Source organism: Cyanobacterium sp. Dongsha4 (assembly GCF_036345015.1).
Taxonomy (GTDB): Bacteria; Cyanobacteriota; Cyanobacteriia; order Cyanobacteriales; family Cyanobacteriaceae; genus PCC-10605.
Genome location: NZ_CP084098.1, coordinates 1 through 115,343 on the forward strand (window position 1 = coordinate 1; position 115,343 = coordinate 115,343).

Sequence of the window (115,343 nt, forward strand, 5' to 3'; positions counted from 1 at the left end):
ATGACTCAAACTTTAACAGCAGAACAACTTTTCCGCAATGCCTACGAAAATCGCTATACATGGGATGAGAATTTTCCGGGTTATACCTGTGACATTACTTATAAAACCCCTACAGCTACCTATACAGCTAAGGGTAAAATAGAATCTAATCTACAGTTTAGCGTTTCTGACATTGAAGATAGTTCTGCCCAAAAAGCAATTCAACAACAGTTATGGGAAATTACCATTCACCGAGTTAATCATAGTTTTGAAAAATCCCACGGAGAAAATACTTTCAGTTTTGGAGAAACTGATGCAGATGGTGCGGTAGAAATTCTAGTGGGTGGAGCTTCTGAAGGTAATAAATATAAAGTAAAAGATAATGTTGTCACCCTTGTTTATCGCAAAATTCGTGATATTTTCGTTACCATCAACACTTTTGAGGTTTTACACACTGACAAAGGCTATTTATCTTTAGGTTATGACTCCATTTACGCTGATGCTCAAACTGGTGAACAAAAAGGGGCTAAATCTATTTTTCATGACAAATTTGAGAAAGTTGGTGATTACTATGTTTTAACTAATCGTCAGATTATTACTGAAGAAAATGAGCAACCAACAATTACCGAATTTAGTTTTTCTAATGTTGTTTTTAATAACTGATGTTACGCAAAAATATAATTAATTAACGTCAATTAATGTCAATTAATAATTAGTTTCTTTCTAATACCCTAAGCCCCTCTCTCCCTTTCTCCCTCCTATTATATTTTTTTCTATCCCCTAATTTTTTAAGCCCCAAATACTGAACTCATATGATAATTATGTTGTAAAATTATTTTTAATAAAATCAATAGCAGTTTCTTTATTATTTATTTTCCCTTCGATATAAGCAATTTGTACTTCTGTCAATATTTTCCCAATTAAAGGGCTAGGGGCAATATTCAAGCGTTTCATAATATCATTACCTGATAATAATGGTTGAGGATGTGCGATCGCATTTTCAGGATTTAAGTATAATTCCATAAGCTGAAGAATTAAATCTTTGGATACATTATGAGCAAGGGCAAAAACAGCTAAATTTGGGAAATAATCCCCTACTGACTGGAAGAAAAAATATTGTTTTCTTTTATTGTTTCGGAAATCTATTTCTGTTAATTTATTAGTGAATTGTAAGATAGTCAAAACTGATTTTATTTCTTGACGGGAGTATTTTAAATTAATTAATTCTGTTTCAGCAATCGAAGAATTTTGGTTAGTTAAACAAGCTAACTTTGCTTCTTTATACCATGAGTAATTGTCAGGAAAATTTGAGCTATATTTACTGCTTAAAAACTGAGCAGATTCATCAATATTTACTAAGAGATTGACCATTTTTTCATCAGCAGAAGGAAAACAAATGGAAAGTAAACCATCTTTAAAGGCTTCTTTTAACCAATAACTACCTTTTTTTGTCTCAAATAAATAAGCTAATTCCTGATTAACCCTCTCCATTGCTATATTTTTTAACAATTCTTTTAAATCTTTAATAGTGGCACGGGTAAAAGATTCAATGGTAAAATCAAGTTGGGAAGCCTGTCGATAACCTCGCATTAATCTTAAAGGATCATCCGCTAAATTATCACGACTAATCATCTTTAATATTCCTTTTTTTATATCTATTTCTCCCTGAAAAGGGTCAACAATTATACCCTCTTGACAATGAAATGCGATCGCATTTATGGTATAATCTCGCCTAGCCAAATCCTGATAAATTGAATCTCCTTCTTGCCGTGCAAAATCAATAGTTGCATGGGGAAACACTACCCTCGCAATATACCTTACTGGGTCTAAAACAACAAATCCTGCTTGATATTCACGAGCGATGATTTTTGCTGTTTCTATGGGCTGATGGGGCAAAACAAAATCTAAGTCTAAATAACTCCTTGAGCGTTGTAATAATATATCCCTAACTGCACCACCAACTAAATAACAATTATCGGGTAATAAACTAACATCAAAAGGTAAATTTTGCTTTAAAAAATTATGTAATATCATTAAAAATATTTTTACGTAATTATTATATTGTAATTGAATAATTAAACTGGTTATTTTATAGTTATGTATAATCTCAATTCAAAATAAAACTTATGTTATGAGTTATAAAAAATATATCAAAGTTTAGAAGATAGTAGATAAAAAATAAAGGGAAGTTTATCTAATTTCATACTTAACTATTTAAACCCAAATTGTACCTTTAAATTAGGATCTATTTTGGCATAATTACTTAAATCTTCTCCTCTTTCAATAGCTTCTTTTAACGCTCTTTTATCAGCGCTGTAGCTTATTTTTTCAAGACGATATTCTTCTGGTAATTCTTCTGTTTTTACTGTTATATCTATTTTAGGATATTCTCTAAATAATAATCTTCTTTCTTCCCCTTCTTCTTTTTTATTTAATGAACCTTCTTGATATAAATTAACTAATGTTTTTTGTAGTAATTCTTGTCCTTTTTCTAATTGTTGAACCTGATTTTTGAGCATTTCATTAACTTTTTTTTGTCTAGCTTTAACAGATGCGATCGCAATTTCATATTGATCATTAATCCACGCAAAACCATCTATATCTAAACCTAATTTTCTTAGTAAACTAATAATTTCATCTTCATCTTCAAGGTTAACTAAATCTTGCCAAATAGTCGCTGCTTTTTCATGATAATTTTGATGTAGAGAAGTAACAATTTCTTCATTAATAACGACAGACTTTTGAGAATTAATTTGTTGAGTAATATTTTCCAATGGTAATTGATAATCATAACTATTATCTTCTTGTTTCTCTTTCCATCGATTATTAATCCATTCAGTTTCAAAACGATTCAAAGAATCTTGATAAAGATGCAAAATTTCTACCGCCGAAGACATACTTCTTTTTTGATAAATTTTGACTAAATCTGATAATAAACTCTGACGGTGATTAATTTCTTTTTTTAGCTCAATATATTGTTTAAAACTTAGGTAAAATCGATATAGTTTTTCATCAGTAATATTTTTATTTTGATTATAATTTTGTAAAATAATTTTAACAGAATTTAATTTAGTATTTCCTTCTAAATATTTAACTATTTCTTGGGCAAATATCAAACCAATTTCATCGACTTCAACAGCAGAATTAACAGGAGAAAGAAAAGGAAAAGCAATAGAATTTCTACCGCTACTATCAGATAAAGTTAAACAGCGACTAATAACTGTGCTAATTAGATTTTTATCCGTTAAACTATGATTATGATAATCATAAATAACTGCATGAAAAATTTTATCCGCTCTTAATTGACCTCCATTAGTGATCAAAATTTGCCCTAAGTTTTTGACTTGTTCCTGTTTTAATTCCCGATCAATATTTTTTCCCCCTACCTCTGAAATAATCCTATTAATATCCTCCGCAAAAGATAAATCTTTATCGATATAATTAACTATTACTTCTGTATTTGTTTCCGTCAAAGATTCATATTCAATTATCAATTGAGTTTTATTAATCAGAGTTTCTAAAACTAAATGTTGGAAATTTTCAGGAGGTTTAATTGTTTTAATACTGATTGGAGCAAAATCAAGGCCTTGCAAATTCTGCCAAGTCAAGGGTAAACTAGCGGGATTTTGACAAATAATCGGCAACCAAGTAGCACAGGGATATTCTTTTTCAAGTTCTTGGAGTCTTTCCCTAGCTTGTCTCACTGCCAGATAAAGAGTTTGATTTTGAGCAAAATTAGCCAGAAATTCTTTGATGAAAACATGGGCAACTTTATCAGGTATCATTTCTCCCATAACAATGGTTTGAGGAAGATGTAAAGCGGCTAAATCTTTGGCTAACCCTAACCCATCACAAGAGTTAAAAATTGCCAGTCTTAATCCTTTTTGAATAGACTTCATTATCGCTTTATTAAATTCTTCAATAGTAATAATATCTTCTTGATTTAGATATAATTGCCCTTGTTGAGTTAGTGGATTTTTTCCACTATGTCCTGCAAAAAAAAATAAGTCCCATTCTTCTTCATAAAGATGAGCAAATAATTCTTTTCTACAAGTATTAATTAAAGTTTTAATTTCTGCTTTTTCTAAGTTATTTAATGTCTCTAAATCTGGCTTTAAATTAATTCCTTCATCATTACCTAACACCGCTAATATTCTTATATTTTGTCTCTGTTTTTGAGGAGTATTTAAACTTTTATATTCAATAGGAGCGATCGCAATTTCAGCTTGAGGATATTTAGATAAAAAAGGTTCAAAAAATAAATGCCAAGGAAGAAAAATCAACTCAGAAATTTCTGTTTGAATTAAAAGACGCACAGATTCATCTCTATTTAATTCTGACAATAAATTTTCTCGAACACGAGCAAAATCAGGAAAAGACGAATTATACCAATTACTTAAAGTTTCTTTTAACTGGGAAGCTGACTGACGGCAACTATTACTAATATGAGTTATTTGTTGAGGAGAAGACCCTAATCTCACTTTTTGATTTAAACTGCGATAACTTTCTTGCCATTGTTGATAATGTTGACGAATCGGTTGACAAGGGGGAAGTTTCCCTGTAAAAGTAGCAAAAGGATGAGCGATGCGATCGCAACTATCTTCACAAATTTGCAAAGTTAAATAAAAACCTGTCTGAAAACTACCTGCTTGAATAGTAAAGAGAATGAGCTTACCCATAATTTAATTAAGACTTAGTAATTAGTAATCAGCAATTAAAACAAGGCAAAGTTAAAGGGGCAAGGGGCAAAGGTGAAGAATTAAGAATAAAAAACTCCTAATCGTGAACTGGTTTCTCCCTAATACCCCAATACCCCAATACCCCAATCCTCCAAACCTAGATTAATTGACTTTGCTTTCCGTTTCCGTTGTCGGTACTGGCTCTTTAAATACTAACTTAAGTAAAGGGGGTGCAACAAAAGTTGTAACAATAACCATCACGATGATTGCCGCATCTGTTGCAGGAGAAAGTGCCCCACTAGCCGCCCCCACACCGGCAAATACCAAACCAACCTCACCTCTAGGAATCATACCCACACCTACTGCTAACTTATTAACTTCAGGTTGTCCCCAAATAGTGAAACCTGCCACAACTTTACCGATAATTGCCACCACTATTAAGAAAGATGCAATTATTAATCCTTCTCTATTACTAGGCACAGCAGGATTTAAGACACTTAAATCAGTTTTTGCCCCGACACACACAAAGAAAATAGGGACAAACATATCAGCCACAGGAATAATTTGTTCTTCCAATTCTTTTCTTTTCTCCGTCTCTGCCAAAATTAGACCCGCCGCAAATGCTCCTAAAATCGCCTCTAATTGAATGACATTAGCAATATATGCCAGAGTAAAAGCAAAAATCAAACCTGTAATCAGAATATCTCCTCTCGTCTTCATCTGGTTCACCAAACCCACTAACCAAGGACTGATTAAACGTCCAATGAGGATTGCACCGATTAAAAATGCACCAGCACTAATAATGAGATAAACAATTTGACTAATTTGGATTTCTCCCGTTTTAGCTAAACTTGCAACCACTGCCAAAACAATAATACCTAAAATATCATCTAAAACCGCCGCCCCGATGATAATTTGACCTTCTTTTGAGCTTAACTGCCCTAACTCAGCTAATACCTTCGCCGTAATACCGATACTGGTAGCAGTCAATGCCGCCCCTGCAAAAATAGAAGGGATTAAGGGTAAGTAGAAAAAATAGTCTAAACCAAAAGTACCCAAGGCAAAAGGAACAACAACCCCAGCCACAGCCACAACAGACGCAGAAGGACCTACTCTAATTAATTCTTTTAGGTCAGATTCTAAACCAATTTCAAATAAGAGAATAATCACCCCTAACTCAGAAAAAACAGAAATAACCTCACTTACGCTGTCAAAAACTTTTTCTGCTGATGAGGGTTCTAAATTAGCTGTAGTTTCCAAAAATTGAATAATTAAAGACTCATCTCCTGACAATCCACCTTCAGGAAAAATAACTAACTTAAGGGCAGATACCCCGATCACAACCCCACCAACTAACTCCCCTAAAACCGCAGGAAGACCAATTCTTGAACATAACTCTCCCCCGACTTTACTTGCAAAGTAAATTACGATTAATGTTAATAATACCCCAGCCAGAATAAGGGCAGGACTGGCTGTTTCTGTTGATGTTGCTGTTGCGAAAACAGGATAAAACCAAGCCATATATTTTTTGATTCTATTGTTAAAGTTTACTTTCTTTTTTTGATTGTTTACACTTTAACCTATCATGACCTCTGTTCGAGCTAAAATTATGGGTCAAAAAAGGGGATGGTGTATAGTGAGGAATTAAATTAAATACTTTATAGGAGCTATTATTTATGAAAATCGCAATTACAGGAGCTACGGGTTTTATTGGTGAACAATTAGTCAATAAATTAGCCATTAAACATCAAATTGTCATCTTCACCCGTAATATTGAAAAAGCAAAATCAGCTTTTAAAGCTAGTCTTTTGTCTAACCTAGAGTTTGTATCCTACACTCCCAAACAAGCAGGAGAATGGCAAAAAAAAATAGATGGTTGCGATGCAGTAGTTAATTTAGCAGGAGCTCCCATTGCCGAGAGATGGACTACAGATTATAAGCGAGAGATACTAGAGAGTAGGCAATTAGGTACAAGGATGATTGTAGAGGCAATTTCTCAAGGGGAAAATAAACCAAAAGTTTTAATTAATGCTTCTGCCATTGGTTACTATGGCACCAGTGAAACGGAAACTTATACAGAAATTAGCCCTGCAGGAAATGATTTTTTAGCGGAAGTTTGTCAAAGTTGGGAAAATGAAGCTCAGAAAGTGACATCAGAGGGGGTAAGATTAGCTATTTTTCGTTTAGGCATTGTTTTGGGTAATGGGGGGGCATTAGCAAAGATGATTCCACCTTTTAAAATTTTTGCTGGAGGTCCTATTGGTAGCGGTAAGCAATGGTTTTCTTGGGTGCATATCGATGATGTGGTAAATATGATTGAAAATGCTTTAACGTCTGACAACATTGAGGGAATATTTAATGCTACTGCCCCTTATCCTGTAACCATGAATCAATTATGTGAAACCCTAGGAAATGTTTTAAAACGTCCTTCTTGGTTGCCTGTGCCGAGTATTGCCCTAGAGCTATTGTTAGGAGATGGAGCAAAAGTGGTATTGGAAGGACAAAAGGTTTTACCGCAAAAAACCCAAGAAGTTATGAATTATGATTTTCAGTATTCTAATTTAAAATCTGCCCTAGAAGATATTGTCAGATGATGGAGAATAAAAGTTCGGAGTTATGAAAGAGATGTCAGGTATCAGGTGTTAAGGGATTGGGGGATTAGGGAAGACAAGTTAGGAGTTAAGAGTTATTAATTATCAACTATTTACCTTTGCCCTTGCCCCTTGTCTCTTGCCTTTTACCCTTTACTTCTTAATTACTAATAGCTCTAATGGCTTTCGAGATAAATTCTGGCATGGTCAAGTGCGATCGCGATCGAAGGAGAAAACATACTCATAAAATCTTCCATATCTTCGTTGAAATGCCTTGGTTTGGGATGAGTTAACGTTAGAATACCTAAAACGAGACTACCCCTTAAAAAAGGAATGCAAAGGGCAGAACCAACTTCATAGGGTTGATTTTCAAAATTTAACCATCGCTCATCCTGTTGAGTGTCCTTGACTAAAGCCATACGACGATAACGATAAACCCAACCTGCTAAACCTCGATCTAAAATAGTACCAATCAGGTGAGTTTTTTCTTCTTGGATTGTCGGACCTCTGGCTAAAATGCTTTCTGTAATTACCCCTGTCGGATTGAGAATAAATAAACTGGCATCCTGTGCTTTTAATAAATCTCTAGTTACTTCAGATATTTCTAGTAAAATAGAGCGTAGCATCAATTTCCCACTCGCTACATTACTCATCATCAGAATAGAGCGAAATAACTCTTTTTGAGCCTCCATCGCTCTTTTATACTTACTCAAATCAACTACCAATTTTTTCAGAGAGGCAACCTCTAAGGCTAGGGCTTCAGAAGAATGTTGACGGGGGGAATTCATGATTGTTTTTTTTTCAGACGAGATTCTGTCAAGCTAAATTATAGAACAATCTACAATTTGAGGGCAGAGTTATTTTTTTACAATTTATCTCGAATTATCTCAGAAATACATAAACAACAAAGATAATTATTTAATTAGGTCTCCTTTTGATTTTCAGGTACAAATGTAATGAATAAAATCATTCAACAAATTTATAGTCAATGGTTTAACAAAAAGAAGATTAAGGCGATTTTTCGTTGGCTAAGAATGTTTGCTTATCGTTCAATGCCTCCTTCTCATCCTGAAGAAATCAAAACTCTTCATTTACAGTTATCTCAAGATTCTGCTTGGAGCAAAGATTTTATTTTATGTACTATTGCTTCTTGTTTAATCGCTACTTTTGGATTAATTAGTAACAGTAGCGCTGTTATTATTGGAGCAATGATTGTAGCACCATTAATGTTACCTTTAAGAGGACTTGCTTTTTCAGCTTGTGAGGGGGAATTATTATTATTTCGCAGGGCTTTTTTCTCCATTGTGGGAGCTACTTTATTAGCGTTGTTTCTTTCTAGTTTTATTGCTAAATTGGTGGGACTTCCCGATGTAGGCTCAGAAATTGCGGCTAGAACTCAACCGAATTTAATTGATTTGGGTATTGCTATTACCGCAGGGGCTATAAGTGGCTTTGGCAAAGTCAGAAAAGGTATTAGTGATACTTTGGCGGGAACTGCGATCGCAGTTGCTCTGATGCCTCCTTTATGTGTAGTGGGTATTTCCTTAACTATGGATAATTATACTCATGCGATCGGAGCTTTTTTATTATATGCAACTAACCTACTTGGTATCACTCTTGCTTGTATGATCGTGTTTATCATCTCAGGTTATACTAAGCCTAGCCAAGCAGTGGGATGGACTTCTCTGTTAACCTTATTATTAATTATTCCCCTCAGTGCCAGTTTTTATCGCCTAATACAACAACAACGTATTGAAAGAGAAATTAGAACAAAACTTATCAACGAAACTATTACTGTTGGTACAGAAGTAGAAGATACTCAAATTCAGGTTGTGTGGACAACTCAAACACCTACTATTTATGTAACCTTGGAAACTGACAAAGAAGTAACACCTAATCAAGTACGCTTAGTACAAGATTTTCTCAATCAACGTTTGCAAAGAGAATTTGAATTAGTCTTTTATGTAGTTCCTCTCCATCGTGTTACCACAGAAATTCCCACAGATAACTCTCAACAATCAGACACAACAAAACCATCTAAAGATAATATTCGTTGGCAAATAGACAAAAACAACTATCTAAAACCTTACTCCCCATAAAATCTTAATCCAAAGTAAGCAAAATTTAAACTAACTTAACGGTAACTTTGCACCAACTGACCAACTATGCAAGAATAAAAGACTGTATGTCCGTATTTTTAAATTTATTTCACCTAAAAATTAATCTTAACTATGAAAATAGGCGATCGCGTTAAAGTTAAAGAATCTGTGATAGTTTATCATCATCCTGAGCATAAAAAAGAACCTTTTGACATCAAAGGAATGGAAGGAGAATTGATTAGAATTGTAACTGAATGGCAAGGAAGACCTGTTAGCGCTAATTTTCCTTATCTGGTTCAATTTAGCAAAAAATTTAAAGCTCACCTAAAAGAAGAAGAAATTACCATTGTAGAATCATAAACAATAGACCTCTGGCAAAATCAGAATGAAGATAAAATTAGTGCAATTGAAAACTGCATTGGTTATTTGAGCTATGATTTTTTGTTGTAAGTCGAAAGCAAAAGGCAAAAGTAAACCGTATTTAGACTTTAGGTTTATATTTTTACCTAGTTTTGTCTCTGTTTCATATCTCTAGTCAGTAAAGTTTTAAAACCAATTTTATCACTGCTCCCTGTTGATTAAATTATGTAAGAAGTCCAATATATCATCCCTAGTAAAAAAAAATATAACCAAAACTCAATATTTTTGATATATATGTTACTAGGGAACAAAAAATAAAAAAATTTTATGTTGTGTCTGGATTTACCACCAATTGGCGCTAATGAAAAAGTATCAATCAACTATAACATCCTTGTAGTTGAAGATGAGCAGTTGATTCGTAATATGATTGCCTTAAATCTTGCAGATGAGGGTTACAATGTAATTCAAGCAGAAAATGGCAGAGAAGCATTAAATGTTCTTGAGCGTATTGGAGAAGAAAACTCGAAAGAAAAAATAGACCTAATTATTCTCGACTTAATGTTACCAGAAGTAAACGGCTTAGATATTTGTCGTTTACTACGTTATAGAGGAAATAATATTCCTATCCTTATTTTAAGTGCCAAAGCCGCCGAAACAGACAGAGTCTTAGGCTTAGAAATAGGTGCAGACGACTATGTAACTAAACCTTTCAGCATGAAAGAACTTATTGCTCGTTGTCGTGCCTTACTACGAAGAAATAACATCAACAATAATATCTCCAGTGCTATTCGTCAATTTAAAGATATAACCTTATACACCACAGAGTGTAGAGTGACTGTCAGGGGAGAAGAAGTAAGTCTTTCACCCAAAGAATTTCGTCTTTTAGAACTATTTATGACTTATCCTAAAAGAGTCTGGGACAGAGAACAACTCATCGAAAATATCTGGGGTGCTGATTTTCTGGGAGATACAAAAACGGTTGATGTCCATATCCGTTGGCTAAGAGAAAAATTAGAACTTGATCCTAGCAATCCTGAGTACATAGTAACGGTAAGAGGATTTGGCTATCGTTTCGGATAATTGGTTCAGATAAAAATTGAACACTAATAAACAGGGGGATGAGGTAAAACCTTTTTTCCCCAGAGTTTTTTCTTCATAAACATCTTCAAAATCAAACACTTTTATAGTTATTTTTGTTTCAATCAAGTTTGATACAGGTTAAAAAATTTTGTAGGATTGGTATCGCCTACTATTTGTGTTTTTGAGATGAATATTATTATTCTTAAACTGTTTCATTCTTATTTGAAACGACTATCTTTAATCTTTTGACACAGATGGAAGACTACAACAATTCACTTCATCCAAGCAGATTTTTCCCCACTGCAAAGCCCAACGCACTAACTCTACACGATTATCAGTTTTGGTTTTAGAAAGAATATTACTAATATGATTATCAACAGTTCTTTTACTAATCTCTAGTTTATCGGCAATATCATGATTAGTTAGTCCTGTTGCCACTAATTCAAGGATTTCTAATTCCCTTTCTGATAGAATTGGAAATTCTGACGTGTTGCCAGTAGTCATAAGTATTTTTAATCCAGTATTTTTGCTTATTATTTTTATTATTCTATCTCAAATCACGACAAACTCTAAAATTCTCCATGAAAGAGTATCATAAGAAAAGGGCTAAAGCAATAATTTTTTTCTTAGGTAAAAATTCATCAAACAAAGTCTTAATAAGTTAAGAAATTCGGGAATTAAAGAGACTCTTATATATAAGGTTTACACTTAGTTCTTTAGTTTTTGTGTATTATGATGAAATATCAGTATCAGTTATTCAATTTTTAGATAATATCTTTTCGTGCATTTTGATAACCTTTCTCTTGTTCAAATATTAGCTATTTTGTCTGCATCGGCGGCAGGGGGATTAAGAATCGGTTTACCCCTACTAATTATAGGTTTAATTAGAATAGACCAACTTTGGGATAATATACCTTTTCTTTCGTCATTTCCTCCGCAAGTTATCATTGGCGTTTTAAGCAGTTGGTCATTATTTGAACTATTGGGCAGTAAAAAATTAATAGGGTTAAGAATAATACAAATTATTCAGTTGATTTTTAGTCCTTTTGTGGGGGGAATAATGGCGGTAGGGGTTGCCCGTTTATTAGAGGTACAAATAACTCCTTTATGGTTGTTAGGATTGATAGGAGGCTTATTCGCATTAGTCTTAAAATTAGTTCAAGTTGGCTGGTTTTTCCGTTTGGGAAAAATACCAATAATGTTTATTTTTATTGAAGATTTTTTATCTGCTATTTTAGTTGTGTTTGCCTTGGATGCACCTAAAAATGGAGGTTTAATTGCTATGTTATTACTTTGGATTGCAATACGTAGCTCTACAGAATGGAAATATAGAAAGGAAACTATTAGTAAAAAATGAGTTTCTATTAGGCAAATTTAAAAGGGCAATGGGCAAAGGTAAATAGTTGATAATTAAGAATTAAGAATTAAAAACCCCGTTCACGATCAAAGGGAGTGTAAGAGCCGAAGACGAACTCTCCTAACTCGTTTCTCCCTAATCCCCCAACAACAACCTGACACCTACCCTTACCCGATATTCTTAAATCTAACAGAGGTTACTTATTGCTCATTAGTTAATTTTAAATAACCTCTTTCTTGAAGGAATGCTTTTAAAGCGGTGGGGAAATCCGGATGTTGTCCGACTTCTTCAAATTCTGCATTATAAATAGTTAAGCCAGTAGTATCATTGCGATCGAAGTTTTCTAACATAAATTGCCAACCTTCTTCATACTCATCTAGTAAAATTTTTTGAGCCACATATCCAGCTAAAACCCCATTTACTTCATAATCATTTGCTATTCCTTCTTTTAGGGCTGTTAGCATATCATCGGCGGTTTCTTGTAAATAATTGGGATAATTACGGGTGTTTTCGATTAGCTCTCCTTTTTTAACATCATAAATTAAACTAGGAGGATAAGACCCTGCATAAGAACTAAAAGCATAAAGAAAACTATTATCATTAGTCACAAATTGCAAAGAATTATCCTCTTTTAAATCTTTAAAAATTCCTCCACCAGAGTTTAAATTTTCGATACTGGTTTCAACAAATTTCCCATCCAACCATGTATAAATATAAAAACTGGTACAACAATGAGCCCCACCACTGTAGGTTTGAATAACAATGTAAGGGTAGGGATTATCTTTTTCTGAGGGTTGAAAATAAACTTGAGAAAAAAAAGTCTCTTTAGATGCTTTGAATTTTTCTTTTCCCTGATAAAAAAGTCTATATTTTAAATTATCGTCATTATTTTCAAAATTATAGGGCTGGAAATCAATTTCAATGGATAAGTCTCCTTCTGTTAGCCTTTTGCCTTGAAATGCCGGTGTTTCATTGGTTAACTCTAATTGATTCTTAATCTGTGTTTCGGCTAATAGTTTATTTGGTAAAAAAGAGGAAATTAAAGAGAATGAAATAAGAAAATACGCTCCAGTGCTAAAAATAGTGGAATATTTCATAGGTTTTTGATTAAAAATTCAAGGGAAAATTAAATATTTTTTGAGGACTTATGTTGAAACAAAATATGATAAAGAATATCTCCTAAAAACTAGAGATTAGGGTGAATACCTGAATTTATAAGCACTTTTACTGATTCGGTGACTTCTAACTTCATCACTCATACTTTTTCTATAACCCCAAGTAAGTGTTACATATTGCTTGTAATGGCTTGTACAGGGCAAGTGGGAATACATTGTTCACAAACAATACAAGTTTGTTGCCTAAATTGTAATTGATAACTACTAGGATTAATGGTTAAAGATTCTGTGGGACATACTCCTGTACATAAACCGCAGTGAACACAAATTTCCTCATCAATAATAATTTCTCCTGTTGTTAGGGATACCCCTATGTTATTGCTTTTCATCCAATCGATCGCAGCTTCTAATTGATCAATATCTCCCGATAACTCTAAAACTAATTTCCCTACTTGATTAGGGGCAACAGCCGCTCGAATTATATTTGCGGCAATGTTAAATTCTTTTGCTAGTCGATAAGTGACGGGCATTTGCACGACTGTACGGGGAAAACTAAGGGTTACTCTTTTCTTCATTTCTACTTATAAAAATCCATCTATATCAATAATAGACCTCGTGCAAAATAAAAACTAGAATTAAGTTGACCTGAGTTTGAGATAAAATTGTCGATTTTTGTTAAATCATTAATGCTAGAGAAATATGATACCTGAAATTTTGCTAAATCACATATTACTGCTGAATAACTGAGGTTCATGAAGACATAATCATAACTGGGGTTACAATATATTAAAGTTGCGCCTATTGTGGATGAGATTATCAAAGTAATGAAAAAAATTATTATTGTCGGTAGTGGTATTGTAGGAAGTGCGATCGCAAAGCTCCTCAATGTTTCTGCTCAGACTATTCTAAATTGGATTAGAGCTTTGGCACTAGAAAATTATGAAAAGCCTGAACCCTGCGAAGCGGTCGTTGTGGGACTAGATGAACTTTGGCATTTTATAGAGTCAAAAAAAACAAGTTATGGATCTGGAAAGCTTATGACCGCAATACTAACAGACTTATCGACTGGGAATTGGGAAACCGTGATAGTGAAACCCTCAAAAAACTTTTAATTAGATTACTAAAATGGGATGTAACAGTCTACTGTATTGATAATTGGAAACCATACCAAGAGTTATTCCTTTGGTTCTGTCATTGATGCTTTTACTGGTGGCGGTGTATTGCCTCCTAGCTAGATTGTAAGGTATCTATAAGTTTTTATTCTTTAGGTGAAGGTGTTTTTTTATAAGACTTTTGCTTAAACTACCCTAAATTACGGATAAGTTAAATAAAATCATAACAAATAATTAGTTTTATTTATATAAACTATTACCTCTCAAGCAGAACAGTGTAAGATTTCTCCCTGTTTTCCTTGGAGGGCTTTTTTCTGTCAACATGGGAAAAAAACAATTTACAGTGTTTTGGGAAAAAGACTATTACGCAACTTGTAAAGGAATAAAAATGCGTGAAAACATTTAACTACATCGACAAAAACTGTCTTTCCATAACCTCTAGTTATTAATGTTTCTAATTTTCAGGTAATATTTACTAATGATAGTTTTAAATAAGAATAACTATGGATTTTTCCAGTCAAATAGCTAGTCAACTAAATGCGGTCACAATTCTGCCAGAAGGAATTGTTACTGTAACTTTATTATTAGTCTTAATTGGTGATTTAATTTTTGGACGTAAATCAGCTAACACTTTAGCATACTTCTCCGTAATTGGTTTATTTAGTGCTGTTGTTGCCTTATTTTACGGTTGGAATAACACAGAAATAACCTCTTTTTTAGGTGCTTTCACCGCCGACAATTTGAGTATTGTTTTTCGTGCCATTGTAGCCCTTTCAACGGCGATAACTATATTAATGTCTATTGCCTATATTGAAAACACAGGAACATCTCTCGCTGAATTTATCGGTATTATGCTTACTGCTACTTTAGGGGGAATGCTTTTATGTGGGGCATCTGAATTAGTAATGGTGTTTGTATCCTTAGAAATGCTTAGTATTTCTTCTTATTTAATGACAGGATACATGAAACGAGATCCCCGTTCTAATGAAGCCGCTTTGAAATATTTGCTAATTGGTGCGGCAAGTTCTGCTATTTTCCTTTATGGTTCATCCTTGCTCTATGGTTTGTCTGGGGGATTGACCAACATTAACGAAATCGGTGCCGTATTACAAGCAGGAGAAGGTTTAGAATCTCTTGGTTTAGCCATCGCCTTAGTATTTATGATTGCAGGGATTGCGTTTAAAATTTCTGCTGTGCCTTTCCACCAGTGGACTCCCGATGTTTATGAAGGCTCTCCTACTCCAGTAGTTGCATTTTTATCTGTGGGTTCAAAAGCGGCAGGATTTGCGATCGCAATTCGTTTATTAGTCACAGTATTTGAACCAGTAGCTCAACAATGGCATTTCATTTTTACCGCTTTAGCCATTTTAAGTATGGTGTTAGGCAACGTAGTGGCATTAGCTCAAACTAGCATGAAACGTATGTTAGCGTACTCTTCCATCGGACAAGCAGGATTTGTCATGATTGGTTTAGTTGCTAGTACAACAGCAGGTTACTCAAGTATAATCTTTTACTTGTTTATTTATCTATTCATGAACCTCGGTGCTTTTGCCTGTGTGATTTTATTCTCTTTAAGAACGGGAACAGATAAAATTAGTGACTATGCAGGACTATATCAAAAAGACCCCTTACTAACTTTAGGATTAAGTCTTTGTTTACTATCCCTAGGCGGAATACCCCCCTTAGCAGGATTTTTCGGCAAAATCTACATTTTTTGGGCAGGTTGGCAAGCAGGACTTTATAGCCTTGTTTTAGTAGCCCTCGTTACCAGTGTTATCTCCATCTACTACTACATTAGAGTAGTCAAAATGATGGTTGTTAAAGAACCTCATGAAATGTCCGAAGTAGTGAAAAACTATCCTTCCGTGCGTTGGAATATGAGTGGAATGCGTCCTATTCAAATTAGTTTAATCATTTTAACCATTGCCACATCCCTTATCGGAATATTATCTAACCCCGTAGTTAACGTTGCTAATCAATCTGTAACTAGCAGTCGTGTTTTAGAAGCATCTTTAACTCAAGCTAGTGCTAATATTGATAGTACGATGGATGACCAAACAAAAAACATCGCTCTGCGTTAAAAAAATTGAGGGAATAGCCCATAAAATATTAGATTAGGAAATTTATAAATGTTATGCAAAAATTTCCTAACTTAATAATGCTATTCCCTTTAACTATTGCTTTCGGAACATACCTTATTAATTGTCTCACCAATTTTTTTTATATTTGTTGGCATTTTTTTTTATATTCAGTTATAATTATTAAATGTGAAAACAAAAGGGTCGATGCCCGAGTGGTTAATGGGGGCGGACTGTAAATCCGCTGGCTATGCCTACGCTGGTTCAAATCCAGCTCGGCCCAGTTGCCTTTGTAGCTCAGTGGTAGAGCACACCCTTGGTAAGGGTGAGGTCACGAGTTCAATCCTCGTCAAAGGCTCTTTACTAAACGGTTATAATTGCTTGTCGATATATTTGTTTACTATCGAATAACATTTTATCTGTTATCGTTAACAAATTGTTGTCATCTTAACGAATTAACTGTCGTCTTAACAAATTGCTGTCGCTGAATAATCGTTAACAAATTAAATGTCATTTTATGATTGAACTCGTGACCTCTTTCAATCCACATATATATCTATTATAATTATAGCCATTTTTGTATTTTGCTGTTTTATGATGATCCTTTCGATCGCACCGAGAAGTAAACTCATCTGCAACCTGTATCACTTGCGTGGTTTACTTCTAGCCTGATTGTACTTTCGATCGCACTGGGAAGTAAACTCATCTGCAACTGCCATCGAGTTCACTGGTTGCTTTGACTCTATTCAACCCATGATAATATTAGGATTACCCTGATATTTAACTCTACTAGGACGAGGAAAAGACTGATGTAAATTTTTCTGACTGGTCTTTTTCCGTTTAAGGCACTGCTTCTGATTATCATTTAGAGAAGGTTTCTTCTCCATACTTTCGATAATCTTAGATACTTGAGTTAGTTTCTCCTGTCAAACCTCCTGTGTACCCTCATTCATCGGTTAGTAAACGGGTTACTCTCAGTGAGAAGATATTTCTGCAATAACTTGGCTTCATTTTCATCTTTAGGTACATTTTGAGACGCAGTGATAAGAGTATTTAACCATTGTTGATCACTTAAATTTCTACCTTTAGGTAATCTGGCTTCAATCTGCTTTTCCAGTCTCTCTATTTCTATCTCCGTCTTGCGGTAAAGTTTGTCAAATTTATCCCTTTGTTCAGGTTGAGTAGGTATCTTTTGATTATGCTTAATCAAATAAGTGATAGCCGTTTTTTCTAAAATATCACTACTGTCACGATGCCTTTGAAATAAATACTTATGCTTTTCTTCTGTCTTTTTATTAGATATTTGGTTGAGAATTATCTGAGCTTGAGCTTATGTTGTGACGCTAACCAAGAAGCAAAGATATAATTAACTAGGTTAATGGCTGAACCATAAAAATTACTTGGTAAGCCTGTGAAGGGGGGAACTTTTTTCAGAGTAGCACATAAATCTTTAACAATATCCGAAGGCATTTTTCCTTTATCCTGCCATTGAGACAAATCAGGATGCTCCCCCACTTGTCTTATCAATTCCGTCATCAGTGGGGTATATTGTTCCGCCATATATTGCCAGAGCCTTTGGCGGGTTTGTTCCGGGGCGATTAACTGGCAACAGATAGTTTTAATTGTCATAACTTTAAAATAACATATTGTTTTTATAAATAGCAAGATAATGGTAAACTTAATTGATAAATTATTGTTTTCGAGTAGTACAATATAGATTATGGATAAACAGTTTTTTACAAGCAAAGAAGCGGCAACCATTGCAGGATTAACTTATCGTCAGGTGGAATACTGGCGTAAGAAGGAGATTATTGTGCCAACGGTTAATACTGAAGGTAGTGGTCACAATGTCTATTATTCTCTGTCTGAGCTTTGGCAGTTAGCCTTAATGGGCTATCTGTTAGATATGGGCTTGGATTTTAAGGTTTGTTCTCAAATATTGGGTGAATTTAAGGAACGCCATGAAGAACTAATGAAACATCCTCTTGATTTCCCCCACCTTAAGTACACTTTATGTCCCCATCCAGAAAAGGGCTTGACTCTTACCCATCTTTCTGCCATTGAAATAACCAAGGCTTTAATGAGGGGTGAGAGTATTCTGATGTTGTGGACGGAGAATGTTAATCAAAGGCTTATTGAAGGTTTATCCCTCGTTTTAACTCCAAAAAAAAACCTTTGTTGACAAGGAAATGAATGAAGCAGAAACTAGAGCTAAGTTAATTGATCCAACGTTACATCAAAGGGGATGGACAGAAGATCATATTCGTAGGGAAGAAACGGCGGGGAGTATCGTTATTATTGATGATCAGCCCCGTAAATTGGGTAAGGGTAGGGTTGACTATATCTTAAGGTTAAGATTATCAGAAACAACTCAACCCGTCGCAGTGGCAATTATCGAAGCGAAGGCAGAATATGCACCGCCGAATCAAGGTTTAGAACAGGTGAAACGTTATGGCAAGTTGTCGAATGTGCCTTTTGTTTATAGTTCTAATGGTCATTTATTTGTGGAATATGACGCTTTTACGGGAAAAACCAGTAAGCCTAAAACGTTGAGTCAGTTTCCTACTCCTCAAGATTTACAGGCTAGGTATGAACAACATAAGGGTTTTAAGTTAGATGCGGAAATAGCGAAACCTTTATTAACTCCCTATCGTGGTGGGGAAGCGTCAAGGCGATACTATCAGGATGCGGCGATTCGAGCGGTATTTGAGAAGATTGCTTCTTGTTATGAGGGTAATGAGGCTTTAAGGGCTTTATTGAGTTTGGCTACTGGTGCAGGGAAAACCTATATTGCGACTCAAATTCTCTGTCGTATAGCCGATGCAGGACAGTTAAGACGGGCTTTATTTATCTGTGACAGAACCGAATTAAGGGATCAAGCTAGTGCGGCTTTAAAGGGGATTTTTGGGGATGATGTGGCGGTGATTTCGGGTAAGAATCCTCAGAAAAATGCACGGATTTTAGTGGCTACCTATCAAACTTTAGATGTAGATGATTCCCCCCAACCCTTAATTACAGATGATCCCCCCCAACCCCCCTTAATAAGGGGGGAGAAGACAAAACAAGTCCCCCTTAGCAAGGGGGATAAAGGGGGATCAAATTTCTTAGTCAATAATTATCCCGAAAATTACTTCAGTCATATCATTATAGATGAGTGTCATCGATCGGCGTGGGGTAAATGGTCATTAGTTTTAACTCGTAATCCTGAAGCGGTGCAAATTGGTTTAACTGCTACTCCTCGCAAGTTAGACACTACCGAAGACACCCCCGAAGTGAGGGAAGATTTACAGATTACGGCGGATAATGTCCGTTATTTTGGTGAGCCTGTTTATGAGTATGATATTGGACAAGGTATTGAGGATGGTTATTTAGCGGTTTGTTCTATTCATCCTCGTAATATCAATTTAGATCATACGGGTATCACTATTGAGGAGATTTTGGCACGGAATCCAGTGGATAGTATTACAGGGCAACCCGTCACCGAGGAGGAGATTCGAGAGCGTTATGAGTGTACTAGCTATGAGCGTCGTATAGAGCTTCCCGATCGAGTTTTAGTGATGTGCAAAGACTTATTCTCGGCTTTAGTACAAAGGGGCAAACCTGAGCAAAAAACTGTTATCTTCTGTGTCAGTGATAAACACGCTGATGAGGTGGCTATTACCATGAATAATATTTATGTGGATTGGTGTGGTCAAAATAACCGTCAACCGTTGCCTGATTATGCTTTTAAATGTACGGCAAAAAGTTCTGGTAATGATTATTTACCTGATTTAAAGGAGTCTTCGAGAAGTCATTTTATCGCTACTACGGTGGATTTGTTGACTACTGGGGTGGATGTGCCTCCGTTGGAAAACATTGTCTTTTTCCGTTATATGCGATCGCCTCTTACTTTTTATCAGATGATTGGTAGGGGTACAAGGTTACATCCGCCTTCGGGTAAGTTGATGTTTCGGGTTTATGACTATACCAATGCTACTCGTTTATTTGGGGTGGAGTTTTTGACTAAGTTATCACCCCGTAAGGATGATAAGACAGGCAATAAAGTTAAGGAGAAGGGGGGTAGTTATAATGTGGAATCTCAAAAAATTATTACTGTGGAAGGTTTTGATGTACGCATTAGTGCAGGGCAAAAGTCTATTTTAACGATGGTAAATGGTGAGACGATTCCGGTGAGTGTGGAGGAATACCGAGAAAGGTTAGGGAAACGGTTAATTGAGGAGGTGTCGAATATTGCTCTATTTCGAGAGATTTGGATTAAGCCTAATACCCGTAATCAGTTAATGAGTATTTTACCTGATGGGGGGCGATCGCCTTTAGTATTAAGAGCAGTATCGGAGTTGGAAGACTATGATTTGTTTGATATTCTAGGGGAATTGGGTTATGGTATTCAGTTACGCACCCGTAAACAACGGGCAGAAGCCTTTGAGTATAAGCAAGAAAAATGGTTAGAAATGATGCCAGAAGCCACAGGAAAGACTATTAAAGCCATTACAGCTCAATTTGCTCAAAATGGAACGGAGGAGCTAGAAAACCCTAAATTATTTCAGTTACCAATGGTGAAAAAAGCAGGGGGAATCGGTGCTTTAAAAGAGTTTGGCGATCCTAAAGAGATATTATTAGAGACTAAAATGAGGTTATTTGCGGCATAAGGAGTTAAAAACGATGAGTAACATTTCACCTACTTTACTTGATCAAATTCAAGAAATGAATGTTAATGAAAAGCTAGAATTGATGGTTTTTTTAGCTAATTCAATTAAAAATAATCAACAAAAAATGATAAATATTTCTGAAAAAAAAGGTTCTTTAAGTAGATTTATTGGGACTGGTAAAGGTTGTTATCTAACTCCTAAAGATGCTGATAATTTTATTCGTCAGGAGCGTGATAAATGGGATTATTAGAAGTTATTAAAGGTAAAAAAATTTATTTAGATACTAATATTTTTATTTATGCTGTCGAAGGCTATGAAGAATATTTAGAACATTTAGACTTGTTATTTAATTATTTAGAACATGGTCTTTTACAAGCTATTACCAGTGAGTTGAGCCTGTCAGAAGTTTTGGTTAAACCAATGATAGATGAAAATATTCATCTACAAAATATTTATCAAGATATGATTCAAACTTCTTCTAGTTTAGAGGTAATAAACATTGATAGAAAAATCCTAATAGAGTCAGCAAACATAAGAAGCAAAACGAAAATTAAGTTACCTGATTCTATTCATGGGGCTACCGCAATTTTCAATAATTGTTCCGATTTTTTAACTAATGACAAACAGTTAAATTTATTACCTGATATTAACGTTATTATTTTGGAGGATTTACTGAATAAATGACTAAAAATAAGCACAATTTACCTGATGGTTGGCAATGGGTTAAATTAGGTGATGTTTGTGAGATTATTAATGGTTCAACCCCAAAATCGACAATAGATGAATATTGGAATGGTGATATAGTATGGATTACACCTACTGATTTAGGACAATTATCAACGCCAATCATTAAAGATTCTCTAAGAAAAATAACAGAGAAAGGTTATAAAAGCTGTAATACAAATATTGTACCTAAAGGATCAATAATTTTTTCTTGTAGAGCACCAATAGGTCATATTGGAATAGCAGATGTTTCTCTGTGTACGAATCAAGGTTGTAAAAGTTTTGTGTTAAAAGAGAATATAGATCAATGGTTTCTTTATTATTATATTAAAGAATCAGTCCCTGAGTTACAGTCGTTAGGTAGTGGAGCAACTTTTAAAGAAATTTCTAAGTCTAAACTAGCTACTTTTCCGATTCTGTTACCGCCGATAGATGAACAAAAACGCATCGCATCGATACTGAATGAGCAAATGTCAGCAGTGGAAAGGGCAAGGAAAGCCGCAGAAGCTCAACTGGAAGCAATAAATCAACTACCATCCGCCTTATTAAGACGTGCCTTTAATGGAGAATTATAACCATGACTAAAGTAACAGTATCAAAAGCCCGAATCTTTGAAGAAGAATATCCTTATATAAGTCGCTTTGTGCAAGAGCAAGGAAAAATAGAGGTAGGCTATGCTGAAGGGCATCCTCCCTTCTTTGTGGTTGCTTACGATGAAGGCGGTACAATCTTTGAGGGTAAAGAAGAATATAACTCAATGGATAAAGCCTTTGCAGACTTAGAAAATGGTATCAAAGAATTTATGGAGAAAAATGGACTATGAGCAGTAAAAACGGTAAAAACAACATCAAACAATTTAACACCCAACAAAGCCTCAACAGCTATATTAAAGGTATCTGTGACATTATGAGGCGATCGAACTGTACCAGTGCCTTACAATACGTTCCCGAATTAACATGGTTGTTATTTTTGCGTATCCTTGATGACATCGAACAACAAGAAGCTGAAGGTATGGAAGTATTAGGCTTAGACTTTCATTACTCCCTTGAATACCCTTACCGTTGGCAAGATTGGGCATCTCCTAACGGCACAAAACGGCTAGAGTTAACCATGAGTGGCAACTTAGGGGATTTTATGAACTTCGTTAACGGCGGTTACGACAATGACGGTAAACCCTTTGGCTTGTTACCCACCCTCAAAACCTTAAAAGATAAACCGAAAGCCACCCCTAGACAAAAAATTATCAGCGAAGTTCTCTCTGCTACTGATAAAGTAAGAATTGATAGTGAGCGTAACTTACTAGATGTCTTAGATAAAGTCCACGAAATCCGCAACGTTGACGATACCCACATCTTCCCCATATCCCAAGTATATGAAGGGTTACTGTTGAAGATGGGGGAGAAAAATAACGATGGTGGGCAATTCTTTACCCCTAGAGAAGTAATAAGGGCGATTGTTACTGCTATAAATCCCCAAATCGGAGAAACCGTCTATGATCCAGCCAGTGGTACAGGAGGCTTCCTTGCCCAAACCTACGAACATATTAGCAATCAATTAGGGGATGACATCACCGCCGAACAATTAGAGACGCTTAAACATCAAACCTTTTACGGTAGAGAAAAAGAAAACCTGATTTATCCCATCGCCTTAGCGAACCTTATGTTACACGGTATTGATCAACCGAACCTATGGCATGGTAACACCTTAACAGGTAGTGCCGTCTATGGCGACTTATTTAAAAATGCCCCTCAATTATTTGATGTTATCCTCACTAATCCGCCTTTTGGGGGTAAAGAACATAAAGAAGTACAAGCCAAGTTTAGTTATAAAACCAGTGCCACTCAAGTTCTTTTTTTACAACACTTAATTGACAGTCTCAATCATAACGGTAGATGCGGAGTCGTGTTAGATGAAGGGGTATTATTCCGCACCAATGAAACCGCCTTTGTGCAAACCAAGAAGAAACTACTCAATGATTGTGATTTATGGTGTATTGTCAGCCTTCCTGCGGGGACATTTGCGGCGGCTGGAGGGGGAGTTAAAGCCAATATTCTATTTTTCACCAAAGGTAAACCCACTGAGAAAATTTGGTATTATGACTTATCTGAGGTGAAAGTTACTAAACGTCAACCCCTAACCTCTAAACACTTTGAGGAATTTTTAGAGTTACTCCCTGATAGACAAGACAGTGAGAGAAGTTGGACTGTTACCCGTGAGGAAATAGAACAGAAAAACTATGATCTCAAAGCCGTCAATCCAAATATAAAAGTAGAGGAGGACGATCAAACCCCTGAAGAACTGATACAATTCATAGAAACTAAAAGTCAAGAAGTACAACTTGTACTAAATAATCTAAGAAAAGGATAATGTCAGAATCTTTACCTTCAATCCCCTCATATCAGTCTTTGATGTTGCCCATATTAACTATTGTTGCTGACGGAAGTGAATATAAATTATCAGAAGTCAGACAAACATTAGAAAATAAATTAGGGCTTAGTAACGAACAACTAGACTTAAAGGGCTTTAACTTGTGCTTTAACCGCAATCTGAGAACGATTAACTTTACTTCCTCCCCGATTCGCTTCTATATACTGCTTTTTAATGAAATCAACTAAAACTGAATCTATACGATGTTGACCTTTGTCGGCTCTTTGACTTGAAGATAGACCGTTATTTCCTCCTTCTTCCCATTTTTTCACCATACGTTGCACTGTTCGACGGGAGCAATTTAACTTCTCACTCACTTCATCTAACTTTTTCCCATAAGAGATGCGATCGCACGGTTCCATTAAATAATTGATGAGTTCAATCTTCCTCTGGACATCTTAGGGGATGTCAACAGGGATTACATTCTCTTCTTTGCTCATACTTATGTTTTATAGAAACATAATGTTATTTTAACTGCATTATTATAAAGATGGCAACTATTGTGTTATAAATCGTCAAAAGTCAAATCAGAAGAAGTGACAGTTAATTTGTTAATAATCAGAATAATGACAACTAATTTGTTAAACCTATCTTTGATGATGAGGAGGGATCAAAGATGGTTATGATTGTTTAGGGAAGGGGATTTGAGGAGGAATTATCCCCATGACAAATAAAATGTTAAAGCGACAGATAAAATGTTATTCGACAACTATCATATAATCATTATAAGTCAATTCTTAACATCTTTTTGTCTAAGTACCGGTAAGTATTTTAAACTCTTGCCTGTTGCTTATCCTTGGTGACACTTCTTTTTTCTCAACCCCTATTTAGTTTGAGCTATTTTATCAAGTATTAAATTAAATACTAACTGTTAATTTTATTGAAAAAAATAGTATTAATAATGATTACTTTACTGACAGATTTTGGTTTGCAAGATATTTATGTGGGAGTGATGAAAGGAATTATAAAAACAATTAATCCAGATATATATATTATTGATTTAACCCACGATATTCCCCCTCAAAATATCTCCGCCGCTAGTTTTGCTTTAGCAAATTCTGTGGATTTTTTTCCTGATGATACCATTCATTTAGCCATAGTTGATCCTACCGTTGGTAGTGACAGAAAAATAGTTGCGATCGCATTTGAAAAAGGTTATATAATATGTCCTAATAATGGCATAATAACAGGGGTTTTAAATAGGTATAAACCACAACAAATTTATGAGTTAACTAATAGTAATTATTGGCTTAATCAAATTCCTAGCAATACTTTTCATGGTAGAGATATATTTGCACCTATGACGGCTTATTTAAGTAAAGGTATCGGATTAGAAACTTTAGGTCATAATCTTAATAAAGAAGATTTAGTGATTTTAGATGACATTTATCCCATAATTAAAGAAAAAGAAATAATCGGTTCAATACAATATATTGATACTTACGGTAATTTAATTACTAATATCACCGCTAAAATGTTAGAAAATAAATCTTGGTACGTACAAGAAGGAGAAAATAAAATTTTTCCTCAATCCACTTATAGCAACATTAAAAAGAAAGAATTACTTACCCTAATTGGTAGTCATGGATATGTAGAAATAGCCATTAATCAGGGCAATGCTAAAATGATTTTAAATAAAGAATATGGTGATTTTATAACAGTAAAAATACAGTGATGTAACTGACTTGCTTTCTAACTGAAATTTTCCAGATGTTGGTAAGCATTAATCATCCCCTGAGTGCCTTGACTATATCCTTCTCCTTCATTCAAATCAGCACTGACTTGAAATAACTGATTAGCTAATTCTATGCCGGGTAAATGCTCATCCTTGAGGGTTTCTTGCACTAAACGTAAGTCTTTTAATATATGCTTAATCATGAATCCGGGTTCAAAATCTGCCTCAATAACTTTTTTGCCCAAATTAGCTAATGCCCACGAACCTGCCGCACCCGTACTACATACTTTTACAATTAAGTTGGGGTCTATATTTTGAACTTGGGCTAATTTCATCGCTTCACATAAGGCTACCATATGCAAACTAGCTAAAACCTGATTACATAATTTTACCCCTTGTCCACTACCGACTTCTCCACAGTGAGTAATATTTTTGCCCATAATCTCTAAATATGGTAAACATTCTCTAAAGTCTTCTTCTTTGCCTCCTACCATAATCGTTAAAGTGCCTTGTTGAGCTCCAATATCTCCCCCAGAAACAGGGGCATCTAAGAAACGAATTTGCTTTTTCTCTAATTGACTGGCAATGTTTTTCACTGCTGTTGAGCCAATGGTGCTAAAGTCAACTACTAAGCTGTTTGAGGAAGCAAAATTAATTACCCCTGACTCTGACAATAAAACTTCTTCTACATCTGGCACATCTCCTAAACAAGTAAAAATTATTTCGGCAGACTCTACCGCTTCGGCAATGCTATCTACCATTGTTAAAGATGATTCTTGTAATAAAGATTGTATATGAGGGCGATTTTTTGTGCGATTCCAAACTTTAACTTGACATTGGGCATTAGCTAAATTTTTTGCCATTGGTGCCCCCATTACCCCTAATCCTAAAAATGCTATTTGATGATTCATGATTAACAGTTCTAATTAATCTTACTTTTGACAGCGTTGACTACGGTTTCTAATACATGAACCCTAGCATAATATTTATCATTCCCCGGTACAACTGTCCAAGGGGCGAGGGCTGTGCTAGTACGGGCGATCGCTTGATTTACTGCCACATCATACAAATTCCATTTTTCTCGGTTGCGCCAATCTTCTTCGGTTAGTTTATAACGTTTATAAGGGTCTTCTTTTCGATCTTGAAAACGGTTTAATTGTTCTTCTGGACTAATATGTAACCAGAATTTTAAAACAATATAATTATATGTAGCTAATTGAGCTTCAAACTCGTTAATTTCTCTGTAGGCTCTCCGCCATTCAATCTCCGTGGCAAATCCTTCTATTCTTTCTACTAATACTCTACCATACCAACTGCGATCGCATATAGCAATTTTTCCTAAAGCTGGTAAACTACGCCAAAAACGCCAAAGATAATGATATTTTTTTTCTTCATCTGTTGGGGCCGCAAAGGCGTGAACTTCATAACTACGAGGGTCTAAAATATCGGTAACACGCTTAATAGCACCTCCTTTCCCTGCCGCATCCCAACCTTCAAACAATAGTAAAACCCCGATATTATGTTCATAAATATCTTTTTGTAATTGTCTGAGTTGCACTTGGTATTTTTTTAATTTAGTTTTATATTCATCCTTTGGTAAGTGTAAGGTTAAATCTGTTTGAGCTAAATAATCAGGCTCAGTGGGTAATAATTGATTTTGGGGTGCAGAAGATGGAGTTGCTGTGATAATTTCTCTCTTGGCTAAACCTTCTCGAATAGTGGCCACTAGGTGGGTTAAAACCTTCACTTTCGCCCAACGTTGACAATCTGCCTCTACTAAAACCCACGGGGCAAATCCCGTGCTAGTATAAATCAACATTTCTTCTGCTAAATGACTATATTCCTCATAATTTTTTACTTGTTGCCAGTCTTCTTTACGCACTCGCCACGATTCTAGTTCATCTTTTTCATATTTTTTAAGACGATTTTTAAGTTCTTTATTGCTAACATGAAGCCAATATTTAGCAACCACTGCCCCATCTTCTACTAACTGTCTTTCAAAGGCATTAATATCCCTCATTATCAATGGCACTCTTTCATCTTCTAGGCGCTTAAATAATCTATCTTCTAATACATGGGTGTACCAACTATGGTAAAAAATGCCAATACTTCCAACTGGCGGAATTTTCTGCCAGAAACGCCAAAGAAAAGGATATTGTTTTTCTTGGTCTGATGGTGCTAGGATAGGATGAACGGTAAAACCACGAGGATCCATATAGTTTGTCATTTGTTTTACTAATCCCCCTTTTCCTGCGGCCGCCCACCCTTCTAAAACTACGATGATAGGCAATTTTTGTAACCAACAAATATTCTGGAGCGATCGCAACTCTCGCATTAATTCTTCTATTTTGTAGCGGTAAGTATCCTTATCGAGAGAGTTACTTAAATCAAGGGTGTCTAACATTTAAAAACTTTATCCTAACAACTTTATTCTATTTCCAAATATATAGTTTATTTTGTTGATACTAATTCATTCTTAATTAATTCTTAACACAAGTAAATAAAGGTTTCAGGCTTCAGGTGGTAGGGGTTGAATATATTAAATCCTTACGGTATTGGGGAATTAGGGGGAAACGAGTTAGTAGTTAGGAGTTAGGAGTTCGGAGTTAGAAGTCATTAATTATCATCAACTATTTACCTTTGCCCTTTGCCCCTTGCCCTTTGCCCTTTTAACTTTCACCTTTGCCCCTTGCCCTTTTCTCCACCACTCATAGATGAAAATGTATCCCGAACTCAGGTTACTTAAAATTTCTCCCCTATACCAAAATGAATACGGCTATCACCTTCATCATTAATGGCATAATCAATACGAATAGGCCCGACAGGAGATTGAACCCTTACTCCTAAACCATAGCCAAAACCATCACCATTTAAGCCTCTGACTTCAGCAGGTTTACCAATCACTGCACCCCCAGAACCTAAAGTAGTACCATAGTCAAAGAATAATGCACCCCCAACAAAAGAAATAATTGGGAAACGATATTCCGCAGTGGCTTGAAAGTACGATCGCCCATTCCCTAAATCTCCTTCTCCGTAGCCTCTGACAGAATTACTACCGCCGATAACAAAGGCTTCATAGGGGGGTAAGTCACCGAGAACAGTACCTCCTTGGAAGTTAAAAGCAAGGGTTTGAGGACCTTCTGTAAAGTCAAAATTAATTAGTTTCAGGGGAATATAATAACTATAACTAGCACGAACACGGTTAAATAATATACCAGTACCCGGAAGAGTTTGTTCTGTTCCTAACAGTAGTAAACTACCGCTAGTAGGTGTTAAACCATTATTACGAGTATCTTGAGACGCATTAAAACGCCAAGTAATTAAATCATCAACTCCACTGGCATTATACGCTAATTTCTGACTGCCAAAGGCTTCTCCTGAACGGGGCGATAAATCACCGTCTGCGTCTTGAACTTCAATGTGTTGATATTGTAAGCCTGTACTTAATACCCACTCGGCGGGAGAAAAGGGATCTTTAGCAAGGGGTCTGGAGAAAGAAATACCTGCCCCCGTACGAACAACTCTAGGGCTATCATTATTGACCTCTGTACGGATGGTTTCTGTATCTGTACCATCGTACACTAGAGAGATGGAACGACGACGGAAAATATTGCCAGTGTAGGATGTGCGGTAAGGATCTCCTGCAATCCAAGGATCTTGATAGCTCAAGTCGAAAAGAAGTTCTCTTTCCCCTAACTGAAATTCAACCCCAACAGTCTGGTTATTTCCGCCAAGGTTTCTTTCTTGATAACTAACTGTACCAAAAATACCGCTAGTGGAACTAATACCTGCACCTGCCGCAAGAGAGCCAGTATTTGTTTCAACAACCTCTACATTCATGACCACTTCTGAGGGGTCTTCTGCAGGACTAAAGGAGAGTTTTACATCCTCAAAAATGCCTAAACCGAATACTCTTTGTAAGTCTTGTTGAGCAGTTCTCCGATTAAATATATCTCCGGGTTTAAGTTTCATTTCTCTGGTAACAATGAAATCTCTTGTTCTACCATTAGTTTCTTCTTGTTCAGAGTTAAAAAATTTAACTTGAATATCAGCGATTTGTCCTTCTGCGATAATTAGGGTGACGACTCCTTGTTCACTAATTTGGGGTGCCCCAACTACTTGTGCTAGGTCATAGCCGTTATCGGTGTACCATTTATTTAGTTCTGCAATGCCTTCTTGTAAGTCTCGCAGATTAAGAATTTGTCCATACTGTTCTGCAAAGGCTTCGTTAATTACTTCAGGAGGTAATAAACTTTGTTCATCAGTTTTTTCAGGTAGAGTTTGAATTTCTACTTTTTGCAAAACTGGGTTTGCTTCAACTTGGTAGGTAATTCTGACCCCATATTGGGTATCTTCGGGAGTTACTCGAACGTTGCGGAAAAAGCCTGTGGCATAGATGGCGTTAATATCTTCTTGTAAACGAGAGCGAGTCGTGGTGCGTCCGGGAGTAGTACGAATTGTATTGTAAACCAGATCGGTCAGTTCAGGATCAACCCCTGTAACTAAGACTTCAGAAACTAATACTCTGGGTTCTTGGGAGGTTTCATTTTGAGGAGAATTTGGTGTTGAGGGGGGTTGATTTTGCTGAGTTTCTGGAGAGGTGGTTGTGTCTGTTTGAGATAATAAGTTTTGGGCAATATATGAGGGGGAATTTTCGATAATTTTATCTTCACTCAGGGGTTGAGTTGGGTAGGTTACGGGAATAGAAATATGAGGAGTTTCGGAGTTATGGGAAGATAACTGAGGGGTTTTTTCTGCCAGAGCCTTTAAGGGTGTTGTGACACTAATCAGAGATAGCAGTGTAAGAGTAAGGGGTTTTGACCATAGGGATTTAGGCTTTGTATAAGAGATTGTTTGCTGGGGGATTTTTTTTGTAAGCAAAGAGAGATTTTTTGCTATGTTTTTTTCGTTCAAGGTGATACTGACACCCTCTTTTTGTGCCTGTGTCAAACCCAGACTTATTGTCTTTAAATAATTCTTACTGTTTTTGTTCACTGCCACACACCAAATGTTAATTATTTGTTTTTAAATATACTAGCTATTTTTGAGTTTTTCAATTTGTGTTAAAACTCTTTGTTGTACCTCTTGATAGGCGGATTCTATTTTGCCTAAGTCTTGGCGAAAACGATCTTTATCTAGGACTCTTTTTTGTTTATCTTGTTCCAATTCATCCCATAAACGGCAAGTATCGGGACTAATTTCATCGGCTAAAATAATATTGTTTTCTGAATCAAAGCCGAATTCTAGTTTAAAATCGACGAGGGTAATTTGACAACTTTGGAAAAATTCTTGTAGGTGTTGATTAATTTGTAGTGCGTATTGTTTCAGTTGCTCTATTTGTTCTGAAGGTATGATATTGAGAATTGAGAGGCGATCGCGCGTTAGTAGAGGATCTCCTAATTCATCATTTTTAAGGTAAAATTCCACGAGGGGGAAAGGCAATTTTTCACCTTGATTTAATCCCGTTTGTTTACATAAACTTCCTGCGGCGATATTTCTAACTACTACTTCGAGGGGAATAATCTTAACGGCTTTGACCAACATTTCACGAGAGGAGGGCTGATCAATAAAATGCGTGGGAATACCTTTAGATTCTAGCCACTTTAGCAGGGCGGATGAAACTGTACAGTTTATTTCTCCTTTACCTACTATCGTTCCTTTTTTTTGGGCATTGAAAGCGGTGGCATCATCCTTAAAATAAGTTAAGTATTCTTGCTCTTTTTCTGTCCCATAGACAATTTTGGCTTTTCCTTCATATAATTTTTGAGCCGATGTTGACATAGTTAAAAATCATCCTAGACAAATAAATCCAAATATTACCTTATCATAATTAGCGATTTGAGCAATGGAGATTTCACTGTTCAGGAGAGGTTAATTAAACACTCTTGCCTTTTGTCTTATCGAAATTGTTAATTACTAATAAAAATCTACTACGAATGAAACCTTTAGCAAAATTAATTGGACAACCTTTAGCCGTAGAACTTTTAGAAAGTGCGATCGCAATAGATAGAATTGCCCCTGCATATTTGTTTATCGGTGCGGAAGGCATTGGTAAAGCATTAGCGGCGAAGTGTTTTACAGAAATGTTGTTAATTTCCCCCGATGAAGATTATGCTTCTGCTTGTCAAAAGTTATATGCGGGAAATCATCCTGATTTTTTATGGGTTGAACCAACTTACAATGATAAAGGTCAATTGTTAACAGCGAAAGAAGCCGAGGAAAAAGGTTTAAAACGGAAAACTGCTCCACAAATTAGAATTGAGCAAGTGAGAGAAATTAGTCAATTTGTAAGTCGTCCTCCCCTAAAAGGCGATCGCTCTATTGTGGTGATTGAAGGGGCAGAGTTAATGGCAGAATCGGCAGGAAATGCTCTTTTAAAAACCCTTGAAGATCCGGGCAGAGCAACAATTATTTTAATTGCAAAAAGCACAGATTCTATTCTTTCAACCTTAGTTTCTCGCTGTCAAATAATTCCTTTTTTTCGTCTTAGTGAAGAACATTTAAAGTTAGTTTTATATAGAGCTAATAAAGCTGAAGTTTTAGATTATCCTCAGTTAATAAATTTATCTCAAGGTTGTCCGGGCAAAGCGATCGCAGATTGGCAAAAATTGACTGATATTCCTTCTGATTTGATCAATAAATTAACTAAATTTCCTAGGAATATTATAGAAGGCTTATTATTAGCCAAAGAAATTACCAAAAATTTAGAATTAGATACACAACTATGGTTAGCTGATTATTTACAGTATTTTTATTGGGAAAAAGAAAGAAAATCAGAGTTAATTAATAGTTTAGAAAAAGTAAAAAAATTATTATTTAGATATGTACAACCTCGACTTGTTTGGGATTGTTTTTTCTTAGAAAATATTTTAGAAAGCAACTAAGAATCAAAGGGCAAGGGGCAAAGGTAAATAGTTGCTAATTAAGAATTAAGAATTAAAAACTCCGTTCACGACCGAAGGGAGTGTAAGAGCCGGGGGGTGCGAACTCTCCGAACTCTCCAACTCCGATAATTCACTCATTAGTAATGGTTGAAGCTAAAGGAGTGTAAGGATAGTTAGAAGTATGAGGATGATAGTGGGATTCTCCTAAATAAATACCCAAAGATAAAGCTGTTCTGACCATGAAACCTTCTGGATCTACGGGTGAAGGACAAGTTTTTTCCTGATGACACCATTTAATCATAGGCATAATTTGCTCAAGGGATTTGCTTTCCACATTTCCGTTTTGCCAAATAACTAGGCGGTTATAACATTCTTCTCCGATCAAATCTAGGGCTTTGATAGCAAATACTGTCGCTAAAATGCGATCGAATGAGCTAGGGACACCACATCTTTGTAAATGACCTAAAATAGTTGCTCTTGTATCAATTTGGTTTAATCCGCAGTAGCGATCGCCCCCAGTGGAACATAATTGATGACTTCTTTCTTTCAATAAATCTGCCAAGGTTTCCGCAATATAAGGATCTTTTTCCGCATTTAGCCCTTTTACCCCTTCTGCTATGACAATTAAAGCAAATTTACGCCTATCTTTACGCAATTGGGCAATATATTCACACATTCCTACTAAAGTAGCTTCCGTTAGTTGAGGAGTTAACTCTGGAATTAAAATACAGTCTGCTCCCCCTGCTATACCAGCGTGTAAAGATAAATGACCTGCATCTCTTCCCATCACCTGCACCACCATAATTCTTTCGTGACTGGCGGCGGTAAAAGTCAAATCGTATAGGGCTTGTGTGACTGTATTACGAGCAGTATCAAAGCCCACAGACCTCTCGGTAAAAGCAACATCATTATCAATAGTTTTAGGAATTACAACTAAGTTCCAATTACCTTTTTTAGCTAAATCATAAATAATATCTAAGCTACCATCTCCACCAATAGCAATTAAAGCATCTAATTCTAGGGCTTCATAACCTTTGATAATGTCTTTTGTAACTTGTTCTTCTTGAGGATTACCTCTACTTAAAGAACCCAAAACACTACCACTCATAAACTGTAATACATCCAAACCCTGTAAAACACCGGGTAAATCATAACCGTGAGGATGTAACTTAAGTTCCTCAATATTTAGTTTTCCATGAACAAAATCAATAAATCCATCCGTACCCCTAGGAATACCATATACTTCCCATCCCCTTAAAGTCGCATACTTTACCACTGCTCTAATAATCGCATTTAGTCCGGGGCAGTCTCCTCCACTGGTGAGAATACCAATTCTTTTTTTTGTCTTCATCTTGCAATTTTCTTATTATTTAAAACATAAGTTTTATGCTTTAATCTTATGATTAATTTAAAAATTTCTATCAAGAGAAAACATTAAATTAAATTAAAAAAAATAACAGAAAGTTTTTAGTGGAATGAGGAAATGAGGAAGTAGGGGCTTAGGGTTTTGATGTGTTAGGGAAGACAAGTTCGGAAGAGGTTTCAGGTTTGGGGTTTCAGGTCTCAGGTTTGACTGTTTTAATTAATTACTAATTTCTAATTACCACTGCCCTGTACATCGTTGCCCTTTCCTTTCAACTTAAAGACAAATTAGCTTAAAATGAGATCTTAAATTAGTACAACAATAGTAGAAAGCGAATTTAATAAGTTTTTTGTCAATTCTTATTACTGTTGTCCTTCTCCCCTTTTAAGGGGAGATATAGAGGGGTTTCCCTTATTTCTTGGCTTCACCAGTATATTTTTGGCTAGATTCAAGTCTGAGTTAAAGTCCTTCTAAAGGCACAGTTAGAAAACGAGCTAATTCTGCTCCTTGATTTTCTAGTTGAGAAAGAGGCATTGGCTCACCAACCGAGGTTAATGGTATGTCTCTTTTGGGTTTAACTCTCAAATATAAAGCTCTTTTGGGGTTTAATCCTTCTTTGATTTCTGCTCTTATAGCCTGAATATCATCAATATCATAGACTAATTCAATTTTGCGATTTTTCCCTAGAAAACCTTGACGATAGATGGTAACTTTACCCTTTTTTTTATCAAATTCGTTGTAACCGCTACCAACATCAAGAATAATCATTAACCATAGATAACTAGCTAATAATGTTCCTGCTACACCGTAAAAAGTTAGGGCAATACCTTGGGGAATGAATTGTAATTCCGAAGTGTCACTAACAATAAGTAAATTTGTATGTAAATAACTGGATAATCCTGCTAAAAGAAAGCCGATACCGCCAATGGAAACTGCGATCGCCCAAAAATAGTTACTAAATCTTCTTGAACCTATTATCTGTTGTTTGTAAATAAAATTATTTGCTGTCATTGGTAAAAATTAATAAATTTATCTTATTAAGAGGGAATAACCTCATCATTATTGAAACAAGTTTAATTGTACCTGAGTTCGACAAGAGGTGTTAGGTTTCAGGTGTCAGGTGTTACGCTGTTAGGGGGAAATAAGTAATGAGTTCGGGGTATTGTGTTCAGGGTTCAGAGTTAGAAGTTATTAATTATTCACTAATTCATCTTTGCCCATTGCCCTTTGATAAACTATGATTTTCTGTTGCGGGAGGGTATTTTTTCTCCCTGATAAAATCTCTTTTCTAACTTGCCTAAATAGATATATAGACTAAAGTTAATTACACTAATAACAGAAACTAAGGGGAAAATAAAATTAGTTAATTCCTCAATATATAAAAATATTAAAGGTATCAAAGACCACACAATTCCTGTTATTATTAAAGCTGAAAAACGTATTTTTTTTATATTCTTCAAAGCACCGCTACAACTGGAACATTGCTCTGTGTGTGAATAATATCTTTCAATTAACTGATCATGATTAGGTGTTTCTGGAAACTCTTGTTCAGGGAATAAATAGGCATTATAGTTCACAACCCATTTTCTTAATTCACTGACAAATAAATCAGATTTTGTTGGTAAATAAAAGGCTTGATTAAATTTTTTACTTCCTCCTAATTTTTCTAAATATCTTTCTTGGTAATGTAGAAATATTTGATCATCTTCGAGAATAGTATTTTGATTAAGATGAGAGTACCATTGAGGAGTTAATTTAATAAAAAATTGGGGGATTTTAGAAGCAAATTGGAAGGGAAATAAAGCAAAAACTCGACATTTTCCCTTACTGATAGGAGTAACATAAACTACCGTCATGGTGCGTCCTAGTTGTTTTGAGGTTAAATCATGCCACATTAAATTAGGAGCAATAAAGGTTGTGCTTTGACTTCCTAGCTTTCCTTTTCTTGGTCCTTCTGCCCAAAATCCTGTAAATCCTTGTCTATCGGCTGTTTTTACTTCTAATTCTACGGGGGCGGCGTTCGATCTATTTCCGACTGTGCCATGATGGGTATAAGAGACATGACTACTATCTAACACGTTTTCTAATAAAGTGAGGGCATCATAGGGTATATCCCTAAAGGTTTTTAAGATAGTCCATTTTTCTTCATTTTCTGTGAGGGGTTGAGTTATGGGCATGGGAGTGAAAAAGGCATTTTCTTTTTTCCCTGCATACACAAATAACATATCATGCTCGATCGCACTTGGGTAAGATTTGACACAAGCACGGGGAGATTTATGACGATTTTCTCCTTCTGGTTGCTGAGGGATTGACTGACAATCACCTTTCCCTGAAAAAGTCCAACCATGATAAGGACATTCTAATAAGCCATCTTCGTTAATTCTACCGGTACTTAAAGGGGCAAGACGATGAGGACACATATCTTGAAACACCCGCCACTGTTGATCCTTTTTATCCCACCAGACTACTAAATCTTCATCTAATAAGGTAAAACGACTTGGTTTATCTTTATGTAAATCATTAACAAAAAAAACAGGATACCAGACCTCTTTGTAATCGAATTCATTGGGATCTTCTCCACCTACAGGAAGGCTTATCAGAGATTTTTTGATATTTTTGTCTTGATGTTGAGCAATAGTCATAATTACTGGCTGTGATGGCTTAATTTAAGTTTCTTCAATTGTAACAAAACTTAATATTTGACCCTGAGAAATTAGTAATTAGCAATAGTGAAGAATAAAAAAACACCTGCAACCCGAAACCTGAAACCTGACACCTCTTTCTGAACTTAGATATTTAAGGTTTGAATTTATGTCAAGATAGGTTGTAAAAGTTTGTGGAAAAATAAATCAAGGAAAATGACGGAAGTAAACTGTGTGAGTTATGGAAAGTGGCGATCGCCTCTAACCTCAGATTTAATTGTGTCTGCTACCATTGGCTTAAGTAGTCCTCGTTTTGACGGTGAGGATATTTACTGGCTAGAAAGTCGTCCTTTAGAGGGAGGTAGAAGTGTTATTGTTAAGTATAGTCCCAATGGAGAACATCAAGACATAACCCCTGCCTCTTTTAATGTGCGTAGTCGTGTTCATGAATATGGTGGAGGTGCTTTTTTAGTTCAAGATAGCACAGTTTATTTTTGTAATAATGCAGATCAAAGAGTTTATATCCAAAAAGTAGGGGAATCTCCTCAACCTCAACCTTTAACCCCTGAATCGAAGTTACGTTATGCTGATTTTTGTCTTGATAAATCTCATAATCGTCTGATTTGCGTCTGTGAGGATCATTCTGAAGAAAATCACGAACCGCAAAATAAGCTAGTTACCATCAATATAACCACAGGAGAAGTTAAAACCCTGTGTGACGGTGCTGATTTCTATGCTTCTCCTCGTATTTCTCCTAATAACTCTCAATTGGCATGGTTATCATGGAATCATCCGAATATGCCTTGGGATAGTACGGAATTGCATTTAGCAGATATTAACCCTGATGGTAGTTTAACTAATATTACTTTGGTTGCTGGAGGGGAAAACGAATCTATCTGTCAACCTGAGTTTAGTCCTAATGGTATTCTTTATTTTAGCGGCGATCGCAGTCTTTGGTGGAATTTATATTATCGAGATGAAAAAGGTAATATTCACTCTGCCTATCCCTTAGATGCTGAATTTGGTTATCCTCATTGGGTATTTGGGGAATCCGTTTATGGTTTTGAGAAAGAAGATAAGATTATTTGCACCTATACTCAAGATGGTTGTTGGTTTCTTGGCAGTATCGATAAAAAGACAAAATCTCTCACTGATTATGAAATACCCTTTACTAATATTGCTTACTTACAGGTACAAGGAGAAGAAATTTTATTTGCAGGTAGTTCACCATCTCAACCCGGCGCTATTGTAAAGATGAATCTTAATCATGGTCAATACGAAATTTTAAAACAATCTAGTAATACAATTATTGATGAAGGATATATCAGTCAACCCATCCCTCTGGAGTTTCCCACCAGTAACGGCAAAACTGCCTATGCTTGGTATTATCCCCCCCAAAATAAAGATTTTGTCGCCCCCGAAGGAGAATTACCCCCTCTTTTAGTTAAAAGTCACGGAGGCCCCACTGCCATGACATCTGCTAGTTATAATCTCAGAATACAATACTGGACGAGTAGGGGTTTTGCTTTTGTTGATGTTAACTATGGTGGTAGTACGGGCTACGGTAGAGATTATCGTCAGAGGTTGAAAGGTAATTGGGGCATTGTGGATGTGGAAGATTGCGTTAATGTGGCTCAGTATTTAGTTAAAGAGGGTAAAGTTGACGGGGATAAATTAGCTATATCAGGAGGAAGTGCAGGAGGATATACAACCTTAGCCGCCCTAACTTTTTTTGATACTTTTAAAGCTGGTGCAAGTTATTATGGGGTAAGTGATTTAGAAATTCTAGCTACTGATACCCACAAATTTGAGTCTCGTTATTTAGATAGCTTAATTGGAAAATATCCCGAAGAAAAAGAAATTTACAAGATGCGATCGCCTCTTTATCATATAGATAAACTATCATGTCCCGTGATCTTTTTTCAAGGACTAGAAGATAAAGTTGTACCCCCTAACCAAGCGGAAATGATGTATAATGCCCTCAAACAAAAAGGTATCAAAACATCCTATATCACCTTTCCCGACGAACAACACGGCTTCCGTAAAGCAGAAAACATAAAAAAAGCCTTAGACACCGAATATAATTTTTATATAGAAATTTTCTCCAATCATTAAAATTCTAGGGCGGGGTATGCCCCGCCAAACCATCAAAAAGAGAGAAAAATGTTCGCAAAAGATGTTTCCAATGAAATAGTTAAAAATGCTTTAATTAAAGATGGTTGGATGATTTTAGCAGATCTTTACACCATTGAATATGAAGATGATAACCTCTATGCCGATTTACTGGCACAAAAAACATTACTTGCTCAACAACTAAACCGTAAAATAGTAGTAGAAATAAAAAGTTTTTTAAATCCATCACCTATGAATGACTTTCAAAATGCTTTAGGTCAATATCTGCTGTATCGTGATTTTCTCAATTTTTCTCATAAAAATTATGAACTTTATTTAGCTGTAAAAAGCTCAGTATTCAATAGTTTTTTTCAAAGAAAATCCATATAGACAGTCATCAAACATTATGGGGTTGATTTTATCATATTTAATCAGAGTAAAGAGGAAATTATCTCATGGGTAAAATTATCAAATATAGAGAATTAATAAAAAATATACTAACCGAATATGATCAATTAGTTTATAAATCTCCTGATTATCAATCCGAAACTTCTCCAGTATTTGACGAAAATCATGATCATTATCTTTGGTTAACTGTTGATTGGAAAGAAGATAAAAGACCAAAATCAACTCATATTCATATCCGTATAAAAAATGAAAAAATTTATATTGAAGAAGATTGGACAGAGGCAGATATTGCTAATGAATTATTAGAAAAAGGAGTGCCAAAAGAAGATATAGTATTAGCATTTCATGACCCAGAAACACGCAAATTAACAGATTTTGCCGTAGCCTAATTTAACTTTTATAAGATATTTCAACTCCTTTGCTAACTTCTAATTAAATCTAATGTCTAATCAAGAAAAAATCACCATCCTTATCGCAGATGATGAATCCGTAAGTAGAAAATATCTAACGATGATTTTACAAAAAGACGGATATGAAATTATTACTGTAGAAAATGGAGAAAAATGTTTAGAGACATATCAACAAATATTCCCTGATATGGTTTTGTTGGATGGATTAATGCCCGTAATGGATGGCTTTGATTGTTGTCGTCGTTTAAAAGAGTTACCTAGGGGCAATGATACCATTGTGTTGATGATAACAGGTTTAGACGATCGCGATTCCGTTAATCAGGCTTATGAAGTGGGTGCAACTGATTTTTTAACCAAACCCATCAACCCTGCGGTTTTACGTCGTCGTATTAAATATTTGCTTGATGTCAAAAAAGCAGAAAGAGCATTAAAAGAAAGCGAGGAAAAATACAGAACTTTAGTAGAAAATTTAAGAGAAGTTATCTTTTATGCAGATAAAAAAGGTAATTTGACTTTTCTTAACCCTGCATGGCAAGATTTAACTGGTTTACCCCCTGATGCTTGTTTGGGGTATCCTTTATCTATCTATATCTATCCAGAAGACCAACCTATTTATGCACAGTATTGGCATTGTCTTGTTAATTCTCCTGAAGATACTACATCAAAACTGAAATGTCAAGTTAGATATGTTAAGAAAAATGGTAATTTCGGTTGGATGAGAATTTTTGCTTCTCTAATTATTAACGATAAGGGAGAATTAGAAGGGGTAACAGGTACAATCAATGATATTACAGAAAGAAAAAGAATCGAGCAGTATCAAATAATTGAAAGAGATGTAATCAAAATCTTGGCACAATCAGAGCAAAAAACTGAAGCCATCCAAAAAATATTAAAAGTAATTGGTAATAATCTTGGTTTAGAAATTGGGGAATATTGGGAGTTAAAAACAGAGGATAATTTAATTTATCCAGAAATAAAATGGCATATTAATAATCAAGAAATTGAAAAAATACTCTCAATTCGAGAAGAAAATTTGAACTCTATTCTCTGGGAAAAATGGGATTTTTCTTATGATGAATTTTGGCTAAATAATCATAAATTACTTTCATCAAAAAATGAGGTAAATTTAAGACATATATTTGCTTTTCCTATATGTAATGGGGAAGAAAAATTAGGCATCATTACCTTTTTTTCTCGTAAATCTGCTCAATATGACATTAACTTATTAGAAAATATTGTTAATTTAGGTAATCAAATCGGTCAATTTATCAAACGAAAACAAGCAGAAGAAAAACTGAAAGAAACTAATTCTCTTTTACAATCAGAATTAAGCACAGCTTCTGAATATGTGTTTTCTTTATTACCCTCTCCTGAAGAACATAATTTATCTGTGGAACAAAAATTTATTCCATCTTCTAAGTTGGGAGGAGATATTTTTGATTATTATTGGTTGGATGAGGAGAATATAGCTATTTATTTACTAGATGTTGCAGGTCATGGTATTCATTCCGCTTTGTTATCTGTGTCTATCCTTAATTTAGTTCGCAATAATTCACTATATAATACAGATCCTTATCAACCTTGGACAATTATCACTGAATTAAATCGTCTTTTTCAAATGGATAGCGATCGCCTCAATTACTTTACAATATGGTATGGGGTATATAATACCGATACCCATGAGCTAATATATTCTTCGGCGGGGCATCCTCCAGCCATATTAATTTATCAAGAAAATAATCAATGGAAATATGAGAAATTAAAGACTCCTAGCTTACCAGTGGGTATGATTGAAGATGTGGAATTTGACCAGAGTTTATGCGTTGTTAAACCCGATAGTTATTTATATATTTTCAGTGATGGTATTTATGAAATTGAGCAAGAAAACGAAAATATCTGGGGATTAGAAAACTTTATCAGTTTATTAGTGGATACCCAAGCAAAATACAAAGGCGAATTACGACATTTAATTAAGCACATAGAAAAAGTCAACCATTCTCGTAATTTTAATGATGACCTTTCTATTCTTAAAATTCATTTACGATAGAGGTTTATTGTGTCTTTTACTTTCATATTTTCACTGATAGCCATTAAATCAATTTTGGTAACTATGCCAGTATCTAGGGTGACAAGGGAAAATTTATGGATTTTTTCCCCTTCGATTTCTTGAATACGGGGGGTGGAGGCGGCATTCAAATAAATTGTTTTATGTTCATCTTGGTTAATAATGGTTCTTAATCTATCTTTAGTATGCCTTAAGCTATGGTGCATATGACCAAAGGTGACTAATGGTACATTTTTGCCTAATTCTTGAGTGTATTTTATCGCTTCTTGAAAATCAGGATCGCCAAAGTCTCCCCCTAGGGGTTTCCAGTCTCTACCGCAGGTATCTTCTGGATTTGCCCCTAAACCGAAAGGGCCATTATGGCCAATAAAAATTATCTGTTGGGTTTGAGTTTTGTTGACAGAGGCGATGATTCTGTCTGAAGACTGATTGAAATTTTCGATCGCATATTTTTCTCGATAAAATTCTTCACACTTCCATTTTGACCCACCCCAACTAAAAGGGCGACTACCCACCACAGAAATATCTAATTCTGGAAAATCAAGATAGCCATAACCAACATGGAATTTTCCTAATATGTCTAACTGTTGTTGTACTCTATCTTCCAAGATGCGATCGTAAGGACATTTTTTTCTACCCCATTCTGTGGCACTAAACCAAGCATCATGATTACCTAATACTATTGCTTTGGGGATATTTAATTGAGCGATTTGACTGATTAAGGGAATTGATTCATTGCCAAAATCCCCGACAAATAAGACTAAGTCCACTTGTAAAAATTCTAACGCCTCATGGTCAAATTCATTCCAAAGATCGTGAACATCCCCTATTACTGCAATATTGATAATTTTATCGGTCATGGTGAGTAGAATAAGTATGATAAATAATAATTAGGCTATATATAATAATTTAAAGAATTATCTGTCAACTAAAAACCAGAGGATGAAAGCGGAAATAGAAATCAAACCGAGAAAATTTAACTCTAGCCACATTCAACAGGCTTCTGCTGTAAATTTAGCTGACCATTTTCACAATCGTTTATCTGTATTTGGTATAACTATAGATGATTCAAGTACCGTTGATCGAGATGATGGTATCTGGTTGATAGAATTAAGTGACGGTAATTTTGAGCTTCAAGTGAGTATTACTGATGTTTCTAGCGTAATCCCTAAACATTCCCCCATTGATAAAGAAGCAGAGGAAAGAGTAATAACCCTCTATCATACTAACCCTTCAACCCCCATGTTACCTAATCATCTTAGTACTAATTTAGGTTCATTGGAAGAAGAGCAAAGACGGTTAGCTTTAACTATTTTTTTTCAAATTGATAGTAATGGAAACGTTAATAATTTTACCATTAAAGAGACTGTTTTTACTAATAAAAAGGCTTTTAGTTATGAAGAAGTAGAAAAAATTTTAGCAAATCCTCAAGATATTCCCGAACATAAATTATTATTAAAAATGCAACAATTAGCTCATTTATTTGCTCAAAAAAGAGTGGGTAAATCAGGCATATTAACAACAGAAGGTTATGTTGATGAAGACGGCAATTTAATTAAAGAAAATGTTAATACCCATCAATTAATTGCTGAATTTATGATTTTAACTAATGCAACAGTTGCCAATTTTTTAGCAGAGAATAATCTACCTGCAATTTATCGTACTCAGGATGTTGGGACAACGGATTTTGATTTTGTGATTAAAACTATGGGTCATTGTCTAGTCCCTGCTGTTTATGAGTCTTGTGCAAAACCTCATGTTGGTTTAGGTTTGATGGCATATGCTCATTTTACTAGCCCTTTAAGAAGATTTGTTGATTTAGTTAATCATCGTATTATTAAAAATTTTCTTCTGCAAAAATCCCATCCTTATTCTATTCAAGAATTAAATAAAATTTGTGATTATGTTAATGAGTTTACCGAAAAATTTAAGTGCGATCGAGCTAATTATTTAAAGCAAAAAAGAAAAGATGAATTAGAAGAAAAATATAGCAAATTAAACAAAGTTAATATTGGTAAATTATCTACCGATGAATTATCAGAGTTAATCGAATATACAGCAAAAAATAATCGCTTAAAAGAGATAGTTTTATCTTTAGAAAAAAGAAAACAGGATTTACAACCAAAAGATTTTTATAATATCTGGTTTGTCAGTGAAATCCAACATTTTTTAGAAGACGAAGAAATAGATGGTATTTCCGTTTTAAGGATTAAAAGCCAACTAGACAATTCCATTGTTGATTATAAATCTTACTACTGCCATATAAGACAAAAAAACTTTGCTTTCTGTTATCTTGATGGTAAAACAACCCTTAACCCAGAAGAAGATAGTAAAAAAAATAAAGCTCGACAAAAAGCGGCTTTAGCAACAATTAAATCCTATTTACAAGGAGAATTAACGTCACAACCTAATAATTTTCCATCTGCTACTTTTGAGGATTTTATCAAAGAACAATCCTTACAAAAATTAGAAAACGATATTGATTTAATTAACTTAGATGATAAGCTATTTAGCCAACTAATTGACTATTGTCTTGAAAATCAATTTGAAGAAAAAATCATTCAGGAAATAGAAAACAGAATTAATCGTCTGAGTGTTAAGGATTTATATAAAATTTGGTTTGAAGGGAAAATAAATAAATTTTTCAACTTTACCAACCTAGACTCTACCTCCGTAGTTTTAATTTATTGTCAAATCAATAATTACCCCATTAAATATCAAATAGAATATAATTCTTCTGAAGGAGTTTATTCTGCCCTTTGTTGTATCAATAATTTAACCCCCTCAGAAGTTTCGGTGGATGCAAAAAAAAGTAGGGCAAAACAAAAAGCATCTATGGCGTATATTCAGGCTTATGTTAATAATACTTTAATTGCCGCTCCTGATATTTTTGTTGATGAAAATGAAGATAATTATCCTGAGAAAAACGCTAATCAAGATGATGACATTAACCCTAAAAAAGATACTATTAATAACATTGATAATAACGAAGAAAAACCAACAAAATTAAATATTGATTGGGTATCTAAACTTCATTATCTCTGTCAGGCAAATCATTGGAAATCCCCAGAATATATATTTGATAATATCGGCACTTTTTTTTCTTGTATCGTCGTTTTGTCTGTGGAAAATAAAGTCTTAAAATCTAAAGGTTATGGTAAAAGCAAAAAGGATGCTAAACAATCTGCTTCTCAGGTGTTTATGATTCAACATCAATTAGAAACTTAAGCGTTGGTGATTTGAGCTATAATTTTTGTTGTAAGTTGAAGGCAAAAGGCAAAGTTAAAAGGGCAAAGGTAAATAGTTGATAATTAATAACTTCTAACTCTGACACCTAACCTTATCCGATATTCTAAAACCGAACTGAAGTTATTTTTTACCTAGTTTTTTCTGTGTTTCATTTCTTTATTCAGCCATGACAAAATTTAAAATCATCTAAGTTTTTTCGAGAGGTAGCAAAAAATGACTCGTTTCCTGACATGATATTATAATGAGACTGCGTCAAAGGAGAGATGAATAAATGTTAGCAAAAAGAATATTACCCTGTTTAGATGTTAATGCTGGTAGAGTGGTTAAAGGTGTAAATTTTACCAATTTGAAAGATGCAGGTGATCCCGTTGAACTAGCAAAGCTATATAATGATGCAGGGGCAGATGAATTAGTTTTTCTGGATATTACCGCTACCCATGAAGCGAGAGACACAATCATTGATGTGGTATATCGCACTGCAGAACAAGTATTTATTCCTCTTACTGTTGGGGGGGGGATTAAAACCTTAGAAAATGTTAAGGATTTGTTAAGGGCGGGAGCGGATAAAATAAGTGTCAACTCAACGGCAGTAAGGAATCCAGATTTTATTAATAAAGCTAGTGAGCGTTTTGGCAGTCAATGTATTGTTGTTGCTATTGATGCAAGAAGAAGAGAAGATGCAAATAATCCGGGGTGGGATGTATATGTGAGAGGCGGAAGGGAAAACACTGGAATTGATGCGGTGACATGGGCGAAAGAGGTGACGGAGAGAGGTGCCGGGGAATTACTAATTACCAGTATGGATGCGGATGGAACTCAAGCAGGATATGATTTAGAATTAACTAAAACCATTGCGGAAATGGTGGAAATACCTGTTATCGCCTCTGGGGGTGCTGGTAACTGTCATCATATTTATCAAGCCTTAACAGAGGGAAAAGCAGAAGCGGCTTTGTTAGCTTCTTTATTACATTATGGACAATTGACGGTAGAAGAGATTAAAAAATACTTAAGTAGTCATCAAGTGCCAGTAAGAAATTAATTTTTTCCTTAACGAAAGTTAATATTTCTGAGAAAGATGTATTAAAATAGACTAAAACTTACATTCTTAAGAAATGTTAATTCCGATTCTCATTTTAGATATAGCTTTAGTAGCTTGGTCGTTGCATTTGATGCAACAGGCTTTTGATAGCCGAGAATTCTCTTTGATGTTAGCTGGTACATTAGTTGCCCTTGCGGCGGCCGCAATGATGGTAGTTTATTTTTTGGTTCACAATTGTCTAGCATATTTTGCTAACATTCCTAGTTAATTATTGATATTTCTGTCTATTTATTCAGATAATTTGAGGAAAGTTTTTTGATACTAGAATTGTAAATAATTAGATATTGAATATCATCTATACTATTGATTGCTTTTGTGATTTTGTTGATAATCCTCAAGATTCTGAGAGGGATTTTAGGTGAAATAGTATTTTTTCCGCTTCTAAAGAATTAAAATATTTTTTGCTATTTTCGGCAATTTCTTGAATATATTTAAGGGCAGATTTTGCTTTTAGTTGTTTCCATGAGTAACAAAGACTTTGGAGAATTTCTGAGGTGTTTTTACTTGGGGGGATATTTTCATAAAAATTATTTAAAATTGCGATCGCATCTTGTGTTATTTTGGAATCAGTAATTCTACCTAAAACTTTAATTATTTCCAATGTGAGTAAGTTATCAGCTAAGATTATATAGTTTCCTAAAGATTGGATACTTTTTTCTGTTTCTATCCATGCCAGTGACTTAATGATAGTTATTTTTAATGGTATGGGAGTATAAGGAGAGATTAAAGATTTCTCCAGAAAATTAACCGCTAGAGGGTGACTACATTTACTTAATGTAATTGCCGCTTGTTGGGCAACCCCAAGATTGAGATCATCGAGTAAGGGTGCAATAATTGATATAAGGGGAATTTCTTGAGTTTTTTTCAACCTTAAACCAATTCCGATTAAGGCTTCTTTACGAACACTAGAGCTATTATCCTCCAATGCCTCTATCATAACCTTAAGTATGGAAGTGCGATCGAAATTTTTTAAAGCAGTGAGAGAGTAAAGTCTAACTTGACTATTTTCATCCTTAGTAACAGATAGTAATGGTGCAATAATCGAAGTGTGAGGAATTTGTGCTAGGGCTTTAGTGGCAAAAATACGATATTCTTCTTGATTTAGTAGATTAGATAAAAAGCCAACACACTCCTTACCTTGAGAAGCTAGAGTTTCAATGGCGAGAGTAATTAATTCTTCTGACTGAGTGAGAGAAAATAACTCACTAATAATTAATATTACTTGAGGACTTTTAATTTGTTCAACTATTCTCAAGGCACTGCAACGCAAATCCAAATCCACATTTTCATCGAGAATAATCTCTTTCAATAAGGGTATAACCTTTTCTCCATATTTAACCAAAACTTTAGAAACAACCCACTTCGCCTCAAAATTGCCCCTTGCTAACATTTCTATAGCAGTCTCTAAAGGGATTGAATCGTAACTACTTAAAATATGGGTGATGTCATAATGATTAATCTTCCCTGTTTCTGTTTCTAAATTAAGACTTTCTAAAGTTTGAGACATACCAATAAGTTAATAAAAATTCGATGGGAGATAGGTGCAGATTAGCTTTATTTTCCGTAGCTCCAAGAGTTAAGTAATTAACTAAGTTTGAGATGTAATTATTTAACCTTCCTAGATAAGTTAATTTCCTTTGTATCAAAATTTTGTAACGATAATCACATTCTTTTATGGTTGATGCTTTTTAAACATAAATTCGATGCAAAAAATACAAGACAGTTCATATTTTATGCAACTTGTAACATAAAAGCCAAGATAAAATTAAAACGTTTTTAAGATCAACTTTATCCCCTTTTTTCTCTGTCAAAAATTTATACAATTAAATCTAATATTACCATTGGGGATTGCAAATAAATATCCTCTAATCTACTATCAGGATAAAGGAAAGAGTGAAAATGAGAACTACCAATAGCTTCCCCAATTATATAATGGTAGTCCAAATTAACTAAATTACTCACCAACCAATAGCAAGGATAAACATAATTTGGTGCAAATATTTCCACAACTTTAGTATTAGGTTGACAAAAAACAAGGTTACTTAAACCACTACCGTGAGGAGAAATAACTATTTTTGCCTCAGATAATAATTCTGCTTGTTGTTTAACGGAAAATGATTCTAAATCAACTATTTCAAAGTCATTTTTTTTCAATAATTTTACTAATTCTTGCTCATTGATAAAACGACGACTATGGGCATTATTTCGGGTTATATATAATTTTCTATAGGGTTTTTGCTCTTTGTTATATCCCAATAATTTATTTTTCAAATATTGACAACTCCAAGAAGGCATCCAAGCAATACAACCGGGAAATGAAGGAATAATTAATTCTTCAGCTTGAAGATATAAAGGAAATGAAAGGGGTAATATTTTTTCAGGAGAGATGTTCAATATTTGTAAGGTTTCTTTTTGAAAATTTGTCCTATTATCTACTAAAATATAATCAATGTCCTGCCAATTTATACCTAATAGTTCAACTAAATAAAGACGAGGAAAAATGTCAAACAACCAATGAAAATAAACGTTATTTAATAATCCTACTAATACTAAAACTTTACCTTCTATTATTGTTTTAGGCGGCAGAAAAGGGCTTTGTAAAAGAGAATGCTTACTAGGGTGACTATCAGGATGATTTGGACTTAAAGCTGGAGATTCAGGAGACAAATCACCAATTAAATAATTATCTTCCGTAATAATGGCACTACTTCCTTCTGTCTTTTTTAAATACACTTTACCATTAGGAATTTTGACAAGAAAGGGTTTGGGTAGTTCTATTTTTTCAGGAAAGTAAAAACTGGGATGATTTTTTTTATGAATAGTTTTCGGCGGTTTTAAGTATAAATAGTTGTCTAATTCAAAAGAATAATAGTTTGTTTCTAATCGGTTATTTTGTTTTGCCCATTCATAAGCTGTTTCATAATATTGATTAACAGGATTATTAATTTGATATTCATGCTCCTTTCTGTTATCTAATTTGGTATTAATTTGTTGTGCAATTATTTGATATTGATGAGGGTTAATTACTTTCAATTTCTCAAGATAAAGATTAATATTATCGTATTGATTCTGATAGTAAAGGCTAACAATTAAATTAGTATAAATGATGTCGTTTTCTATTTTGTTGTCTAATGAAATTTGATAATAGTGGATTGCTAATTTATATTTTCTTTGGCTAAATAATATGTGAGCAATATTCTGACTAATTTCTCCTAATGATTTATTAGTTTGTAAACTCTCAATTAAGTCAATATTTAGTTTAATTACTTCTTCTTGATTTACTTTAATTGCTATTTCTTGTTGATACCAATTTTGATAGTTATTAATTGTTTTCGGTATCTGATTAATTAATATTTTCCATTTATCGACAACTAGATTTAATTTTTTTTCTATGAGATAGATATAACCTAATTGTCCATAACTTTGAATATGGTGAGGATTTATTTTTATTATTTCTTTTAATATGTTTCTTGCGGAGTTATAATCATCAATTTTGAGGTAACAATCTGCTAAGGAGGAGAGAATTTGTAAATTTTGAGGCTCTATTTTTTTTCCTTGTTCATAGACTGCGATCGCATTTTTCCATTCTTTTATATCTTCCCATAATTGACCTAAATTTTCATAAGCAATAATACAGTTAGGTTGGTTTTCTAATAATTTTTTTAAGACTTCTATTCCTAAATCAACGTTACTTTGTTGAGCAAAAATATGAGCTAAATCAATATAAGCACTGACATGATTAGGATTTAATTCTAATCCTTGATAATATAACTCTATTGCTAAATTAAAATTATATTGACTATATTTAATTGTGGCAATTTTAAAAATAATTTCAGCAATATTATCTATTTCTAATTCATCAATATTTAATAACAATTCTAAGTAAATAGCACCACTTAAATCATTTTCTTCTAAACAAAGATAAGTTATCGCTAAATAATTTTTGAGAAGATTATTTTCTGGATTTGTTTCTAATAAGTTTGTAATATATTCCTTAGCTAAAAAATACTTTCCCTCTGCCAATAAGTTCTCAATTATATAAATATCATTTTCTCTTAACATCAGTAGTTGGGGATTGAAAAAAATTAATTCCTAATTCCTAATTCCTAAATTATCATTTAAAGTCTTGTATAGATTCTTATGTATTAAGACAAAATCAATTTATCTGTTTTTTATTTATCTATACTCATTTAAGTATAACTCCGAACTCCGAACTCCGAACTAAATTTAATTACTACTGGCTTTCTCCTTCAAAATCAAAAAATCCAGTATAAGCCTCCATACCATGTTCACCAATATCTAAACCTAAGTATTCCTCTTCCTGAGAAACTCTTAAACCAAAAATAGATCTTAACACAACCCAAAATACTGTACTAAAAATAATCATGGCAACCCCCACACTAACAACCCCTAAAATCTGTGAGCCAAGTAACTCAAAAGTACCATTACTGAAGAAACCAGCAATATTTTCATCCCCTGTAATGTTCTCGTCAGCGAATAAACCTACGGCAATAGTGCCCCAAATGCCATTAACTAAGTGTACCGATACTGCACCGACAGGATCATCAATTTTTAATTTATCTAACATATATACAGAAAAAACCACCAAAATACCAGCTAATGCCCCAATAGTGACCGCACTAGAGTAAGATACCATTGAACATCCCGCAGTAATTGCTACTAATCCTGACAAAATACCGTTGATACTTAGGGATAAATCGGGTTTTCCTGCTAATACCCAACTACTAATAGTGCCTGTTAATGCCCCAGAGGCGGCCGCTAAATTCGTCACCACCGCAATATAAGCTATATTTTCTCCTACTGCCATGGTTGAGCCGGGGTTAAAGCCAAACCAACCAATCCAAAGAATAAAACACCCTAAAGTTGCCAAACTTAAATTATGACCGGGTAAGGGTACTATACCACCATCAGATAAATATTTTCCTAGTCTTGGTCCTAAAATTATTGCTCCTGTTAAAGCACACCATCCTCCTACAGAATGCACTACCGTTGACCCTGCAAAATCCTGAAATCCAGCTTCTGCTAACCATCCACCTCCCCAAGTCCAATGTCCTATAATAGGATATGCGATCGCAACTAGGAAAAAACTGAAAAATAAAAAATCAATGAATTTAACTCTCTCTGCCACCGCACCAGAGACGATTGTCGCCGCCGTACCAGCAAAAGCCACCTGAAATAAAAATTTTGCCGATAAAGGTACTCCTGCCCAACTCAAGGCGTTGTAAACCCCCTCATAAGCCTCTCCTGTAGCGGGGCTGTTATCTGCTCCTTGTAAAAAAAATCCCTGAGTACCAATAAAGCTATTTCCATCGGCAAACATTAAACCGAATCCAATAGCCCAAAAAGCCAAAGTTGATACGGCAAAAACGATTAAATTTTTGGAGAGTAAATTAACGGCGTTTTTACTACGGCAAAATCCTGTTTCTAACATCGCAAAACCGGCATTCATGGCGATAACTAAAATTGAAGCTATTACCACCCATAGGGTATCCAAGCCTACTTTTAACTCTCCTGTAACGATTTCTAGGGAAGTAGAACTATCTTGAGCATACACCGCATAACTGGAACATAAGAGTAAAATAACACTTAATAAAACACAACCTTGCCAACTAGAAGATTTCTGAATTTTGTTGATAATTAACTGAATTTTCCTTTTTTGAGTTCTTGTAATTAACATTGTTTTAGATTCTGTTTTGACTCGCTTATTATAAGTTAAACGAGTTTTGATTATTAGCATCAAATTTTACAGAATTTTATAAGTTTTTTATTAGTTTTATTTGACCTTTATATTCAAAAATTATAAATAACTATTATAAATCATAATTAACTTTTGTTGAGGGTTATATACTTCTACTGGTATTTTATATTTAGAGCTAATATATTGATAGTTTTTCTCCACCTGATTGATATGATTGATTATCTGTTTTTCTTGCTCATTATTATTGGTTAAATCACTCATTACTGAAAGAGAAGTAATTTTTTGGATGTACTCATCTGTTAAATATATTTTTATATTCCTGTCACTAACACTATAACTACATATTTTCTCTGAACTTTGACAAATTTCTTTTAATTTGGTTTTTATTTCCTCTCTTTTAACTGCTTTTTTTAAAGCACCTTGGGCAATTTCTAATTTTCCTTCGGCTTCATTTTTTTGTTTTTCTATCTCATCTTTTAACCAACTATCTGGAGAAATAGTACCAGTTAAATTAATAACTTCTTGCCACAAATTAACTGCTTTTGTCCATTGATTTTGTCTTTCTTGTTCTTGAGCCGATTTCATTTTTGCTTCTATATTTTTTTTCAGATTTAATGCTTTTTCTTCAACGGTAATTTTCTTTTGAACTTCACTAATCTGCTGAAGATAATCATTAATAATTTTTTCTTTTTGCTGATACACCTCAGTTTGAGGAGGAATTTGTTCTATTTCTTGGATGGCAGATTTCCATTTTGCTTCTCTTTCTCTCAGGGCTTCTAAAGTATCATTAACGTTATTTTCTCCTTTGATTTGTGCTACTATTTTTTTCGCATTTTCTCGTTTCTTAATTGCTAAATTTTCTTTCTCTATTTGTCTATTTACAAAAGATAATTGTTGTTGATAGGTGTTAATTCTTAAGGTTTTAAATTCTTTAAATTCTTCACTTTTTATCTTATTTAAAGGTGCGATCGCATCTTGCCAAAATTGCTTAACTCTTAACCATTCATCTAAAGATAGAGGTAATTTTTCACTCATATTTTGAGCATTACTAGCAACGCTTTTAGCATCTAAGAATAATTGTAAATCATTAATCTTTTCTTTATAACTATTAATAAGTATTTCGGCTTGATCATGTTCCTTAGACCAAGATGGTATAGTTTTTAAAGTATCGATATTTTTAACTAAATCAGCAATCAATTCTTTAATTTCATTATCCGTTAAATCATTGGTTTCTAACTGATTAAACAAATTATTTGTCGCAACTTCTGTATCTGTAATTACAGTACAAGTACCTAAAACACAAGGACGAGTGAAATAATAAGTAATACCAAAAATACTTAAAGAAATAACTCCTAATATAAAAATAATAAAACCAGCCGAAAAATTTGCCGACTTATAAAAAGTGCTTGATGCTTTTTCATCTCCTATAACATTAGATAAATCTTGATTATTTTCAGCTCTATTTATAGAAGAAAAATAAACTATATCTCGATTTTCGATATTAATAATTGAGTAGTAATCAGTAATTTTACAGTCACCAATAATGTCTTTAATTAAATCAACAACTTTTGTTAAAATATTCTCAGAATAACTATTAATCAAAATCAGCAATTGATCATTTTCTGGTAACTCAATTTGACAATCAAACTCAAGCTGAATTTCCTTCGTAACAACCGCTTTAATTTTTTCTTGGAAAGTTTCAGGGTTTATTTTTTGCCCCATTGCTGTTTTAATCATAGATAAAAAACCATTAACTTAACTACCTATAAGGTGGATTATAAAATAATCAATACAGGAGGCTAACCTCGCAAGACAAAAATTAACCCTTATTCATTCAAAAAGTGTATCATTAAATTCAATTTTAATTTATGATCATAGTTAACGATTTATTAAATATCAAAAACTTTACAGACTTTTTGCGTCAACTTCACCAACTTTTTCTCTAATCTCTTCTGGTAAAAAATATGGCAGATAAAATATCTAACAGCAACTTACAACCTTGGTGGAATCGCCCTCTTTGGGGGGATAAAAGTATGCTAGAAAAATTAGAATCTATAGTTCATAAACCTCATGATACTATCCCAGAGGAAGTGATTGAGCATCATCAAAGAGTTTTCGGAGAGTTGAAAATACTGACACCTATAGCGAAAGCCCTAGATAGTAATGAATTTAATAATCCTGAATTTTTGGAATTTGTCCATATTTCTAAATTGTTTGCCTATGAAATTGGGGAATATAAAGGTCTAAAAAATTATATTGCATTATTTAGAGTTGCGGTAGAAGCGAGAAATAGTTTTTTGAAAATTGAACAAATAGAGTTATCCTATCGTAGTAGTAAACAACAAGAAATGTATCGCTTTCTTCTGGGTTTACTCGAACAACAATTAAACTCTGAAGAATTCATCAAGAAACTAGAACAAAAACAGCAAGAAATATTACCAGAAATTCATAGTGAAGAAGGAAAAGATGCCATTAATGTATATACTGAAACTCTCAAAAAATTAGCTCGTCAAGATGAGTTAGGTATTAAATTAATGTACCTTTTTAAAAAATATCAATTAGAAAATTTTTCCTTATTAAGAATAATATCGGAAATCGTCCAATACTTATTAGAAAGGAATTTGCGAGATTTTAATGATATAAAAATTTTGGTAAGGGCAAATCAGAATTTATTTGATCAACTAGGAAAAGTTATCGAATTACCTATTGATAAAACTAGAGAAGAAGATTATGCGAGGATGCTTCAATATATTGCCATGAAACAAAAATACCAAGATATATATATTCAGTTTCTCCGCCTATTAGAAGTAATGACTTCGTGGAGTCATTTTTACCTAATTTTAAAAGAAATTCGTGAACATTATGACCCTGATGAATTTGAAATTCCTGAAGAATTTAACACTCCTATCCCCGGAATAGAAATTTATAATAAGTACCAAGGCGTAATCACGAAGAAATACAAGTCTGACTAGGAATTTTGGCTCTTGTATAATTCTATAAAAGTTCTCTGAATATCAATGTGAATTTGTATTTTTAGTTTTTGTATAGGTATCGAAAGTTATTGAAATATTATTCGTTTAGTTGCTATATTGATTTTTAACACTTTAACTTCATGAATATTTAGCAATGAAACTGAATCAATTTATTAGCTATCTTTCCGATTTAGATATAAAAATTTACTTAAACGGTGAAAAATTGGGGGTAGATGCCCCTAAAGGAGCTTTAAATATTCAGTTACAACAAGAGATTATTTCTCGTAAATCAGAGATTATTACCTACTTACAAAAACAAGCAAATTTAACCTTAAAACCTATTGATAGAAACCAAAAATTACCTCTTTATTTTGCTCAGGTGCGATCGTGGTTTTTTGAACAATTTGTACCTAACACGGGAGTATATAACATCCCTAGGGCAATAAAGATGGAGGGTAATCTTGAGATAAATGTCTTAGAAAAAACGATTAATGAAATTATCAAAAGACATGAGGTATTGCGTTCTAGTTGTGAAAATATCGATGGAAAACCGAAATTAAAGATTGCTTCTCAATTAAACATATCTCTCCCCGTTATCGATTTATCTCATTTATCCCCAGAAAAACAAACAATAAAAGTCGAAGAAATAGCTCAAAAAGAAGCTCATAAATCATTTGATTTATCCATTTTACCTTTATTAAGAGTCAATTTATTACGCTTAAATCCACAAAAGCATATTTTACTATTAACTCTACATCATTTTGTGGCAGATGGTTGGTCAATGCCTCTTTTGTATCAGGAATTATCTCAAATTTATCAAGCATTTTGTCAAGATTTACCATCACCGTTACCAGATTTCGCCATTCAATATACTGACTTCGCTTATTGGCAACACAAACTCTTAGAAACTGGATATTTTGATAAACAACTCACCTATTGGAAACGGCAGTTAAAAGACTCTTCTTTCGTAATAAATTTATCCACAGACAAACCACGACCACCAATTCAAACCTACGATGGAGATTCTTATTCCTTTAACTTTTCTCCTGAATTATCACAGAAAATTAATCAACTTTGTCGTGAGAAACAAGTAACGCCTTTTATGTTACTTTTAGCAGTATTTAATGTTCTTCTTTATCGCTATACCCAACAAGAAGATTTTATCGTGGCTACCACGGTTTCTAATCGTAAAAATCTGGAATTAGAAAAAATAATTGGCGCTTTTGCTAATAATATTTTATTAAGGGCAAAATGTAAGGATAGTTTGAGTTTTAATAATTTTTTAGAACAGGTTAAACAAACAACTATTTCTGCTTATACTCATCAAGATTTTCCCTTTGAAAAATTGGTAGAAGAATTGCAACCGCCAACCGATTTAAGTCGTAATCCTCTTTATCAAGTTTGGTTTATTCTACACCAAAGAAATAATCAAAATAAAAATTTACTTCAGAATGATAATCTAATTTTTCATGAATTTGAATTGTTAAAATTAAGTAATTCTCGTATGGATTTAGGCTTAAGTTTTATCGCTGATAATGATAAATTTGAGGGATGTTTTGAATATAACATTAATTTATTCAGTTGCGATCGCATTCAAAGAATGGCACAGCATTTTCAAGTGTTATTGTCAGAAATAATCGAAAATCCTCAAGAGAAAATATCGAAATTAAATATATTAACAGAAACTGAGAAAAAACAGATATTAATTGATTGGAATAATACCAAAGTCGATTATCCTAAAGATAAGTGTATTCATCAACTATTTGAAGAACAAGTAATCAAAACTCCAGATAATATTGCTGTTATTTTAGAAGAAGAAAAACTCACTTATCAACAATTAAACGAAAAAGCTAATCAGTTAGCTTATTATCTGATTAAACAAGGAGTAAAATTAGAAACAAAAGTAGGGATAAAATGCGATCGCTCTTTTGATATGATTATTGGTATATTAGGTATATTAAAAGCAGGAGGTTGTTATGTCCCCATTGATGATAATTACCCTCAAGAGAGAATAAATTACATTTTAGAAGAAGCAAATATAGATATTTTGTTAACACAAAAAGGGTTAAAAAACAACATAAAAAAACAAATATTTACAGTTTATTTAGATGAAAAAAGCCTATTTGATCAAGAAAGCAAAATTAACCCCATCAATGAAGTAAAAAGTAATAATTTAGCTTATGTAATTTACACTTCAGGAAGTACAGGAAAGCCAAAAGGAGTACTAATAAAACATAAAAGTGTTAATAGATTAGTTATTAATTGTAATTATATTTCCATTAATGCACAGGATAAAATAGCCCAAATTGCCAATACTTCTTTTGATGCCGCAACTTTTGAAATTTGGGGGGCATTATTGACTGGAGCAAATCTGGTAATTTTTTCTCAAGAAACAGTTTTACAATTAGACTTATTTATCAACAAATTGAGACAACAAAAAATTGATACTATATTTATGACAACAGCCTTATTCAATCAAATAGTAAATTTATATCCCGAAGGACTAAAAACTTTAAAAAATGTTTTATTTGGGGGCGAAAAATGTAATAAACAATTAGTCGAGAAAATCTTAAAACAGGAAAAACTAAATCAGTTAATTCACGTTTACGGACCAACTGAAAATACTACATTTTCTAGTTATTATATAGTCAGTAAAGTAAATAATCATCAAAATTTGCCAATTGGTAAACCAATCAACAATACACAACTGTACATTTTAGACAAACAATTACAACCCCTACCTATCGGAGTAACAGGAGAATTACACATAGGAGGGGATGGATTAGCCAGAAGTTATTTGAATCGCCCTGAATTAACTGCAGAAAAATTTATAGATAACCCTTTTGGGAAAGGAAAATTATATAAAACAGGAGATTTATGTCGTTATTTACCTGATGGAAACATTGAATTTATTGGCAGAATTGATAATCAAGTAAAAGTGCGAGGTTTTCGTATTGAATTAGGAGAAATTGAAGCAACACTCAGTCAATATCAAGGGATAAAAGAAACGGTAGTTATAGTTAAAGAAAATAGTTGGGGGGATAAATATTTAGTCGCTTATCTAATCACAAATAGTCACGTTAATCAGAAGGAGTTAAAAACATATTTACAAGAAAAATTACCTCATTATATGATACCTTCAGGGTTTATCTCTTTAGATAAATTTCCTCTAACACCTAACGGAAAAATAGATAAAAAAGCCCTACCTGATATTGACTATCAAGAAAATAGATAAAATGAATATATTGCCCCCACAAATGAAGTAGAAATAGAATTAGTAAATATTTGGCAGGAAGTTTTAAATATAGAAAAAATAGGAATTAACGATAACTTTTTTGATTTAGGTGGCCATTCACTTTTAGCCGCCCAATTAGTCTCTCGTATTTCCAATACTATGGGCAAAGAAATTTCCTTAAAAACTTTATTTTTATGTCCTACAATTGAGCAATTAGCAAAAAAAGTAATAGAAAAATCATATTTAAAATCAACAATTACTGATATAAAAGTTACTCACCTTCACCAAAATATAAAAGAAGCACAAATAAAAATTCCCGATTCTCCTCATTGCCAGATAGAGCGTTATTCTCTATTATCTTTATGGGCAACAAAACAAATAAACGCCGTTGATTCTGTTGCCTTAGCCTATGTTTCTCAGTCTTGGTTAGACAAATATCAGCTAAACAAAAATAATTTTGCTCATACAGGTTTTGAGAATCTTCCTTTTCTCTCTCGAATTATACAAACTCATTGGGGAAGAATTGGTATTGTTATATTACCCCATTTAAGCGAAGAGCTATATAATAATCATGATAGTTTACTAGACTCAGTCATTAAAGCCTTACACTTGAGTAAAATAATTGGTGCTAAAGCCGTTTCCCTTACGGGATTACTTCCATCAGCTACTAATTACGGCTATGATATTTTGCATAGAATTTCCCCTGAAGATAATTTACCCAAAATTACCACAGGACACGATACCACCAGTGCTACAGTGGTATTGTCGATAGCTAATATTCTACAACAAGCAGGACGAAAACTCAATCAAGAAACCGTTGCGTTTATCGGATTAGGTTCGGTTGGTATAAGTACGTTACGTTTAATGTTAAAATGTTTACCGCACCCTCACAAACTTATCCTCTGTGATTTGTACAGTAAAAAAAGTCACATAGAAGCAGTTAGTCAAGAATTAATCTATGAGTTAGATTTTAAAGGAAAAATAAGCATTGCCGTCTCTCAACCAGACATACCTCCTGAAATTTATCAAGCCAGTTTGATTATTGGTGCAACAAATGTACCAGATGTTTTAGACATTAATTTAGTAAAATCAGGTACTTTAATTGTAGATGATTCCGGTCCTCATTGTTTTGATCCTAAAATAGCTATTCAAAGGTTTGAAAAGAAAAATGATATATTATTTACCGAGGGAGGAGTATTACATTTACCTATTCCCCATCACAGACTAATTCACATACCACAACAACTACCGACAGACGTGGCTCAAAATTTAGTCAACTCTTTTTCTCAATTCAATAGTAATCATTTAACAGGTTGTGTATTTTCTAGTCTTCTTTGTTCAAAATTTGACCATTTAAAACCAACTATTGGTAATGTATCATTAACTGAAAGTCAACTCAATTATGAAACTCTGATTAAGTTGAATTGTCGAGGTGCAGATTTACATTGTCAAGAATATTTATTATCTCCTGAAATAATAGCCAAATTTCGTTCTCTATATGGTGAAACTTGATATTTTTACTCTTCAACTATTTCCTCATTAATGCTAATAATAAAGTTTAAAAATAATCATTATAAAAAAATATGAATCAGACTAATTTAATATTCAATAACAATCAAAGTTATAAGATGCTAAAAACACAAAGTGCGATCGCACATGGGGATAAAATTGTTATGCAAAAAAAATCTCCTACCAACGTTATTCAAGCCTTACAAGACTTATTAATAAAATATCCAAAAGGTAAATTCGTTTATATTTCAGACAAAGAAACGCAAGAACAGACTTATAATAAAAGTTGGGATAGAGCAAATCAAATTCTCGCCTATTTACAAAGTAAAGGATTAAATTCTGGCACAAAAGTAATCTTACAATTAGATAACAGTTTAGATTTTATCTGTTGTTTTTGGGGTTGTCTTTTAGGAGGATTAATACCTATTTTAACTCCCATGATATTTAATGGTAATTCAAATAAGCAAAAAAGAAAATTATTAAAACAAATTTTTCAAGATTGTCAATTACCTTTTATCATTACCAAAGAGAAATTTGTAGCAGAAATCAAGGAATTATTAACATTAGAAAATGAAGATAAACTAATTATTATTGATAAATTTGATATTGAAGAAAATACACCTCAACTTTACCCTCGAAAACCTGAAGATTTAGCATATTATCTCCTCACATCAGGCACAACAGGAAAACCTAAACTTATTACTATTAATCACCAAACATTACTTTATCGTCTCTTCCCACCCATAGAAAAATCAACAGATAATACAGATAGTAAAGATAGTAATATCAACACCGTTAACTTATTTCCCATAGAACATATTAGCGGAAACTTATTCACAGTACCCAACACTGAAGTAAAAATTCATTTAGAGATGAATACCTTTATCAAAAACCCCTTAATCTTGCTAGATACTCTGGAAAAATACCAAGCAACTCCAGCCATGATAACCAATTTTATTGCCAGTTTAATTATAGATGCAGTTGAACAATCACCCCATAAAACATGGAATCTTACCTCCGTGAAAGTTATGGGGATGGGGGGGGAAATGATAGACTATAAAATATCTCAACTCTTTCTTAACACATTGGCTAAATATGGAGTCAAACAAAATACCATCAAACCGGGTTATGGAATGTCAGAATGTGGATTAGCTGTGAGGGCAGAAGAATTTATCCTGAAAACATCCCCCAACGGTGACACATTTGTGGAAGCGGGAAAACCTACTGCAGGGCATTCTATTCGTATAGTAGATGAGACAAATCAAATATTATCAGAAAATCAAATTGGCAGAATTCAGTTAACTGGTGTCACCATGACTTCTGGTTACTATAACAATGCTGAAGCAAATCAAGAATTATTCACCCCTGATGGTTGGATTAACACTGGGGATTTAGGATTCATCGATAATGGCGGTTTAACCATTACAGGTAGAGAAAAAGAAACAATTATTATTAACACTTCTAACTATTCTAGTTCTGTAATTGAGATTTTGACTGAGCAAATAGAAGGAGTAACTAAGGGATATACTGTAGCCTGTGGTGTTCGCAGTAAGGGTAGCATGACTGATGAGTTAGCTATCTTTTTCCATTCTTCATTATCCGATAATGAATTAGTAACATTATGCCAAGAAATTAGAATATTAATAGTGAAAGAATTAGGCTTAAATCCTAGTTATTTAATACCTGTAAAAAAAGAGCAAATTCTTCGCACTGGTACGGGTAAAATTCAAAGATTAAAATTAAAAGAAAAATTTGAGCAAGGAGATTTTCAAGATATTATTGAATCAATAAAAAAACAATTACAAGAAAATTTAGCTAATAGTTTTATTTCTCCAAGTAATGATATAGAAAATAAACTTGCTGGTGTTTGGGAGGAAATATTAAAAATAGAAAAAGTAGGCATAAATGATGATTTTTTTAGTTTAGGAGGAAACTCTTTATTAGCTACTCAATTAGTTACAAAAATTAGTGATCAGTTAAATATAGATATTCCTGTAAAAATTATCTTTGAAAAAAATACCATTAGAAAAATAGTCAACTATATCAATCATAACTTAAATAATAATGATAATGATAATGATAATGATTCAAGTTGTATAATTATGATTAATTCTCACGGTAATAAAACACCTATATATTTTATAAACTCAACGGAAATTACTTATAAATTGAATCAATATTTAGATGATGATCAACCTTTGTATAGTTTAAATATATTTGGCTTAATCAGTAAAATAAAAAAACCTTTTGAGAGTTTAACTATCAGTGATTTTGCTGAATATATCATTGATGATTTATTAAAATATCAATCAGAACAATCCTATAATTTAATTGGTTTTTGTAAAGATGGAGCTTTAACTATAGAAATAGCAAAACAATTAAAAGAAAAAGGTAAAAATGTTCATTTGCTAGTTTTAATTGATATTTTTTTAGTAGAACATTACTAGAAAAAATTAAAATGAGAATAAAAAGTTTCAAAGATAAAGAGTTTAAATTTGCTTATTTGAAACAAAAGATTATAGAATATGGTAGTGAATACTTCAGTAAAATCAAAAATAAACTGGGATTATATCGATTATCAGAAAATAAACATCGAAATATTAATATTACAACAACTAATAAAGAGCAACTAAATAAATTTTATTGGAGAGCAACAAATAATTATTGGGAAGCAATAAATTATGAGAATCCACTTATCTATAACGGTAAAATATTGTGTTTTCGTACATCAGAATGGCAGTATGGGAAATATCACAAATTAGAAGGAATAACAAATAATGACTTAAAATTTATTAACGTAGAAGGCTCACATTTTGCCGTGTTTCAAGAGCCTTATATTAGATCATTTGTTCAAGAATTACTCAATAATTAATCGTTTTGATAGATATAGTAAAAATCGTTTAAATTTTTTGTCCTGTAATTGAGAAATAACCATAAAGTTTTCATGAGAAAATTAAAAAATTTTAATCAAATTAAATGTTCATATTTGTTATCTCCCATGCAAGAAGGTATATTATTTGAGTCTTTACTTAAACAAAATTTGGGGACATATATCGAACAAATAGTTATAAATTTGGAAGAAGAAATTAATATTTCTCTACTAGAAAAAAGTTGGCAAAAAATTATTCTTAGACATTCTTTACTCAGAACAAGTTTTTCTTGGCAAGAAACAGAAAAACCAATTCAAATAGTTAATTCTGATGTGAAGTTAAGTTTTCTTTTTTTTGACTATCAAGAGCTATCTGTTGCCGAATATAATGCTAAATTTAAGCAATATTTAACCGAAGATAAAGAAAAAGGATTTGAGTTAAACCAAGCACCATTAGCGAGAATAGCATTATTTAAACAGAAAGAAAATAGCTATACCATGTTGTGGACGTTTCATCATATTTTATTGGATGGTCGTTCTTTTTTTATAATTTTAAAGGAATTATTTACTATTTATGAATCTCTGAGTAAAAGTCAAACATTAGACTTACCTAAAACTGTACCTTATGAAAATTATATTAACTGGTTAAAACGACAGGATTTAGATCAAGCACAAAAATTTTGGCGATCGCATCTTCAAAATTTTACAACACCCACATCTTTACCGATTAATTATAATAACAAAATCAAAAAAGAGCGTTATATTCAAGAATATAAATTATCAGAAAATCTGACTAAAAAATTATATAAATTCGCAGAAAATAATGGAATAACAGTTAATACTATTTGTCAAGGAATATGGGGAATATTACTAAGTCGATATAGTGGAGAAAAAGATATTTTATTTGGAGCGATTAGGGCTTGTCGTCATGGGATAGAAGGTGCAGAGTCAATGGTGGGATTACTTATTAATACTTTGCCTGTAAGAATTAAAGTTAATCCTGATGAATCTATTATTGCATTATTAAAACAAATTAGAAAGCAATGGTTAGACTTGAGAAAATATGAATATACACCCCTATCAAAAATTAAGCAATGGATTGATTTTCCGACAAATATAGATTTATTTAATAGTTTAGTTAATTTTGAAAATTATGATTTTAACGAAGTATTACGCAGTCAAGGAGAAAGTTGGAAAAAGAGAAAATTTCAATTATTACAACAAGCCAATTATCCTTTATCTTTAGGGTTTTGTGGCGGGGAAAAATTACTCATAAAAATAGGATACGATCGCACTTTTTTTGAAGCAGATACTATCAGAAGAATTATTGGTCATATTAAGACTTTATGTCAAGAAATTGTTAATAATCCTCAACAAAAAATATATCAGTTAAACATCTTAACAGAAGCAGAAAAAAATCAGATATTAATTGATTGGAATAATAAAAAAGTTGATTATCCAAAAAATAAATCTATTCATCAACTATTTGAAGCACAAGTACAGCAAACTCCCAATAATATTGCTGTTATTTTTAAAGAAGAAAAACTAACCTATCAACAGTTAAATGAAAAAGCCAATCAGTTAGCTTATTATTTACAAGAAATGGGGGTAAAAAGTCAAGACAAAGTTGCTATTTATTTAGAGCGATCGCACTGGATGATTATAGGGTTATTAGCAATAATAAAATTAGGTGCAATTTATATTCCTTTTGACACTTTATCTCCTCAACAACGTATCAAAAATATACTTAAAAAAAATCAAATTAACTTTATTTTAGGTCAAAAAGATTTATTAGAAAATTTTAGTTTAGAACAAATAAACGCAATTTATATTAATGAAATATCAACAAAAATCAGTCAATATTCTTCATCTAATTTGTCGAATCAGGTTAATTCTGAAAAATTAGCCTATGTAATATTTACATCTGGCTCAACAGGAGAACCAAAGGGAGTTGCGATCGCACATCGTTCAATTATCAATCTTTTAAAAGGTTTAGAGCAATCAGTGTATCAAAATGATAACAGTTATCGAAGGGTGAGTATGAATGGCTCACTGGCTTTTGATACTTCTGTTAAGCAGGTTATTCAACTTTTGCATGGTCACACCTTAGATATTATTCCCGAAGAAATTCGTTTACAACCACGAGAATTTATTTCTTATTTACAACAACATCGAATAGATGTCTTAGACTCGACACCATCTCAATTAAAGTTACTGGTTAATGAGGGATTATTAGACAACATCAACGCACCAAAATATATTCTAGTAGGGGGAGAAGCCATCGACGAATCCTTATGGTTGTCTCTCACCAAAGCGAAATATTCACAGGTGTATAATCTTTATGGGCCTACAGAATGCACGGTTGATACAACAATAGCTAAAGTGAATGCTAGTCATATTAAATCAAATATCGGTAGTGGAATTTCCAATATAAAAACTTATATTTTAGATAGTCATTTACAACTGTTACCTATAGGCATAATAGGAGAATTACATATAGGAGGAGACGGATTAGCCAAAGGTTATTTTAACAATCCCCAATTAACCGCCGAAAAATTTATTAATAATCCCTTTGGGGAAGGAAAATTATACAAAACAGGGGATTTATGTCGTTATTTACCTGATGGAAACATAGAATTAATTGGCAGAATTGACAATCAAGTCAAAATCAGAGGATTTAGGGTTGAATTAGGAGAAATAGAAGGAAATCTTAATCAACATCCTCACATCAAAGATTCTCTTGTTATCGCCTTAGAAAATAGTCAACAAAATAAATATTTAACGGCTTATATTATCCCTGACAACCAAAACAAGATAAAGCAACAGGAATTAACCCAATTCCTTGCAGACAAGCTACCTCAATACATGATTCCCCTTGCCTTTGTGTTTATGAATGCTTTTCCTTTAACTATTAATGGCAAAATTGATGTTAAAGCATTACCATTACCTGACATTGAAGCTAATAGAGAAGATAAATTTATCCCTCCTCGCACTCCCATAGAAGAAACTTTAGTTAAAATTTGGCAAGAATTGTTAGAAATAGAATCTATTTCCATTACAGATAGCTTTTTTGCCCTTGGGGGGCATTCTCTTTTAGCGGTGAAAATGGTTTATGAAATCAAAAAAGAGTTAACTATCGATTTGTCTCTGGCTTATCTATGGGAAAATTCTACCATTGAAAAATTAGCCCTGAAAATTACTCAGCAAAAAATTCTTGCCTTAACTCCCGACACTTTATTTGAGATAATCTCCCATAACAAGTTAGACATTGTTAGTCATTTATCTCTTCACCAAAGGCTTATTTTAGAAAAACAACTCAATAATCTTAACGATGAAACCCTAATTGATGTTAATAAAACAACTCTACCTCAGATTCAACCCCGTTTAGAAGACAAATATCAACCTTTTCCTTTAACTGACATTCAAGAGGCTTATTGGGTTGGGAGAAGCTATAATTTTGAGTTAGGTAATGTCGGGGCGCATGGTTATTATGAAGTAGATACTCTTGACTTTGATTTAGCTAAGTTTGAAACGGCATGGCAAAAATTGTGCGATCGCCATGAGATGCTTCGTGCTAGGATACTAGATAATGGTAGTCAGCAAATCTTAAAAACAATCCCCCCTTACAAAATAGAGATTGTTGACTTAAGTGACAAAGAAGAAACAGAAAGAGAATCAAAATTAATTCAGATTCGCCACCATTTAGAAGCAGAAGTATTAAATTGCACTCAACCACCTTTATTTAAAATTAAAGCAACAAATTTAGGGCAGGGAAAAATCAGACTTCATATTAGTTATGATGTTCTTATTTTAGATGGTTGGAGTATGAGAATTTTATTCCAAGAATTATTCCAACTCTATCATCATCCAGAAACGGAATTATCGTCACTGCAATTATCTTTTAGAGATTATGTCTTAGCCTTGAAACAGATAAAAAATTCCTCTCAATATCAACAGGCAAAAGACTATTGGTTAAAGCGTATCGAAACCCTACCACCACGCCCAGAGTTACCTCTGTGCAAACAAGCTAAAACTATCATTAAACCCAATTTTAAATTAGTAGAGAATAAATTAGATCAACCTAGTTGGTTAAAACTAAAACAAAAAGGTGCAAAAGAAAATATTACCCCATCAATTATTCTCTTAACCGCCTTTGCTGAAGTGTTAAGATTATGGAATAAAAACCCTCAGTTTACTATTAATTTAACCTATTTCGATCGCATCCCCCTTCATTCTCAGATAGATGAAATCGTAGGAGATTTTACCTCCATTGTGTTATTAGCAGTAGAAAACAATTTATCTGATAACTTTTTAAGTAAAGCAAAACAACTTCAGAAACAATTATGGTTAGACTTAGATCATAATCTATTTACAGGGGTAGAAGTATTAAGGGAGTTGGCAAAAAAACAACATAGCAACCCCCAAGCCTTAATGCCTATAGTTTTTACCAGTTTCTTACCCCATGGCCATCAAAAAAATTTAACCACACCTTTAATGTGGATGGGAGATATACAATATCGTAGCTCACAAACACCGCAAGTCTGGTTAGACTATGTAGCAGTGGAAACAGAAGGTGAATTAAATCTCAGTTGGAATTTTGTCGAAGACTTATTCCCAGAGGGAATGTTAGAGGGAATGTTTACTGCTTATTTTAATCTCTTACAAAGATTAATCCATGATGATAATATCTGGCATGAAAATAGCTTAAATCTTAAACTCAAAATATTACCTACAAGTCAGTTAATTGTAGATTTAGCCTCATTAAAAAATCCTCCCGTTGTTACTACCCATGAAACTCTATTGCATCAATTATTTACTAAGCAAGTTGCCTATTGTGGAAAAGAAATTGCCGTCATCGCATCGGATAAAACTCTGACTTATAAACAATTATCTCAATTAGTCAATAAAGTTGCTTATGGTTTAGGGAAATTAAAAGTACAACCAAATCAATTAGTAGCAGTAATTATGGAAAAAGGTTGGGAGCAAATAGTGGCAGTATTAGCTATATTAACAGCAGGAGGTGCTTATGTTCCCATTGACAGCAAACTTCCCCCAGAGAGAATCAGGTATATTTTAGATGAAGCGGAAGTAAAGGTTATTTTGACACAATCTACCGTCAATTCAAGTATTTGTTTAAGCGGTGAAGCCCCTAGAAATATTCTTTGTATCGATGAAGTAAAATCGTGGGATTATCCCGATACTCCATTTACTCCAGAGATAATACCCCAAGTAACAGACTTAGCCTATATTATTTATACTTCTGGTTCAACAGGACAACCGAAAGGAGTCATGATTGATCATCGGGGAGCTGTTAATACTATCCTAGATGTTAATGAAAGATTTAATGTCAAAAAAGGTGACTCTATCCTTGCTTTATCTTCATTGAGTTTTGATTTATCGGTATATGATATTTTTGGTACTTTAGCAGGGGGTGGGATAATTGTCTTGCCAGACTCTACTCAAGCTAAAAATCCTTCTCATTGGGCAAGTTTAATTCAACAACATAGAATAACGATATGGAATTCTGTGCCTACTTTAATGACTTTAATGCAGGAATATTTAGAAGATAGTGCTTTTTCTCCTTCAATATCCTCTTTAAGATTAGTGTTACTCAGTGGTGATTGGATACCTGTTACTCTCCCGCAAAGGATTAAATCTTTAGCACCTAATGCACAAATAATTAGTTTAGGAGGTGCAACAGAGGCTTCTATTTGGTCAATTGTTTATCCTATTGATAATATTAAGCAGTCTTGGGGAAGTATTCCTTATGGTAAGGGGATGCAAAATCAAAATGTATATGTTTTGGATGAAGACTTAATTCCTTGCCCTATATGGGTTGAAGGAGATTTATATATTAGTGGTATGGGATTGAGTTTAGGTTACTGGAAAAATCCGCTCAAAACAGAAAATTCTTTTATTACTCATCCTCAAACTGGAGTAAGATTATATCGCACTGGGGATTTAGGTAGATATTTGCCTGATGGTAACATTGAATTTATCGGCAGAAAAGATTTTCAAGTCAAAATACAAGGTAATCGAGTTGAGTTAGGAGAAATTGAAGCAGTTTTAAGACAGATTGCAGAAGTAAAAGAGGTAGTAATAAATTCCATCGGAGAATCACAGCAAGAAAAACGTCTTATTGCCTATCTAACGACTTCTAAAACCATAAATACCGATGATATACGAAAGTTTTTAGCTCAAAGACTGCCTGATTACATGATACCTGCCCATTTTATTATTTTAGAGCAGTTACCTTTGAATAGTAACGGTAAAATCGATCGCAATTCTCTTCCTATCCCTTCTGTAGAAACAACGGTAACATCTTCACCTCTTTTTGCTTCTGTGTCTCCTCAAGTAGAGAAAATTACTTTAATAGTAGCGGAAATTCTTAATTTAGATACCGTTAAACCTGATGATAATTGGTTGAGTTTAGGTGCAACTTCCATTGATATGATTCGTATTGCTAATCGTTTAGATAATGAGTTTGCTTTTCGCCCAACTATAGATCAATTGTATCAAGAAGGAAATGCGATCGCCATCAGTAAGTTATTACCCATTGAATCCTCTTTAGATGTTAGCTTTAACCCTGCTTTGAAAGGAATAATCCCTCGTAAGAAACCTAAGAAAAAAGATTATGATTTGATTATTGATCCTCAAGAGCGTAAACTATTCACAGAGCGTCAACATGGTTTAAGAAATGATATAAATAAACCTGTTATTTGTCTGTCTAAATCAACTCTTGAGTTAAGGAATTATCAACAAAGGGCAAGTATTCGGGAATTTAGTCAAGAAATTATTTCTCTAACAGAATTGAGTCAGTTTTTAACACACTTATCTCAAATCAAACTCAATAATAATCCTAAATATCTCTATCCTTCGGCTGGTAGTTTATATCCGGTGCAAACTTATTTATTTATTAAACCAGAGAGAGTAGAGGGTATTAATGCAGGTATTTACTACTATCACCCAGTTAATCATAATTTAACCCAATTATCTCCCATTGAATATTTAGATGATACTACTTATGAAAAACTGGTAAATCGCCCTATTTATCAATCTTCTGCCTTTGCCATATTTTTTATTGCTAAAATGGATGCGATCGCACCTCTTTATGGAGAATATGCTCGTGATTTTGCTTTAATAGAAACTGGTGCAATGGTTCAATTGCTTATGAATAAAGCCTTTGAGTGTAATTTAGGAATATGTGCGATCGGTAGTGTGGATTTTGCCAAGATAGAGGAATTTTTTGATCTCAGTGAGGAACATTTATTATTACACTCTTTACTAGGTGGGAAAATATCCCCTACAATTCGAGAGAGTCAGAATAATAATTTATCTGATATTTATTGGTTGAATAATAAGCAACAAGAAGAAGACAAAGAAAGAGAACAATTTGAATTTTAATTTTATAACTTTATAATATGGAAATTGGGGTTCAAGTGTAATTTTCCTTTTTTTATTTTGTTGTTGAGGGTATTGTGAAGCACTTTCTCTAGGCAAATCGATTAGGAGAAGTAGCAGAGTTTATCAAGTTACTCAAAATAGTCTTGGTGCATAGCTAGATAAAAAAGTAAATTGGGGCGATCGCACTCTTGAAATGATTATTGATATATTAAGTGCATTAAAAAGTATATTAGGTACATTAAAAGCAGGAGGCCGGGCTATTTCATTCTAAAAACGTCATTACCGATAAAGGTTATCGAGGGTGGATAAAGGAGAGTTTGCCCTTTGCCTTAGCTTAATTACGAAATAAAATTTATCATCTTGGTTTCATATTTCCCCGTTAAAATCAGATTACGGGTAAAAGTAGGAGCTAAAGAAAATGTTATACCCCCATCGTTTAATTTCTTTTGTTTGTTTAAGTATATTTTCCTCAACGCCTTTAATTTTTAATCCGAAGGTTGAGGCACAAAATGTCCCTGTCTCAGGAGATAATTCCATAATGGAAATTGCCCAAGCAACTCAGGCAGATATGTTGTATAACCAAATGAATCAATATATGGGAGCGGCGTTTCAGGGTATTCCAGTATTTGCTAATGGTTTAGGACAAATGGAGACGATGCAAAATGAACAACAATTATATACTTTATTGCAACAATTAATTCCTATTGCCACTAATGTTGCTGGTAATTTTAACCAAGCCTATCAAATTGGACAACAGTTAACTCCCATGATTCCTGCTAATTCTCCTTATGCAACCATTGTACAACAATGGACTGTGTTAAATGGACAAGGGGCAAATACCTTCGCTAGTTGGATTGATACTTTAATGCCCATGCAACAGGCATTACAAACTCAAAATGTATCTCAAATGGAAAGTGCGATCGCACAAATGCAAAATGCAGTTAATCAAACTATTGCTTTTGGTAATGGATTACAAGCAGTTACTCAACAAACTAATAACATTCTTGCTAGTTATCAAAATGCCCAAACCACAGCAAACTCAGGAAGCTATGGCAATGATATGACAATGGCAGAATATGAAATGATGTCGAGAATGTCGAGTATGATGCACGAAACTAACATGAGCATTCTTGAGGGTATGGGTTCTGATGGAGAATGGCGTTATAATTATGCTACAGGAGAAGATGAATATATTTACTACTAAGTAGGAGTTGACGAAAAAGTATTTATTATTTACCATTGCCCATTGCCTCTCTCCCCTTAAAAGGTTAGAAACAGAGGGGTTTCCCCTTTTGCCTACCTTATATCGAACTCAGGTTATTGATTGATAATCTTGAGCAGTATTACAATTGAATAAAACTTGTTTGTTTTCAACTTGAATAGGTCTAACTTTTTCTTGATTTAACCATCTTTGAAAAGAGCGATTATTTGTTTGTAAATAAATATTCAGTGATGAATAACAGCTACTACGATAAAAGCCACATAGGCAATCCCATCCTTTTTCATTTTGTGGAAGAAAAGCCATAACCTCTGAGGGAATTTTAGATAATTGACTCACCCATAATTCTACTTCTTTTAAAGTCAGGCAGGGTAAATCACAAGCAAGGAGAAAAACCCATTCCGATTTAACATACTTTAGTCCTTGAGCAAATGCCATTAAAGCCCCTTGAAAGGGTTGAGAATCAGAAATAAGAATAACATCAGAAGGTAATATTTCTTTATATTTTTCTATGTTATAGGTAATGATATAAACTCGGTTTGATATTTCTTTTGCTATAGAATAAGTATCCAATAAAAGGGGTTTATTATTAATTTTTAAAAGAGCTTTATCTTGCCCCATTCTGGAGCTTTTACCACCAGCTAATATTAAAGTTTCAATATCCATATATACTTACATTCAGAGTTAGGAGTTAAAGTTAATAAATTTTGATAAAAACAGTTAATCAATTGATTTTTTCGTTTTTAATATGCTATTTTCTCGGTTCTTGAAAATAATTCAGAGGCTTACCTATTATCCATTGCCCTTTGCCCATTCCCTATTCCCTGATACCAATAAATTTCGCACCTCACCATAACGAAAATTGCGATATAAAACTGAGGTTTAATCAAATAAACATTTTTAACAATTTATAAAGGTTAATTATAGAAGTGTAATTTAAAGGTTAAAATTATCTATAGACAGAAAAAGGGAAGGTGAAGATCTATGACTACTTTAACTTTGAAAGAAAAGGATTTTGCTCAGATAACCCCTGAACAAGTTGCCGAAATTGCGGCAAGATTAGAACAAGATGAGTATAATACTCCTTTTGAAGGGTTACAAGATTGGCATTTGTTGAGAGCGATCGCATTTCATCGTCAAGATTTGGTTGAACCCTATCTCTATCTATTGGATATTGAGGCTTATGACGAATCATGATGGTATCAAGTCTAGTTTACATAAAATTCACGTTTTGGTGGCAATTGGGGGGGGAATAGCGGCTTATAAAGTTTGTGAGTTAATCTCCCAGTTGTTTAAGAAGGAAGCCAAAGTTAAAGTAATTTTGACCGAATCTGCCCAAAAATTTATTACTCCCCTTACGGTTTCCGCTTTATCCCGTCATCAAGCCTATACTGATGCAGACTTCTGGCAACCTACCCATTCTCGTCCCCTACACATCGCCTTGGGAGAATGGGCGGATTTGATGATTATTGCCCCTCTGACGGCTAATACTCTAGCTAAATTAGTTTATGGCTTAGGAGATAATCTTCTTACCAATACAGTTCTAGCCTCCACCTGTCCGATTATCGTTGCCCCTGCCATGAATACAGAAATGTGGCTACAAAAATCAGTACAAAACAACTGGCAAAAGTTGGGGGAAGATAAACGTTATTTTTCTTTACATACTAATACTGGTTTACTAGCCTGCGATCGCTATGGTCAAGGTAGAATGGCAGAAGCAACAGAAATATTAACTGCCATTGAATCGGTTATTATTACCAATGGCAAAAGGGATTTAGTGGGAAAAAATGTCTTAATTAGTGCAGGAAGCACTAGAGAATATCTCGATTATGTGCGTTTTATTGGTAATCCTGCCACGGGAAAAATGGGAATTGCCCTAGCCTGTGCCTGTTATTATCGTGGGGCGAATGTAACTTTGGTTGCGGGAAATGTTAGTCATGAGTTATTGCAATATACTCCCCCCATTCAAGTTATTTCCGTGGTTACAGCACAACAAATGGAAAAAGCGATGTTAAGTAATTTTCTTCAAGCTGATATTATTTTGATGGCGGCGGCCGTGGCAGATGTCAAACCAAAACATTATTTTCCTGATAAATTGGGGAAAAAATCGCTACCTCAAAGTATTGAATTAGAATACGTTACTGATATTGTTGCTAAGTTAGGAGAAAGCAAAAAGCCTTCTCAAAAACTGATTGGTTTTGCCGCCCAAACTAAGGATATTGTAACTCCTGCTATGTCCAAATTGATACGCAAAAAGTTAGATGCGATCGTCACTAACCCTATTGATAAGGATAATGCAGGATTTGGAAGTGATACCAATGAAGCAATATTTATCAGCAAAGAAAGAAAACAAACGGTTATACCCTCTACATCTAAACTTCTTTTAGCCCACAGGATACTCGATTTAGTCATTAATCTGAGTTGTGGATAAATTAAATTTCATAGGGAGTGATAAGGAAAAGGGCAAGAGGCAAGAGTGTTTAATTAACTTCTTCCCAATACCCCAATCGCCTAACACCCCAATTTCATTTATTTTGACTTACCATTTTTAATTGATTGATGGTTTCTACGGTTTTCCTTTTTTCCCGTTGTAATGGTTTTTGCACTGCTTCTAAAGGTAATTGGTCAATTTTGGCGATCGCAATATCAAAATTCTTGACCGCTTCTTCTAAAACGAGAATGTTATTGTCTGTTTGTCCTTTTTTCCTCAATATTTGACCTTTTAAGTAATATAATTCTGGATTTAACGGCGTACTTTCTAATGCTTTATTAACAAATGTAAGAGCTAAATCATAATCTCCTAAATCTCTGTAAGCAAGAGCGATACCACGATTAACTAGATACTGGGGAGAAGCATAGGTTTGTAAATTGGCAATAGCCTGTTGAGGACTAGAAAAAGGTAAATTAACCGCTAAAAATAAGTTTAAATAACCTTTAATTAAGTTTAATTCTGGATCGGTAGAATCTATTTTTTCCGCTTGGTCAAAATAGTTAAAAACAGCTTGTAATCTAGTAATAGCTGCGATCGCACCATTACTTTGATATTCACTAGCACCCATTAAAAAATTGCCCACTGCTAAATACAGATTGCTACGCAAAGGATCATCATTACTGATAGCTTTAGCATAATCCAAAGTTTTTTGAGCATAAATATCCAAATTATTCCAATCCTGTTCCGTATAAGCCAAAGAAGCTCGTAAAGCAGAAGCCATAGGATCATTAAAATTGCTCTTTTTCGGTAAAGAAAGATACTCTTTCGCTTCTACATAATTCCCCTCTTCAAATAAAGCCTTAAAAGCTAACTCCGTTTCCTCGCTGATATTACGAGGATTAACCGTGCGAAAAGGATCACCTGCAAAAACTAAGGAAGCACTACTAATCACCGTCAAACTAGATAAAATCCCAGAGGAAATCAAAGACCACAAAAAAGAATGCTTTTTGCCTCTCAAACCATCGAAAAACCTGTAAATAGAACTAAAACGATTCACAAAAACAAAACTCATAACTCATACCATGATAAAGCCTTAAAATAAAGCAATTTGCCTAAAATTTTAACTTAAAGTTTTTCTAGTTTTGACAGTTTAATTTCTGTTGTTCAGTAAGAGTATTGGGTAAAGACAGTTTGAAGATTTGATTTTATAGTTAAATATATTTGAATACATAGACCCAAATTTATATAAAGTTTTCTGAAAAAGAGAACGACTTAAGTTATAATCTTGCTGAGTATAATTATCTAAACAATTATATTAGTTTTCTGCAGGGAAAAATTTTTTCCTGTCACCCTTTGACGCAATATTAAAGGGCTAGATTCTTAAAATTAATGATACTTACTAGATTATCTTCTATTATTTTAATTTTATACTGAAGGGTAATGCCGTCTTTATTTTATTAGCCATGAACGAACCTGATTTCAACCGAGCCAAACAATCTATAGAATCTACTCCGAAAATAAAGTCCCCTAATGGTAGTCACACTCACCCCAATGCAGGGAAAAAAATGCGACCAAAAGATGAGTCTCTTGATTTAAATATGAATTCTAATTCCATTATTCCTAGTAATATCGCAAAAATAAAAGTAATAGGAGTTGGCGGAGGCGGTTGTAATGCCGTCAATAGGATGATCCAAAGTAGTGTGGTGGGGGTTGATTTCTGGCAAATAAATACAGACGCTCAAGCCTTAGCTCAGTCCATGACTACTTATTGTTTACAGATTGGGCAAAAATTAACCAGAGGTTTAGGGGCAGGTGGTAATCCTGCCATTGGTCAAAAGGCGGCAGAAGAATCTCGGGACGAAATAGCAAAAGCCCTTGAAAATACCGATTTAGTGTTTATTACTGCTGGTATGGGGGGCGGTACAGGGACAGGTGCGGCGCCAATTGTGGCAGAAATTGCTAAGGATATGGGCTGTTTGACGGTGGGGGTTGTAACTCGTCCTTTTACGTTTGAGGGTCGTCGTCGAACCAATCAGGCAGAAGAGGGTATTAGAGCTTTAGAAAGTAAAGTTGATACTCTTATTGTCATTCCTAATAATCAGTTATTGGCAGTTATTCCTCCCGAAACTCCCCTGCAAGAATCTTTCCGCATGGCTGATGATACTTTACGTCAAGGAGTACAAGGCATTTCCGATATTATTACCATACCGGGCTTAGTCAACGTCGATTTTGCCGATGTTAGGGCAGTTATGGCAGATGCAGGATCAGCTTTAATGGGTATTGGTATTGGCTCAGGTAAATCAAGGGCAAAAGAAGGCGCGATCGCAGCTATTTCTTCTCCACTAATTGAGTCTTCCATCGAAGGGGCGACAGGGGTGGTTTTAAATATTACTGGGGGAAAAGATTTAACCCTACACGAAGTAAATGCCGCCGCCGAGACTATTTATGAAATTGTCGATCCCAATGCTAATATTATTTTTGGGGCTGTGATTGATGAGAAAATGCAAGGAGAAGTAAGAGTAACAGTGATTGCTACTGGTTTTTCAGGAGAGAAAAAAAATAATCCTGACCGTACTAAAACTATCGCATCACCACCAAACTTAGATTCTCCTACCTCAGAAAACAAGGAAACCGCTAATAACTCCCCTGAAACCGATCCTCAAAGTATATCTTCTGGATTGGACATCCCTGAATTTCTACAACGTCGTCGTTTTCCTCGCAGTTAGGAAAGAGGTTTCAGGTTGCAGGTGTCAGAGTGTTGAGGTATTCGGGTTTTAGGGGGGAACAAGTAATGAGAGTTCTCTATGCTCGTACACTCCTTTCAGTCGTGAACGGAGTTAGTTAGGGGCTAATGGCTATTCGCCCGTACAGGAATTTGGGGGTTTTTAATTTTTAATTATTAATTATTTACCTTTGCCCTTTGCCCTACCTTAACAATAATTAATTCTACGTCAGACGTAAACTCGCTTAATATAAGTTATATAGATGAATTTAAACGAATATACATTAAAAACAAGAGAAACTGCTATATATCCACCAGAAACTTTTTTAGAATATCTGACCCTCGGTTTAGCCAGTGAGGCGGGGGAAGTCAGTGGTGTGGTGAAAAAATATATTAGAAAGGATCAAAATTTGGATACTGCTAAAGAAAAATTAGAAAAAGAATTAGGGGATGTGATGTGGTATTGGGCAAGATTATGCGATGAGTTAGGTTTAGATCCTCAACAAGTAATCGAAAATAACATTAAAAAACTACAAGCCAGAAAAGCAAATCAAACCTTACAAGGAGATGGAGATGATCGATAATTTGGAAATGTTAGATCCTTTATTTGCAGTTGAAGTATTAAGTAAGTGCGATCGCCCCAATTTACTTTGCTATCTAGCTATGCACCAAGACTATAGCGAGGACTTTGTTTATGGTGAGATGTCTAAATTAGCTAGTTATTCAGAAGCAGAATTAGGAGATAGAATCGTCAGAAACTGTGTAAATAAATCCCATTGGGGTATTCTTGAACATCCATCTATCACCTTTAATGTTATCAATTTTCCCCATTCTGTCATGGTTCAAGCCAGAACCCATAGAGTTGGTGTGTCTTTTGACTGTCAGTCTCAAAGATATACTTGTAAGAGAATTTTACGTCTTGCTCAACAAATAGAAGAAACTCCAGAAGATGCTTTAAGTTTAATCGAAAAAGTCTTTTATTTTCGTGGTGTAGCTCATTATTTTGATCGAGAGGGAAATAAATATTTTTACTCCCCAGAAGCCCGTAATCAAGATATTTTATTTACTCAAAAAGCGGTCTTGTATTATGCTGAAAAAGTAAATCAGCAAGGTTACGCTCCCGAACACGCAAGGGATTTATTAACTCAGAATCTCCGACAACATTTTGTCGTTAGTTTTAATGCCCGTAGTTTACTACACTTCTGTGATTTGCGTTTACCAAAAGATGCACAGCCAGAAATTAGAAATTTAGCGGAATTAATTTTTGAACATTTCCAAAATTGGATGCCAGAAGTTGCCAATGTTTATGCGAAGAAAAGAATGGGTAAAAATCTTCTAGCTCCCTAATTTATAACTTAGGTTCACTTAACCAAAAAATCGTTATAGAATGAAATTAAAGAATTAAATTAGATATTATGAACTTAGATCAGCAACTACAAAACTTGATCCAAGAAGCCCCTAATCATGGTGTCCCTGCGGTTATTATGGAAAATGGGGTAATTCCTATTATTAATGCTTTTGCTCAACAATTAGGTCATCGAGAATATTATTTAAGACAGACTTTAGATAATAATTTAGTATTAACAATATTAGGTAGTGATCAACATCCAGAGTTAGAAAAGAAAGTAATTTACGCTTTTCCTAGTGTTCAATCCGCCGCACAATTCCCCGACAGTAAAATTGAAAATCCCGATATTGTCGCTCAACAAGTTCCTGTTAGTCAAATACTTTTTCAAATGTTTACAATGAAAGGGGTTGATAGTGTTATTTTTGTAGATGAACCCGACCAATATCAACAAAGTAAGGAAATTTATTGTGACAAGTTACAGTCGGCAATTAGACAAAATTTGAGTAACTTGATAAACTCTGCTACTTCTCCTAATCGATTTGCCTAGAGAAAGTGCTTTACAATACCCTTAACAACAAAATAAAAAAGGAAAATTAAACTTGAACCCCTATTTCCGTATTAAAAATTAAAATTCAAATTGTTCTCTTTCTTTTTAAGCAAGGTATTTCGGAATGGGTTATAGGAGATAGAAATGGAGAAAGATTCACACCTTTGTGGGAAAAAGTCAAAAAATGGGATTGTTACTTTTATGTAACCGATGGGTGAAAAGTTTATCCTAGTTTTATTGTCGATGAAAATCAAATTATCTGTAAAACTTGTATGACAAGGGTAGAAGGAGAAAATACAAGATTAAGACATTATTTTGCTTGACGACACCGAAAAACTCTTTGCTACTCAAAGTCTATGGAAATGTTAAAATACCCCATTTCGTTATTAATTTACTACCTAAAATTTAAAGATGTTCCCATCCCTTGGCGATCGCCTTATCTGCTAATCATATCTTAATTCAGCAACGCCATAAAACTTTATTCCCTTATTAGAACGGGGTCTGCATGGATGTAATAGACACTATGGTTACGTATCCCTGCTATTGGTGCGATCGCATTATCTTATTAGTAATGTTTATAATTCGTGCTATCTATTGTATCTTTTAAATCCTACAAATGTTTTCATTCGATATAATGTCGCCCAACTGAGGTAAAGGCACTTTCATAGAATGTTGCGGCTAGTTTAAGGACGGGAAAACTTCTGAAAACTACTGTAAAATAACAGAACATTTAGCGATTAAATCAGGCTCAAACAATGACTCAAAATCCTAAAATTACCATTATCGGTTCTGGTGCATGGGGTACTACCCTAGCATATTTATTAGATAGAGCAAATCATAGTTACACTCTCTGGAGTCGTAAATCATCTCAATCATTAGAATCAGTGATTGTGGATACAGATATTATTATTTCAGCAGTCTCCATGAAAGGTGTTAGACCAATAATAGAACAGTTAAAGCAAATCAAGATGAAGGATGATGCTTTGATTGTGACGGCAACAAAAGGGTTAGATTTTGAGACAACTAAAACTCCTTCCCAAATTCTACAAGAGGCTTTTCCTGATCATCCCATAATTGTTTTATGTGGACCTAATTTATCAAAAGAAATAAAAAGAGGCTTACCTGCGGCTACAGTAGTATCTAGTATTCGTACCGAATCTGCTGAGTTAGTTCAAGCTATGTTCGCATCGGATATTTTTCGAGTATATGTCAATAATGACCCCATTGGTACAGAATTAGGAGGAACATTAAAAAATGTGATGGCGATCGCATCTGGGGTATGTGATGGTTTAGAATTAGGTACAAATGCCAAAGCCGCTTTATTAACTAGGGCATTACCAGAAATGATTAGGGTAGGAACTCATTTAGGGGCATCGGTGGAAACCTTTTTTGGTTTATCTGGTTTAGGAGATTTACTCGCCACCTGTGACAGTCCTTTATCCCGAAATTACCAAGTAGGAGCAGGTTTAGCCCAAGGAAAATCCCTTGAGGAAATTATGGAAGATTTAGAGGGTACAGCCGAAGGAGTCAACACCGCTACGGTATTGATTAAATTAGCCCACCAACAAAAAATTCCCGTACCTATTTCCTACCAAGTTTATTTATTGCTGAAAGGAAAAATCACCCCTCAAGAAGCAGTACAGAATCTTATGGCAAGGGAATTAAAAGAAGAGTTTTGGTTTTTAGAGTTCTAGGTATTGTTTAATGTTGATATAAAACATTGTTTAATTGTTCCAAGTATCTAGCAGTCAAAATATTATTAGCATTGATGATTGCAAGAGTCTCCATTCTCCATCTAAACCAAAAACCATAGCTTAGTTCAACAACGCCAAAAATTTATTTAAAATTAATTTGAACTCAGTTTCTATCCATGAAAAGCACTGTGGCCTGTTGCCTGTTGCCCTTTGCCTACCTTAACCGACGATTTCATATTGAACTCAGGTAAAATCGTTTCATTAACCCATGAAGTGATCAAAGAATTAACTTCTTCTGGTACTTCATCATGGGGACAATGACCTGCATTGAGATGAATTTGTGTCAGGTTATCATAATGCTGTACGAACTTTCCGCTTCTTTCGGATACACGCATCCAAGGGTCTTTATCTCCCCAAATGTTGAGTAATGGACACTGCATTTTTTCTAAGAGGCCATCGACTTTTTCCCCTTGAGGACTACGAAAAACCGAAGCAAATACCTGTAATGCCCCCTCATCACAAGAAGGGCGATAAATATCTTCTACCAGTTGATCTGTGATGGCAGTGGTATCAAAATAGACTTTCTCCAAAGTTTTGCGGATATTTTTCTTATTGCGCAGTCTTTGAAACAGAAAATAAGTAATTAAAGGCTGTTTTAGTACCCAACTACTAATTTTTTGTGTTAAATTCGGACTCTTTTTGATGCTGTCAGAAAAAGGACCAGCACTATTTAAAAGTATTACTCCTGCAATATTTTCAGGTGAATTTGCCGCCACACACAAACAGGCATAACCTCCGAGGGAATTTCCTGCTATCACCGTTGGCTTTTTAATAACTTCTGTAACAAAATCGTTTAATTGTTCCTGCCATAGCAAACCACTATATTCCCAAGCAGGTTTACCAGATCTACCAAAACCCAAAAGGTCGATCGCCCATACCTGAAAATCTTTTTTTAACTGATAAATGTTTTTACGCCAATGATCTGTTGATGCACCGAAACCATGTACTAATAATAAAGGGGGTTTTTCGTTACTTTCTCCCCCTTGTACATAATATATATCTTGTCCACGCCACCGCCAATAATTACCTGCGATCGCTTCTACGTTATGAATTGGATTAATGGTGGTCATAATTGCTAGTATCTTAATTTTTTATTAAGTTATGTAAATAATTATAAATCATAGAACTTCTTTTCATGATTAAAACCATAAGTTTATTCTCAATTAGTCGTGAATAGTTGCAAATAAGCCCCAAAGAAAAGTATCATATAACAAAACCATCGTCACGATTCAAGTTAGTTATGTCCCCAGATATTACGGCTTCCATCAAGAAAAAACTTAACTCCAGAGGTTGGCGCATGACACCTCAAAGGGAAAAAATCCTTGAAGTATTTCAAAACTTGCCCCAAGGAAATCATCTCAGTGCCGAAGAATTACATCAAATGCTTACAGAGTCGGGGGAAAACATTAGCTTATCGACTATTTACCGTAGTGTAAAGTTGATGACAAAAATGAGAGTTTTAAGAGAGTTAGAACTAGCCGAGGGTCATAAACACTATGAATTAAATCATCCTTATCCCCACCACCATCATCACATTGTTTGTATTCAGTGTAATAAAACCATCGAATTTCAAGATGACTCCATTTTAAAACATAGTCTTAAACAATGTCAGAAAGAGGATTTCCAGCTAATAGATTGTCAGTTAACGGTTATGACTATTTGTAAAGAAGCCATTGAAATGGGTTGGCCTTCCACTTTACCCACCGATTGGTGTTGCAGTCGTGCGATCGCAGAAGGACATCATAAATAACATGAATCTCAAAAGGTAAAGAGCAAAAGGCAATTAGTGAATAGTGAATAGTTGATAATTAAAAGGTGACAGGTTTCAGGTTTCAGGTTTCAGGTGTTAGATGTTAGAAAATTTCTGAATTTTTAATTCTCCCTACTCCCTACTCCCCACTCCCCTACTTTTATAAAACCCCTAACTCCTAACTCATTACTTGTTTCCCCCTAATCAACCCAATATCCCAATCCCCTATAACCCCGAACCCCGAACCCCGAACTCCGAACCTCCTAATATGCTTTATTTAAAAAATGTTTCCTATCATCCTGCCGCTATCCCTCATCCCATAATTCAAGATATAAATATTACCCTTCCCCCTCAAAAATTGGGGTTAATCATTGGGGTTAGTGGTTCAGGGAAAACAACCTTACTAGAAATTTTAGCTGGATTGGCAGAAAAAACCAGTGGGCAAATTTTATGGCGTACCCAAGAATTAACTTCTGACGATTTACAACAGTTAAGTGGTATTGTTTTTCAGTTTCCCGAAAGACATTTTTGTGGTGCAACGGTGCTTGAGGAGTTAAGATTAGGTCATCCTGAATTGAGTGCCACCCGTATCAAGGAAACTCTTACAGAAGTGGGATTGGAGCAAATTAGTTACGATACTCCCCCCCATGCCTTAAGTGGAGGACAGCAAAGAAGATTATCTTTAGCGGTACAATTAATTAGACAACCAAATATTTTATTGCTGGATGAACCCACTGCGGGGCTAGATTGGTTGATGAAAAGACAATTAGTCAGTTTGTTATCTCGTTTAAAAGAACATTGGACACTTTTGATTGTCACCCATGATGCTAGTGATTTAATTGATATTGCCGATAACTGTTGGCGCTTAGAAGAAGGAAGACTCGAATCTGTTAATCAGGATACTCTTAAGCCTTTAAATAAAACGGAGGTAGATTTTGATCGCATTTTGTGATCATATAGTAATTCTCATTACTCTTAACTCCTAACCTTGAACTCAGGTTATCTTGAATTTTGCCTTGTCAAAACTAGAAGTTTTTTGCTATAATCTGTAAGTGCCGTCTAGGAGAGATGGCTGAGCGGTTGAAAGCGGCTTCCTGCTAAGAAGTTATGGGGTCATAAGCTCCATCGAGGGTTCGAATCCCTCTCTCTCCGTTAACTAAACCAATCTAAGTGAATAAACCCACGTGGTTAATTTTCCATCCTAGTGTAGTGGGGATTGCGAGGATAGTCTTGGCAAAACTACGGTGAACTTGCTACCCTTGTTTTCTTCGCTTTCCACAAAGATAGTTCCTTGACATAACTCAACGGCTTTTTTTACGATGGATAATCCTAAGCCATTACCTTTAATGTTACCAACATTATTGCCTCTCTCAAAAAGGTGAAATAGTTTTTCTTGATAGTCTTCGGGAATGCCAATTCCGTCATCTTCAATTTCTAAAATAATTTCTTCTTCATTTTTATCTAACTTTAAACGGACTTCTCCTCCTTGGGGAGAATATTTGATGGCATTGGATAAAAGATTGTGTAAGATGTGGTTGAGTATTTTTTGGTCTAAACAAACTTCATATTGATTATCATTGGTGCATAGTTTGATTTGGTGTTCATCGGAGAGATTTTTATATTCTTCTACCAATATTTCAAGATATTCCACAAGGTTAAATTTTTGCGGATAAAGGGTTACTTTGCCTTCTTCTGCCCGACTAATTAACAATAAGTCTTCAAGAGAGTCTTTCATTTTACCCACCGCAGACTTAATAAAGTTAAAATATCTTTCTTTTTTATCAGGTGAGATGCGATCGCCATAATCTCGAATTAACTCAGTATAGCCAAGAATGTTAGTCAAAGGTGTACGCAGGTCATGGGAAGCGGTAGCAAGAGCCCGACTTTTTAATTCATTAATTTTTTTTTCGGCACACAATTCTTCTTCTGTATGCTTATCTTCACTATATTTAGCCAACGCCATACTAATAGTAGTGCTAATATCAGCAATTTTGTAAGGCTTTACTAAATAACCATAAACAGGAGTTGCTTTTGCTCTTTGTAAGGTATTGGTATCAGCATAGGCACTCAAATAAATAATCGGTATTTTCCATTGATGATAAATCTGCTGTGCCGCAGTAATACCGTCCATTTCTCCTTTTAACATAATATCCATCAAAATTAAATCAGGAGGAGATTTTTCTACCTGAGAAATTGCTTTTTCACCACTGTTAACTACTGCATTTATGTGATAGCCTAATTTCTTTAAATCTAAGGCTAGGCTTTCGGCGGCAATCAGTTCATCTTCGACAATTAAGATTGTGGTGGTGAGGGTATTATTCATAGGAAGAAATCTACTTGAGAATGTGTTGAATTTCTTGAGTTTATTTTTCAAACACCTTACTTGGAAAATATCAGTTAATGACTATCAATAATATATTAATAATAGTTTCTAGTATTGTGTTTAACTACTAGATTAATTTTACTCTATAAAGAGATTTTAAAATTCTTTTAAGCTAAAACTTATATAAATCATCGGGAAGGTTTAGGATGTTGGGGTGTTAGTGGGAAACCAATTCTTAAAGTGCTGAAGTGACTAATAACTGATTATTAACTGACGTTACGCACTAATTCAAATGTTAAGTTATAAGGAGGTTTCAGGTAGCAGGTAACAGATTTAAGAATCTCAAACATTGATTCCAAATATCAAGATTCTTACATAAACGCTTCAAGTGTCGCTCATTGATGCCCTTGTACGCCCATGCTTCAATAGACTCTTGTACAAGAATAAAGAAGAAAATCAATGAATGAACATCACATCTATTTCTTGTCAACTCTTTAACCTGACACCTAAAACCAATCATGTATTCTATTTTTGCGTAAGATCAGTTATTAATTACCTTTGCCCTGTGCATCGTTGCCCATTGCCTTTTTTTGATTGCTAGATTGCTAATGACTAATTGCTAACGGCTCTTGCTTCAACCTAAATTAAAGTTTATCTGAGAGTATATTTAAAGTTTTGTTCCCCCGTATAACCTGTTAATTCTGCTAATTTTTCTAAGGATTGTACTCCTTCATATACTTGACCTTGAATAATCCATGTGGGAAAGGCTCTAATATTTGCGTCAACGCATTTTTGTGGTTCTCCTTTTAAGCCATCGGGAGCGCATTCTATTTTTTTGAGATGGTTATTAAAGGCTTCTTTGCCAAATAGCTGTTTTTGATCGTAGCAGTGAGGACACCAATAAGCGGAGTACATGACGGCATCAGATTCGGCTAAATGGTCTGCCAAAGCAATTTCTGATTCTCCTGATGTGGTGGTAATTTCCCAACCAATGGGAGGTTTTGGTTCTACTGTGGGCTTAGGAGTGATAATTTTTCCATTTTGAGATATTTCCGTCGCTGGTTCATTGGTGGCAACGTCAACATTCACATTGGCATATACTCCCACTGCACTTACTAGGGTGATAAGTGCGATCGCAACTCCTGTAAAAATAATTTGTCCCATGTCTTCCCAATCGTTTCCAATAATGGTCAAAGTTAATAAACTTAAAGAAAATAGAGCCGAACCGATGCAATAGTAACAAACCATTTGCAGTTCAAAGGCTAATACATACATTAGATAGGCACTAAAAGTCGCCATGGCAAAGCTACCCACTGCCATCCCCCACCATGTCCATTTTTCTAAATTAAGCCTGAGTTGTTTATTTTTCTCTGGATTAACAAATAGAGGAGAAAGAGCTAAAGTTGCCATAACAAGATAAGCAAATGAGCCAAATATGCTTAATGGTGGTCCTGTTTTCCCTTGAGGGTCTAGGGGATAAGCATAGGCACTGTCTAAGACACTACTGCAACCTGCGGCGGCTTCTGTTACTTCTGTTGTACAAGCAACTTCTCCCCCTGTCAATTTGGTGATGGTGAGATAGAGGGTTAAAATTAAGCCCACAATTGCGATCGCACCTATGATAAGACGAGATTTTTTTTGTATCCAAGTTTGATTTCGACGACGAAGCATAATAAGTAATTATATTTTTTAATTTAATATGACTTGAGTAGGGAGTTCGGAGTTCAGAGTTCGGAGTTCAGAATTAGTGTTAATTAAACACTGTTGTCCGTTGCCTGTTACTTTATTCTTAATTACTAATTACTTTATATTCACTTACCGAGTATAACAATTTAGTTTTTGACCTTTTCGGTGGTTTCTTTTTTCTGAGGAATTACTATAGGAGTATTAGCGGCTTCGACAAACTGAGATACTCTACTAGGGTCTATGGTTTCGTGAATATTACCATGACGCTTGAGGGAACTAGCAACGATAACACCATCGGCGAATGTCATTAACTGTCCAATATTCTCCCAATTAGCACCGCTACCGATAAAAACTGGAGTATCTTGAGAAGCGGACTTGGCTAACTCTAAATCTTCTAAACTAGGGGGTAATCCCGTTGACCAACCTGATAAGATAATACCGTCTGCTAATCCTCTATGAATGGTATCAGTGACGGCACTGGTTAAATTCGGTGTACCAAGAGGACGAGCGTGTTTTACTAAGACATCAGCAAAGATGGCTATATCTTGCCCTAATTCTCGGCGATAACGTTGGATTTCGTGGGCTTTTCCTTCAATTACTCCTTGATCTGTTGCCATTACCCCTGTATAGACATTAACTCGTATAAATTGAGCTCCCACGCAAGATGCGATCGCCATTCCGCTATGGGCATCATTTCTGAGAACGTTTAAACCAATGGGTAACATGACTAAATTCATGATGCGATCGACAATCAAGGTCATAGCACTGACTACAGCAGGATCTACTTTATCCTTAGTAAAAGGGGCATCAAAAAAATTTTCAATAATAATACCGTCCACCCCTCCGGCGGCTAAAGCAGTGGCTTCTTGTTCTGCCCTTTCCATTACCGCTTTTAAGTTACCGCCCCAACGGGCAGAAGTGGGCAAGGGTAATAAATGAACAACACCAATAACGGGTTTTTTCGTGCCAAATATTTTTTCTGTTATCATAAAAATTTATTATATAAATATCTTCCTAGAAGGGACAGTTATGCTGTATGCCCTTTTACTAATCAGCAAGATTTTATTTTAATGGTCGTTGGTAAATCTCTCAAATATTGTAAGCTAGTTTGATGAATAAGTTTACTGGTAAAGCTCGGGAAAAGGGAAAAGAAAACTCGTGAAAAGTGAGAATAGCAAAATTAAGAGTCATGACGAACTACGAGTCATTGAAAAAATTAGAAAATTATGAAAACATTAATTAGATTAAAAATAGAGAAGTTTAAAGAAAACAATATGACATATTTCGTTGCTACTAGCGATGATTTAGAAGGCTTAGTGGCAGAGGGAGAAACCATTGAACAAGTGCTAGAAATTGCTCAAGATGTGGCTAAAATTTTATTAGAATTTGAACAAAACAACAATAATAAAAATATTATCAAAGACATTCCTAATGAATTTGAATATCCTCTATTTATGGAGGTTTAATGGGTAGATTATCTGGTTTTTCCTCTCAAAAAGTTACTCAAAAAATAAATAAATTAGGCTTTGAATTTTATCCTATGGCGAAAGGAGATCATGAAATTTGGTTTAATCCCAAAACTAAAGCTAAAACAACTATTCCCCATCATCGAGAAATTAAAGAAGATACATTAAGAAATATTTTAAAACAAGCTAAAATCGACGTAGATACTTTTCTGACAATATAGGCTTTTTCTAAAATAGATTTATTATCCTTTTAACTATAATTTTTCTCTAGGATATACTTGACAAGGTTCTAAATTTGAGTATTTTAAAAATTACTCTTCCCTTTTCCTTACCTTCACTATTATCTTTTATTCCTTGACTGAGTATAAAATCACAATATGAATAATTTTATTAATGCCCGTTTTCTTAAAGCCACTCCTATTCTTATTAAGGGTAGTTTAACTATTTTTATCGCTGTCGGTACTTTTTCTGCGTGGCAAGGTACTCGTAATTTATGGCGCAATCTTACGGGTATGCTTAACTATCAGGTTACATCACCTACTATCAAAGATCCTCATCTACTAATTCAACAAATTCAAGGGGTTAGTGAGTTAACAACTACAGTTTTTGTTATGGATGCGATCGCACCTATTTCTTCTCAACGAAAATTAGGAGAATGGGTAATTGGTGAAACCAGTTTACTTTATATTGCCAGAGGAGAAGTAAAAGCAGGATTAGATTTAAGTAAAATTACTCCAAATGATGTGAAAATCAATCAGGATACAATTACGATTAAATTGCCTTCCCCTGAAATTCTCGACAGTAAAATAGATGTTACTAAATCTCAGGTATATGATTATGATCGGGGTTTCCTCAATTTAGGTCCAGATAACGCTCCTCAGTTACAAAGTGAGGCACAAAAACAAACTCTCAATAAAATTAAACAAACTGCCTGTGATGAGAATATTTTAGAACAAGCTAACGAAAGAGCGATCATGGTTATTAGCCAATTAATGAAAACTTCTGGATATAAGAATGTAGTTGTTGAAACTTCTAATCTTAAAACTTGTCTATAGAAAAATACGAATGACCTTGAAGCTAAATGCTATAATCTGACCTTGAATACATTAGCTAAAACATTGAGTAAAGAGTTTGTCACGGGTTACTATTGAGAATCTATATAAAACTTACAATTCAGCGAAGGAAGTAGATGAGTCGCAAATCATTACTAATGCTGTTTTGAAGGGAATTAATCTCCAAATACAAGAAGGAGAGTTTATGGTTTTGGTTGGTCCTTCAGGATGTGGCAAAAGCACTTTACTCCGTTTGATTGCTGGTTTAGAGGACATTTCTGGAGGAAAAATTTATATTGGCGATCGCATTGTGAATGAATTACCCCCCAAAGCCAGAGATATAGCAATGGTTTTTCAAAATTATGCCTTATATCCTCATCTGAGTGTCTATGACAATATCGCCTTTGGTTTACGGCGTATGAAAAATAAAGACTATCCCTCTAACTCCCCCATAGAAACACTGCTCTCATCTTTAACTGGTTTTTTACCTCCTTCTTTGCGTTATGTCAATAGTACAGAAAAGAAAATTCAAGCACAAGTTAAGACCGTAGCAGAAATGTTACAAATAGACCATCTTTTATCCAGATTACCGAAACAGTTATCAGGAGGGCAAAAGCAACGGGTAGCACTAGGAAGAGCGATCGCACGTAATCCACAAGTATTTTTGATGGATGAACCCTTATCTAATCTTGACGCTAAATTGAGAACAGAAACCCGAATGCAAATTGTTAAGCTACAAAAACAATTACAAGTTACTACCATTTATGTAACTCATGACCAGACAGAAGCAATGACAATGGGCGATCGCATCGCAGTGATGAACCAAGGAGAAATCCAACAAATAGCCACACCTTTAGAAATTTATCAGCATCCAGCCAACACATTTGTCGCTCAATTTATTGGTAGTCCAGCCATGAACTTATTAGAAGTTAACTATCAAAAACCAGACTTCTTGATTTATGGTCAAACAAAAATTCCTTTAACACTCCAATGGCAAGAAAGATTGAAAGATTATAATTATGAAAAAATTTGGTTAGGAATTAGACCAGAATCGTTTTATGTTACGGAAGAATCTTCTGCTAGTATTCCCGTTATTGTTAATTTAGTAGAAGCATTAGGTCATGAAACCATATTAACAGTCAATCTGGAAAATAATCCAGAACAAAACCTACAAATTAAACTATTTAATCATGACTTAATTACTTTTGGAGAAAAAATAAATTTAGGAATTAAACTAGAAAAAGTGAACTTTTTTGACCATTATAGCAGACAAAATATTTTATTAAAAAGTTAGAATAAAACTTCATGATTAGTACCAAAAACTTCCGAGAACCTATTGATAAAATTTGTTTTTTTCTGATAGCAATATTTAGTTTCATCATCGTACTTTTAATTAGCAGTACTAAAATTTGTTATGAGGGAAAATGTTTGTTTAATAATAATCCCGAAGTTAAAGAATTTAGTTGGCAAGACAAAAAAATAGGTTCAATAGATAAAGCATTTTATCTAGTTTTTGATCGTCCTATGTCTCATGAGAGTGTTGAAGCAAATTTAACTATAGAACCACCTTTAGAAGGAAAAATAAGTTGGTCAGGAAAACGTTTAGTTTATACTTTAGATAGAGTCATTCCTTATGGCAGAAATTATCGTTTATCTTTACAAAAAGCTCAAGAAAAATTTAGAGGAAAAGAAGAACTAGGAGCAGAAATAGAGCCTTTTATTGCAGAATTTCAAAGTAGAGATAGAGCTTTTGCTTATATTGGCAGTCAAGGAGAAGAAAGTGGCAGATTAATTTTAAACAATTCTACCAAACAAAATAAAACAATACTAACCTCTGAAAACTTAACAGTGGTTGATTTTAAGTTTACTAAAAATAGCGAAAAAGTAGTTTTTTCTGCGGTGAATGAAGATAACCAAGATTCCAATTTTAAGCAAATAGATATTTATGAGGTAACAACAGGTTTATCTAATGATTTGACTACCAAAATACCGGGAGAATTAAAATTAATATTAGATGGAAAAGAATATCAAAATAATCAATTTGATTTAGCTGGAGAAAATCAAGAAATAGTAATTGTACAACGAATAAAACATAATGATCCTTTAGATTTTGCACTGTGGAAAATTGCACCAAATAAAGTACCAGAAAAACTCGATACAGAAGGAGGAGATTTTACCATTACACCCGATGGAAAAGGAATTGCGATCGCACAAGGAGAAGGTATTGCCATTTTACCCATAGAAAGTGAAAACAGAGAAAAAATAGTTAATTTTCTGCCTAAATATGGGCAGGTTTTAACCTTTAGCAATGATGGTAGTAGTGCGGCAATGATTAACTTCAATAAAGATAACTCAGAGTTACGTTATACCCGCTCTTTGTTTTACGTCAATAATCAAGGAGTAGAGAAAGAGTTAATTAACATCAAAGGCTCAATCATTGATTGTAAATTTAATGGTAATGGGAATCAACTTTTTTGCCTTTTAACCGAATTAATGGAAACCGAAACAGAATTAATTGAAAAGCCTTATTTCGTAGCCATTGATATTCAATCAGGAAAAATAGTCCCCCTAGTGGCTTTACCTAAATATCAAGACATAAAAATTAGTATGGCACCCGATGGATTAGGTATTTTATTTGATCAACTAATCACGGAAAATGATTTGCCGAAAAAAGCCTTAAAAAATTTACCAACCAATGAGGATTTATTAACTAATTCAGCAGAATTAATTGTCGGTAGTCGTCTTTGGCTATTAACTCTACCTACCTCTGAATTTCCCCAAGCAAAATTAGAGGAATTACCCATTTCGGGATTTAAACCCCAATGGAGTCCTTAGTAATAATCTTAGATTAAATACAATTGAAATCATGCTCAGGTTAATAATAGTTTTAACTCCTAATTCCTAACACAATCTGAGTTCGATGAAAAAAGTATTGAAAAATAAGGAGTTGAGACTTAATAATTGGCGAAATTTTCTCTGAAAAAATCAGCTTTCTTGAGAAAAAATGTATTTAAAATCAATGTAACCTAGTTTATGTTAATTATAAATACTATTGCCTTTTGCCTACCTTAACCGACAAATTTATATCGAACTCAGATTAACATAATACCCTTTTAAAACTGATTATTTAAGAAACTAGAAATCAAAGAAAGTACAATTGAACCTAACAAAGCATCAACAAAATTATTAATGGTTAAACCGGGGGTGAAATAAGCCGCTAAGTAAAAACAGATGGCGTTAATCACAAATAGGAATAAACCTAAAGTTAAAATCGTTGCGGGTAGGGTAAACAAAATTAAAATTGGTTTAACAATCGCATTAACTATACCAAAAACCAGAGCCGCTATAAGGGCGGCAGTGATATTACTAATCACAATGCCGGGGATGATATAAGCTGTTATCATCATGGAAATTGCGGTGATGATTAAAGTTATTAGAAACGGTGGCATATCAGTATTTTTTTTTTTACAACTTTACTTCTTAATTATATAACAATGATTTTTGATTGAAAGTGATTATCTCTGGTTTTAAGTGGGTAAGTAACCTCAGTTCAGTTTAAGAGAGTATCAATTAGGTAATGTTATGATATAGACTGATCCTATCATCGTTAATTAACCATGTCTCATCAATGCCCTCGATGTCATAATACTAAAATCATCAAAAACAATTTTGCTCGTGGTCAACAAAGGTTTAAATGTAAGCACTGTAACTATCAGTTCACTACGGATAAGATCGAGCGAGGTAAACCTATGTGGATGAAACTAGAAACAGTAATTCTGTATTGCAGTGGAATGTCTATGAATTCGATGGCAAAGCTCCTCAATGTTTCTGCTCAGACTATTCTAAATTGGATTAGAGCTTTGGCACTAGAAAATTATGAAAAGCCTGAACCCTGCGAAGGGGTAGTCGTGGAACTAGATGAACTTTGGCATTTTATAGAGTCAAAAAAAACAAGTTATGGATCTGGAAAGCTTGTGACCGTGATACTAACAGACTTATCGACTGGGAATTGGGAAACCGTGATAGTGAAACCCTCAAAAAACTTTTAATTAGATTACGAAAATGGGATGTAACAGTCTACTGTACTGATAATTGGAAACCCTACCAATATTTATTTTCCAACATTTTAGCAGTGATATTAGTAATTAAATTACCGTAAGTATCAATATATTGAATTGAACCGATTATTTCTTTTTCTTTAATTATGGGATAAATGTCATCTAAAATCACTAAATCTTCTTTATTAAGATTATGACCTAAAGTTTTTAATCCGATACCTTTACTTAAATAAGCCGTCATAGGTGCAAATATATCTCTACCATGAAAAGTATTGCTAGGACTTTGATTAAGCCAATAATTACTATTAGTTAACTCATAAATTTGTTGTGGTTGATACCTATTTAAAACCCCTGTTATTATGCCATTATTGGGACATATTATATAACCTTTCTCAAATGCGATCGCAACTATTTTTCTGTCACTACCAACGGTAGGATCAACTATGGCTAAATGAATGGTATCATCAGGAAAAAAATCCACAGAATTTGCTAAAGCAAAACTAGCGGCGGAGATATTTTGAGGGGGAATATCGTGGGTTAAATCAATAATATCTATATCTGGATTAATTGTTTTTATAATTCCTTTCATCACTCCCACATAAATATCTTGCAAACCAAAATCTGTCAATAAAGTAATCATTATTAATACTATTTTTTTCAATAAAATTAACAGTTAGTATTTAAGAGGATGTTTGAAAAGTCAAAATGGGGATAATAACCAAGAGAATATGATGACTGCGGCGAAGTCGATTGATTTAGGGATTAAATTGGGTAGTCAATCAATCGTTTTATTAATGGCTTGTGTGCCGACAAGGGATGATAAAATCACGGTCACAGTACAAAATTATCCTCCTCAAGGAGAAAATTATTTACCCCCCAATCTGAAGTTAACGGCTTTGGATGGAGATGATAATTTAATTCAGGATACGGTAATTTCAAGAAATTATGATAATTGTATTCAATTAAAACGTTTTACCGCCCCTCATGGTGTTAAGTTTTCTTTAGAAATTAGTTTGAATTAGGTTAGTTTGCGAGAAAATTTTATTTTATAAGTAGGGGAGGAGTTTTAATTTTGCAAGGAAAAGAGATTAAATTACAACCATCGCTATCAAATCTTGTCAATGAAATTCATGCTGTTAATTATTCATGGAAACTAGCCATTGAAATGTTTGATAATAATTATGGCTTGGCACAATCTTTGAGAGACTTAAAAGTTAGGCTACAAATCAGACTTTTACGCAGTTATGCCCCTGAATTTGTTCATTTACAAATTGATCAAGAAACAGAGTCAGAAGAAGCATTATATAGCCTAAAATTATCTTCACCTCTTAACGGATACAGTGATGCGGCACATTTACCTATTCGCGTTGCTGAAAAGATTTTATGCCCTTCAGAATTAAATCAATTTTTATCATAAATTTTTTGAGGAATTATCATTAATGATTATTAGTAATTTGCTTTTAATTACCGTTGTAATTATTTTTCTCGCACTGTTTATATTAGCTGAGTTCATTGCTGTTAACAACTACAGAGGAAATAAGGAATTTGAGACAATAGAGCAGTTAATCAAAAAACTTAATGAGGATGATGCTCAACAAAAAAATAAATTACAAAATAGTCAATTTAAAGAAGAATGGTCATGGATATTAAGACATTTATCGGGTGAAAATAGGAGAGTAGAATTTATACCAAAAAAAGAAAATAATCAATTTATTTTATCTTCTTATCCTAGTATATTAAATCGATCAATTCCACGTAGTCCAGTTTATTATGCTCCAACTTTTCTCACTGCTTTAGGGATTCTCGGTACTTTTTGGGGAATTTTTTCAGGGCTACAAGATATAGGGATTGATGCCATTAATGACACACAAAATTTATTAGACGCATCTAAAACTTTACTATCAGGAATGAGAACAGCTTTTTCTACTTCTTTAGTTGGTTTAGGAAGTGCTAGTTTGATGATGATTGGGTTATGGTGGGGTGGAAAATTAAGACGAGATAGAAGAAATAATTTAAGAAAAAAATTAAATAATATTGCTTATTTAGAATCCCCTCAACAGCTATTATCTCGTTTAGATACATCTTCCATCACTGACGTTGCTGATAGTTTACAGGAAGCAACCAATAGTCTTTCTAGTTTATCTAACTTAACCCCTGATAATATTGCACTAGCTATTCAAAAAGTTATCAGTCAGGAAAAGGTAGCCATAGTTGAGGAATTAAAGGTACAAAATAATAACTTACAAAATCTTACTCCAGAAGCGATCGCCCAAGCAATGACTCCCTTATTAAATCCAATTAACCAGGAAATTATTAAACTACGGGAGAATCAAGAACAACAACAATCAACGATACAACAGTTAGTTAAACAAATGAAAAATGAATTAATTGAGCCTGTTGTGGAAAGATTAGATCAAAGTGCTAAACTCACAGAAAAAGCATCCAATGCCGTCAGAGAATTAAAAGAAGAATTAGGCGGTATTGCTCAAAGTTTAGCAGGTGCAGTAGAGACAATTCAAGAGTTTCAGAAAGATACACTGATAAAATTACAGGATTTTGCCCAAAATTTACAAAATATTTTAAGTCAATTCCGCAATGATACCGAAGGAGTATTAAATAGGGTTGCCGAAGAAATCAATCAAGCAGTAGCTAAAAGTATCGAAGGGATGGAAGCACAAAGAGAAGCATTCAAAACAAGTGCTAATCAAGCATCTGAAACATTTAGAGGTATTCGAGAAGATTTAACCGAAGCCCTCAACACTCAAGCACAACAACAAAAAGAAATGTTAGAAGGTGTAAAAACTTCCACCGAAAGAATTTTACAGGAGGCAAACGAGGTATTTAAAAATCAAAGTGAAACCCTAACCACAGTAGGGGAAGAAGCATCAGCATTAATGAATCAAGCTAAAGACAATCTGTTAGGAACTTTAAATAATATTGATGAAATGTTGCAAAAAACCCGTGAAACTGTACAAATAGAATTAGAGAGATTTCGCCTAGAATATCAAAACGCATTAACAGAATTTTTTGAGCGACAAAACAACTTATTAAACGAAACTCTAGGCAAACAAAGAGATGGTTTAGCTGAAGTGGTTAATGATTTACAAGCAAGTTTTAAAGAAGAAATAACAGTAAGAAAACAAATAAATGAAGAAGTTAATTCTAGTTTAAATAATATTCAAGAAACTGTAAGAATTGTCAGTAATTTAGTTAACGCAACTGGTATGAATTCCAGTGAAAGATTCGCTCAATTAGAAGAATTAGCCCGTACTATAGGCGATGAAGCTACTAAGGTTGAAAGTGCATATCAAAAAATGGAAAATCAATTCAACCGTAGTTTACAACAAAGTAATCAAAAACTTGAACAAATATTAAATCAAATCATCGCAGAATTTGATCAACTTTCTGCTCAAACTAATAAGCAAATTAATGACTATTTAGCTTTAGCAGGAGATAGTTATGGTAAGAGTTTTCAACAAGCAGATTCCGCTATGGCTAATGTTTGTAGCCAACTAAATGAAACCTCAATTGGCTTAGTTGAAGTTTCTAAATATTTAGTCGCTTCTGCTAATGAATTAAAGGACAAAAATCATAATTAAATAATTAGTTAGTAACTAAATTAAAGGAGATATTTACTGTGTTTAATAATTTATTTGAATCGGAAACTGATGAAGAATTATTAGAAGAACAAGATTCTGGTGTTTGGCTTTCTGTTGGCGATTTAATGTCAGGTTTGCTAATGTTTTTTGCCTTATTATTTATTGCTGTTTCAGCACAATTAGTTGAGTATGATAATGTTATCAAAAAAATTCCGTTAGCTATTATTGAAGCCACTAAAAATATAGAAGGTGTTGGTGATAGTATTAAAGTAGATCCTAATGGTGATTTAAGTTTAGATGATAAAATTTTATTTGACGAAGGAAAAGCCACTTTAAAACCTGAAGGGAAGCAATTTTTAAAACTCTTTATTCCTGTTTATAGTCAAACTATTTTTACTGATGAAATATTTGATGAACAAGTATCAAGAATAATTATTGAAGGACATACAAGTTCAAAAGGAGAAGAAAAAGATAATATGGAGTTAAGTTTTCAAAGAGCTTTAGCCGTAATTGAATATATTAATACAATTGAATTTCCTGAAAAAAATCAATTTAAAAAAAAATTGTTAGCCGCCGGGAGAGGAGAAATAGATGCCGAGAAATCTTTTGATAATCCTCAAGATAGAAAAGTGATGTTTCGCTTTCAATTTAAAAGAGAAGATTTAACCACGATATTTCAAAATAAAATAAAGCAAAATAAAGAACAATAATCAACTGATGAAACTTTTGAAACTTTTTACTTCTCGACTAGATTTACCACCAATAAAAAAAATAAAACCCATTGAATTAATTAAATTAACAACGGGGAATAGTTCTGAAAAATTAGAACCACCTACTTTACCTATTGAGGTTGATTTAAACACTAATAGTTTACCACGTAAAATAGATGAGATTATGAATGATATTTTGCATCATAACTCAGAAAATATTGGTTTATTAGAATGGATTTATTGTTTATTTTCTAAAGCAAATTGGGATTTATCTAATTCATCCCAAAGTAGCATTACTTCTCAATTAATTTGGCACACTGCTCAGAAAAATCCAGAACTTAAAAATCTTTTATTATGGCGATTAGTTGTTTATTATTTTAATAACGATGATAAAATCTTAGCTCCCTCATTAGTCAATACATTTGATGCACATTTTAATCCTCAAAATAAGCAAGATAAGTTAACTGTCAAAATTATTAATTTACTTAAATATCCATCGTCTTATCAAAAAATTGCGGAGCTTTGTTTTTCTCATAATTTATTACCAGAAGATTTATTAAAACAACAATTATTACCTTGGAATCTAAAAATCAATGGTGAAATTAGTTTAGTTGATAAAATTAAAACTTATTTTTCTAAAAGTTTTTCTAATATAAAAAATCCGAATAATCAACAAGCTAATTTACTCTTAAAGTCTTTAGAAACAATCTCAATTAATCATCAATCAAGTTTAGTAGAAAATATTTTAAATCATGTATCTCCTAAAGTTGGCATTCAGTTTGTTGAGTTAGTTAAATGGTTGCGTGATAATTATAGTTTAACCAGTACAAATTCTCGTTGGAATGAGTTATCCCATTCAGGCAAATTAGCTTTAAAAAAGTGGATTGGTGCTGTTAATTATAAAGACTTTGAACAGTTAGTTGAGGTAATAATAAAGCGTATTTATCTTGAATATTGGGAAATAAATCAATTGATAAAAAGAAAAATATTTTGGTCTAATTATACAGATAGATTTGAAAGAATTAGGATCTTATTGCCATCTTCATCTATGCAAATGATTAATAACAATATTGATTTCGAGGAAATATCAGAATTAAAGGCTGATGGAAGTGAAGATACAGAAATTTGTATCTTTGATTTTGAAGAACATATAATTGTAGAATTTTTTAGAGGAAAAGGTAGTGAAACTAGAATATTTACTAAAACCGAAGAATTAGAGAATTTACTATTTTACAGCAATGAGATTTCGATTAAACAATTAAGAAATTTATCTATTGCAAGAAATGATATTCATGATCATCAATATTGTTGGCAAAATGATTGTGAAAGCCTTTTAAGAAGCAAGGACATATTCCCAAATGAGGGAATAAGATATTTTAAAATAGTAGAAGATAAACGTGGATTTCCCTATGATTTTGAAACAGGAATGTCACCTCTTTATTCAGATCAAATTGAGGAAAGAGAGCGAAAACTATATTATTGGAGACGAGATATTAGAGAATTAGAAGCAGAAGCTAAAAAGTATATTGGAACTTCCACAGTAGTTGTGTTGTGAAAAATTAATAGAAAATAACTTTTAAAAAGTTTGCCTGAAAAGGCTTATAGCTAAAAAAATAAAAGTTTATAAAAATTAAATTTAATAATTCCCTTTTGCCTTTTGCCTTTTTTACTAAAAATTTATCATACTCAAAGTCGAAGATCCAAAATTAATTCTTTTTCTGATAAATAAAAAAATTTAGTTTATAAAGAATTGGGATTAATTACTTCAATTTGATTACAATGAATAAAATCATCTATGTTAAAAGTATAAATCTTCCGAATACCATGACTTAACATAATCCCAACATGGATAAGATCAAAAATTTGACCATTGATAACAGGGTTAGCTTCCAATAAATCCATCCAAATATCAAACAAATTAGGAGGAGTTGACAACAGAGAAACGTGAGGCATTTGATAAATTCTTCTCATGCGATATAACGCCTCGTTTGGAGTTAATGGATTCGCCAAAATGTTACGATTTGTTAGGTAGGAATAAAACTCCGCCATTACTGAAGAAGAAATACTCTGTGTTTCTTTACTATTTGGTCTAAATATTTCTAGGGCAAGTTTATGTTGAGGTGCTTTAGTGTTAGCCATATAGGCTAAAATATTGGTATCAACGTAAATTCCGTTAGCTTCTGTTGCCATAAAGAATTCTGCGGTTAAAAGGTTGAAGAATTTCACTTTCAAAAAATATATCATCAAAATTGCTCATTTCTATTGTTTCTGAAATGTTACAATTTGAGGCTTCTTGATGATTTTGCTGTTTAAATTTTTCAATAATATCTTGCAAATATGCTATTTGTTCAGATTTCAAGTCATTGAGGTTAAGGGTTTGATTTTGATAATTCATAGTAGATGAAGATTTACTAATAATAGAATCAAGTATAACTTCTTTTTAAGAGGATGTTTGAAAAGTCAAAAAGGTACTATGGATAGTATAATTATCTTTGAGCAAAATATTTAATTTTATGATAGCACTTTCTACTGATTATCTTTGTGGTATGACAGATGATCAGTTTGACTTAATTTTTCCACTCATTCCTCCCCCAAAAAGTGTTGGAAGACCTCGTGAAGTTGATATTCGGGCTGTAATCAATGCGATTTTTTATGTCTTATGTAACTGATTACACCAGATATAAACTTTTCAAACATCCCCTAATTTAACACTTGATAAAATAGCTCAAACTAAATAGGGGTTGAGAAAAAAGAGGTGTTACCAAGGATAAGCAACAGGCAAGAGTTTAAAATACCTACAAATCAAAGACTTGAGCCGTAATAATGATTTTTTATAAATTGCTATTTGTTTCAATTATTTTTGATTTAGATATAGAAATAGGGCTAAAGCCCTCACTACAAACCCTTTAATATTAGAAAGCTATAGAATAGTGATAATGTTGATTCAGATAAATTAGGTAATGGCTCGAATTTTATACTTTCTTCCTCTATTAATTATTTTGGCAGGATGTAGCGGTAATCAGGCTTTAGAATCTCGTTTTGCCCCTGATTCTCAATTGAGTACAAATAATACCGCTAATACTACTGATGGAGATAATAATCCTAATAAGACCAATAATTCGACATTAGCCGATAATCCAGAAAAAAATCGTGATAAGATTAACCTTCCATCTAACTTTCCCCAAATTATTCCTATTTACGAACCATCCACTCTAATTAATGTTAACCAACAAACCATTAAATGGCGATCGCCTGACCCCTTAAATTTAATAGTAAATTATTACCAACAAGAGTTATCAGCAAATAACTGGCAAATAACCAAATCCCAAGAAAACTCAATTGATGCAACCCATCAAGGGGATAATCTAACCTTAAGTCTTATCCTTACTCCTCAAGGTAGTGACACAGAGTTGTCTTTAACTTATAGTAATTCAGAAAGTAGCAATAATAACTCTTTAAATACTTCTACAGAAAATACTGTTAGTCAGGATTTAACCTCACCCCTACAGGAATTAGTCAGATTAGGTATTATTTCCAACTCAGAAGCGATAAACCCCTATGAGACTATTTCTCGCCGAGAATATGCCCGTTGGTTGGTGCAAACTAATAATCTTCTTTTTCAAGATGTTAACGGTAAACTAATTCGTGAAGCTAATCCCAATAGTAAACCTATTTTTAGTGATGTACCAGTTTCAGATCCAGATTTTGCCATGATACAAGGATTAGCCGAAGCAGGTTTAATACCCTCTCCCCTATTAAAACAAGGAGAATTTACCAGTTTTAATCCAGATAAACCATTAACAAGGGAAAATTTGATTACTTGGAAAGTGCCTTTAGATTTCCGAGAAAAATTGCCTAATGTTACTTTAGATGCTTTAAAGGAAACATGGGGATTTCAAGATTTAAGTAAAATAGATCCTTGGGCTTGGTCTGCATTATACTTAGATTGGCAAAATGGTGAATCCGCCAACACAAGAAAAGCCTTTGGTTATATTATTTTGTTTCAACCTCAAAAAGAGGTTACTTATGACGAAGCCGCAAGAGTTTTAAGTAGTTTTGGCACAAATACGGATATTAGTTATCTGAAAAATGTCAATAAATAGATTGTTTTTCGGCGAAACGGAGATAAGAGGGGGAAATTGGGGCTTGGGGTATTAGGGCATTGGGGAGTAATGAGTAATGAGTTAGGAGTTATTACTCACCTTAATAATATTTACCTTTGCTTCTTGCCTCTTACCCTTTTTTTGATTGCTGATTGAATTATGCAGTTTGTCCGATACGAGGTTCTTTTCCTGATAAGATACGATCGATGTTACTGCGATGTCTAATAATAACGTAACTAGCGGCAATGATAGCGAAAACAATATAAGGGGCAGTAGGTTGTAAAAGCCACATTAATATATTAACTGCGATCGCAGCACTGATAGAACTAAGAGAAACAATTTTTGATATAGACAATACAATTACAAACACTCCTAAAGTACCTAATCCCAAAAAGGGATTCATAGTGAGTAAAATTCCCAAGCTAATGGCGGCGGATTTACCCCCAGAAAATTTTAACCAAATAGATTTACTATGACCTAAAACAGCTAATAAAGATGCGATCGCAATTAACCAATCCTGCCATTGTATCGGTAATATTTCCCCGCCACCATAAATGAAAAATAATTTTACACTGGCGACTGCCAAAACTCCCTTTAACATATCTATTAATAACACCGTCAGTGCCGCCCCTTTTCCTACGGTTCTTAATACATTTGTTGCTCCTGTAGAACCTGAGCCATATTCCCTAATATCAATGCCTTTTAAAACCAAAGCCACTAAATAACCAGTGGGAATAGAACCCAAAAAATAGGCAAAGAGAATCAAGCCAAAACTGATAAGAAGTGAAAAAGTCATGACAAAACCTGTTGAACACTGACATATATTATCAGGGATCATGGATATTTAGACAAATGCCCTCATGGAATTTACATAAACCGTAGCCAATAAAAAATATGATCAAAAATTTATGATGTGCGGTTTATATTTTCTGTATTATTGAGTAAGTTTCACATTTTAATTATTAAGTGAATGAGAATTTTTAGTTATTGCTTTAAAAGATAAAAATATAGATAAGTTCGGGTAAACTGAGCAAAAAAGAAAGAGTTTATTTCAAATATCAGCAGGTTTAAAAACTTTCAGGAAATTTTTTATGACTAATAGAAAAATAGCTTTAATTACTGGTGTTACAGGGCAAGATGGTTCTTATTTAAGTGAACTATTATTAGAAAAGGGTTATGAGGTTCACGGTATTATTAGACGAACTTCCACCTTCAATACTGATAGAATTGATCACATTTATCAAGATCCCCATCAAGAAGATGCTCGTTTTTTTCTACACTATGGAGATTTAACCGATGGTACAACCTTAAGACGCATTCTCGAAGAAGTTAAACCCGTCGAAGTATATAATCTCGGTGCACAATCCCATGTAAGGGTTAGTTTTGACGCTCCTGAATTTACCGTTGATAGTGTAGCAATGGGTACTTTAAGGCTATTAGAGGCAATTAAGGATTATAAACAGCGTACGGGTATTGATGTGCGTTATTATCAGGCTGGTTCATCGGAAATGTTCGGGAAAGTGCAGGAAATTCCCCAAAAAGAAACTACCCCTTTTTATCCTCGTAGTCCTTATGCTTGTGGTAAGGTTTATGCTCATTGGCAAACCATCAATCATCGTGAATCCTATAACATTTTCGCTTGTAATGGAATTTTATTCAACCACGAAAGTCCCCGCCGAGGTGAAACTTTTGTTACCCGCAAAATCACAATGGCGATCGCACGTATTGTGGCAGGGCAACAGAAAAAATTGTATTTAGGTAACTTAGACTCAAAAAGAGACTGGGGTTATGCTAAAGACTACGTTAAGGCTATGTGGTTAATGTTACAACAAGATGAGCCAGATGATTATGTGGTAGCAACGGGGGAAACCCACTCTGTGAAAGAATTTTTAGAATTAGCTTTCTCTCACGTTAACCTCAAGTGGGAAGATTATGTGGAATTTGATGAGCGCTACTTACGCCCGGCGGAGGTAGATTTATTAATAGGTGATCCCACAAAAGCTAAGGAAAAACTAGGTTGGCAACCATCTTTAACCTTCCCTCAGTTAGTTAATTTGATGGTAGATGCAGACTTAGAAGCTTTAGGTATCAGTAACGGTGAAAAAGTGCCAGATCAAGCCTATATTCGTCATAATATGCGACCTAGTGTTAACTAGAAAGATATAAAAAAATAAGAAGATAAGGACATAAAAAATTACTTAATTCCTCGTCTTTTACTAACCATATCCAAAAATAGACAAATCGATTATTCGATGATCGAAATTTATATTTCCTTGACATTATTTGAGCATAATAGCTTATGACCATTGAATATACCCCCCTAGCAGATCAACTTATCGCCTACCTCGCCAACGATAGGTTAAACACATCTGGGAAAAGTTCCTCACTTAATACCAGTATCTTGCTTAATGCGGATCTTTTTGGTACAGAAGGAACAATTATCACTGCCAATTATGGATTTGAGGGCTATATGGGAATACCCGGCATGACGGGAACAGATCAAGCATCTCAAGATATTGCCTTTGCGAATAACGTTTCTTGGCAAGATTTGGGGGGCAATACAACCATGAATCAACGGGCCTATACTTCCGCCATTAGCACTGATACAGTTCAATCAACTTATGACGTTGATATTGAAAAATTAGATAATATTCCCGTTGTTTTTAGTTTTCCTTTATTACCAACAACCGTTAATCCCACAGATTTTCGGGTCACTCGTAACGATGGTGTGGTGGTGACACCGGTTATTGCTTCTTTTTTGCCTAATGCAGAATATAATGAACGGCAAACAGTGGTAATTACGGGAGAATTTGGCAATAGGGGAATTCCCGGTACAGAGGGAGCAATTTATCCTGTATCCGTTTCTACGGTGTTAGACTCAACCCCATTAGAAATGATTGGTGAAGATGGTTTAATGAGTGCAGTAGGTATAACTGTTGATAGCCAAAATCCCTATGTTGTGGGTAATGGGCCTAAAATGGTTACGGCCAAGTTAAATCGTTTTAGTGATTTAGGAGAAGGTGCACCCCTTTGGCTAGTTACTAATCAAAATAATAGCGGTTCTGACTTGTATGGAGATCAAGCCCTTTTCCGTCTTCGTATTTATACCAGTGCTGGATTTTCCCCCGATGGTATTGCTAGTATTTTGCCAACGGATTATCAAAAATTTTTCTTGGTGAAAGCTGAAGATTCTTCAGGTAATATAATTGAGCTTGTAGAAACAGGGATTTATTATGAAATTTCTGGATTTGGTTCAATTCGAGTGGAAGGGTTAGCAGATTTATCTTTAGCACAACCCACTTATGATAATACGTACATTGAAGATCACGACAATTACTACGATATTATTCTTTCTGGGGATGAAGAAGCTATTAATCAAATCAAAACTGTTGAACTTCCTTCCTCTGGAGATTATTCTGTAGTTTACAATCCCGGTGGCCCCGGTAATAATCCAAGCAGTAATCCTGAAGGTCCTTTTACTGTTCCGAGTACACCCCATCAGGTCAATGTTGATAATGATATTAACCGTGTTTCCAATGTTTCTTATGTAGAAGTTGATGGAGCAGTTATGCGTAATCCCTATACAAGTCAACCCATTGGGGAAAACATGGGGGTGGCAGTCAAAGATTTAGCCTCTGGTTATGAAATTTATCAATATTTAGATCCTGATGGTAAAGTTTTTTATGCCTCATTTTCTGCCTCAACGGATTTAGCCACCGATTTGACAGATGAGCTAACATCTCCCACTCCCATTAATTTTATTGACGCTAGGGAGTTAACTCAAGGGGAATCTTTTACTGTTTCTGGTTCTTATAGTCGTGAAGCGGCTTTTAATAGTGAAATGGGGTTTTATCGCATTTTAAATGAATCTGGGGCAGTATTAGATCCTCTCACGGGTACAGAAATTAACCCAACACAAGCAGGTTACGCAGAGGTTGCTTTATCTGAATCAAACCGATTATCAACTTCAGGCTCAACTTTAGCTGCAGAAAATTTCACAACTAAAAGTTTTGCTTTTAGCATCTTTGGTGGTGAATTGTATGCACCATTTCTAAAAGTAGATTTGGGAGATTTTGGCAATGGGAGCGAAGAAATTTATTTTCCCTTTGCCAGTGCAAATTCGGACAAACTTGATCATGTCACCAGTTTCGGTGCTAACGTCATTGGCTTTGAGGATTTAAACGGAGGGGGAGATAGAGACTTTGATGATATTATTCTCCGTTTTAGTATCACTTAGCTTGATTCTCAACACAAATCTCAATTTTATTAACGTATTAACTATTTATTGTTATGTTAGATTTAAGTACAAAAAGAATCCTTGTGACAGGCGGTGCGGGTTTTCTCGGTAAACAAGTGGTTGCCGAATTACTTAATGCAGGGGCAAATCCCGATAATATTACTGTACCTCGATCGCGCGATTGTGATTTAACGGTGTGGGAAAATTGTCAAAAAGCGGTTGCTAATCAAGATATTGTCATCCATTTAGCCGCCCATGTGGGTGGTATTGGTTTAAATCGGGAAAAACCTGCGGAATTGTTTTATGATAACTTGATGATGGGAACACAGTTGATTCATGCGGCCTATCAAGCAGGGGTAGAAAAATTTACTTGTGTCGGTACGATTTGTGCTTATCCTAAGTTTACTCCTGTACCCTTTAAAGAAGAAGACATCTGGAATGGCTACCCAGAGGAAACTAACGCGCCTTATGGTATTGCGAAAAAAGCCCTTTTAGTACAGTTGGAAGCCTACCGCAATCAGTATGGTTTTAATGGTATTTATCTTCTACCTGTTAATTTATATGGTCCTGAAGACAATTTCGATCCCCGTAGCTCTCATGTAATTCCTGCTCTAATTCGTAAAGTTCATGAAGCCCAAAAAAGAGGCGATCGCACCCTTCCTGTGTGGGGGGATGGAAGTCCTACCCGTGAGTTTTTATACTCCAATGATGCAGCAAGGGGGATTGTTATGGGTACACAGATGTACGATAGTAGCGAACCCATTAACCTCGGTACGAATTTTGAGATTTCCATTAAGGATTTAACGGAATTAATCTGTGAATTGATGGAATTTGACGGGGAATTAGTCTGGGAAACCGACAAACCCAATGGGCAACCCCGCCGTTGTTTAGATACCACTAAAGCGAAAGAAACCTTCGGTTTTACTGCTAAAATGAATCTCAGGGAAGGTTTAAAACGCACCATTGAATGGTATAGAGAAAATGAAGAATGATTGGAGTTCGGAGTTCGGAGTTCGGGGTTCGGAGTTATAAATTAATAATGTCAACAATCCCATAATTTAAGTATTTCCAAAAACCCTTTTCCCTTTTCCTTTTTCCCTACCCTCATCGAACAACTTAGAGACAAATCAAGCAATGACATTTAGAATCGGCATCGCAGGACCTGTTGGATCGGGCAAAACGGCTCTTTTAGACGCTTTATGCAAAAATATGCGGGAAAAATACTCCCTCGCCGCCGTCACTAACGATATTTATACCCAAGAAGATGCTCAATTTTTGGTGCGATCGCAGTCCTTAACTCCCGATAGAATTAAAGGAGTAGAAACGGGGGGATGTCCTCATACCGCTATTAGGGAGGATGCTTCCATTAATATAGAGGCGATCGAGGAATTGGAAACAACTTTTAAGGATTTAGATATTGTCTTTGTAGAAAGCGGCGGAGACAACCTAGCGGCGACATTTAGCCCTGAGTTAGTGGACTTGACCATTTATGTCATAGATGTGTCCGCAGGGGATAAAATACCCCGTAAAGGAGGACCCGGTATCACAAAATCTGACCTATTGGTAATCAATAAAATTGACTTAGCTCCCTATGTTGGTGCAAGTTTAGAAGTGATGACGAGGGATTCTAAAAAAATGCGCGGTGATAAACCTTTTATTTTCACTAATTTAAAAACAGGAGAAGGATTAGAAAAAGTGATTGATTTTATTCAATTTCATCTTCATTAAAGATTTACCCTTGCCTCTTGCCCTTTTTTTACAAAGTCGATTGTTGCCAAATTTTAACAGTTCCATCAACTCCCCCAGCGGCCAAGATAGTTCCATCTTTACTTAAGGATAAGGAAAAAATACGATTGTCATCACTTATTTTTAAGTGTCCTAATTCTGATGCGCTACTAGGATGCCAAATTTTTATTAAACCGTCTGTTCCTGCACTGTATAATAATTTATCATCAGGGCTAAAACATAAATCCATCACTTGTCCTTGATGTCCTTTTAACTCTAAAAAAGGTTCTATTTCTAGGTAAAGACTAAATGTTGTTGTAGGTAAACGCCAAATTTTAATTGAACCATCCGCACAACCTCCTGCTATTAATTCTCCTGTACTATCAATTGCGATCGTATCTAAGGAAGACATATTGCCAATTAATGCCCCTAATTTATTTTCCCCTGCCAACTGCCATAGACTAATAACTCCATCGCCTCCCCCCACCGCAACATATTCATGTTTTTCACAAACTGACACTGCACCGATAGCGCCACTCTCGTCAAAACTACTAGATAAAAGTCTTCCTGTCTCTAAATCCCATTGTTTTAAAGTTTGATCTGAACTACCACTTAAAAGGATTTTCTGCTCATTAGCAATGGCTAAACCATTGATTGAACCTTCATGAAGACTCATAGTGTGTTCTAATGATAAACGCCAAGATTTATTTTTATCTCCTTTTAATGACCAAATTTTGACATCTTGATCTAATCCCCCCGTAGCAATACCATAGTTTATATAATCAAGATCATTCACGCAAACAGCAACAACGCCTTGCTCAGAAATTTCGACCCCATCAACTTCAATTCCTGTTTCTAAAGACCATAATCGCAAATATTGATCCCATGAAGTGGTTAACAAATAATTATTATCTTTTGTAATTGTTAAATCTGTAACCGATTGCTGATGGGCATTAATAATATGAATACATTTCCAAGCAATTTTTGGTGGTGGTTCTAAATCATAATTAACTGTTTTAGTTAAAGCATTTTTGTCAGGTAATTTTATGGATGAATTAGGGAAATTTTGACTTTTATTAATGTTTTGATTGGCTTGATATAACTGCTCTAAAGTTTTTAATCTTAATTCTAATTTATGTTCTTTAATATACTCAATTATGCTAGTAACAGATTTATTGATACTATCGAGATCATCTTGTAAAGAGGCTATAATTTGATTATCAGATTTAGGGGTATTACTGGCTAACTTAGGAGGAGTTATAACGGCTTTCTGTTTCTCAATATATTCATCAATCGTTTCTTTAACCTCGGCAACTTCTGCCGAAAAACGTCTCATTTGTAAACCTAAAGCCCCTGCAATTCTTGCCTTTGTTCGATTTTCAGAGCGAAAACGGTTGATTAAACTGAGAATTAGGGTGAAGGTAATGGCAATAATAAATAGAATCTGATTGTCTATGGTGAGGCTAAGACATAAACCTATAATAGTTAATACAATACTTAAATATTCAGCCCATTCAAACCAACCGATCATCAAAATCATTATTCTTCTACCCTGTAATAAAAATCAAGTTTTTTTATGTTGAAAAGTGAATCTCTATAAATATAAACTAATATTAGCCTACATCTATGACAATGCAGAATGAAAAATGAAAAATAAAGAATGGTTGATTTCTCATTCCTATATGGGGTTGGTTAAAAGTATTTTGCTGAAAGTAAGGTAGTTTGAAAAATAAGCAGTGAAACGGTATTTTTGTTTACTATTACCTGTTACCGCTAATTAGAGAATAATTTTGGGCTAAAATGATAAAAAAATAAAAATGCGATACAATAACTACTTTTTCTGAGATACAAAAAGCATAAAATTAAGGCGATTAGGGTGTGATTGTATGTAAGTAAAGCATTACTAAATTTTTAACGGGGTTAATTTATGGATTCTAAAAATAAAGAAAAACAAGAGAAAAACTATCATTCTTTGACTAATCTTTATGAATCTATATATTTGACTGGAAATCTGGATAACATAAATCTTAATGGGGAAACTATCGATAAACCTATTGCTTTATTCCGTAGAGATGATTTTGGGTTAATTTCGGGAAATCATCTTTTTCAGGAGAAGTTTGTCACACCTAAATCAAAGTCCCATTTACAAGACTATATTAAACCTTATACCATTCGAGAAATTTTAGGTTTTTCACAGGGAAATTGTTTTTTAGTAAAACCTTTAACGAATCATAACTATTTTTCGGGAGAGTTAAATTCTTGTTATAGTTACGAGTTTGAGTTATATAACTTATCTATTAGCACGGTTACTTGGAAATCAGAAAAGGTTATTGCTGTTATTTTTCACCCTCTTTCTACCCATTCCATTATTGACTGTGCAACTCGTCTTTCTCAACTATCTTCTTTAATTAGTAACTTACCTGTGGTGGTGTATCAATGTCGTAATGATAAATATTGGACAATGGATTACATCAGCAAAAATTGTTGGGATTTAACAGGTTATGAAGATCAACACTTACTAAATAATAGCTCCAAATCTTATTCTAGTTTAATTCATCCTCTCGATCGCAATTTTGTTCGAGAAGAAACCGAAAGCGCGATCGCATCTCGTACTCATTTTGATTTAGAATATAGAATCGTTAGCGCTAATGGCGATATAAAATGGGTGTGGGAAAAAGGAAAAGGAATCTATGCCCCTACAGGAGAATTATTATATTTAGTCGGGATAATTCAAGAAATTACAGGTAAAAGGAGAAATGAACAAGAAAAATCTTTTCTCTTTGGTTTAACAAAAGTTATAAATACTGCCAATAACCTAGAAACCGCATTATTGCACACGATACAGGAAATATGTCAGATTACCCGATGGGATTTTGCCGAGGTGTGGCTACCCAATTTTGAGGGTAATGTTTATAACTATTCTGTGGCATGGTATCGCAAAGATAATCCTTATTTTGATAATTTCCCTTTAACCTTGGCAGATTTTCAACAACATAGTTATGACTTTTGCTTTCACTTTGAAGAAGGCTTACCGGGGAAAGTTTGGGCAGAAAAAAAGGCAATGTGGTGGCAAAATATACATCGAGATTCTAATTTTTTGAGGAAAAACTATGCCAAACAATCGGGCTTAAAAACCGCTTTAGGTATTCCTGTGATGGTGGGAGATGAAATTATTGCTATTTTCGTCTTTTTTACCCATAAATCCTTATCTATCAACTACGATTTAATTAATTTTCTCGAAACAATTACTTCTCAACTGGGTAGTTTTCTCAAACAAAAGCAAATTGAAACCCAATTACGTCAAAGTCAAAAACAATTAGCCAATATAGTTGATTCTAGTTTAGGAGTCTTTTTTCGTATCAGTTATAATACTCAATGGGGAAAAGACTATATTAGTCAGGGTTGTGTGGCTTTAACTGGTTATACCCCCAATGAGTTGATGGAAAATGACAAAATTAATCTTGTCAAAATTACTCATCCTTTAGACTTACAAGGAGTTTTAGAAACCATCAAAAACAGTTTGAATAAGAAAGTTATTTATAGTATCGAGTATCGTATTTTCACCAAAGATAATCAAGTTAAATGGTTATGGGAAAAAGGAAAAGGTATCTTTGATTCTCAAGGGCAACTATTAGGCATTGAAGGTATTATAACCGATATAGGCGATCGCCCCTGCACAGAAAAATTATTATCTCAAGTAGAAGACAGGTATCGCAACTTTTTTGAGAATGCAGTAGAAGGTATATTTCAAACTACCGTTGATGGTTATTATCTTTCTGCCAATAAAGCCTTAGCTAAAATTTATGGTTATGACACTCCCATTCAACTAATTAAAAACCTCAATGATATAGAAAATCGTCTTTATGTACAACCCCACCGCCGTAAGCAATTTGTTCAACTATTAGAAGAAAATGAGGTTATTAGCAACTTTGAATCAGAAGTTTATCGCAGTGATGGTACAACCATTTGGATTTCAGAAAATGCAAGAGCCGTACGTAATGTTAAAGGAGATTTACTCTACTATGAAGGTACTGTAGAAGATATAACCAAATATAAGTTAGCGCAAGAAAAACTCCATCGTCAAGCATTTTATGATCAACTAACTCAATTACCCAATCGTAGTTTATTTATGCAAAAACTAACTCAATGTTTAGATAAACTCAAACAAGATTCCACCGATGAATATCAGTTTAGCATTTTATTCCTAGATTGCGATCGCTTCAAAGCCGTTAATGATAGTTTAGGCCATGGCGTGGGAGATTTATTATTAGTTGCCATTGGTGAGAGACTGCGTAACTGTTTAGGAGAAAAAGAAATTGTTGCTAGATTGGGAGGAGATGAATTTACTATTCTCTGGGATGGAATTGACAATATCAAAGAAGTAATTAATTTAGCAGAGAAAATCAATAATGCTTTTAAACCACCTTTTGTTATTAATAAACATCAATTATTTTGTGGTATCAGTATTGGTATTTTTTTTAGTAGTAGTTTAGAAAAAGAACAATATAACCGTCTTAGCCCACCTCAAATTTTACAATATGCAGATACAGCTTTATATAAAGCAAAATCCCAAAAAAGATCTTATTATCAAGTTTTTCAAGGAGATATGCACAATGAAGCTCTTGCAGAATTACAATTAGAAAATGAAATTAGACAAGGCTTAGAAGCAGAAGAATTTATCCTTTATTATCAACCTATAATTAATTTAACTAATAATCAATTAAAAGGCTTTGAAAGTCTAATTAGATGGAATCACCCTCAAAAAGGAATAGTCACACCTTTTCATTTTATCAATTTAGCAGAACAAACAGGCTTAATTATTCCTATGGGTTTATGGGTATTAAAAGAAGGATGTAAACAGTTAAATAAATGGCAAAATAACATTTTAAATTCTTCAAATAACTATAAAACAATTCCCATTATTAGTATTAACTTATCCAGTCAGGAATTAAATAGTGAAAAATTTTTACCCACTCTTGATAATATTCTCAAAGAAACCCAAGTTAATCCCGAATATATAAAGTTAGAAATAACAGAAAGTTCCCCTATTTTTCAAGAACAATCAACTCAGTATATACTAGATGCGATCGTCGATCGCAATATACAATTATGGATAGATGATTTTGGCACAGGATACTCCAGTCTTAGCTATTTACATAGATTACCAATCAACGGCTTAAAACTCGATCGCTGTTTTGTTACAAATATAGAAGCAAATCAAAAAAAAGCAAAAATGATTAAAGCAATTTTATCTCTAGCCTTCGATTTAGGAGTAGAAGTAATTATCGAAGGAATAGAAACAGAAAAACAGCTAGAAATCATCCGAGAAATGGGTTGTATGTGGGGACAAGGTTATTTATTTTCCCATCCCCTACCCCCAGAAAAAGCCGATAAATTAATTAGTGAATAGATGTAAAGGGCAAAGGCCAAGAGGCAAAAGGCAAAAGTGTTTAATTAACACGCTTCCCTATCACCTATAACCTGCAACCTGCAACCTGCAACCTGAAACCTAACACCTCTTTCTAAACTCTGAACTAAAACTATTTATAATTAATCTCCATGTCTAATAATATTTTTTGGAAAAGTTTTTTAATCACCATTAGCTTGAATTTAATTGCAGAATCTAGCTTTGCTCAATCTCAATCTTTAAAAATTGTTTATCCCCCTGTTAACCATCAAACAACAGCAGAATCCATTTTTATTATTGGCTCTGCTCCTTCTTCTGGTAACGTCATAATTAATGGTAAATCTATAAATCGCTCCTCTCTCGGTTATTTTGCTCCCAGTATTCCCCTAAAAATGGGCAAAAATCAAATTACAATTCGTTATGGAAATGAAGAATTAAATCGAGTAATTACAAGGATTGATAATCAACCTGACTTAAAAGAAGTTAACAACTTTTCCGCAAATTTATTAAATCCCCAAGTAGATATAAGTAAACTACCCAATGAAGATGTCTGCTTCTCTGCCATTACCCCCCTCGGCTCAAATACCACCGTAAAACTTAATCAGGATACTTTACCCCTAACTCCTGCTTTAAATACTGTTAATCTACCTAGTAACGCCTCAGTTTTGATTGACAACAATAACCCCATCTCCACGGTAGGCAATTCTTGGCAGAAAGTTTCTGGATGCCTTCAATTTAGTAATACTGTTTCCAACTTAAATCCGATTTTTGTTATGGATTATCAAGGTAAAACCTTAGAAAGAAAAGGAGAAGGTAAGATAACTATTCTTAATCCTCAAGAGTTACAAGTAGTGGAAGTGATTGCAGAGCAAGGTATTGCTAGGACTGGTGCTGGTACTAATTATTCAAGGTTAACACCTTTACCCAAAGGAGTCAGAGCGAAAGTAACAGGAAAAGAAGGGGAGTGGTTAAGACTTGATTATGGTGGCTGGATTAAGGCAGAAGAAACCAGAGTTTTGCCGACGAATAGCCTTCCCCTCAGTTATATTCGCAGTGTTACTTCTAAAGTAAAAGAGACTCAAACAGAGATAATTTTTCCCTTAGAAAGTGCAGTGCCTCTCAGCATTAGGCAAGATGATGATTCTTTAACCTTAAGTTTGTATAATATTGTTGCCCAAACTGATACTATTCGTTTTGATGATAACCCTATAATTAAGCGTCTCGACTGGTATCAAGTAACCCCTACTCAAATTGACTATATCTTTTCTTTTAAATCCCCTCAACAGTGGGGTTATGATGTACGCTATGAGGGTAATAACTTAATTTTGACCATCAATCATCGCCCTAACCTAAAAAATGCTCAGAGTTTGAATGGTGCTAGTATTTTACTAGATCCGGGTCATGGTGGAGATGAATCAGGGGCTTTAGGGGCGACAGGGTATCCTGAAAAAGATGTTAATTTAATCGTTTCTAAATTAGTGGCTCAAGAGTTAGAAAAAAGAGGGGCAAGGGTTTACTTAACGAGAAATGATGATAGTTTTGTTTCTCTGGGCGATCGCGCTAAAATGATTAAAAACATAAATCCGACTATCGCTATATCTATCCATTATAACGCCCTACCCGACGGAGGAAACGCTGAAAAAACTAAGGGAATCAGTACATTTTGGTATCATCCCCAAGCACAGGATTTAGCCGTTTACCTGCACAATTATTTAACGAATCAGCTAAATCGAGAATCGGCAGGAATTTTTTGGAATAATTTGGCTTTAACTCGTCCTCACCAATCCCCAACAGTATTATTAGAATTAGGTTTTATGATTAATCCAGAGGAGTTTGAATGGATTACTAACAGTTCTGCACAAAAACAGTTAGCATTTACTTTAGCCGATGGAATTCAAAATTGGATTTTAAGCAAAAATTCTTGGTAAATTATCGTATAGAATAACAAAGTTTATATTATGATACTAGAGTCGTTAAGGAATTAAACCCGTGAGTAATTTTTTAGGCAAATTAAAAGATATTATTGGTGGAGGACAAGGCGATTACCAATACTATGAGGAGGAAATTGAAAGTATGGCTACTCAAGATTTACCCCCTTCTGATATTGAAATGAATGAGGTTGCTATACCTCAAACAGAAGCCCCAGTTACTCCACCTCCTTCTTCTTCTCGTCGTCGCCCTAGAGATAATAGGGAAACTTCTGCTAATAAATCCAGCGATGTTTCTGCTTCCCCTTCTTATCTTGACAGTGGCAGTTTTTCGAGCAGTTTACCCAACAACGTTATTGGAATGCCAGGAGTAAATAATATTGTGAATGAAGTAGTAGTAATTGAGCCTCATTCTTTTGATGAAATTCCCCAAGTAATTCAAACTTTAAAAGAGCAAAGATCTGTTATTCTTAACTTGAATGTAATGGAAGCAGAAGAAGCTCAAAGAGCGGTTGATTTTGTGGCGGGTGGCACTTATGCTATTGATGGTCATCAAGAGAGAATCGGTGAAAGTATTTTCCTTTTCACTCCCAGAAATGTCAAAGTTAGTACAATCTCTGGTAAGTCTTATCAAAATGGTAGTACCAAGATTGCCTCTGAAGGATTAACTAAATCTTTTGATGCTCTCTGGAATGAAACTTCCTCTACCGAGTTACCTGATTCTATGGCTCAATGATTGGAGTTTTAAAGGAAGCTAGGTTTACTCTATTATTATCTATATAAAGTCGTCCTAAATAGCAAAATCTATAGTGTCTTTTAAATTAGGAGTAATTGGCGGTGGAGTAATGGCTGAAGCGATTATTTCCCGCTTACTCGCACAAAATATATATATTGCTTCAGAAATAATTATAAGCGATCCTGCACCCCCTCGTCGTCAATGGTGGCAGGAACAATATCAGGTGGAAACTACTACTGATAATCAAAAGGTTTTAGATGATTCTCAGGTGTTGTTATTAGCGATTAAACCGCAAATTTTTGAAAGGGTAGTCGAAGGCTTAAGCATCAATCCTCATCGCCATATTCCCCTCATCTTATCGATTTTGGCTGGTACTTCTCTTTCTCAGTTAGAAAGGGCTTTTGCTTCCCTTCCTATTATTAGAGTTATGCCCAACACTCCAGTCTTAGTAGGACAAGGAATGAGTGCGATCGCACCTAATGGCAAAGTTTCTGAGTCTCAATTAAGTCTAGCATTATCTTTATTTGAGGCGATCGGTTCTGTGATTCAAGTGCCAGAGTATCAAATGGATGCGGTGACAGGTTTATCTGGTTCTGGCCCCGCTTTTGTTGCCTTAATGATAGAGGCTTTAGCCGATGGTGGCGTGGCTTCTGGATTACCTCGTGCGATCGCCCTTGA

At 34.1% G+C, this 115,343-nt stretch carries 94 protein-coding genes, 3 tRNA genes and 4 pseudogenes (1 of these 101 running past the window's edge); 66 read left to right on the forward strand and 35 right to left on the reverse strand.

The genetic code is table 11. From position 1 onward, the window contains the following. Positions 1-642, forward strand: a complete 642-nt coding sequence (locus tag Dongsha4_RS00005; RefSeq protein WP_330203761.1) for a DUF3386 domain-containing protein — start codon at positions 1-3, stop codon at positions 640-642. 156 nt (positions 643-798) lie between these two features. Here Dongsha4_RS00005 and Dongsha4_RS00010 read toward each other — a convergent pair whose 3' ends face one another. The 3 genes from Dongsha4_RS00010 to Dongsha4_RS00020 all read right to left on the reverse strand — a co-directional run bounded on the left by Dongsha4_RS00010 (position 799) and on the right by Dongsha4_RS00020 (position 6,179). Beyond that, positions 799-2,013: a CCA tRNA nucleotidyltransferase gene (locus tag Dongsha4_RS00010; RefSeq protein ID WP_330203762.1), complete on the reverse strand. Its 1,215-nt coding sequence runs from the start codon at positions 2,011-2,013 to the stop codon at positions 799-801. Between the two features lie 176 nt (positions 2,014-2,189). Beyond that, complete coding sequence (locus tag Dongsha4_RS00015; protein ID WP_330203763.1) at positions 2,190-4,658, reverse strand: macro domain-containing protein; 2,469 nt, start codon at positions 4,656-4,658, stop codon at positions 2,190-2,192. Positions 4,659-4,820: 162 nt separating this feature from the next. Further along, entirely contained in the window at positions 4,821-6,179 is a 1,359-nt protein-coding gene (locus Dongsha4_RS00020; RefSeq protein ID WP_330203764.1) for a cation:proton antiporter, read from the reverse strand. A gap of 155 nt (positions 6,180-6,334) precedes the next feature. Between Dongsha4_RS00020 and thyD the strand changes: the two genes are divergently transcribed. After that, entirely contained in the window at positions 6,335-7,252 is a 918-nt protein-coding gene (gene thyD, locus Dongsha4_RS00025; protein ID WP_330203765.1) for a thylakoid membrane protein ThyD, read from the forward strand. Between the two features lie 173 nt (positions 7,253-7,425). Here the strand turns inward: thyD and Dongsha4_RS00030 are convergent, their stop codons facing one another. Next, positions 7,426-8,037: a GAF domain-containing protein gene (locus Dongsha4_RS00030; RefSeq protein ID WP_330203766.1), complete on the reverse strand. Its 612-nt coding sequence runs from the start codon at positions 8,035-8,037 to the stop codon at positions 7,426-7,428. Between the two features lie 168 nt (positions 8,038-8,205). On the opposite strand from Dongsha4_RS00030, the gene Dongsha4_RS00035 reads away from it, so the two are divergent. From Dongsha4_RS00035 to Dongsha4_RS00045, 3 genes are all read left to right on the forward strand, one after another. Beyond that, positions 8,206-9,348: a DUF389 domain-containing protein gene (locus Dongsha4_RS00035; RefSeq protein ID WP_330203767.1), complete on the forward strand. Its 1,143-nt coding sequence runs from the start codon at positions 8,206-8,208 to the stop codon at positions 9,346-9,348. Between the two features lie 132 nt (positions 9,349-9,480). Continuing rightward, the gene (locus Dongsha4_RS00040) at positions 9,481-9,708 is read left to right on the forward strand and encodes a ferredoxin-thioredoxin reductase variable chain (RefSeq protein WP_330203768.1); all 228 of its coding nucleotides are present in this window, start codon (positions 9,481-9,483) and stop codon (positions 9,706-9,708) included. Positions 9,709-10,035: 327 nt separating this feature from the next. Next, a complete protein-coding gene (locus Dongsha4_RS00045) occupies positions 10,036-10,788 on the forward strand; it encodes a response regulator transcription factor (RefSeq protein ID WP_330203769.1) in 753 nt (250 codons plus the stop codon). 237 nt (positions 10,789-11,025) lie between these two features. Here Dongsha4_RS00045 and Dongsha4_RS00050 read toward each other — a convergent pair whose 3' ends face one another. Next, positions 11,026-11,292 (reverse strand): response regulator transcription factor, encoded by a 267-nt coding sequence (locus Dongsha4_RS00050; protein ID WP_330203770.1) that lies wholly within the window; start codon positions 11,290-11,292, stop codon positions 11,026-11,028. Between the two features lie 277 nt (positions 11,293-11,569). On the opposite strand from Dongsha4_RS00050, the gene Dongsha4_RS00055 reads away from it, so the two are divergent. Beyond that, positions 11,570-12,145, forward strand: a complete 576-nt coding sequence (locus Dongsha4_RS00055; RefSeq protein WP_330203771.1) for a DUF4126 domain-containing protein — start codon at positions 11,570-11,572, stop codon at positions 12,143-12,145. 200 nt (positions 12,146-12,345) lie between these two features. Here Dongsha4_RS00055 and Dongsha4_RS00060 read toward each other — a convergent pair whose 3' ends face one another. Together Dongsha4_RS00060 and Dongsha4_RS00065 are read right to left on the reverse strand one after the other, a co-directional pair. After that, positions 12,346-13,242, reverse strand: a complete 897-nt coding sequence (locus Dongsha4_RS00060) for a hypothetical protein (protein WP_330203772.1) — start codon at positions 13,240-13,242, stop codon at positions 12,346-12,348. Between the two features lie 188 nt (positions 13,243-13,430). Continuing rightward, entirely contained in the window at positions 13,431-13,835 is a 405-nt protein-coding gene (locus Dongsha4_RS00065; RefSeq protein WP_330203773.1) for an NIL domain-containing protein, read from the reverse strand. A 291-nt stretch (positions 13,836-14,126) separates the two neighbouring features. Here Dongsha4_RS00065 and Dongsha4_RS00070 point away from each other — a divergent pair. The 4 genes and pseudogenes from Dongsha4_RS00070 to Dongsha4_RS00085 form a co-directional block, all read left to right on the forward strand. After that, positions 14,127-14,437, forward strand: a pseudogene (locus Dongsha4_RS00070) (IS1 family transposase); the annotation flags it as partial. A gap of 438 nt (positions 14,438-14,875) precedes the next feature. After that, positions 14,876-16,453 (forward strand): NAD(P)H-quinone oxidoreductase subunit N, encoded by a 1,578-nt coding sequence (locus tag Dongsha4_RS00075; RefSeq protein WP_330203774.1) that lies wholly within the window; start codon positions 14,876-14,878, stop codon positions 16,451-16,453. 198 nt (positions 16,454-16,651) lie between these two features. After that, positions 16,652-16,733, forward strand: a tRNA-Tyr gene (locus Dongsha4_RS00080). Positions 16,734-16,736: 3 nt separating this feature from the next. Continuing rightward, positions 16,737-16,808, forward strand: a tRNA-Thr gene (locus tag Dongsha4_RS00085). A gap of 388 nt (positions 16,809-17,196) precedes the next feature. Here Dongsha4_RS00085 and Dongsha4_RS00090 read toward each other — a convergent pair. From Dongsha4_RS00090 to Dongsha4_RS00100, 3 genes are all read right to left on the reverse strand, one after another. Further along, positions 17,197-17,337 (reverse strand): hypothetical protein, encoded by a 141-nt coding sequence (locus tag Dongsha4_RS00090; RefSeq protein ID WP_330203775.1) that lies wholly within the window; start codon positions 17,335-17,337, stop codon positions 17,197-17,199. Between the two features lie 62 nt (positions 17,338-17,399). Continuing rightward, positions 17,400-17,660, reverse strand: coding sequence for a hypothetical protein (locus tag Dongsha4_RS00095; RefSeq protein ID WP_330203776.1), 261 nt, complete (start codon positions 17,658-17,660; stop codon positions 17,400-17,402). Positions 17,661-17,764: 104 nt separating this feature from the next. Beyond that, positions 17,765-18,079 carry a hypothetical protein gene (locus tag Dongsha4_RS00100; protein ID WP_330203777.1) on the reverse strand — a complete coding sequence of 105 codons (315 nt, stop codon included), beginning with the start codon at positions 18,077-18,079 and terminating at the stop codon, positions 17,765-17,767. A 91-nt stretch (positions 18,080-18,170) separates the two neighbouring features. On the opposite strand from Dongsha4_RS00100, the gene Dongsha4_RS00105 reads away from it, so the two are divergent. From Dongsha4_RS00105 to Dongsha4_RS18955, 8 genes are read left to right on the forward strand one after another with little or no spacing between them, the layout of a single operon-like run. Further along, positions 18,171-18,632, forward strand: a complete 462-nt coding sequence (locus Dongsha4_RS00105; protein ID WP_330203778.1) for a MerR family transcriptional regulator — start codon at positions 18,171-18,173, stop codon at positions 18,630-18,632. Positions 18,633-18,639: 7 nt separating this feature from the next. Next, positions 18,640-21,099 carry a DEAD/DEAH box helicase family protein gene (locus tag Dongsha4_RS00110; RefSeq protein WP_330203779.1) on the forward strand — a complete coding sequence of 820 codons (2,460 nt, stop codon included), beginning with the start codon at positions 18,640-18,642 and terminating at the stop codon, positions 21,097-21,099. Positions 21,100-21,112: 13 nt separating this feature from the next. Beyond that, entirely contained in the window at positions 21,113-21,349 is a 237-nt protein-coding gene (locus tag Dongsha4_RS00115; protein WP_330203780.1) for a hypothetical protein, read from the forward strand. Next, a complete protein-coding gene (locus Dongsha4_RS00120; RefSeq protein ID WP_330203781.1) occupies positions 21,337-21,783 on the forward strand; it encodes a type II toxin-antitoxin system VapC family toxin in 447 nt (148 codons plus the stop codon). The genes Dongsha4_RS00115 and Dongsha4_RS00120 overlap by 13 nt, the downstream gene beginning before the upstream one ends. Beyond that, positions 21,780-22,397, forward strand: a complete 618-nt coding sequence (locus Dongsha4_RS00125; RefSeq protein WP_330203782.1) for a restriction endonuclease subunit S — start codon at positions 21,780-21,782, stop codon at positions 22,395-22,397. Before Dongsha4_RS00120 ends, Dongsha4_RS00125 begins: the two co-directional genes overlap by 4 nt. A 2-nt stretch (positions 22,398-22,399) precedes the next feature. Continuing rightward, complete coding sequence (locus Dongsha4_RS00130) at positions 22,400-22,645, forward strand: hypothetical protein (protein ID WP_330203783.1); 246 nt, start codon at positions 22,400-22,402, stop codon at positions 22,643-22,645. Further along, positions 22,642-24,189 (forward strand): N-6 DNA methylase, encoded by a 1,548-nt coding sequence (locus Dongsha4_RS00135; RefSeq protein WP_330203784.1) that lies wholly within the window; start codon positions 22,642-22,644, stop codon positions 24,187-24,189. Before Dongsha4_RS00130 ends, Dongsha4_RS00135 begins: the two co-directional genes overlap by 4 nt. Then, positions 24,189-24,437, forward strand: a complete 249-nt coding sequence (locus tag Dongsha4_RS18955; RefSeq protein WP_425590770.1) for a winged helix-turn-helix domain-containing protein — start codon at positions 24,189-24,191, stop codon at positions 24,435-24,437. Before Dongsha4_RS00135 ends, Dongsha4_RS18955 begins: the two co-directional genes overlap by 1 nt. Here the strand turns inward: Dongsha4_RS18955 and Dongsha4_RS00140 are convergent. Further along, a pseudogene (locus Dongsha4_RS00140) lies at positions 24,336-24,635 on the reverse strand (helix-turn-helix domain-containing protein); the annotation flags it as partial. The gene Dongsha4_RS18955 and the pseudogene Dongsha4_RS00140 sit on opposite strands and share 102 nt — an antisense overlap. Before the next feature lie 515 nt (positions 24,636-25,150). On the opposite strand from Dongsha4_RS00140, the gene Dongsha4_RS00145 reads away from it, so the two are divergent. Continuing rightward, positions 25,151-25,924, forward strand: a complete 774-nt coding sequence (locus Dongsha4_RS00145) for an SAM-dependent chlorinase/fluorinase (protein WP_330203785.1) — start codon at positions 25,151-25,153, stop codon at positions 25,922-25,924. A 17-nt stretch (positions 25,925-25,941) separates the two neighbouring features. Here the strand turns inward: Dongsha4_RS00145 and Dongsha4_RS00150 are convergent, their stop codons facing one another. From Dongsha4_RS00150 to purC, 4 genes are all read right to left on the reverse strand, one after another. Then, a complete protein-coding gene (locus Dongsha4_RS00150; RefSeq protein ID WP_330203786.1) occupies positions 25,942-26,835 on the reverse strand; it encodes an NAD(P)-dependent oxidoreductase in 894 nt (297 codons plus the stop codon). An 11-nt stretch (positions 26,836-26,846) separates the two neighbouring features. Continuing rightward, positions 26,847-28,328 carry a polyphosphate:AMP phosphotransferase gene (gene pap, locus Dongsha4_RS00155; protein WP_330203787.1) on the reverse strand — a complete coding sequence of 494 codons (1,482 nt, stop codon included), beginning with the start codon at positions 28,326-28,328 and terminating at the stop codon, positions 26,847-26,849. A 338-nt stretch (positions 28,329-28,666) separates the two neighbouring features. Beyond that, positions 28,667-30,925, reverse strand: coding sequence for a BamA/TamA family outer membrane protein (locus tag Dongsha4_RS00160; protein WP_330203788.1), 2,259 nt, complete (start codon positions 30,923-30,925; stop codon positions 28,667-28,669). Between the two features lie 33 nt (positions 30,926-30,958). Continuing rightward, positions 30,959-31,705 carry a phosphoribosylaminoimidazolesuccinocarboxamide synthase gene (purC, locus tag Dongsha4_RS00165; protein ID WP_324281509.1) on the reverse strand — a complete coding sequence of 249 codons (747 nt, stop codon included), beginning with the start codon at positions 31,703-31,705 and terminating at the stop codon, positions 30,959-30,961. 155 nt (positions 31,706-31,860) lie between these two features. Here purC and Dongsha4_RS00170 point away from each other — a divergent pair, with 155 nt between their 5' ends. After that, positions 31,861-32,808: a DNA polymerase III subunit delta' gene (locus Dongsha4_RS00170; RefSeq protein WP_330203789.1), complete on the forward strand. Its 948-nt coding sequence runs from the start codon at positions 31,861-31,863 to the stop codon at positions 32,806-32,808. 130 nt (positions 32,809-32,938) lie between these two features. Here the strand turns inward: Dongsha4_RS00170 and Dongsha4_RS00175 are convergent, their stop codons facing one another. The 3 genes from Dongsha4_RS00175 to Dongsha4_RS00185 form a co-directional block, all read right to left on the reverse strand. Then, positions 32,939-34,159 (reverse strand): ATP-dependent 6-phosphofructokinase, encoded by a 1,221-nt coding sequence (locus Dongsha4_RS00175; protein ID WP_330203790.1) that lies wholly within the window; start codon positions 34,157-34,159, stop codon positions 32,939-32,941. Between the two features lie 471 nt (positions 34,160-34,630). Beyond that, positions 34,631-35,182 carry a photosystem I assembly protein Ycf4 gene (locus Dongsha4_RS00180; protein WP_330203791.1) on the reverse strand — a complete coding sequence of 184 codons (552 nt, stop codon included), beginning with the start codon at positions 35,180-35,182 and terminating at the stop codon, positions 34,631-34,633. 224 nt (positions 35,183-35,406) lie between these two features. Further along, on the reverse strand, positions 35,407-36,813 hold the full coding sequence (locus tag Dongsha4_RS00185; RefSeq protein WP_330203792.1) for a Rieske 2Fe-2S domain-containing protein: 1,407 nt from the start codon (positions 36,811-36,813) through the stop codon (positions 35,407-35,409). Positions 36,814-37,029: 216 nt separating this feature from the next. Between Dongsha4_RS00185 and Dongsha4_RS00190 the strand changes: the two genes are divergently transcribed. The 4 genes from Dongsha4_RS00190 (at position 37,030) to Dongsha4_RS00205 (ending at position 41,790) form a co-directional block, all read left to right on the forward strand. Next, positions 37,030-38,928, forward strand: a complete 1,899-nt coding sequence (locus Dongsha4_RS00190) for a S9 family peptidase (RefSeq protein WP_330203793.1) — start codon at positions 37,030-37,032, stop codon at positions 38,926-38,928. Between the two features lie 48 nt (positions 38,929-38,976). Beyond that, positions 38,977-39,315, forward strand: coding sequence for an element excision factor XisH family protein (locus tag Dongsha4_RS00195; RefSeq protein WP_330203794.1), 339 nt, complete (start codon positions 38,977-38,979; stop codon positions 39,313-39,315). 65 nt (positions 39,316-39,380) lie between these two features. Next, complete coding sequence (locus Dongsha4_RS00200) at positions 39,381-39,722, forward strand: XisI protein (protein WP_330203795.1); 342 nt, start codon at positions 39,381-39,383, stop codon at positions 39,720-39,722. A gap of 52 nt (positions 39,723-39,774) precedes the next feature. Further along, positions 39,775-41,790, forward strand: coding sequence for a SpoIIE family protein phosphatase (locus Dongsha4_RS00205; protein ID WP_330203796.1), 2,016 nt, complete (start codon positions 39,775-39,777; stop codon positions 41,788-41,790). On the opposite strand, the gene Dongsha4_RS00210 is transcribed toward Dongsha4_RS00205, so the two are convergent. Continuing rightward, positions 41,778-42,668 (reverse strand): TIGR04168 family protein, encoded by an 891-nt coding sequence (locus tag Dongsha4_RS00210; protein ID WP_330203797.1) that lies wholly within the window; start codon positions 42,666-42,668, stop codon positions 41,778-41,780. The two genes, Dongsha4_RS00205 and Dongsha4_RS00210, sit on opposite strands and share 13 nt — an antisense overlap. Positions 42,669-42,750: 82 nt before the next feature. On the opposite strand from Dongsha4_RS00210, the gene Dongsha4_RS00215 reads away from it, so the two are divergent. The 3 genes from Dongsha4_RS00215 to Dongsha4_RS00225 all read left to right on the forward strand — a co-directional run bounded on the left by Dongsha4_RS00215 (position 42,751) and on the right by Dongsha4_RS00225 (position 46,364). Further along, positions 42,751-45,036: a ribonuclease catalytic domain-containing protein gene (locus Dongsha4_RS00215; protein ID WP_330203798.1), complete on the forward strand. Its 2,286-nt coding sequence runs from the start codon at positions 42,751-42,753 to the stop codon at positions 45,034-45,036. Between the two features lie 292 nt (positions 45,037-45,328). Continuing rightward, the gene (hisF, locus tag Dongsha4_RS00220; RefSeq protein ID WP_330203799.1) at positions 45,329-46,096 is read left to right on the forward strand and encodes an imidazole glycerol phosphate synthase subunit HisF; all 768 of its coding nucleotides are present in this window, start codon (positions 45,329-45,331) and stop codon (positions 46,094-46,096) included. Positions 46,097-46,169: 73 nt separating this feature from the next. Further along, the gene (locus Dongsha4_RS00225; RefSeq protein ID WP_330203800.1) at positions 46,170-46,364 is read left to right on the forward strand and encodes a hypothetical protein; all 195 of its coding nucleotides are present in this window, start codon (positions 46,170-46,172) and stop codon (positions 46,362-46,364) included. Between the two features lie 126 nt (positions 46,365-46,490). Here the strand turns inward: Dongsha4_RS00225 and Dongsha4_RS00230 are convergent, their stop codons facing one another. From Dongsha4_RS00230 to Dongsha4_RS00245, 4 genes are all read right to left on the reverse strand, one after another. Then, positions 46,491-47,663: a HEAT repeat domain-containing protein gene (locus tag Dongsha4_RS00230; protein ID WP_330203801.1), complete on the reverse strand. Its 1,173-nt coding sequence runs from the start codon at positions 47,661-47,663 to the stop codon at positions 46,491-46,493. A 308-nt stretch (positions 47,664-47,971) separates the two neighbouring features. After that, the gene (locus tag Dongsha4_RS00235; protein ID WP_330203802.1) at positions 47,972-50,218 is read right to left on the reverse strand and encodes a glycosyltransferase 61 family protein; all 2,247 of its coding nucleotides are present in this window, start codon (positions 50,216-50,218) and stop codon (positions 47,972-47,974) included. Positions 50,219-50,390: 172 nt separating this feature from the next. Next, positions 50,391-51,854, reverse strand: coding sequence for an ammonium transporter (locus Dongsha4_RS00240; RefSeq protein ID WP_330203803.1), 1,464 nt, complete (start codon positions 51,852-51,854; stop codon positions 50,391-50,393). Positions 51,855-51,974: 120 nt separating this feature from the next. Next, entirely contained in the window at positions 51,975-53,612 is a 1,638-nt protein-coding gene (locus Dongsha4_RS00245; protein WP_330203804.1) for a hypothetical protein, read from the reverse strand. Positions 53,613-53,839: 227 nt separating this feature from the next. Here Dongsha4_RS00245 and Dongsha4_RS00250 point away from each other — a divergent pair, with 227 nt between their 5' ends. The 7 genes from Dongsha4_RS00250 (at position 53,840) to Dongsha4_RS00280 (ending at position 71,068) form a co-directional block, all read left to right on the forward strand. After that, a complete protein-coding gene (locus Dongsha4_RS00250; protein WP_330203805.1) occupies positions 53,840-54,847 on the forward strand; it encodes a hypothetical protein in 1,008 nt (335 codons plus the stop codon). 154 nt (positions 54,848-55,001) lie between these two features. Next, positions 55,002-58,082 (forward strand): amino acid adenylation domain-containing protein, encoded by a 3,081-nt coding sequence (locus Dongsha4_RS00255; RefSeq protein WP_330203806.1) that lies wholly within the window; start codon positions 55,002-55,004, stop codon positions 58,080-58,082. Between the two features lie 48 nt (positions 58,083-58,130). Further along, positions 58,131-59,594 (forward strand): phosphopantetheine-binding protein, encoded by a 1,464-nt coding sequence (locus tag Dongsha4_RS00260; RefSeq protein WP_330205473.1) that lies wholly within the window; start codon positions 58,131-58,133, stop codon positions 59,592-59,594. A 116-nt stretch (positions 59,595-59,710) separates the two neighbouring features. Continuing rightward, a complete protein-coding gene (locus Dongsha4_RS00265) occupies positions 59,711-62,038 on the forward strand; it encodes a non-ribosomal peptide synthetase (protein ID WP_330203807.1) in 2,328 nt (775 codons plus the stop codon). An 11-nt stretch (positions 62,039-62,049) separates the two neighbouring features. Beyond that, positions 62,050-62,463, forward strand: coding sequence for a hypothetical protein (locus Dongsha4_RS00270; RefSeq protein WP_330203808.1), 414 nt, complete (start codon positions 62,050-62,052; stop codon positions 62,461-62,463). Between the two features lie 72 nt (positions 62,464-62,535). Beyond that, positions 62,536-69,864, forward strand: coding sequence for an amino acid adenylation domain-containing protein (locus Dongsha4_RS00275; protein WP_330203809.1), 7,329 nt, complete (start codon positions 62,536-62,538; stop codon positions 69,862-69,864). Between the two features lie 418 nt (positions 69,865-70,282). After that, positions 70,283-71,068 carry a hypothetical protein gene (locus Dongsha4_RS00280; RefSeq protein ID WP_330203810.1) on the forward strand — a complete coding sequence of 262 codons (786 nt, stop codon included), beginning with the start codon at positions 70,283-70,285 and terminating at the stop codon, positions 71,066-71,068. Between the two features lie 108 nt (positions 71,069-71,176). Here the strand turns inward: Dongsha4_RS00280 and Dongsha4_RS00285 are convergent, their stop codons facing one another. Then, the gene (locus Dongsha4_RS00285; protein ID WP_330203811.1) at positions 71,177-71,749 is read right to left on the reverse strand and encodes a molybdenum cofactor guanylyltransferase; all 573 of its coding nucleotides are present in this window, start codon (positions 71,747-71,749) and stop codon (positions 71,177-71,179) included. A 318-nt stretch (positions 71,750-72,067) separates the two neighbouring features. On the opposite strand from Dongsha4_RS00285, the gene isiD reads away from it, so the two are divergent. Then, positions 72,068-72,280, forward strand: a complete 213-nt coding sequence (gene isiD, locus Dongsha4_RS00290; RefSeq protein WP_330203812.1) for a protein IsiD — start codon at positions 72,068-72,070, stop codon at positions 72,278-72,280. Then, positions 72,267-73,514, forward strand: a complete 1,248-nt coding sequence (gene coaBC, locus Dongsha4_RS00295) for a bifunctional phosphopantothenoylcysteine decarboxylase/phosphopantothenate--cysteine ligase CoaBC (RefSeq protein ID WP_330203813.1) — start codon at positions 72,267-72,269, stop codon at positions 73,512-73,514. Before isiD ends, coaBC begins: the two co-directional genes overlap by 14 nt. 94 nt (positions 73,515-73,608) lie before the next feature. Here coaBC and Dongsha4_RS00300 read toward each other — a convergent pair whose 3' ends face one another. Then, positions 73,609-74,586, reverse strand: a complete 978-nt coding sequence (locus tag Dongsha4_RS00300) for a Sll0314/Alr1548 family TPR repeat-containing protein (RefSeq protein ID WP_330203814.1) — start codon at positions 74,584-74,586, stop codon at positions 73,609-73,611. Positions 74,587-75,079: 493 nt separating this feature from the next. Here Dongsha4_RS00300 and ftsZ point away from each other — a divergent pair, with 493 nt between their 5' ends. The 6 genes and pseudogenes from ftsZ to Dongsha4_RS00330 all read left to right on the forward strand — a co-directional run bounded on the left by ftsZ (position 75,080) and on the right by Dongsha4_RS00330 (position 79,825). Beyond that, positions 75,080-76,240 carry a cell division protein FtsZ gene (ftsZ, locus tag Dongsha4_RS00305; protein WP_330205474.1) on the forward strand — a complete coding sequence of 387 codons (1,161 nt, stop codon included), beginning with the start codon at positions 75,080-75,082 and terminating at the stop codon, positions 76,238-76,240. 259 nt (positions 76,241-76,499) lie between these two features. After that, a complete protein-coding gene (locus Dongsha4_RS00310; protein ID WP_330203815.1) occupies positions 76,500-76,820 on the forward strand; it encodes a nucleoside triphosphate pyrophosphohydrolase family protein in 321 nt (106 codons plus the stop codon). Beyond that, positions 76,810-77,583: an FAD-dependent thymidylate synthase gene (gene thyX, locus Dongsha4_RS00315; RefSeq protein WP_330203816.1), complete on the forward strand. Its 774-nt coding sequence runs from the start codon at positions 76,810-76,812 to the stop codon at positions 77,581-77,583. The genes Dongsha4_RS00310 and thyX overlap by 11 nt, the downstream gene beginning before the upstream one ends. Before the next feature lie 68 nt (positions 77,584-77,651). Beyond that, a complete protein-coding gene (locus Dongsha4_RS00320) occupies positions 77,652-78,131 on the forward strand; it encodes a hypothetical protein (protein WP_330203817.1) in 480 nt (159 codons plus the stop codon). A 104-nt stretch (positions 78,132-78,235) separates the two neighbouring features. After that, a pseudogene (locus Dongsha4_RS00325) lies at positions 78,236-78,589 on the forward strand (IS1 family transposase); the annotation flags it as partial. A 297-nt stretch (positions 78,590-78,886) separates the two neighbouring features. Then, positions 78,887-79,825 carry an NAD(P)H-dependent glycerol-3-phosphate dehydrogenase gene (locus Dongsha4_RS00330; protein ID WP_330203818.1) on the forward strand — a complete coding sequence of 313 codons (939 nt, stop codon included), beginning with the start codon at positions 78,887-78,889 and terminating at the stop codon, positions 79,823-79,825. A 170-nt stretch (positions 79,826-79,995) separates the two neighbouring features. Here the strand turns inward: Dongsha4_RS00330 and Dongsha4_RS00335 are convergent, their stop codons facing one another. Next, on the reverse strand, positions 79,996-80,955 hold the full coding sequence (locus tag Dongsha4_RS00335; protein WP_330203819.1) for an alpha/beta fold hydrolase: 960 nt from the start codon (positions 80,953-80,955) through the stop codon (positions 79,996-79,998). Positions 80,956-81,125: 170 nt separating this feature from the next. On the opposite strand from Dongsha4_RS00335, the gene Dongsha4_RS00340 reads away from it, so the two are divergent. The 3 genes from Dongsha4_RS00340 to Dongsha4_RS00350 all read left to right on the forward strand — a co-directional run bounded on the left by Dongsha4_RS00340 (position 81,126) and on the right by Dongsha4_RS00350 (position 82,787). Beyond that, positions 81,126-81,635: a transcriptional repressor gene (locus tag Dongsha4_RS00340; protein WP_330203820.1), complete on the forward strand. Its 510-nt coding sequence runs from the start codon at positions 81,126-81,128 to the stop codon at positions 81,633-81,635. A gap of 268 nt (positions 81,636-81,903) precedes the next feature. Further along, a complete protein-coding gene (locus tag Dongsha4_RS00345) occupies positions 81,904-82,587 on the forward strand; it encodes an energy-coupling factor ABC transporter ATP-binding protein (RefSeq protein ID WP_330203821.1) in 684 nt (227 codons plus the stop codon). A gap of 110 nt (positions 82,588-82,697) precedes the next feature. After that, positions 82,698-82,787 (forward strand) — tRNA-Ser (locus tag Dongsha4_RS00350). Between the two features lie 49 nt (positions 82,788-82,836). Here the strand turns inward: Dongsha4_RS00350 and Dongsha4_RS00355 are convergent. The 3 genes from Dongsha4_RS00355 to btpA form a co-directional block, all read right to left on the reverse strand. Next, entirely contained in the window at positions 82,837-83,958 is a 1,122-nt protein-coding gene (locus tag Dongsha4_RS00355) for a hybrid sensor histidine kinase/response regulator (protein WP_330203822.1), read from the reverse strand. Between the two features lie 651 nt (positions 83,959-84,609). After that, a complete protein-coding gene (locus Dongsha4_RS00360) occupies positions 84,610-85,629 on the reverse strand; it encodes a vitamin K epoxide reductase family protein (protein ID WP_330203823.1) in 1,020 nt (339 codons plus the stop codon). 161 nt (positions 85,630-85,790) lie between these two features. Then, entirely contained in the window at positions 85,791-86,633 is an 843-nt protein-coding gene (gene btpA / locus Dongsha4_RS00365; protein WP_330203824.1) for a photosystem I biogenesis protein BtpA, read from the reverse strand. Between the two features lie 237 nt (positions 86,634-86,870). Here btpA and Dongsha4_RS00370 point away from each other — a divergent pair, with 237 nt between their 5' ends. From Dongsha4_RS00370 to Dongsha4_RS00390, 5 genes are all read left to right on the forward strand, one after another. Continuing rightward, positions 86,871-87,110: a type II toxin-antitoxin system HicB family antitoxin gene (locus Dongsha4_RS00370; RefSeq protein ID WP_330203825.1), complete on the forward strand. Its 240-nt coding sequence runs from the start codon at positions 86,871-86,873 to the stop codon at positions 87,108-87,110. After that, positions 87,110-87,331 (forward strand): type II toxin-antitoxin system HicA family toxin, encoded by a 222-nt coding sequence (locus Dongsha4_RS00375; protein ID WP_330203826.1) that lies wholly within the window; start codon positions 87,110-87,112, stop codon positions 87,329-87,331. The genes Dongsha4_RS00370 and Dongsha4_RS00375 overlap by 1 nt, the downstream gene beginning before the upstream one ends. A 156-nt stretch (positions 87,332-87,487) precedes the next feature. Continuing rightward, positions 87,488-88,165, forward strand: a complete 678-nt coding sequence (locus tag Dongsha4_RS00380; RefSeq protein ID WP_330203827.1) for a DUF4230 domain-containing protein — start codon at positions 87,488-87,490, stop codon at positions 88,163-88,165. A 76-nt stretch (positions 88,166-88,241) separates the two neighbouring features. Continuing rightward, positions 88,242-89,456, forward strand: a complete 1,215-nt coding sequence (locus tag Dongsha4_RS00385; RefSeq protein WP_330203828.1) for an ABC transporter ATP-binding protein — start codon at positions 88,242-88,244, stop codon at positions 89,454-89,456. Positions 89,457-89,467: 11 nt separating this feature from the next. Next, complete coding sequence (locus Dongsha4_RS00390) at positions 89,468-90,997, forward strand: hypothetical protein (protein WP_330203829.1); 1,530 nt, start codon at positions 89,468-89,470, stop codon at positions 90,995-90,997. Between the two features lie 278 nt (positions 90,998-91,275). Here the strand turns inward: Dongsha4_RS00390 and Dongsha4_RS00395 are convergent, their stop codons facing one another. Beyond that, a complete protein-coding gene (locus tag Dongsha4_RS00395; RefSeq protein WP_330203830.1) occupies positions 91,276-91,611 on the reverse strand; it encodes a phage holin family protein in 336 nt (111 codons plus the stop codon). 168 nt (positions 91,612-91,779) lie between these two features. On the opposite strand from Dongsha4_RS00395, the pseudogene Dongsha4_RS00400 reads away from it, so the two are divergent. After that, positions 91,780-92,276: pseudogene (locus Dongsha4_RS00400) on the forward strand (IS1 family transposase); the annotation flags it as partial. Here Dongsha4_RS00400 and Dongsha4_RS00405 read toward each other — a convergent pair. Continuing rightward, complete coding sequence (locus Dongsha4_RS00405; RefSeq protein ID WP_330203831.1) at positions 92,264-92,860, reverse strand: SAM-dependent chlorinase/fluorinase; 597 nt, start codon at positions 92,858-92,860, stop codon at positions 92,264-92,266. The pseudogene Dongsha4_RS00400 and the gene Dongsha4_RS00405 overlap by 13 nt on opposite strands. Positions 92,861-92,912: 52 nt before the next feature. Here Dongsha4_RS00405 and Dongsha4_RS00410 point away from each other — a divergent pair, with 52 nt between their 5' ends. Genes Dongsha4_RS00410 through Dongsha4_RS00430 form a run of 5 tightly spaced genes read left to right on the forward strand, consistent with a single transcriptional unit; the run spans position 92,913 to position 98,084 of the window. Then, entirely contained in the window at positions 92,913-93,242 is a 330-nt protein-coding gene (locus Dongsha4_RS00410; RefSeq protein WP_330203832.1) for a DUF1822 family protein, read from the forward strand. A gap of 50 nt (positions 93,243-93,292) precedes the next feature. After that, the gene (locus Dongsha4_RS00415; protein WP_330203833.1) at positions 93,293-93,637 is read left to right on the forward strand and encodes a hypothetical protein; all 345 of its coding nucleotides are present in this window, start codon (positions 93,293-93,295) and stop codon (positions 93,635-93,637) included. A 22-nt stretch (positions 93,638-93,659) separates the two neighbouring features. After that, on the forward strand, positions 93,660-95,819 hold the full coding sequence (locus Dongsha4_RS00420; protein ID WP_330203834.1) for a hypothetical protein: 2,160 nt from the start codon (positions 93,660-93,662) through the stop codon (positions 95,817-95,819). Positions 95,820-95,857: 38 nt separating this feature from the next. Further along, a complete protein-coding gene (locus tag Dongsha4_RS00425) occupies positions 95,858-96,529 on the forward strand; it encodes an OmpA family protein (protein WP_330203835.1) in 672 nt (223 codons plus the stop codon). Positions 96,530-96,536: 7 nt separating this feature from the next. Further along, entirely contained in the window at positions 96,537-98,084 is a 1,548-nt protein-coding gene (locus Dongsha4_RS00430; protein ID WP_330203836.1) for an EH signature domain-containing protein, read from the forward strand. A 185-nt stretch (positions 98,085-98,269) separates the two neighbouring features. Here Dongsha4_RS00430 and Dongsha4_RS00435 read toward each other — a convergent pair whose 3' ends face one another. Further along, positions 98,270-98,719: a type II toxin-antitoxin system VapC family toxin gene (locus Dongsha4_RS00435; protein WP_330203837.1), complete on the reverse strand. Its 450-nt coding sequence runs from the start codon at positions 98,717-98,719 to the stop codon at positions 98,270-98,272. Then, complete coding sequence (locus Dongsha4_RS00440) at positions 98,703-98,924, reverse strand: hypothetical protein (RefSeq protein WP_330203838.1); 222 nt, start codon at positions 98,922-98,924, stop codon at positions 98,703-98,705. The genes Dongsha4_RS00435 and Dongsha4_RS00440 overlap by 17 nt, the downstream gene beginning before the upstream one ends. Before the next feature lie 118 nt (positions 98,925-99,042). Here Dongsha4_RS00440 and Dongsha4_RS00445 point away from each other — a divergent pair, with 118 nt between their 5' ends. Beyond that, positions 99,043-99,198: a transposase gene (locus Dongsha4_RS00445; protein ID WP_330203839.1), complete on the forward strand. Its 156-nt coding sequence runs from the start codon at positions 99,043-99,045 to the stop codon at positions 99,196-99,198. A 291-nt stretch (positions 99,199-99,489) separates the two neighbouring features. Further along, on the forward strand, positions 99,490-100,632 hold the full coding sequence (locus tag Dongsha4_RS00450; RefSeq protein ID WP_330203840.1) for an S-layer protein: 1,143 nt from the start codon (positions 99,490-99,492) through the stop codon (positions 100,630-100,632). 157 nt (positions 100,633-100,789) lie between these two features. On the opposite strand, the gene plsY is transcribed toward Dongsha4_RS00450, so the two are convergent. Next, entirely contained in the window at positions 100,790-101,428 is a 639-nt protein-coding gene (gene plsY, locus Dongsha4_RS00455; RefSeq protein WP_330203841.1) for a glycerol-3-phosphate 1-O-acyltransferase PlsY, read from the reverse strand. Between the two features lie 295 nt (positions 101,429-101,723). Between plsY and gmd the strand changes: the two genes are divergently transcribed. From gmd to ureG, 4 genes are all read left to right on the forward strand, one after another. Beyond that, complete coding sequence (gmd, locus tag Dongsha4_RS00460; protein WP_330203842.1) at positions 101,724-102,788, forward strand: GDP-mannose 4,6-dehydratase; 1,065 nt, start codon at positions 101,724-101,726, stop codon at positions 102,786-102,788. A 143-nt stretch (positions 102,789-102,931) separates the two neighbouring features. Continuing rightward, positions 102,932-104,869, forward strand: a complete 1,938-nt coding sequence (locus Dongsha4_RS00465) for a DUF4114 domain-containing protein (RefSeq protein ID WP_330203843.1) — start codon at positions 102,932-102,934, stop codon at positions 104,867-104,869. 53 nt (positions 104,870-104,922) lie between these two features. After that, complete coding sequence (locus Dongsha4_RS00470; protein WP_330203844.1) at positions 104,923-105,861, forward strand: GDP-L-fucose synthase; 939 nt, start codon at positions 104,923-104,925, stop codon at positions 105,859-105,861. A 142-nt stretch (positions 105,862-106,003) separates the two neighbouring features. Next, a complete protein-coding gene (gene ureG, locus Dongsha4_RS00475) occupies positions 106,004-106,597 on the forward strand; it encodes an urease accessory protein UreG (protein WP_330203845.1) in 594 nt (197 codons plus the stop codon). Positions 106,598-106,625: 28 nt separating this feature from the next. Here the strand turns inward: ureG and Dongsha4_RS00480 are convergent, their stop codons facing one another. Beyond that, entirely contained in the window at positions 106,626-108,134 is a 1,509-nt protein-coding gene (locus Dongsha4_RS00480; protein ID WP_330203846.1) for a WD40 repeat domain-containing protein, read from the reverse strand. 387 nt (positions 108,135-108,521) lie between these two features. Here Dongsha4_RS00480 and Dongsha4_RS00485 point away from each other — a divergent pair, with 387 nt between their 5' ends. The 4 genes from Dongsha4_RS00485 to proC form a co-directional block, all read left to right on the forward strand. Then, positions 108,522-112,004, forward strand: coding sequence for a bifunctional diguanylate cyclase/phosphodiesterase (locus Dongsha4_RS00485; RefSeq protein ID WP_330203847.1), 3,483 nt, complete (start codon positions 108,522-108,524; stop codon positions 112,002-112,004). A 149-nt stretch (positions 112,005-112,153) separates the two neighbouring features. Next, positions 112,154-113,929, forward strand: a complete 1,776-nt coding sequence (locus Dongsha4_RS00490; protein WP_330203848.1) for an N-acetylmuramoyl-L-alanine amidase — start codon at positions 112,154-112,156, stop codon at positions 113,927-113,929. Between the two features lie 61 nt (positions 113,930-113,990). Continuing rightward, the gene (locus tag Dongsha4_RS00495) at positions 113,991-114,665 is read left to right on the forward strand and encodes a cell division protein SepF (protein ID WP_330203849.1); all 675 of its coding nucleotides are present in this window, start codon (positions 113,991-113,993) and stop codon (positions 114,663-114,665) included. Between the two features lie 73 nt (positions 114,666-114,738). Continuing rightward, on the forward strand, positions 114,739-115,343 hold the 5' portion of the coding sequence (proC, locus tag Dongsha4_RS00500; protein WP_330203850.1) for a pyrroline-5-carboxylate reductase. Its footprint extends 202 nt past the window's final position; 605 of the gene's 807 nt are visible here — the first part of the coding sequence; it begins with the start codon at positions 114,739-114,741; its stop codon lies beyond the right edge, outside the window.

Excerpts from the sequence above, each read along its gene's own strand:
- Dongsha4_RS00005 (WP_330203761.1), top strand. The coding sequence starts at position 1 with ATGACTCAAACTTTAACAGCAGAACAACTTTTCCGCAATGCCTACGAA.
- Dongsha4_RS00010 (WP_330203762.1), bottom strand. The coding sequence starts at position 2,013 with ATGATATTACATAATTTTTTAAAGCAAAATTTACCTTTTGATGTTAGT.
- Dongsha4_RS00015 (WP_330203763.1), bottom strand. The coding sequence starts at position 4,658 with ATGGGTAAGCTCATTCTCTTTACTATTCAAGCAGGTAGTTTTCAGACA.
- Dongsha4_RS00020 (WP_330203764.1), bottom strand. The coding sequence starts at position 6,179 with ATGGCTTGGTTTTATCCTGTTTTCGCAACAGCAACATCAACAGAAACA.
- thyD (WP_330203765.1), top strand. The coding sequence starts at position 6,335 with ATGAAAATCGCAATTACAGGAGCTACGGGTTTTATTGGTGAACAATTA.
- Dongsha4_RS00030 (WP_330203766.1), bottom strand. The coding sequence starts at position 8,037 with ATGAATTCCCCCCGTCAACATTCTTCTGAAGCCCTAGCCTTAGAGGTT.
- Dongsha4_RS00035 (WP_330203767.1), top strand. The coding sequence starts at position 8,206 with ATGAATAAAATCATTCAACAAATTTATAGTCAATGGTTTAACAAAAAG.
- Dongsha4_RS00040 (WP_330203768.1), top strand. The coding sequence starts at position 9,481 with ATGAAAATAGGCGATCGCGTTAAAGTTAAAGAATCTGTGATAGTTTAT.
- Dongsha4_RS00045 (WP_330203769.1), top strand. The coding sequence starts at position 10,036 with ATGTTGTGTCTGGATTTACCACCAATTGGCGCTAATGAAAAAGTATCA.
- Dongsha4_RS00050 (WP_330203770.1), bottom strand. The coding sequence starts at position 11,292 with ATGACTACTGGCAACACGTCAGAATTTCCAATTCTATCAGAAAGGGAA.
- Dongsha4_RS00060 (WP_330203772.1), bottom strand. The coding sequence starts at position 13,242 with ATGAAATATTCCACTATTTTTAGCACTGGAGCGTATTTTCTTATTTCA.
- Dongsha4_RS00065 (WP_330203773.1), bottom strand. The coding sequence starts at position 13,835 with ATGAAGAAAAGAGTAACCCTTAGTTTTCCCCGTACAGTCGTGCAAATG.
- Dongsha4_RS00075 (WP_330203774.1), top strand. The coding sequence starts at position 14,876 with ATGGATTTTTCCAGTCAAATAGCTAGTCAACTAAATGCGGTCACAATT.
- Dongsha4_RS00090 (WP_330203775.1), bottom strand. The coding sequence starts at position 17,337 with ATGGAGAAGAAACCTTCTCTAAATGATAATCAGAAGCAGTGCCTTAAA.
- Dongsha4_RS00100 (WP_330203777.1), bottom strand. The coding sequence starts at position 18,079 with ATGACAATTAAAACTATCTGTTGCCAGTTAATCGCCCCGGAACAAACC.
- Dongsha4_RS00105 (WP_330203778.1), top strand. The coding sequence starts at position 18,171 with ATGGATAAACAGTTTTTTACAAGCAAAGAAGCGGCAACCATTGCAGGA.
- Dongsha4_RS00110 (WP_330203779.1), top strand. The coding sequence starts at position 18,640 with ATGAATGAAGCAGAAACTAGAGCTAAGTTAATTGATCCAACGTTACAT.
- Dongsha4_RS00115 (WP_330203780.1), top strand. The coding sequence starts at position 21,113 with ATGAGTAACATTTCACCTACTTTACTTGATCAAATTCAAGAAATGAAT.
- Dongsha4_RS00120 (WP_330203781.1), top strand. The coding sequence starts at position 21,337 with ATGGGATTATTAGAAGTTATTAAAGGTAAAAAAATTTATTTAGATACT.
- Dongsha4_RS00125 (WP_330203782.1), top strand. The coding sequence starts at position 21,780 with ATGACTAAAAATAAGCACAATTTACCTGATGGTTGGCAATGGGTTAAA.
- Dongsha4_RS00130 (WP_330203783.1), top strand. The coding sequence starts at position 22,400 with ATGACTAAAGTAACAGTATCAAAAGCCCGAATCTTTGAAGAAGAATAT.
- Dongsha4_RS00135 (WP_330203784.1), top strand. The coding sequence starts at position 22,642 with ATGAGCAGTAAAAACGGTAAAAACAACATCAAACAATTTAACACCCAA.
- Dongsha4_RS18955 (WP_425590770.1), top strand. The coding sequence starts at position 24,189 with ATGTCAGAATCTTTACCTTCAATCCCCTCATATCAGTCTTTGATGTTG.
- Dongsha4_RS00145 (WP_330203785.1), top strand. The coding sequence starts at position 25,151 with ATGATTACTTTACTGACAGATTTTGGTTTGCAAGATATTTATGTGGGA.
- Dongsha4_RS00150 (WP_330203786.1), bottom strand. The coding sequence starts at position 26,835 with ATGAATCATCAAATAGCATTTTTAGGATTAGGGGTAATGGGGGCACCA.
- pap (WP_330203787.1), bottom strand. The coding sequence starts at position 28,328 with ATGTTAGACACCCTTGATTTAAGTAACTCTCTCGATAAGGATACTTAC.
- purC (WP_324281509.1), bottom strand. The coding sequence starts at position 31,705 with ATGTCAACATCGGCTCAAAAATTATATGAAGGAAAAGCCAAAATTGTC.
- Dongsha4_RS00170 (WP_330203789.1), top strand. The coding sequence starts at position 31,861 with ATGAAACCTTTAGCAAAATTAATTGGACAACCTTTAGCCGTAGAACTT.
- Dongsha4_RS00175 (WP_330203790.1), bottom strand. The coding sequence starts at position 34,159 with ATGAAGACAAAAAAAAGAATTGGTATTCTCACCAGTGGAGGAGACTGC.
- Dongsha4_RS00180 (WP_330203791.1), bottom strand. The coding sequence starts at position 35,182 with ATGACAGCAAATAATTTTATTTACAAACAACAGATAATAGGTTCAAGA.
- Dongsha4_RS00185 (WP_330203792.1), bottom strand. The coding sequence starts at position 36,813 with ATGACTATTGCTCAACATCAAGACAAAAATATCAAAAAATCTCTGATA.
- Dongsha4_RS00190 (WP_330203793.1), top strand. The coding sequence starts at position 37,030 with ATGACGGAAGTAAACTGTGTGAGTTATGGAAAGTGGCGATCGCCTCTA.
- Dongsha4_RS00195 (WP_330203794.1), top strand. The coding sequence starts at position 38,977 with ATGTTCGCAAAAGATGTTTCCAATGAAATAGTTAAAAATGCTTTAATT.
- Dongsha4_RS00200 (WP_330203795.1), top strand. The coding sequence starts at position 39,381 with ATGGGTAAAATTATCAAATATAGAGAATTAATAAAAAATATACTAACC.
- Dongsha4_RS00205 (WP_330203796.1), top strand. The coding sequence starts at position 39,775 with ATGTCTAATCAAGAAAAAATCACCATCCTTATCGCAGATGATGAATCC.
- Dongsha4_RS00210 (WP_330203797.1), bottom strand. The coding sequence starts at position 42,668 with ATGACCGATAAAATTATCAATATTGCAGTAATAGGGGATGTTCACGAT.
- Dongsha4_RS00215 (WP_330203798.1), top strand. The coding sequence starts at position 42,751 with ATGAAAGCGGAAATAGAAATCAAACCGAGAAAATTTAACTCTAGCCAC.
- hisF (WP_330203799.1), top strand. The coding sequence starts at position 45,329 with ATGTTAGCAAAAAGAATATTACCCTGTTTAGATGTTAATGCTGGTAGA.
- Dongsha4_RS00225 (WP_330203800.1), top strand. The coding sequence starts at position 46,170 with ATGTTAATTCCGATTCTCATTTTAGATATAGCTTTAGTAGCTTGGTCG.
- Dongsha4_RS00230 (WP_330203801.1), bottom strand. The coding sequence starts at position 47,663 with ATGTCTCAAACTTTAGAAAGTCTTAATTTAGAAACAGAAACAGGGAAG.
- Dongsha4_RS00235 (WP_330203802.1), bottom strand. The coding sequence starts at position 50,218 with ATGTTAAGAGAAAATGATATTTATATAATTGAGAACTTATTGGCAGAG.
- Dongsha4_RS00240 (WP_330203803.1), bottom strand. The coding sequence starts at position 51,854 with ATGTTAATTACAAGAACTCAAAAAAGGAAAATTCAGTTAATTATCAAC.
- Dongsha4_RS00245 (WP_330203804.1), bottom strand. The coding sequence starts at position 53,612 with ATGATTAAAACAGCAATGGGGCAAAAAATAAACCCTGAAACTTTCCAA.
- Dongsha4_RS00250 (WP_330203805.1), top strand. The coding sequence starts at position 53,840 with ATGGCAGATAAAATATCTAACAGCAACTTACAACCTTGGTGGAATCGC.
- Dongsha4_RS00255 (WP_330203806.1), top strand. The coding sequence starts at position 55,002 with ATGAAACTGAATCAATTTATTAGCTATCTTTCCGATTTAGATATAAAA.
- Dongsha4_RS00265 (WP_330203807.1), top strand. The coding sequence starts at position 59,711 with ATGCTAAAAACACAAAGTGCGATCGCACATGGGGATAAAATTGTTATG.
- Dongsha4_RS00270 (WP_330203808.1), top strand. The coding sequence starts at position 62,050 with ATGAGAATAAAAAGTTTCAAAGATAAAGAGTTTAAATTTGCTTATTTG.
- Dongsha4_RS00275 (WP_330203809.1), top strand. The coding sequence starts at position 62,536 with ATGAGAAAATTAAAAAATTTTAATCAAATTAAATGTTCATATTTGTTA.
- Dongsha4_RS00280 (WP_330203810.1), top strand. The coding sequence starts at position 70,283 with ATGTTATACCCCCATCGTTTAATTTCTTTTGTTTGTTTAAGTATATTT.
- Dongsha4_RS00285 (WP_330203811.1), bottom strand. The coding sequence starts at position 71,749 with ATGGATATTGAAACTTTAATATTAGCTGGTGGTAAAAGCTCCAGAATG.
- isiD (WP_330203812.1), top strand. The coding sequence starts at position 72,068 with ATGACTACTTTAACTTTGAAAGAAAAGGATTTTGCTCAGATAACCCCT.
- coaBC (WP_330203813.1), top strand. The coding sequence starts at position 72,267 with ATGACGAATCATGATGGTATCAAGTCTAGTTTACATAAAATTCACGTT.
- Dongsha4_RS00300 (WP_330203814.1), bottom strand. The coding sequence starts at position 74,586 with ATGAGTTTTGTTTTTGTGAATCGTTTTAGTTCTATTTACAGGTTTTTC.
- ftsZ (WP_330205474.1), top strand. The coding sequence starts at position 75,080 with ATGCGACCAAAAGATGAGTCTCTTGATTTAAATATGAATTCTAATTCC.
- Dongsha4_RS00310 (WP_330203815.1), top strand. The coding sequence starts at position 76,500 with ATGAATTTAAACGAATATACATTAAAAACAAGAGAAACTGCTATATAT.
- thyX (WP_330203816.1), top strand. The coding sequence starts at position 76,810 with ATGATCGATAATTTGGAAATGTTAGATCCTTTATTTGCAGTTGAAGTA.
- Dongsha4_RS00320 (WP_330203817.1), top strand. The coding sequence starts at position 77,652 with ATGAACTTAGATCAGCAACTACAAAACTTGATCCAAGAAGCCCCTAAT.
- Dongsha4_RS00330 (WP_330203818.1), top strand. The coding sequence starts at position 78,887 with ATGACTCAAAATCCTAAAATTACCATTATCGGTTCTGGTGCATGGGGT.
- Dongsha4_RS00335 (WP_330203819.1), bottom strand. The coding sequence starts at position 80,955 with ATGACCACCATTAATCCAATTCATAACGTAGAAGCGATCGCAGGTAAT.
- Dongsha4_RS00340 (WP_330203820.1), top strand. The coding sequence starts at position 81,126 with ATGTCCCCAGATATTACGGCTTCCATCAAGAAAAAACTTAACTCCAGA.
- Dongsha4_RS00345 (WP_330203821.1), top strand. The coding sequence starts at position 81,904 with ATGCTTTATTTAAAAAATGTTTCCTATCATCCTGCCGCTATCCCTCAT.
- Dongsha4_RS00355 (WP_330203822.1), bottom strand. The coding sequence starts at position 83,958 with ATGAATAATACCCTCACCACCACAATCTTAATTGTCGAAGATGAACTG.
- Dongsha4_RS00360 (WP_330203823.1), bottom strand. The coding sequence starts at position 85,629 with ATGCTTCGTCGTCGAAATCAAACTTGGATACAAAAAAAATCTCGTCTT.
- btpA (WP_330203824.1), bottom strand. The coding sequence starts at position 86,633 with ATGATAACAGAAAAAATATTTGGCACGAAAAAACCCGTTATTGGTGTT.
- Dongsha4_RS00370 (WP_330203825.1), top strand. The coding sequence starts at position 86,871 with ATGAAAACATTAATTAGATTAAAAATAGAGAAGTTTAAAGAAAACAAT.
- Dongsha4_RS00375 (WP_330203826.1), top strand. The coding sequence starts at position 87,110 with ATGGGTAGATTATCTGGTTTTTCCTCTCAAAAAGTTACTCAAAAAATA.
- Dongsha4_RS00380 (WP_330203827.1), top strand. The coding sequence starts at position 87,488 with ATGAATAATTTTATTAATGCCCGTTTTCTTAAAGCCACTCCTATTCTT.
- Dongsha4_RS00390 (WP_330203829.1), top strand. The coding sequence starts at position 89,468 with ATGATTAGTACCAAAAACTTCCGAGAACCTATTGATAAAATTTGTTTT.
- Dongsha4_RS00395 (WP_330203830.1), bottom strand. The coding sequence starts at position 91,611 with ATGCCACCGTTTCTAATAACTTTAATCATCACCGCAATTTCCATGATG.
- Dongsha4_RS00405 (WP_330203831.1), bottom strand. The coding sequence starts at position 92,860 with ATGATTACTTTATTGACAGATTTTGGTTTGCAAGATATTTATGTGGGA.
- Dongsha4_RS00420 (WP_330203834.1), top strand. The coding sequence starts at position 93,660 with ATGATTATTAGTAATTTGCTTTTAATTACCGTTGTAATTATTTTTCTC.
- Dongsha4_RS00430 (WP_330203836.1), top strand. The coding sequence starts at position 96,537 with ATGAAACTTTTGAAACTTTTTACTTCTCGACTAGATTTACCACCAATA.
- Dongsha4_RS00435 (WP_330203837.1), bottom strand. The coding sequence starts at position 98,719 with ATGGCAACAGAAGCTAACGGAATTTACGTTGATACCAATATTTTAGCC.
- Dongsha4_RS00440 (WP_330203838.1), bottom strand. The coding sequence starts at position 98,924 with ATGAATTATCAAAATCAAACCCTTAACCTCAATGACTTGAAATCTGAA.
- Dongsha4_RS00445 (WP_330203839.1), top strand. The coding sequence starts at position 99,043 with ATGATAGCACTTTCTACTGATTATCTTTGTGGTATGACAGATGATCAG.
- Dongsha4_RS00450 (WP_330203840.1), top strand. The coding sequence starts at position 99,490 with ATGGCTCGAATTTTATACTTTCTTCCTCTATTAATTATTTTGGCAGGA.
- plsY (WP_330203841.1), bottom strand. The coding sequence starts at position 101,428 with ATGACTTTTTCACTTCTTATCAGTTTTGGCTTGATTCTCTTTGCCTAT.
- gmd (WP_330203842.1), top strand. The coding sequence starts at position 101,724 with ATGACTAATAGAAAAATAGCTTTAATTACTGGTGTTACAGGGCAAGAT.
- Dongsha4_RS00465 (WP_330203843.1), top strand. The coding sequence starts at position 102,932 with ATGACCATTGAATATACCCCCCTAGCAGATCAACTTATCGCCTACCTC.
- Dongsha4_RS00470 (WP_330203844.1), top strand. The coding sequence starts at position 104,923 with ATGTTAGATTTAAGTACAAAAAGAATCCTTGTGACAGGCGGTGCGGGT.
- ureG (WP_330203845.1), top strand. The coding sequence starts at position 106,004 with ATGACATTTAGAATCGGCATCGCAGGACCTGTTGGATCGGGCAAAACG.
- Dongsha4_RS00480 (WP_330203846.1), bottom strand. The coding sequence starts at position 108,134 with ATGATTTTGATGATCGGTTGGTTTGAATGGGCTGAATATTTAAGTATT.
- Dongsha4_RS00485 (WP_330203847.1), top strand. The coding sequence starts at position 108,522 with ATGGATTCTAAAAATAAAGAAAAACAAGAGAAAAACTATCATTCTTTG.
- Dongsha4_RS00490 (WP_330203848.1), top strand. The coding sequence starts at position 112,154 with ATGTCTAATAATATTTTTTGGAAAAGTTTTTTAATCACCATTAGCTTG.